This window comes from Flavobacterium ginsenosidimutans, from assembly GCF_037478105.1.
Taxonomy (GTDB): Bacteria; Bacteroidota; Bacteroidia; order Flavobacteriales; family Flavobacteriaceae; genus Flavobacterium; species Flavobacterium ginsenosidimutans.
In genome coordinates this window covers 2652886-2768228 of record NZ_CP147988.1, presented here as the reverse complement: position 1 = coordinate 2768228, position 115343 = coordinate 2652886, and the positions used below count along the sequence as shown (strand labels likewise).

General features: G+C 33.0%; 107 protein-coding genes and 1 tRNA gene (1 of these 108 running past the window's edge). 48 read left to right on the top strand and 60 right to left on the bottom strand.

Annotated elements, in window-relative coordinates; genetic code table 11:
* From V6624_RS12220 to V6624_RS12195, 6 genes are all read right to left on the bottom strand, one after another.
* Positions 1 to 599, bottom strand: the 5' portion of a protein-coding gene (locus tag V6624_RS12220; protein WP_338838653.1) for a pyridoxal phosphate-dependent aminotransferase. Its footprint begins 547 nt before the window's first position; the window shows 599 of its 1146 coding nt (coding positions 1–599); its start codon is at positions 597 to 599; its stop codon lies off the left edge, out of view.
* An 82-nt stretch (positions 600 to 681) separates the two neighbouring features.
* Positions 682 to 1509, bottom strand: a complete 828-nt coding sequence (locus V6624_RS12215; protein ID WP_338838652.1) for a prephenate dehydratase — start codon at positions 1507 to 1509, stop codon at positions 682 to 684.
* A gap of 490 nt (positions 1510 to 1999) precedes the next feature.
* The gene (locus tag V6624_RS12210; protein WP_338841898.1) at positions 2000 to 3286 is read right to left on the bottom strand and encodes a reverse transcriptase domain-containing protein; all 1287 of its coding nucleotides are present in this window, start codon (positions 3284 to 3286) and stop codon (positions 2000 to 2002) included.
* Between the two features lie 667 nt (positions 3287 to 3953).
* Entirely contained in the window at positions 3954 to 6347 is a 2394-nt protein-coding gene (locus V6624_RS12205) for a ribonucleoside-diphosphate reductase subunit alpha (protein ID WP_111286970.1), read from the bottom strand.
* A gap of 265 nt (positions 6348 to 6612) precedes the next feature.
* Positions 6613 to 7590 (bottom strand): ribonucleotide-diphosphate reductase subunit beta, encoded by a 978-nt coding sequence (locus V6624_RS12200; RefSeq protein ID WP_111287426.1) that lies wholly within the window; start codon positions 7588 to 7590, stop codon positions 6613 to 6615.
* 334 nt (positions 7591 to 7924) lie between these two features.
* Positions 7925 to 8494: a DUF3109 family protein gene (locus tag V6624_RS12195; RefSeq protein WP_338841897.1), complete on the bottom strand. Its 570-nt coding sequence runs from the start codon at positions 8492 to 8494 to the stop codon at positions 7925 to 7927.
* A 385-nt stretch (positions 8495 to 8879) separates the two neighbouring features.
* On the opposite strand from V6624_RS12195, the gene V6624_RS12190 reads away from it, so the two are divergent.
* From V6624_RS12190 to V6624_RS12180, 3 genes are all read left to right on the top strand, one after another.
* Positions 8880 to 9458, top strand: coding sequence for a MarC family protein (locus V6624_RS12190; protein ID WP_056208369.1), 579 nt, complete (start codon positions 8880 to 8882; stop codon positions 9456 to 9458).
* A gap of 104 nt (positions 9459 to 9562) precedes the next feature.
* Complete coding sequence (locus V6624_RS12185; protein ID WP_008465053.1) at positions 9563 to 9766, top strand: hypothetical protein; 204 nt, start codon at positions 9563 to 9565, stop codon at positions 9764 to 9766.
* A gap of 1 nt (position 9767) precedes the next feature.
* Positions 9768 to 10373, top strand: a complete 606-nt coding sequence (locus V6624_RS12180; RefSeq protein ID WP_338841913.1) for an FAD-dependent oxidoreductase — start codon at positions 9768 to 9770, stop codon at positions 10371 to 10373.
* Positions 10374 to 10552: 179 nt separating this feature from the next.
* Here V6624_RS12180 and V6624_RS12175 read toward each other — a convergent pair whose 3' ends face one another.
* The 5 genes from V6624_RS12175 to V6624_RS12155 all read right to left on the bottom strand — a co-directional run bounded on the left by V6624_RS12175 (position 10553) and on the right by V6624_RS12155 (position 13950).
* The gene (locus tag V6624_RS12175; RefSeq protein ID WP_111286974.1) at positions 10553 to 10870 is read right to left on the bottom strand and encodes a hypothetical protein; all 318 of its coding nucleotides are present in this window, start codon (positions 10868 to 10870) and stop codon (positions 10553 to 10555) included.
* Between the two features lie 90 nt (positions 10871 to 10960).
* Entirely contained in the window at positions 10961 to 11326 is a 366-nt protein-coding gene (locus V6624_RS12170) for a nuclear transport factor 2 family protein (protein WP_338841896.1), read from the bottom strand.
* 16 nt (positions 11327 to 11342) lie between these two features.
* Positions 11343 to 12920: a S41 family peptidase gene (locus tag V6624_RS12165; protein ID WP_338841895.1), complete on the bottom strand. Its 1578-nt coding sequence runs from the start codon at positions 12918 to 12920 to the stop codon at positions 11343 to 11345.
* Positions 12920 to 13351 carry a dCMP deaminase family protein gene (locus V6624_RS12160; RefSeq protein ID WP_338841894.1) on the bottom strand — a complete coding sequence of 144 codons (432 nt, stop codon included), beginning with the start codon at positions 13349 to 13351 and terminating at the stop codon, positions 12920 to 12922. The genes V6624_RS12165 and V6624_RS12160 overlap by 1 nt, the downstream gene beginning before the upstream one ends.
* A gap of 5 nt (positions 13352 to 13356) precedes the next feature.
* On the bottom strand, positions 13357 to 13950 hold the full coding sequence (locus tag V6624_RS12155) for a HupE/UreJ family protein (RefSeq protein WP_111286982.1): 594 nt from the start codon (positions 13948 to 13950) through the stop codon (positions 13357 to 13359).
* A gap of 169 nt (positions 13951 to 14119) precedes the next feature.
* Between V6624_RS12155 and V6624_RS12150 the strand changes: the two genes are divergently transcribed.
* Positions 14120 to 14551: a TerB family tellurite resistance protein gene (locus V6624_RS12150; RefSeq protein WP_111286984.1), complete on the top strand. Its 432-nt coding sequence runs from the start codon at positions 14120 to 14122 to the stop codon at positions 14549 to 14551.
* 137 nt (positions 14552 to 14688) lie between these two features.
* Here the strand turns inward: V6624_RS12150 and V6624_RS12145 are convergent, their stop codons facing one another.
* Both V6624_RS12145 and fbp read right to left on the bottom strand, forming a co-directional pair.
* Positions 14689 to 15171, bottom strand: a complete 483-nt coding sequence (locus V6624_RS12145) for a hypothetical protein (protein ID WP_338841892.1) — start codon at positions 15169 to 15171, stop codon at positions 14689 to 14691.
* A 157-nt stretch (positions 15172 to 15328) separates the two neighbouring features.
* Positions 15329 to 16333, bottom strand: coding sequence for a class 1 fructose-bisphosphatase (gene fbp, locus V6624_RS12140; protein WP_338841891.1), 1005 nt, complete (start codon positions 16331 to 16333; stop codon positions 15329 to 15331).
* 171 nt (positions 16334 to 16504) lie between these two features.
* Here fbp and V6624_RS12135 point away from each other — a divergent pair, with 171 nt between their 5' ends.
* Both V6624_RS12135 and V6624_RS12130 read left to right on the top strand, forming a co-directional pair.
* Positions 16505 to 16993, top strand: coding sequence for a GNAT family N-acetyltransferase (locus tag V6624_RS12135; protein ID WP_111286990.1), 489 nt, complete (start codon positions 16505 to 16507; stop codon positions 16991 to 16993).
* Between the two features lie 107 nt (positions 16994 to 17100).
* Complete coding sequence (locus tag V6624_RS12130) at positions 17101 to 18360, top strand: aspartate kinase (RefSeq protein WP_111286992.1); 1260 nt, start codon at positions 17101 to 17103, stop codon at positions 18358 to 18360.
* Between the two features lie 77 nt (positions 18361 to 18437).
* Here V6624_RS12130 and V6624_RS12125 read toward each other — a convergent pair whose 3' ends face one another.
* The 3 genes from V6624_RS12125 to V6624_RS12115 form a co-directional block, all read right to left on the bottom strand.
* Entirely contained in the window at positions 18438 to 20837 is a 2400-nt protein-coding gene (locus V6624_RS12125) for a TonB-dependent receptor domain-containing protein (RefSeq protein WP_338841890.1), read from the bottom strand.
* A gap of 112 nt (positions 20838 to 20949) precedes the next feature.
* Positions 20950 to 22005 (bottom strand): helix-turn-helix domain-containing protein, encoded by a 1056-nt coding sequence (locus V6624_RS12120; protein ID WP_338841889.1) that lies wholly within the window; start codon positions 22003 to 22005, stop codon positions 20950 to 20952.
* Between the two features lies 1 nt (position 22006).
* Positions 22007 to 23065: a helix-turn-helix domain-containing protein gene (locus tag V6624_RS12115; RefSeq protein ID WP_111287011.1), complete on the bottom strand. Its 1059-nt coding sequence runs from the start codon at positions 23063 to 23065 to the stop codon at positions 22007 to 22009.
* 196 nt (positions 23066 to 23261) lie between these two features.
* Here V6624_RS12115 and V6624_RS12110 point away from each other — a divergent pair, with 196 nt between their 5' ends.
* The 3 genes from V6624_RS12110 to V6624_RS12100 all read left to right on the top strand — a co-directional run bounded on the left by V6624_RS12110 (position 23262) and on the right by V6624_RS12100 (position 28978).
* Complete coding sequence (locus V6624_RS12110) at positions 23262 to 26696, top strand: hypothetical protein (protein WP_111287013.1); 3435 nt, start codon at positions 23262 to 23264, stop codon at positions 26694 to 26696.
* Positions 26697 to 26759: 63 nt separating this feature from the next.
* Entirely contained in the window at positions 26760 to 27356 is a 597-nt protein-coding gene (locus tag V6624_RS12105) for a hypothetical protein (RefSeq protein WP_338841888.1), read from the top strand.
* A gap of 542 nt (positions 27357 to 27898) precedes the next feature.
* Positions 27899 to 28978 carry a glycosyltransferase gene (locus V6624_RS12100; protein WP_111287015.1) on the top strand — a complete coding sequence of 360 codons (1080 nt, stop codon included), beginning with the start codon at positions 27899 to 27901 and terminating at the stop codon, positions 28976 to 28978.
* 157 nt (positions 28979 to 29135) lie between these two features.
* On the opposite strand, the gene V6624_RS12095 is transcribed toward V6624_RS12100, so the two are convergent.
* From V6624_RS12095 to V6624_RS12085, 3 genes are all read right to left on the bottom strand, one after another.
* Positions 29136 to 30446 (bottom strand): porin, encoded by a 1311-nt coding sequence (locus tag V6624_RS12095; protein WP_338841887.1) that lies wholly within the window; start codon positions 30444 to 30446, stop codon positions 29136 to 29138.
* Between the two features lie 163 nt (positions 30447 to 30609).
* On the bottom strand, positions 30610 to 31695 hold the full coding sequence (locus V6624_RS12090) for a sensor histidine kinase (RefSeq protein ID WP_111287019.1): 1086 nt from the start codon (positions 31693 to 31695) through the stop codon (positions 30610 to 30612).
* A 236-nt stretch (positions 31696 to 31931) separates the two neighbouring features.
* Positions 31932 to 32615, bottom strand: a complete 684-nt coding sequence (locus V6624_RS12085) for a response regulator transcription factor (protein ID WP_008465097.1) — start codon at positions 32613 to 32615, stop codon at positions 31932 to 31934.
* 243 nt (positions 32616 to 32858) lie between these two features.
* On the opposite strand from V6624_RS12085, the gene V6624_RS12080 reads away from it, so the two are divergent.
* From V6624_RS12080 to V6624_RS12065, 4 genes are all read left to right on the top strand, one after another.
* Entirely contained in the window at positions 32859 to 35633 is a 2775-nt protein-coding gene (locus V6624_RS12080) for a TonB-dependent receptor (protein ID WP_338841886.1), read from the top strand.
* Between the two features lie 207 nt (positions 35634 to 35840).
* Entirely contained in the window at positions 35841 to 36968 is a 1128-nt protein-coding gene (locus V6624_RS12075) for a hypothetical protein (RefSeq protein ID WP_338841885.1), read from the top strand.
* Between the two features lie 230 nt (positions 36969 to 37198).
* A complete protein-coding gene (locus V6624_RS12070) occupies positions 37199 to 37537 on the top strand; it encodes a T9SS type A sorting domain-containing protein (protein ID WP_111287025.1) in 339 nt (112 codons plus the stop codon).
* 207 nt (positions 37538 to 37744) lie between these two features.
* Positions 37745 to 38725 (top strand): acyl transferase, encoded by a 981-nt coding sequence (locus tag V6624_RS12065; protein ID WP_338841912.1) that lies wholly within the window; start codon positions 37745 to 37747, stop codon positions 38723 to 38725.
* A gap of 88 nt (positions 38726 to 38813) precedes the next feature.
* Here the strand turns inward: V6624_RS12065 and V6624_RS12060 are convergent, their stop codons facing one another.
* The 3 genes from V6624_RS12060 to V6624_RS12050 form a co-directional block, all read right to left on the bottom strand.
* Positions 38814 to 39158: a hypothetical protein gene (locus tag V6624_RS12060; RefSeq protein ID WP_338841884.1), complete on the bottom strand. Its 345-nt coding sequence runs from the start codon at positions 39156 to 39158 to the stop codon at positions 38814 to 38816.
* A gap of 313 nt (positions 39159 to 39471) precedes the next feature.
* The gene (gene tyrS / locus V6624_RS12055) at positions 39472 to 40767 is read right to left on the bottom strand and encodes a tyrosine--tRNA ligase (protein ID WP_338841883.1); all 1296 of its coding nucleotides are present in this window, start codon (positions 40765 to 40767) and stop codon (positions 39472 to 39474) included.
* A 163-nt stretch (positions 40768 to 40930) separates the two neighbouring features.
* Entirely contained in the window at positions 40931 to 41425 is a 495-nt protein-coding gene (locus V6624_RS12050) for a hypothetical protein (RefSeq protein ID WP_338841882.1), read from the bottom strand.
* 208 nt (positions 41426 to 41633) lie between these two features.
* Between V6624_RS12050 and V6624_RS12045 the strand changes: the two genes are divergently transcribed.
* The gene (locus V6624_RS12045) at positions 41634 to 42635 is read left to right on the top strand and encodes an NAD-dependent epimerase/dehydratase family protein (RefSeq protein ID WP_338841881.1); all 1002 of its coding nucleotides are present in this window, start codon (positions 41634 to 41636) and stop codon (positions 42633 to 42635) included.
* Here the strand turns inward: V6624_RS12045 and V6624_RS12040 are convergent.
* From V6624_RS12040 to V6624_RS12030, 3 genes are read right to left on the bottom strand one after another with little or no spacing between them, the layout of a single operon-like run.
* Positions 42630 to 43118 carry a DUF4296 domain-containing protein gene (locus tag V6624_RS12040; protein WP_204251682.1) on the bottom strand — a complete coding sequence of 163 codons (489 nt, stop codon included), beginning with the start codon at positions 43116 to 43118 and terminating at the stop codon, positions 42630 to 42632. The two genes, V6624_RS12045 and V6624_RS12040, sit on opposite strands and share 6 nt — an antisense overlap.
* Before the next feature lie 9 nt (positions 43119 to 43127).
* Positions 43128 to 44468 carry a dihydroorotase gene (locus tag V6624_RS12035; protein WP_111287037.1) on the bottom strand — a complete coding sequence of 447 codons (1341 nt, stop codon included), beginning with the start codon at positions 44466 to 44468 and terminating at the stop codon, positions 43128 to 43130.
* 10 nt (positions 44469 to 44478) lie between these two features.
* Positions 44479 to 45204, bottom strand: coding sequence for a polyprenol monophosphomannose synthase (locus V6624_RS12030; RefSeq protein WP_111287039.1), 726 nt, complete (start codon positions 45202 to 45204; stop codon positions 44479 to 44481).
* Positions 45205 to 45310: 106 nt separating this feature from the next.
* On the opposite strand from V6624_RS12030, the gene V6624_RS12025 reads away from it, so the two are divergent.
* The 3 genes from V6624_RS12025 to V6624_RS12015 all read left to right on the top strand — a co-directional run bounded on the left by V6624_RS12025 (position 45311) and on the right by V6624_RS12015 (position 47449).
* On the top strand, positions 45311 to 45979 hold the full coding sequence (locus V6624_RS12025; RefSeq protein ID WP_111287041.1) for a DUF4271 domain-containing protein: 669 nt from the start codon (positions 45311 to 45313) through the stop codon (positions 45977 to 45979).
* Positions 45980 to 45993: 14 nt separating this feature from the next.
* Entirely contained in the window at positions 45994 to 46743 is a 750-nt protein-coding gene (locus tag V6624_RS12020; protein WP_109190797.1) for a uroporphyrinogen-III synthase, read from the top strand.
* Positions 46744 to 46978: 235 nt separating this feature from the next.
* Positions 46979 to 47449, top strand: coding sequence for an Lrp/AsnC family transcriptional regulator (locus V6624_RS12015; protein ID WP_035681816.1), 471 nt, complete (start codon positions 46979 to 46981; stop codon positions 47447 to 47449).
* Between the two features lie 200 nt (positions 47450 to 47649).
* On the opposite strand, the gene V6624_RS12010 is transcribed toward V6624_RS12015, so the two are convergent.
* The 3 genes from V6624_RS12010 to V6624_RS12000 all read right to left on the bottom strand — a co-directional run bounded on the left by V6624_RS12010 (position 47650) and on the right by V6624_RS12000 (position 51070).
* The gene (locus V6624_RS12010) at positions 47650 to 48336 is read right to left on the bottom strand and encodes a zinc metallopeptidase (protein WP_111287043.1); all 687 of its coding nucleotides are present in this window, start codon (positions 48334 to 48336) and stop codon (positions 47650 to 47652) included.
* A 102-nt stretch (positions 48337 to 48438) separates the two neighbouring features.
* The gene (locus V6624_RS12005; protein ID WP_239455672.1) at positions 48439 to 49068 is read right to left on the bottom strand and encodes a response regulator; all 630 of its coding nucleotides are present in this window, start codon (positions 49066 to 49068) and stop codon (positions 48439 to 48441) included.
* Positions 49058 to 51070 carry a tetratricopeptide repeat-containing sensor histidine kinase gene (locus tag V6624_RS12000; protein ID WP_111287047.1) on the bottom strand — a complete coding sequence of 671 codons (2013 nt, stop codon included), beginning with the start codon at positions 51068 to 51070 and terminating at the stop codon, positions 49058 to 49060. The genes V6624_RS12005 and V6624_RS12000 overlap by 11 nt, the downstream gene beginning before the upstream one ends.
* A gap of 167 nt (positions 51071 to 51237) precedes the next feature.
* On the opposite strand from V6624_RS12000, the gene V6624_RS11995 reads away from it, so the two are divergent.
* On the top strand, positions 51238 to 51636 hold the full coding sequence (locus V6624_RS11995) for an MmpS family transport accessory protein (protein ID WP_111287049.1): 399 nt from the start codon (positions 51238 to 51240) through the stop codon (positions 51634 to 51636).
* Between the two features lie 78 nt (positions 51637 to 51714).
* On the opposite strand, the gene V6624_RS11990 is transcribed toward V6624_RS11995, so the two are convergent.
* The 4 genes from V6624_RS11990 to V6624_RS11975 all read right to left on the bottom strand — a co-directional run bounded on the left by V6624_RS11990 (position 51715) and on the right by V6624_RS11975 (position 57246).
* Positions 51715 to 52311 carry a hypothetical protein gene (locus tag V6624_RS11990; protein WP_111287051.1) on the bottom strand — a complete coding sequence of 199 codons (597 nt, stop codon included), beginning with the start codon at positions 52309 to 52311 and terminating at the stop codon, positions 51715 to 51717.
* Positions 52298 to 52771 (bottom strand): RNA polymerase sigma factor, encoded by a 474-nt coding sequence (locus V6624_RS11985; protein WP_111287437.1) that lies wholly within the window; start codon positions 52769 to 52771, stop codon positions 52298 to 52300. Before V6624_RS11985 ends, V6624_RS11990 begins: the two co-directional genes overlap by 14 nt.
* Positions 52772 to 52776: 5 nt before the next feature.
* On the bottom strand, positions 52777 to 53622 hold the full coding sequence (locus tag V6624_RS11980; protein ID WP_111287053.1) for an alpha/beta fold hydrolase: 846 nt from the start codon (positions 53620 to 53622) through the stop codon (positions 52777 to 52779).
* A 531-nt stretch (positions 53623 to 54153) separates the two neighbouring features.
* Complete coding sequence (locus V6624_RS11975; RefSeq protein ID WP_111287055.1) at positions 54154 to 57246, bottom strand: leucine--tRNA ligase; 3093 nt, start codon at positions 57244 to 57246, stop codon at positions 54154 to 54156.
* A gap of 195 nt (positions 57247 to 57441) precedes the next feature.
* On the opposite strand from V6624_RS11975, the gene V6624_RS11970 reads away from it, so the two are divergent.
* From V6624_RS11970 to V6624_RS11935, 8 genes are all read left to right on the top strand, one after another.
* Positions 57442 to 57789 carry a winged helix-turn-helix domain-containing protein gene (locus V6624_RS11970; RefSeq protein WP_111287057.1) on the top strand — a complete coding sequence of 116 codons (348 nt, stop codon included), beginning with the start codon at positions 57442 to 57444 and terminating at the stop codon, positions 57787 to 57789.
* Between the two features lie 179 nt (positions 57790 to 57968).
* Positions 57969 to 60518 carry a TonB-dependent receptor gene (locus V6624_RS11965; protein ID WP_111287059.1) on the top strand — a complete coding sequence of 850 codons (2550 nt, stop codon included), beginning with the start codon at positions 57969 to 57971 and terminating at the stop codon, positions 60516 to 60518.
* 12 nt (positions 60519 to 60530) lie between these two features.
* Positions 60531 to 61121 carry a molybdopterin-dependent oxidoreductase gene (locus V6624_RS11960; protein WP_111287061.1) on the top strand — a complete coding sequence of 197 codons (591 nt, stop codon included), beginning with the start codon at positions 60531 to 60533 and terminating at the stop codon, positions 61119 to 61121.
* Between the two features lie 483 nt (positions 61122 to 61604).
* Positions 61605 to 62480, top strand: coding sequence for a cell division protein FtsX (locus V6624_RS11955; RefSeq protein ID WP_111287063.1), 876 nt, complete (start codon positions 61605 to 61607; stop codon positions 62478 to 62480).
* 97 nt (positions 62481 to 62577) lie between these two features.
* Complete coding sequence (locus tag V6624_RS11950) at positions 62578 to 62835, top strand: DUF3098 domain-containing protein (RefSeq protein ID WP_111287065.1); 258 nt, start codon at positions 62578 to 62580, stop codon at positions 62833 to 62835.
* A 103-nt stretch (positions 62836 to 62938) separates the two neighbouring features.
* Positions 62939 to 63736, top strand: coding sequence for an undecaprenyl-diphosphate phosphatase (locus V6624_RS11945; protein WP_338841877.1), 798 nt, complete (start codon positions 62939 to 62941; stop codon positions 63734 to 63736).
* A complete protein-coding gene (gene truB / locus V6624_RS11940) occupies positions 63736 to 64422 on the top strand; it encodes a tRNA pseudouridine(55) synthase TruB (RefSeq protein WP_111287069.1) in 687 nt (228 codons plus the stop codon). The genes V6624_RS11945 and truB overlap by 1 nt, the downstream gene beginning before the upstream one ends.
* A gap of 56 nt (positions 64423 to 64478) precedes the next feature.
* Positions 64479 to 65777: a DUF2268 domain-containing putative Zn-dependent protease gene (locus V6624_RS11935; RefSeq protein ID WP_111287071.1), complete on the top strand. Its 1299-nt coding sequence runs from the start codon at positions 64479 to 64481 to the stop codon at positions 65775 to 65777.
* Between the two features lie 347 nt (positions 65778 to 66124).
* On the opposite strand, the gene V6624_RS11930 is transcribed toward V6624_RS11935, so the two are convergent.
* Together V6624_RS11930 and V6624_RS11925 are read right to left on the bottom strand one after the other, a co-directional pair.
* Positions 66125 to 66742 carry a thioredoxin family protein gene (locus tag V6624_RS11930; protein ID WP_111287072.1) on the bottom strand — a complete coding sequence of 206 codons (618 nt, stop codon included), beginning with the start codon at positions 66740 to 66742 and terminating at the stop codon, positions 66125 to 66127.
* A 65-nt stretch (positions 66743 to 66807) separates the two neighbouring features.
* Positions 66808 to 67068, bottom strand: coding sequence for a hypothetical protein (locus tag V6624_RS11925; RefSeq protein ID WP_111287074.1), 261 nt, complete (start codon positions 67066 to 67068; stop codon positions 66808 to 66810).
* Positions 67069 to 67264: 196 nt separating this feature from the next.
* On the opposite strand from V6624_RS11925, the gene pyrH reads away from it, so the two are divergent.
* From pyrH to V6624_RS11910, 3 genes are all read left to right on the top strand, one after another.
* Positions 67265 to 67972, top strand: coding sequence for a UMP kinase (gene pyrH, locus V6624_RS11920; RefSeq protein ID WP_111287076.1), 708 nt, complete (start codon positions 67265 to 67267; stop codon positions 67970 to 67972).
* 163 nt (positions 67973 to 68135) lie between these two features.
* On the top strand, positions 68136 to 68699 hold the full coding sequence (gene frr / locus V6624_RS11915; RefSeq protein WP_111287078.1) for a ribosome recycling factor: 564 nt from the start codon (positions 68136 to 68138) through the stop codon (positions 68697 to 68699).
* Between the two features lie 118 nt (positions 68700 to 68817).
* Positions 68818 to 71310 (top strand): DUF5686 family protein, encoded by a 2493-nt coding sequence (locus V6624_RS11910; protein WP_111287080.1) that lies wholly within the window; start codon positions 68818 to 68820, stop codon positions 71308 to 71310.
* Positions 71311 to 71560: 250 nt separating this feature from the next.
* Here the strand turns inward: V6624_RS11910 and V6624_RS11905 are convergent, their stop codons facing one another.
* The 3 genes from V6624_RS11905 to V6624_RS11895 all read right to left on the bottom strand — a co-directional run bounded on the left by V6624_RS11905 (position 71561) and on the right by V6624_RS11895 (position 75389).
* Positions 71561 to 73831 carry a cation:proton antiporter gene (locus tag V6624_RS11905; protein WP_111287084.1) on the bottom strand — a complete coding sequence of 757 codons (2271 nt, stop codon included), beginning with the start codon at positions 73829 to 73831 and terminating at the stop codon, positions 71561 to 71563.
* A gap of 114 nt (positions 73832 to 73945) precedes the next feature.
* A complete protein-coding gene (locus tag V6624_RS11900) occupies positions 73946 to 74665 on the bottom strand; it encodes a response regulator transcription factor (RefSeq protein WP_338841871.1) in 720 nt (239 codons plus the stop codon).
* The gene (locus V6624_RS11895) at positions 74628 to 75389 is read right to left on the bottom strand and encodes a sensor histidine kinase (RefSeq protein WP_111287086.1); all 762 of its coding nucleotides are present in this window, start codon (positions 75387 to 75389) and stop codon (positions 74628 to 74630) included. The genes V6624_RS11900 and V6624_RS11895 overlap by 38 nt, the downstream gene beginning before the upstream one ends.
* A gap of 198 nt (positions 75390 to 75587) precedes the next feature.
* On the opposite strand from V6624_RS11895, the gene V6624_RS11890 reads away from it, so the two are divergent.
* The 4 genes from V6624_RS11890 to rpoN all read left to right on the top strand — a co-directional run bounded on the left by V6624_RS11890 (position 75588) and on the right by rpoN (position 82039).
* Entirely contained in the window at positions 75588 to 77954 is a 2367-nt protein-coding gene (locus tag V6624_RS11890; RefSeq protein ID WP_338841869.1) for an efflux RND transporter permease subunit, read from the top strand.
* A gap of 496 nt (positions 77955 to 78450) precedes the next feature.
* Positions 78451 to 79896: an asparagine--tRNA ligase gene (asnS, locus tag V6624_RS11885; RefSeq protein WP_111287090.1), complete on the top strand. Its 1446-nt coding sequence runs from the start codon at positions 78451 to 78453 to the stop codon at positions 79894 to 79896.
* Positions 79897 to 80093: 197 nt separating this feature from the next.
* Positions 80094 to 80489: a GxxExxY protein gene (locus tag V6624_RS11880; RefSeq protein WP_338841867.1), complete on the top strand. Its 396-nt coding sequence runs from the start codon at positions 80094 to 80096 to the stop codon at positions 80487 to 80489.
* Between the two features lie 89 nt (positions 80490 to 80578).
* The gene (gene rpoN, locus V6624_RS11875; RefSeq protein WP_111287094.1) at positions 80579 to 82039 is read left to right on the top strand and encodes an RNA polymerase factor sigma-54; all 1461 of its coding nucleotides are present in this window, start codon (positions 80579 to 80581) and stop codon (positions 82037 to 82039) included.
* Positions 82040 to 82407: 368 nt separating this feature from the next.
* Here rpoN and V6624_RS11870 read toward each other — a convergent pair whose 3' ends face one another.
* Entirely contained in the window at positions 82408 to 82827 is a 420-nt protein-coding gene (locus V6624_RS11870; RefSeq protein ID WP_111287096.1) for a hypothetical protein, read from the bottom strand.
* Between the two features lie 43 nt (positions 82828 to 82870).
* Positions 82871 to 83461, bottom strand: a complete 591-nt coding sequence (locus V6624_RS11865; protein WP_111287442.1) for a thymidine kinase — start codon at positions 83459 to 83461, stop codon at positions 82871 to 82873.
* Between the two features lie 236 nt (positions 83462 to 83697).
* On the opposite strand from V6624_RS11865, the gene V6624_RS11860 reads away from it, so the two are divergent.
* The 10 genes from V6624_RS11860 to V6624_RS11815 all read left to right on the top strand — a co-directional run bounded on the left by V6624_RS11860 (position 83698) and on the right by V6624_RS11815 (position 93377).
* Positions 83698 to 84747 carry a hypothetical protein gene (locus tag V6624_RS11860; RefSeq protein ID WP_338841864.1) on the top strand — a complete coding sequence of 350 codons (1050 nt, stop codon included), beginning with the start codon at positions 83698 to 83700 and terminating at the stop codon, positions 84745 to 84747.
* 111 nt (positions 84748 to 84858) lie between these two features.
* Positions 84859 to 85578 (top strand): 16S rRNA (cytidine(1402)-2'-O)-methyltransferase, encoded by a 720-nt coding sequence (gene rsmI / locus V6624_RS11855; RefSeq protein ID WP_338841862.1) that lies wholly within the window; start codon positions 84859 to 84861, stop codon positions 85576 to 85578.
* Between the two features lie 117 nt (positions 85579 to 85695).
* Entirely contained in the window at positions 85696 to 86040 is a 345-nt protein-coding gene (locus tag V6624_RS11850; protein ID WP_035681760.1) for a HopJ type III effector protein, read from the top strand.
* Between the two features lie 230 nt (positions 86041 to 86270).
* A complete protein-coding gene (gene recJ / locus V6624_RS11845; protein ID WP_338841857.1) occupies positions 86271 to 87983 on the top strand; it encodes a single-stranded-DNA-specific exonuclease RecJ in 1713 nt (570 codons plus the stop codon).
* The gene (locus V6624_RS11840; RefSeq protein WP_111287103.1) at positions 87970 to 89253 is read left to right on the top strand and encodes an MFS transporter; all 1284 of its coding nucleotides are present in this window, start codon (positions 87970 to 87972) and stop codon (positions 89251 to 89253) included. Before recJ ends, V6624_RS11840 begins: the two co-directional genes overlap by 14 nt.
* Positions 89254 to 90168, top strand: coding sequence for an alpha/beta fold hydrolase (locus V6624_RS11835; RefSeq protein ID WP_111287105.1), 915 nt, complete (start codon positions 89254 to 89256; stop codon positions 90166 to 90168).
* A gap of 130 nt (positions 90169 to 90298) precedes the next feature.
* Positions 90299 to 90655, top strand: coding sequence for a hypothetical protein (locus tag V6624_RS11830; RefSeq protein ID WP_111287107.1), 357 nt, complete (start codon positions 90299 to 90301; stop codon positions 90653 to 90655).
* 125 nt (positions 90656 to 90780) lie between these two features.
* Entirely contained in the window at positions 90781 to 91644 is an 864-nt protein-coding gene (locus V6624_RS11825; RefSeq protein ID WP_111287109.1) for a carboxypeptidase-like regulatory domain-containing protein, read from the top strand.
* Positions 91645 to 91725: 81 nt separating this feature from the next.
* Positions 91726 to 92082 carry a hypothetical protein gene (locus V6624_RS11820; protein ID WP_111287111.1) on the top strand — a complete coding sequence of 119 codons (357 nt, stop codon included), beginning with the start codon at positions 91726 to 91728 and terminating at the stop codon, positions 92080 to 92082.
* A gap of 83 nt (positions 92083 to 92165) precedes the next feature.
* The gene (locus tag V6624_RS11815; RefSeq protein ID WP_338841852.1) at positions 92166 to 93377 is read left to right on the top strand and encodes a cytochrome c3 family protein; all 1212 of its coding nucleotides are present in this window, start codon (positions 92166 to 92168) and stop codon (positions 93375 to 93377) included.
* A 60-nt stretch (positions 93378 to 93437) separates the two neighbouring features.
* On the opposite strand, the gene V6624_RS11810 is transcribed toward V6624_RS11815, so the two are convergent.
* From V6624_RS11810 to V6624_RS11795, 4 genes are all read right to left on the bottom strand, one after another.
* Positions 93438 to 94181, bottom strand: a complete 744-nt coding sequence (locus V6624_RS11810; RefSeq protein WP_111287115.1) for a UDP-2,3-diacylglucosamine diphosphatase — start codon at positions 94179 to 94181, stop codon at positions 93438 to 93440.
* A gap of 87 nt (positions 94182 to 94268) precedes the next feature.
* Positions 94269 to 94721 (bottom strand): 6-pyruvoyl trahydropterin synthase family protein, encoded by a 453-nt coding sequence (locus tag V6624_RS11805; protein WP_111287117.1) that lies wholly within the window; start codon positions 94719 to 94721, stop codon positions 94269 to 94271.
* Between the two features lie 33 nt (positions 94722 to 94754).
* Positions 94755 to 94931: a hypothetical protein gene (locus V6624_RS11800; protein ID WP_204251683.1), complete on the bottom strand. Its 177-nt coding sequence runs from the start codon at positions 94929 to 94931 to the stop codon at positions 94755 to 94757.
* Between the two features lie 90 nt (positions 94932 to 95021).
* The gene (locus V6624_RS11795) at positions 95022 to 95786 is read right to left on the bottom strand and encodes an enoyl-CoA hydratase/isomerase family protein (RefSeq protein ID WP_338841849.1); all 765 of its coding nucleotides are present in this window, start codon (positions 95784 to 95786) and stop codon (positions 95022 to 95024) included.
* A 347-nt stretch (positions 95787 to 96133) separates the two neighbouring features.
* Between V6624_RS11795 and V6624_RS11790 the strand changes: the two genes are divergently transcribed.
* Positions 96134 to 96207, top strand: a tRNA-Ala gene (locus V6624_RS11790).
* 127 nt (positions 96208 to 96334) lie between these two features.
* Positions 96335 to 96736 carry a hypothetical protein gene (locus tag V6624_RS11785; RefSeq protein ID WP_338841847.1) on the top strand — a complete coding sequence of 134 codons (402 nt, stop codon included), beginning with the start codon at positions 96335 to 96337 and terminating at the stop codon, positions 96734 to 96736.
* 75 nt (positions 96737 to 96811) lie between these two features.
* Here V6624_RS11785 and V6624_RS11780 read toward each other — a convergent pair whose 3' ends face one another.
* Positions 96812 to 97033, bottom strand: coding sequence for a hypothetical protein (locus tag V6624_RS11780; protein ID WP_338841845.1), 222 nt, complete (start codon positions 97031 to 97033; stop codon positions 96812 to 96814).
* Positions 97034 to 97275: 242 nt separating this feature from the next.
* Here V6624_RS11780 and V6624_RS11775 point away from each other — a divergent pair, with 242 nt between their 5' ends.
* Positions 97276 to 97860, top strand: coding sequence for an SMI1/KNR4 family protein (locus tag V6624_RS11775; RefSeq protein ID WP_338841843.1), 585 nt, complete (start codon positions 97276 to 97278; stop codon positions 97858 to 97860).
* 291 nt (positions 97861 to 98151) lie between these two features.
* Here V6624_RS11775 and V6624_RS11770 read toward each other — a convergent pair whose 3' ends face one another.
* The 5 genes from V6624_RS11770 to V6624_RS11750 all read right to left on the bottom strand — a co-directional run bounded on the left by V6624_RS11770 (position 98152) and on the right by V6624_RS11750 (position 103034).
* Positions 98152 to 99168 carry a type I restriction enzyme HsdR N-terminal domain-containing protein gene (locus tag V6624_RS11770; protein ID WP_338841841.1) on the bottom strand — a complete coding sequence of 339 codons (1017 nt, stop codon included), beginning with the start codon at positions 99166 to 99168 and terminating at the stop codon, positions 98152 to 98154.
* A 689-nt stretch (positions 99169 to 99857) separates the two neighbouring features.
* Entirely contained in the window at positions 99858 to 100124 is a 267-nt protein-coding gene (locus V6624_RS11765; RefSeq protein ID WP_111287133.1) for a hypothetical protein, read from the bottom strand.
* A gap of 63 nt (positions 100125 to 100187) precedes the next feature.
* Positions 100188 to 101156, bottom strand: a complete 969-nt coding sequence (locus tag V6624_RS11760) for a lipid A deacylase LpxR family protein (RefSeq protein WP_338841838.1) — start codon at positions 101154 to 101156, stop codon at positions 100188 to 100190.
* The gene (mtgA, locus tag V6624_RS11755) at positions 101134 to 101922 is read right to left on the bottom strand and encodes a monofunctional biosynthetic peptidoglycan transglycosylase (RefSeq protein WP_111287137.1); all 789 of its coding nucleotides are present in this window, start codon (positions 101920 to 101922) and stop codon (positions 101134 to 101136) included. The genes V6624_RS11760 and mtgA overlap by 23 nt, the downstream gene beginning before the upstream one ends.
* Positions 101922 to 103034: an FAD-dependent oxidoreductase gene (locus V6624_RS11750; protein WP_338841837.1), complete on the bottom strand. Its 1113-nt coding sequence runs from the start codon at positions 103032 to 103034 to the stop codon at positions 101922 to 101924. Before V6624_RS11750 ends, mtgA begins: the two co-directional genes overlap by 1 nt.
* A 338-nt stretch (positions 103035 to 103372) precedes the next feature.
* Between V6624_RS11750 and V6624_RS11745 the strand changes: the two genes are divergently transcribed.
* A complete protein-coding gene (locus V6624_RS11745) occupies positions 103373 to 105274 on the top strand; it encodes a S9 family peptidase (RefSeq protein WP_338841836.1) in 1902 nt (633 codons plus the stop codon).
* Between the two features lie 176 nt (positions 105275 to 105450).
* Entirely contained in the window at positions 105451 to 107895 is a 2445-nt protein-coding gene (locus V6624_RS11740; RefSeq protein WP_111287143.1) for a hybrid sensor histidine kinase/response regulator, read from the top strand.
* A 28-nt stretch (positions 107896 to 107923) separates the two neighbouring features.
* On the opposite strand, the gene V6624_RS11735 is transcribed toward V6624_RS11740, so the two are convergent.
* The 11 genes from V6624_RS11735 to V6624_RS11685 all read right to left on the bottom strand — a co-directional run bounded on the left by V6624_RS11735 (position 107924) and on the right by V6624_RS11685 (position 115255).
* Positions 107924 to 109270: a sigma-54-dependent transcriptional regulator gene (locus tag V6624_RS11735; protein ID WP_111287145.1), complete on the bottom strand. Its 1347-nt coding sequence runs from the start codon at positions 109268 to 109270 to the stop codon at positions 107924 to 107926.
* A 137-nt stretch (positions 109271 to 109407) separates the two neighbouring features.
* Positions 109408 to 109704 carry a hypothetical protein gene (locus V6624_RS11730; protein WP_111287147.1) on the bottom strand — a complete coding sequence of 99 codons (297 nt, stop codon included), beginning with the start codon at positions 109702 to 109704 and terminating at the stop codon, positions 109408 to 109410.
* 16 nt (positions 109705 to 109720) lie between these two features.
* Positions 109721 to 110014 (bottom strand): PepSY-like domain-containing protein, encoded by a 294-nt coding sequence (locus V6624_RS11725; RefSeq protein WP_111287149.1) that lies wholly within the window; start codon positions 110012 to 110014, stop codon positions 109721 to 109723.
* Positions 110015 to 110032: 18 nt separating this feature from the next.
* Entirely contained in the window at positions 110033 to 110323 is a 291-nt protein-coding gene (locus V6624_RS11720; RefSeq protein ID WP_111287151.1) for a hypothetical protein, read from the bottom strand.
* Positions 110324 to 110352: 29 nt separating this feature from the next.
* Complete coding sequence (locus tag V6624_RS11715) at positions 110353 to 110649, bottom strand: hypothetical protein (protein ID WP_111287153.1); 297 nt, start codon at positions 110647 to 110649, stop codon at positions 110353 to 110355.
* Between the two features lie 74 nt (positions 110650 to 110723).
* The gene (locus V6624_RS11710; protein WP_111287155.1) at positions 110724 to 111020 is read right to left on the bottom strand and encodes a hypothetical protein; all 297 of its coding nucleotides are present in this window, start codon (positions 111018 to 111020) and stop codon (positions 110724 to 110726) included.
* Between the two features lie 350 nt (positions 111021 to 111370).
* A complete protein-coding gene (gene accC / locus V6624_RS11705) occupies positions 111371 to 112717 on the bottom strand; it encodes an acetyl-CoA carboxylase biotin carboxylase subunit (RefSeq protein ID WP_111287157.1) in 1347 nt (448 codons plus the stop codon).
* 108 nt (positions 112718 to 112825) lie between these two features.
* The gene (gene accB, locus V6624_RS11700; protein WP_095928350.1) at positions 112826 to 113311 is read right to left on the bottom strand and encodes an acetyl-CoA carboxylase biotin carboxyl carrier protein; all 486 of its coding nucleotides are present in this window, start codon (positions 113309 to 113311) and stop codon (positions 112826 to 112828) included.
* A 23-nt stretch (positions 113312 to 113334) separates the two neighbouring features.
* Positions 113335 to 114333 (bottom strand): beta-ketoacyl-ACP synthase III, encoded by a 999-nt coding sequence (locus V6624_RS11695; protein WP_111287159.1) that lies wholly within the window; start codon positions 114331 to 114333, stop codon positions 113335 to 113337.
* Between the two features lie 175 nt (positions 114334 to 114508).
* Positions 114509 to 114703 carry a 50S ribosomal protein L32 gene (rpmF, locus tag V6624_RS11690; protein ID WP_008465217.1) on the bottom strand — a complete coding sequence of 65 codons (195 nt, stop codon included), beginning with the start codon at positions 114701 to 114703 and terminating at the stop codon, positions 114509 to 114511.
* Between the two features lie 9 nt (positions 114704 to 114712).
* On the bottom strand, positions 114713 to 115255 hold the full coding sequence (locus V6624_RS11685) for a YceD family protein (RefSeq protein WP_111287160.1): 543 nt from the start codon (positions 115253 to 115255) through the stop codon (positions 114713 to 114715).
* Positions 115256 to 115343 lie beyond the last annotated feature (88 nt).

The window sequence follows — 115343 nt, the reverse complement described above, 5'->3', positions numbered from 1 at the left end:
ATATTGTGTTTTTTTGCAAAAGCAACCAATTTTTCAAATAACGCTAAACTTCCTCTAGCTCCTGTTGGCATGTGCGGATATCCCAGCCACATTATTTTTACTTTCTCCAGCTCTAATTTTTCTAAAGCTTCGAAGTCTGGTTCCCATGCATTTTCTTCTTTCAAATCATAATAAACTGGAACTGCTTCAACCAAATTGGTTACCGAAGTATAAGTTGGATAACCTGGATTCGGAATTAAAACGTGATCGCCTGGATTTAAAAATGCAAGCGAAATATGCATTATTCCTTCTTTTGAACCCATAAGAGGTAAAATCTCATTATTCGGATTCACTTCAACACCAAACTGATCACGATAAAAATCTGCCATCGCCTGCCTCATTTCTGGTAATCCCTGATAGCTTTGATAGCCATGTCCGTTTTCGTCTTGAATTGCCGCAGCGACTGCTTCAATTACTGCTTTTGACGGACTCAAATCAGGGCTTCCAATTCCCATGTTGATGATCGATTTTCCTTCAGACATCAACTGACGAACTTCTCTTAGTTTTGATGAGAAGTAGTATTCTTCAACTGTGTCTAATCGTTTTGCTGTTGTAATCATTGTTTTTAATTTTTGCTATATGCTTTAAGCTTTACGCTGTATGCTTTTCTCTTCTTTACTTTAAGACTTTCAACTTTAATACTTAAGGTCTGGTATTTTTATATTCTCCCAACACTTTAAAATATTCTGCCATAATATTTAATAATGCTTTGGCTTTTGCAAAATCTTCGTATTTCTCGAATGTCACGTCTACGAAGAATGAATATTTCCAAGGTGTTTCGATTTTTGGAAGCGACTGGATTTTTGTCAAATTCAGTTTGCAGTCACTCATTACATTCAAAACCGCAGCTAAACTTCCTCTTTTATGATCTAATTCAAATTTTACAGATGCTCTATTAATTTCGCTTTCTGGCAAAAATGAATTTTGCTTTTTGATGATTACGAAACGCGTCATATTGTTTTTAATCGTTTGAATCGATGGTGCAATAATATCTAGATCGTACATTTCAGCAGCCGTAACACTTGCAATTGCTGCAATTCCAGTCAATTGTTTTTCCTGAATTCTTCTTGCCGTTTCTGCTGTATCTTTATCCTCAACCAATTTGATATTTGGATATTGTTTCAAGAAATCCATACACTGCAAAAGTGCCATTGGGTGCGAATGAACTTCTCTAATATCTTCAATTTTCTGACCTTTTAAAGCCATTAAATTTTGCTGAATATTTAAATAATGCTCTCCAATAATGTGCAAATTATTCTTGTCGATCAATGCATAATTTGGAATAATTGGCCCCGCAATCGAGTTTTCGATCGCCATTACGGCCTGATTTGATTTTCCGGCAATAAGGCTGTCGATCAATTCTTCAAAAGACAAACATTCATCAATATCCACACTTTCAGAGAAATACTCTTTCACAACCTGATGATGAAATGATCCTTTAATACCTTGTATTGCAATTTTCGTTGTCATATAGTCAAAAAAAAATCCTGATTTGCATCAGGATTGTATATTAGTTTTATTTGTCTTAAAATTTTATCTCAAATAACCATAGCACAATCCTGACTTCTACTAAAGAAGAAATAAAAGTTGTTGCTAAAATAAAAACGGTTACTTGCCATTTTGTTTGTGTTATTTTGTAAATTCTCTGCGAATGTATAAATTATTTTTAGTGCACCAAAAAAAAGATTGCATTTTATGAAACAAAAAGGGATTTCTTAACAAATTTAGCAGGTTTTGTATGATAATATAAAAATATGGGCTTAAAATGAGAATATTAAAATGAGTTTCTGAGGTTCAAAGTTGCTGAGAGTCTAAGATTTTTTTGCCACGAATTCACGAATTAGCGCAAATCTTTGTGTTTATTTAATTCAATTTCTCGAATAAAATATGTGATTGTGATTCCGGCAAAAAATGAATCTTTATAAGTTTTCAATATTACCAAGAATAGATTGCATTATTTTTATTTTTTATTCTCTAAGTTTTCATTATAACTTTTCCATTTATCCCTTATTAATTTAGAAGAAAAAGGAATTCCTGAATTTAATCTTTGTTCTTTCGACAAACAATCTTTGCTCTTGTTTTTATGTTTATATTTTTTTGGTAATTCTCCCAAACTTGCCTTAGTTAATTTCCAATCAAATTTACTAAGAGCCAAAAACAATTGTCGATCAATATAAAAATCAAGTTCTTCAGAATATTTATATAAGTTAGTATAGATAAATGATGATATCCAACCATCATGAATATTAATTAGTTTTTTCAAAAGTGAAAAAACAGTATAATCCACTTTACCATTACAAACATCTCTAATTTTCGATTTTAATCTATCAAAATTTGCTATAGATGGATAAATTTGCTTGCCATCAAAAGTTACTGAAAGGAAAGTCAAAAAATCAACATCAATCTTTAGGATTTTAGTTTTTTCTCCTTCCTCTAAACTATGAATATCTAATTTTAACTCTTTTAAAATTTTGCAACAATCCTCATAAGCTTTCTCACATTCTTCTTTAGTTTTACAAAGAATTACAAAATCATCCGCATAACGAACTAATTTATAATCTCTTTCAATAAGAAATTGATCAAAAGGCGAAAGAAATATATTAGAAAACAAAGGCGACAAAGGACTACCTTGTGGAATACCTTTATCTACATCTTTAAAATTAGATCTTTTTTCAACATCAAAATCATCTAATCCTCCTAATTCCTGATTAAGTGCTTTATCCAATAACTTATTAATAGAATCATCTTGAAGCTTTGGATAAATATAATTATTCAATAAATCCTCCTTATTAACCTTTCCAAAAAAATTTATTAAATCTGCTTCTAAAGAATATATGTAACCATTTTTATAATGCTCGATGATTTTGAAAATGGCATCTTTCGTTCCAAGACCTTTTTGATAGGCAAAACTAAAACCGTTGCTTTTTTCTAGCAATTCTTTAAATACTTCTTCAAGTTCTATAGCAATAGATTTTAATACAACCCTATCTGAGATCTCAGGAATTTGTAATGGTCTAAATTTTCCATTATTTTTCGGAATTAATACAGCTCTGTTGGGTGAGAAAAAGTATTTTCCTTTTAATAAGAGAGATGATATTGAAGTAATTTTATCATCTTTGTTTTTTTCAAAATCTTCTATTGTTTCTTTAGAAATACCATGAGAAGATTTATTAGTTTTATCTAAATTATCCCAAGCTTTTTTTAAAGATTCGACTGAAGATATTTTTTCTAATAATGTTTTTGACATGTAGTAATATGATTGTAAAGACCCTTAGAATAACAATTTGTTAGTATGACAGACTCCACAAAATGAGCGCAGAACCCTTTAATGAAATGAATAGCCAAACAACTAATGAAGTTCGAACTAACACTTTGGAAAGGTGTTCTTGGGCAATCCTGACGAAAGATTGAAGAGCCAATCTTAAGTCAAACGCTAACTTAAATCGAAATCTTAGTTGAAACTCTTGGGCGTTATAGACCGCGTTTTTTTGGTGTGCTGGGTTTTCTCCAGTTTCGAGCTTGATAGTTTAGTCATAGCATTCAAAATTAAGGTTTTTTCTGACATACGAAAGTTTTTCCAAAATTTCGCATGTTTTTTTTAAATCCGCAGCTTTCTGCCTGTCCGCCTCACTAAATAAATAGCTTGGTGCCAATGTTTCTATAGGTTTCTGTCTGTCATACACAGTGGCATCAAACGAGATAGACACAGAACCCTTTAATGAAATGAATAGCCAAACAACTAATGAAGTTCGAACTAACACTTTGGAAAGGTGTTCTTGGGCAATCCTGACGAAAGATTGAAGAGCCAATCTTAAGTCAACCAAATTAATTCAAAGAACTAAATTTTAAATTAGTTAAGTTTTTCTCACTTAATATTGAAAAGAAAAACTTAACTATATACTTATAAGAAATAATTAACTTCCACACATTTCACAATCCTCAGGATCTGCAGCTTGTGCTTTTAAAAGCATTGCTTTGTAATCCTCAACGCTAATAGATTCTGTTTCTGCAACTAATGTTGGAGCGGTTTCCTCTTTTTTATCGTTGTTTAATGTGAATTTAATCGCATCTACAGCCGCTTTTGTTCTTAGGTAATACATTCCTGTTTTTAAACCAGACTGCCAAGCGTAGAAGTGCATTGAAGTTAGTTTAGAATAGTTGGCATCCTGCATGAACAAGTTCAACGATTGAGACTGGTCAATAAAATAACCTCTTTGACGAGACATATCGATAATATCTTTCATCGACATTTCCCAAACTGTTTTATAAAGATCTTTTAAGTCTTGCGGAATCTTATCGATATTTTGAACAGATCCGTTATGACGCATAATTTCTTGCTTCAAATCTTCGTTCCATAAACCTAATTTTACTAAGTCTTCTAGTAAATGTTTGTTTACTACGATGAACTCTCCAGACAATACACGACGCGTGTAAATGTTAGATGTATATGGTTCGAAAGCTTCGTTGTTTCCAAGAATTTGTGAAGTCGATGCGGTTGGCATTGGCGCTACTAACAATGAGTTACGAACTCCGTGCTCTACAACTTCTTTTCTTAATGAAGCCCAGTCCCAACGACCTGATAATTCTTCATCTTTCATTCCCCACATATTGTGTTGGAATTCTCCTTGTGACATTGGCGAACCTTCAAAAGTTGAATATGGCCCTTCTTCTTTTGCCATTTCCATAGAAGCGGTTACAGCAGCGAAATATAATGTCTCGAAAATTTCTTGGTTTAATTTTTTAGCTTCATCGCTTGTAAACGGCATACGCAACATGATGAAAGCATCTGCTAAACCTTGCACACCTAAACCAACTGGACGGTGACGCATGTTAGAGTTTTCCGCTTCTTTTACTGGATAATAGTTTCTATCGATTACTTTGTTCAAATTACGAGTTACACGTTTTGTAACATTGTAAAGCGCTTGGTGATCAAATTGTCCATTATCAATAAACATTGGTAAAGAGATTGAAGCCAAGTTACAAACTGCAATTTCATCTTTAGAAGTAAACTCCATAATCTCTGTACACAAGTTAGAAGAACGAATAGTTCCTAAATTCTTGTGGTTCGATTTACGGTTTGCCGCATCTTTATACAACATATATGGTGTTCCAGTCTCGATTTGAGATTCTAGGATTTTTTCCCATAACTCACGAGCGCGGATTGTTTTTCTTCCTTTTCCTCTAAATTCATAATCTGTATATAATGCTTCGAATTCATCTCCGTAAACATCATATAATCCTGGACATTCGTTCGGGCACATTAAAGTCCACGTTGAATCTTCCTGAACACGTTTCATGAATAAATCTGAAGTCCACATTGCGAAAAATAAATCTCTCGCACGCATTTCTTCTTTTCCTGTGTTTTTCTTTAAATCTAAGAAATCAAAGATATCAGCATGCCAAGTTTCGATGTAAATCGCAAAACTTCCTTTACGTTTTCCTCCACCTTGATCTACATAACGCGCTGTATCGTTGAAAACTCTCAACATCGGAACAATTCCGTTTGAAGTTCCATTTGTACCACGAATATAAGATCCTGTTGCACGAACGTTATGAATAGAAAGTCCAATTCCTCCCGCTGATTGCGAGATTTTTGCTGTTTGTTTTAATGTATCGTAAATTCCGTCAATACTATCGTCTTGCATTGCCAAAAGGAAACAAGAAGACATTTGTGGTTTTGGAGTTCCAGCATTGAACAACGTTGGCGTTGCATGCGTAAAGAACTTTTTAGACATTAAATCGTAAGTTTCAATTACTGATTTTAAATCATCTAAGTGAATACCAACAGAAACACGCATTAACATGTGCTGCGGACGCTCAACGATTTTTCCGTTTATTTTAAGAAGATAAGAACGTTCTAAGGTTTTGAAACCAAAGTAATCGTAATTAAAATCTCTTGTATAAATAATATGAGAATCTAAAAAAGCAGCATTTTCCTGAATCACTTTAAATACGTCATCAGCAATTAACGGTGCATCTTGACCATTTCTTGGATTAACGTAGTGATACATATCTTTCATCGTCTCTGAGAAAGATTTTTTAGTATTTGAATGCAGGTTAGAAATTGCTACACGAGCTGCCAATTGAGCATAATCTGGATGCGCAATTGTCATAGAAGCCGCTGTTTCTGCTGCAAGATTATCAAGTTCAGAAGTCGAAACCCCATCATACAATCCTTCGATAACTCTCATCGCTACCTTTACTGGATCTACGAGCTCATTCAAGCCGTAACACAATTTTTTGATTCTTTCTGTAATCTTATCAAACATTACGGGCTCTCTGTGGCCATCTCTTTTTACTACATACATAAGCTTACCTTTTATAGTTATTGAAAAAATGAAAGTACCTAGAGAACGAACTCCAGCACTTAAACATTGCGTGTTTTTAAATTATTTTTTGAGAATTACCGAATTCTCAATAGCTACTTGTTTCAAATTCGAATTTCGAATTTAAATGCGTCAAAAATTGCTATTGAATCTGCGACTTGGGGAAAGAGATTCAACCTTAAAATATTTTTTTGTAATCTTTTTTTTAGTATCTCTAGAAGATAGACACTAAAAGTATTTTTGTTGTCTAAAAATCTGCATCAAATGAAATTTTTTGAGCGTCACTATCTGTGTTCATCACACCTGACTTTTGATACTCTGCAACACGTTTTTCAAAGAAATTAGTTTTTCCTTGAAGAGAAATCATGTCCATGAAATCGAACGGATTCGCTGATCCATATACGCGCTCGCAACCTAATTCTACTAATAATCTATCGGCTACGAACTCTAAATATTGTGTCATTAAAGTAGCGTTCATACCAATCAAACTTACCGGAAGAGATTCAGTTACAAACTGTCTTTCGATATCTAAGGCATCGACAATAATTTCTTTAATTCTTTCTTTTGGAACTTTGTTTACCAAATGGTGATTATGCAAGTGAACCGCAAAATCACAATGTACGCCTTCGTCGCGAGAAATCAACTCGTTTGAAAATGTTAAACCTGGCATTAAACCACGTTTTTTCAACCAATAAATTGAACAGAAAGCTCCTGAGAAAAAGATTCCTTCAACAGCAGCAAAAGCAATTAGTCTTTCAGCAAATGAATCAGACTCGATCCATTTTAAAGCCCATTCTCCTTTTTTGGCAATTGCAGGGAATACTTCTAAAGCGTTAAACAATTCTGTTTTTTCTGCTTCGTCTTTAACGTAAGTGTCAATCAATAATGAATAAGTTTCACTATGGATATTCTCCATCATGATTTGAAATCCGTAGAAAAATTTCGCTTCAGCATATTGTACTTCATTTACAAAATTTTCAGCAAGGTTTTCGTTTACGATTCCATCAGAAGCCGCAAAGAATGCTAAAATATGTTTAATGAAATATCTTTCGTCGTCATTCAACTTATTATTCCAGTCTGTCAAATCTTGGTGCAAGTCGATTTCTTCTGCAGTCCAAAAACTTGCTTCCATCTTCTTATACCATTCCCAAATATCATGATGTTTAATCGGAAAAATAACGAAGCGGTTTTTATTTTCTTGTAATATTGGTTCGATTTGTGACATGACAGATTCTGTTAATTTTTTTATTGAATTTTTACTCATTCAGTAGACTACAAAGATTGTCAATTAACGTCAAAAATAAAAGCCAAACTTATTCACAATCGGACGTAGTTTTTAACAAAGGCCTAAATTTGAAAAATTTTTCAGACAATAATTAATTTACTGCTAATGAGTCGGTTAAAAATGTTTTCTATTCGTTAAAGCCCGTAAAATATAGACTTTTTCGAATAAAAAGCAAGAAATTTTAAATAGTTTTAAAAAGTTTTTTTTGAGTCAAAACTTTATTTTTTCGAGTCAAAAGATGTAGTCAAAAAGACTATATTTTTCAGTGTGGATTTTATGAATTTTTATGCTCTTCAGCAACCTTTTCAAGTTCCAAATACCAGTCTTCGCCAAAACGTCTAATTAACGCTTCTTTTACAAATTTGTAAACTGGAACTTCTAATGCTGCACCCAATGAGCAAGCATCATCGCAAATATCCCATTTGTCATAATTGACTGCCGCAAATTCCGTGAAGTCTTTCACACGAATTGGATATAAATGACAAGAAACTGGTTTTTTCCAATCAACGATTCCTTGATTATAAGCTTGCTCGATTCCGCAAAGAGCCGTTTTTCCGTCAAAAATTACGTAAGCACAATCTTTATTATCGATAAGCGGAGTTTCGAGATCTCCATCGGTTCCTTTTACCCAGGTACCCTGAGCTTCGATTGCTTCGATTCCTTCTTTTCTTAAAAAAGGTTTTACTTTAGGATAGATTTCTTCTAAGATTTTAGTTTCAGCCTCAATTAAAGGCGCGCCCGCATCTCCATCAACACAACAAGCTCCTTTACAAGCAGACAAGTTGCACACAAATTCTTTTTCCAGAATGTCTTCTGAAATAATAGTTTTACCTAACTGAAACATGATATTTAATACTGTAATTTATAAAGTGCAAAGATAGTCAAAGAAAGCAGATAATTTTTTATTCTTTTTTCACGCAGATTTGGCAGATATAAGCAGATAAAGAGATTGATTTTATTTGGTAAATCTTAAAAACGATGAAAATGATTTAAGAAAATTGAAAATCTGCTCATATCTGCTAAATCTGCGTGAAATTTTTTTATACTATCCAAAAAAAATCTTCAGAGTTGTCTTTGATTTAGCAATCTAAACCACACAATTGTTACAAATATCACTTTTTTAGCTAATAAAACATGTTTTTATAACAAAAATACATTGTAACGAAAAATCACCTAACTTTATTAACTACTTTTGCAGCAGTTTTTTAAACCCTAAAAATCAAAGCGATATGTTAGAAATCGATTTTAAAGAAATCATTACCGTTAGTATGGTACTTTTTGCCGTAATTGATATTGTTGGATCAATTCCGATTATTGTGAATTTAAGAGCTAAGGTCGGACACATCGAATCTGAGAAAGCTTCTATTGTTGCCGGAGCCATTATGATTGTTTTTCTTTTTGTTGGAGAAGGTTTACTAAACTTAATTGGTATTGATGTTCATTCATTTGCCGTTGCGGGATCTTTTGTATTATTTTTTCTTGCTTTGGAAATGATTTTAGGAATCAGAATTTATCGTGACGAAGAACCTGGATCTGCATCCATTGTACCTTTGGCTTTTCCTTTAATTGCTGGAGCAGGAACAATGACCACTTTATTATCACTTCGATCGCAATTTCACACCATTAATATTATCATCGCAATTTTGCTAAATATTATCTTGGTTTACGTCGTTTTAAAGTCCTCGAAAAAAATCGAAAATTTGTTAGGAGAAAACGGACTTGGAGTGGTTCGCAAGACATTTGGAGTAATACTTTTAGCGATTGCTGTTAAATTATTCGCTGCTAATGTTAAAGGTTTGTTCGTCTAAAATTAATTTTTATACATTTACCCCGTAAATTATTCTAAAAATAAAACTCTTAATCATTTTTCTAGAGTTCTACTTTATTATTTTAGACAAACAAAAACAATCTTATGAAAATTTTCACTTCAATCTTAGTGCTTTTGGCATTAGCTTTAATTGTTTTTAATATTACGCTATTAGACTTTAAAAACCCTTTTCAAGGAGATAGTATGGTAGCTTTTATTGGAATCGCCGCTTCATTTTGCGCTGTTTTGATTCTTTTGATTTTTAGAATTTCGAAAAGAATTGAAGAAAAAATGAATGACAACAGATAATATGTTTGATGTTTTAATTATTGGCGGAGGAGTATCTGGAATGTCTTGTGCTCTTGTCTTAGGATCCGCAAAAAACAAAACTTTTGTTACTGACAAAAAAATCGGAATTTTTACTCATCAGAAAAATTCTTCTTTACAAGAGGCAATATTCTATAACGCTTACGGAATTACTCCAGGAAAATTAGGTTCTGAGCTTTTAACTGAAAGCACACAGGATTTAGCAAGCACTTACCCGCATATTACTCAGATTCCAAATGAAAAGGTAATGAAAATTGAGGGCAGTTATCCTGAATTTACCGTAGTAACCAACAAGAATTCATACAAAACAAAAAATATCGTGGTCGGAATTGGTTCTGCTAATACTTTCGACATTGAAGGTTTAATGCAATTTGTTGAGCCTCATAAAAAAGCACTTCCTGAAAAACAACGTATTCAGCTTAAAAACGAAGATCATAAAGTTGCTGACGGAATCTATGCAATTGGGACTTTAGCAGGTTGGAGAAGTCAATTGGCAATTGCTGCGGGGAGCGGCGCTGCTGTAGCAACAGATATTCTTACTTTATGGAATAACGGCGTACAGACTCACGCACACGATAGCATTCGGTAATTTTTTTTTACCATTAAGAGATTAAGAAAAATTAAGTTTTATTCTTACGCAAACTTAATTATCAAGTTACATTAAGAAAAAAACTCAAAACATAAAACCATTAAGAGATTAAGAAAATAAGCCATACAGCTTAATAAACTTAATCTCTTAATGGGTTTTAAAGTAATTTTATGTTTCTGTTATTTCACCGAAACGATCTCTGTTACTTTAATATGGTTTTCATCATCGGTTTTCCATTTTTCTCCTTTTACAGAAACTACATCTCCAATTTTTAATTGTTTATAGTTTTGAGGCCCGCCAACGTTTACGATACTAATTGTTGCAAAATATACTTCTTTAGCATCTGTAGTAATTTTTGCTGTGTAACCATCTTTTCCAGCTTCAATAGAATCTACTTTTCCTGAAACTGCTGCATTAGCATCGTTTTTCATAGTGGTGCATGAGATTACAAAAGTCATTAGAAGCACTAAGAAACTTATTCTTTTTAGATTTTTCATATAATTTAATTTAACCGCGAAGTTCGCCAATGTTTATGCTAATTTCAGCGGATTTATTTTAAGTTAATATTATTTTTCCAGCTTCAAACTTTATGCCAGCTGAACGCAGCTTCCTGCGATAACTTTTAAATTTTTACCCGATTTTTTCCAAACTCTAATATATTTGAAAACCCCATTTATTGGATTATTATCATAAGCTCCTTTTAATGAAACTGTAACAGCAACCACAGCCGAATCATCAATTATATTGACAATTTGATCTGAAGCTTCTAAAAAATCTATTTTCATTTTTCCCGAACGATACGATTGCAGATCAAAATCTTTAGTTATCGTTTGTCCGTCTGGCATATTGAATAATAAATCGTCATGAAGAATTGTTTCTAAAGCCAAAATATCCGATTTCTTAATAGCAGTTAAAAGTTCGATTTCTGCATTAATAACGGTTTCTACTTTCATGATATAAAGATTGAAGTTATTTCTTCGGATTCAGAATTGTTTTTATCATCGCATCTTCTTTCAAGATCACATCATAATAATACAATTCTCCATAAAGCTGGCGTGCAAATTCTGCCGTAATATATCTATTTACAAGCGCTTTGGTTTTGTCAAGTTTTAGATCTAAACCTGTCATCAGAATATAATTCTTGAATTTCTTGAAATAAACATCTGAGCTTTTCATTTTAGCTAAAAAATCAGCAAAGCTATCGCCTGCAAAAGCATTTCTGTTTTTATCCAATTCTTCAAAAACAAAATGACCAACAATTCCGGTTTGCAGTAAATAAGCAACGTTTTCATTTCCATGCTCAGCTTCCATCGGAACAAAAACATCTGGAACAATTCCGCCGCCACCATAAACTATTTTCCCTTTTGGCGTTTTGAATTTTAAAGAATCGGCCACTTTTATACTATCTTTTGCATAAAGTTCACCAGTAGCAATTCTTGATTCAGATTCTTTAAAATATTCTTCGTTTCCTTTCTTATAAGGTTTCTGAATCGATCTTCCTGTCGGAGTATAATAGCGCGCTACAGTTAATCTTACTGCAGATCCGTCGTTAAAATCCATTTCTCTTTGAACCAGACCTTTTCCGAAAGAACGTCTTCCAACAATAGTTCCGCGGTCATTATCTTGTATTGCTCCTGCTAAAATTTCGCTCGCAGAAGCGCTATTTTCATTAATTAAAACATACACCTTTCCCGTTTCAAAACTTCCTGCTTTTGTCGCGTATGTTTTTTCGGTTGAGCCGTTTTTACTTTTCGTGAAAACGATTAATTGTTTGTCTTTTAAAAACTCATCGGCAATGGCGATCGCCTCTTCCATATAACCGCCTCCATTATCACGAAGGTCAATTACAAGCGACTGAATTCCTTTTTGTTTTAATCTCGCTAAGCCAGTCTTAAATTCATTGAAAGTGGTTTCTGCAAAACGATTTATTTTAATGTAACCAATATTATTTCCAATCATTAAAGAAGCATCAACGCTCTTAATTGGAATAATATCTCTTTTTACTTTAAACTTCAGCTTCTTTTGTTCTGATTTTCTAAAAACAGTCAGTTCGATTTCAGAACCTTGCAATCCTTTTAATTTCGAAAACAAACTATCAGAAGGCAGTCTTCTACCGTATAATTTGGTTTTTCCTGCAAATAAAATTCGGTCTCCAGATTTTAATCCCGCTTTCGCTGAAGGGCCATTTTCTACTGGTTTTATAATTGCAACTGAATCTTTATACATATAAAAATTGATTCCGATTCCAACGAAATCACCTTTCATGCTTTCGGCAACTTCTGCTTGTTCGCTTGGCGGAATATAAACAGAATGCGGATCTAATTTGGAAAGGATATTATCGACTGTTAGATTTACAATCGAATCGGTATTGACGCTATCAACATATTCTGTATTGATAAAATCAATTAGTTTATTCAATTTGGTTTTAGAGTAATTTTTAGCCAAAAGCTGATCGCTTGCGGGAGCATTCATAAGGCTTCCGACAATTGTTCCAAGAGCAAAAGTTGCTCCTATTACTATTGGTAAATATTTCGAATTAAATTTCATTACTCTTCTAAAACAGGAATATGTTCTACTTCGACACCCGCTTTTATTAAAAATTGAATTCCGGAATCATCGCGATATCCATCTTTATACACCACTCTTTTTATTCCCGACTGATGAATTAATTTACTGCATTCTTTACAAGGCGAAAGTGTAATGTATAATGTGGCACCTTCGCAAGACTGCGTTGATCTTGCTACTTTTAGGATTGCATTTGCTTCGGCATGTAAAACATCCCAGCGCGTTAATCCTTCTTCATCTTCGCAGCAATTTTCAAATCCAGATGGTGTCCCGTTGTAACCGTCTGAAATGATCATTCTGTCTTTTACGATAATTGCCCCGACTTGTTTACGTTTACAGTAAGAAAGCTGGCTCCACTCTTTTGCAATTCGCAGATATGCTTTATCGTATTTATTCAGTTTTTTTATTTCCATTTAATTTATCTGTTCCAAATTGGGCTTTCAATAATCATCGGAATTACAACTCCAATAACGAAAGCCGACATTACAAGTGCCCAGTCACGTTTTGAAAAACGAAAAACAGTCTGCACTATATATGAAATTACCAGAACAACAAAGACTACTATTAACTGAGCAGCTTCTATTCCTAAGGCAAACTCTCCCAAAGGTAACAATTTTGAGGTTGCTGAACCTCCTAAAATTGTTTTGAAATAATTAGAAAAACCTAAACCATGAATAATTCCAAAGAATAAAGTTATGAAAAATACCAGATTTATACTATCATTTTTAGAAGTCTTACCTGCCGTAAACAAATGATAAAGAGCGGTTATCAGAATTGTAATCGGAATCAGGAATTCTACAGTATTCACTTTTATTGCAATAATTCCATAAACCGAAAGAATTAAAGCCAAAGTGTGACCAACTGTAAAAATAGAAACCAAAAGAAAAATTCTTTTCCAGTCTTTAAACAAATACGGAACCGTTAAGGCGATTAAAAAAAGAACGTGATCGTAAGCATTGATATCTAAAACGTGTTTTAATCCTATTTGAAAATAAATCCAAAATTGTGACATAGGTATAATGTAATTAAATAATTAGGGGTTGTAAACTTACGATTAATTTTCAGAATTAAAGATTCATGTTTCCAATTCCTTCAATAAAAATAAGTTAAATTTTATGAGAAATTTAAAATTGTTAATGTAAAATAAAAATTATATTTGTGTTTTAAAAATTTAAATAATTATGTCATTTTCAGAATTATTCGATAGCGAATTTAAACAAAGAAACAAAGGACACTTTTCTGCTATTGTTCGTGTAGCATTGGCTGACGGTGTTGTATACCCAGAAGAAAAAGAGTTCTTAGACAAATTGGCTTCTCGTTTAGAAATAACAGAGTCAGAATACGAAGAAATTCTTAGTGATCCTTTAAAATATCCTATTAATCCGCCATACTCTTATGTACAGCGTTTGGAGCGTTTGTATGATTTAACAAGAATGGTACATGTTGATCATCATCTTGAAGACAAACAAGAAGTATTATTGAAAAAAATAAGTGTTGCGCTAGGATTCACACCAAGCAACGTAGATTATATCATTGCAAAAGCATTGTCATTAGTTGACAATAAAGTTGACGCAGATACTTTTATCTACGAAATGCAGCACATGCATAAATAATAGTTTTCAGTTTTCGGTCACAGTTTACAGCTTATAGTGATATTGGAAATTTGAAACTTCTAAAAGATAAAAACCCGACAGATTTTTGATAATCTGTCGGTTTTTTTATTTTCAATTGATTCTGAATTTTATTGAGGTTATTCCATTACGATTTTACCGTTTAATGCACCTTTAAAATTTACTTTTTTATTGTTTATTCCATCGTAAACTTCTGGAGAAACAAATTCAAAATTAAAATTAGAATCACCATTATCCGTTATTTTGAGAGAATATCCACTAATATAATATCTTTTATCTGGAGCATAAAACTCAACCATTGCCAATAATTCATCAGCCGTTCCAATTCCAAATGAATATTCGCCAGTCAAACTTTTCTGAGTTGCAGGAAACGAAATATCAATATATAAGAATTCTTGCATTCCTTCATTGCTAATTACAAACCGAACTCTTTTCTGAGATTCAAAACTTGCCGGCTGATAAGAGTAAACTGCTTTATTGGGTTTAAAGGTTATTCCATCAATAACAATTGATGAATTCACTCCCGATTTACCGTCTTCATCAGATGAACACCCAACTGCAAAACCTAGCACTAGAAAAAGAATTAAAGTAATATTTTTCATATAATAATTTTAATCAAATATATGTAAAAGACTGAAATACGAGTAGTTTTTATTTTGTTTTTTAATTGATTAAAAAACAAAACCCGACAAGTTTTAAAAACCTGTCGGGTTTGCTATTTTATAGTCCAGACTGAAAACTGCGACTGAGACTGAAAACTTATTCAGCCGCCATAAATTCCTCTGCTTTTTCTACCATATCAAGGCTTCCGCAGAAAAAAGGAACTCTTTGATGCAGTTCGGTTGGCTGAATTTCCAAGATTCTATTGAACCCGTCTGTAGCTTTTCCTCCCGCCTGTTCTGCAATAAAGGCCATCGGATTACATTCGTACAACAAACGTAATTTCCCTTTTGGCGCTTTTGAACTTGTTGGATAAATATAAATTCCGCCTTTAATCATATTTCGATGAAAATCGGCTACTAAACTTCCGATATATCGAGAAGTATAAGGTCTGTCTTCTTCTTCCTTCTGGCAATATTTAATGTAATTTTTTACGCCCTGCGGAAAATGAACATAATTCCCTTCGTTTACCGAATAGATATTTCCGATTTTTGGAAATTTCATATTCGGGTGTGAAAGGTAAAATGTACCAATCGCCGGATTTAACGTAAAACCATTTACACCATATCCAGTGGTATAAACAAGCATTGTCGAAGTTCCATAAATTACATAGCCTGCTGCAACTTGATTGATTCCCGGTTGTAAAAAATCCTCGCTAGTTACCGGAGTTCCAATTGGTGTAATTCTTCTGAAAACAGAAAAAATAGTTCCAACAGAAACATTAACATCAATGTTTGAAGATCCGTCAAGCGGATCCATTAAGATCACGTACTTATTATTATGACAGTTGTCGCTCCCCTGAACTGTAATAAAATCGTCGTTTTCTTCAGAAGCAATACCACAGACAATCTCACGGTTTATTAACGTCTGGATAAATACTTCGTTTGCATAGACATCTAATTTTTGCTGATCTTCTCCTTGAATATTCTGTTCGCCCGCGGCGCCAATAATATCCACTAAACCTGCTTGATTAACTTTATGATTGACAACCTTGGCTGCCAAACGAATAGAGTTGATAATTCGCGAGAGTTCTCCCGACGAATACTGAAATGCTTTTTGGTTCTCAATAATAAACTCTCCCAGTGTTTTATTGCGTTCTTCCATTGCTAAATCGTTATAGTTTTATTTTTAAGTCACAAATATCGTCTATTTTGTGAGAATGATTTAAAAATTATTTTGTTAGTTTGTTACTATTGTATATTTGCTAATAATCTTCAAAAAGCAACCTTTAAAACGCTGCTTTTTTAGATAATAAATACTTAAAAATACGAATACATGAATATTAGAAAAGGAAATCCTGAAGACATGAAATCGGTGCTGGGGCTTATTCAGGAGCTGGCTATATTCGAAAAAGAACCTGAAGCAGTCGTTATTACGGAGGAAGATTTAGTGCGTGACGGTTTTGGCGAAAAACCATTATTTCACGTTTTTGTGGCAGAGATTGAAAACGAAGAAAAACAAAAAGAAATTGTTGGAATTGCTTTGTACTATTACCGCTATTCTACTTGGAAAGGAAAGACAATTCATCTTGAAGATTTAATTGTAAAAGAAAAGATGCGTGGGACAGGTTTGGGCTCTGCACTTTATGCTGAAATCATGAAACAAGGTAAAAAAGACAATGTTAGAAGAGTGGAATGGAATGTTTTGGCATGGAATACTCCAGCAGTAAATTTCTACAAGAATTCTGGCGCAAGAATTCTGGAAGACTGGCAAGTTGTTCAAATGGATGAAACGGGACTTAATTCGTTCTTAGAAAAATTATAAAAAAATAGTTTTGCTACTCCCGATAGTTATTGAGAGTGGCAAAAAATCAAAAAATACTAGATTTCCTCAAATCTAAAATCTAAAATCTAAAAAATCTAAAATTAAAAATGAGAGTATTTAAATTTGGTGGTGCGTCGGTGAAAGATGCAGATGGAATTAAAAACGTATACGACGTTTTACAAAAAGTAGGTTACGAAGACGTAATTCTTGTAGTTTCGGCTATGGGAAAAACAACAAATGCTCTTGAAGTTGTAATCAAGAATTACTTTGAAAAATCGACAGAATTAAATTCTTCTGTTCAGGAAATTAAAAAATATCACAATCAAATCTTATTGGATTTGTTTGAAGACGAAAATCATGAAGTTTTTGCAGCTGTAAATGCACAGTTTACTGAATTGGAATACTTTTTAGCTCATAATAAATCTCCAAATTACAATTTCGTTTACGATCAAGTTGTAAGTTTTGGAGAGTTGATTTCGACTAATATTTTAAGTCATTTTATGAATTTCATGGGAATTCAAACACAATGGCTTGACGTTCGTAATTTCATTAAAACGAATGCAAACTATAGAGATGCAGAAGTTGATTGGGAAACAACTCAACAAAACATCAGTAAAAATGTTCCAAGAAAACAATTAAATATCACACAAGGATTTTTAGGTGCTGATGAAAATAACTTTACAACAACACTAGGCCGTGAAGGTTCTGATTATACTGCGGGAATTTTTGCTTATTGCTTAAATGCTGAAAGTGTAACGATCTGGAAAGACGTTCCTGGAGTTATGAATGCCGATCCGCGTTATTTTGAAAATGCAAGTTTGTTAAACCAAATTTCATATCGTGAGGCGATCGAATTAGCATTTTACGGTGCAACGGTTATTCACCCAAAAACATTACAGCCTTTACAGAAAAAAGAAATTCCTTTATATGTAAAATCATTCGTGAATCCTTTGTTGAAAGGAACTTGTGTTTCTAAAGGTGTTGATTTAGAACCACAATATCCATGTTTTATCGTAAAAAGAGAACAGCTTTTAATTTCGCTTTCTTCAATTGATTTCTCTTTCATTATGGAAGAAAACATCAGTGAGATTTTCGGATTATTCCACGAATTTAAAATCAAAGTAAACTTGATTCAGAACTCTGCAATTAGTTTTTCTGTTTGCGTGGAAGATAAATTTGGAAATTTCTCAGAATTGAATGCGATTCTTTCTAAAAAATTCAAAGTAGAATACAGCGAAAATGTAACTTTATATACAATCCGTCACTTTACAGAAGAAGCTGCTCAGACAGTTGAAGCTAATAAAGAAGTTTTATTGAAACAAGTTAGCCGTGAAACCATGCAGATTGTAACTAAAGAATTAAATTAATATCATTTAAAAAAAAGGTAATTATTCAATTCAAATTATAGAAAAAGGGCTTCATTTAATTATGGAGCCCTTTTTAATTACCTCGCCCTATTATTTTCCGACTGTTCAATTTCTGCTTTTTTATAAGTGGTCTTTTTCGAATTTCCAAAATTGTAGGTTGCGATCAATTTAAAATAATTACTCGTATAAGTTCGGTGATAATAAATTTGGGTTTGTCCAACATTGTAATCTCCCGAAACCATAAACTTGTGAAAAATATCATTAGCTGAAAAATTGAGTTTTAAAGCATCTCTGAAAAAGTTTCTTTCAATTCCTAAAGTTACTGTCGAACGGCTGTTATCGCTTCCTAAACCATAACTTCTATCACTTAAATACCAAGCCAAAAGCTGCAATTTAAAAAGCTTTGGAATCGTAAATGTATTATTCGAATACAAATAAAATTGTGGTTTTACTGGACTAAACTCAAATGCATAAAAATTGTCGACAGATTTCTGCCAAGTCACACTCATTGAATTCGTAGAATTCCACCATTTGAGGTTGAAAGATCTTGAAATCGAAGTAAAAAATGTATGCCCTTTTTCGAGATTTAAAGCTCTTAAAATATAACTGTTTGGCGTATCTCCACGCAAAGCTGCCGCAGAAATTGGATCAATCTTATAAGTATATCCAATTTTAAAATCAACCTTTTTATACATCGTGCCAATTTCAAAAGCGTGTGTTTTTTCTGGAAGCAAGTTCGGATTTCCTTCTATTGTAGTAAATGGATCTTGATAAATCACATAAGGATTTAAAGCCTGATACCTTGGTCTTGATATTCTCGAAACATACGAAAAATGACCTTTCCAATCTTCTGAAAGATTAAAATTTAAAAGTACGTTTGGGAAAAAATTGCCGTATGATTTTTCAAATTTCTGAGTTCCATTGGCATTTGTAAATAAATTATAACTTGTTTTTTCTGCTCTTGCGCCAAGCGAAAAATTGACTTTTTCACTCAATTCTCCGATATAATTAAAATAGGCAGCAACAATTTTTTCATTGTATTCAAAATCACTCGAAAGCTCATCGTCCAATTCAAAATCCATATCTTCGGGATCGGCAATCAGGAAATCAGTTCCTGATTTTATGGTGGCGTGACTGAACTTCGCTCCTATTTCCAGTTTTGTCGTTTCATTTATTTTCTTCGAATAATCGGCTTGAATTGCAATAATATTAATTCGGCTTCCGACATTATTTTTTAAATATCTTTTATCATCGGTTTCGTCGACAAAACTATTTTCTTCAATAAAATCTCCAATTGTCTGATTGTAATTGGAATATTGCGACCCAATAAATAGTGCTGAACCTTTTTCATCGGTTTTCATATTATAATTTAAATTCACAAACTGATTCAGCAAAACATCATTTCGATCAACATCTGTGGCATAAAAACTACTTCCAGAATTATTAGTTATAGTATTTCTGCTTTCTGTAATTCCTCCTAAATCATTAACATTTCCGCTGTAAGCAAGGGAAATATAATTATCAGGAGAAAAACTATATTGAAGTCCAATTCCGAAATTAGAATAATTATTAAATCTTCTTTTCCAGTCGGTTGTCAATTCAGATTTCATGTATTCCTCAGGATTCGGACGCGTTCTTGTGGTGTACAATAATTCTCGGTTTCTGCCCAATTGCAAACCATAATTGGTGATAAAAGAGAATTTTCCTTTAGAATAACTAAAATCAAGAAGCGTATAATAACTCGTTCCGCCAAATTTAGAAACCGATACATGCTGATTGGCAGTTCCCATAATACCGCTTTCGATATTTTTTTTGGTAATAATATTGATTACTGCTTTTCCTTCAGCATCATATTTGGAAGATGGATTAGAAATGACTTCGATTTTCTGAATCTGCGAAACTGGAATTGCCGCAAATCGTTCGTAATTGATTAAAATCCCGTTGAGATAAATAATTGCTTCGCCTTTTCCGAGAACGCTGATTTCTCCATCAGTAACCACAACATTTGGAACTCTTGACAATAATTCGTTTACCGAACTGCTTGTAGCCAAAACGGTTCCGTTAACATTCACATCTATATTTCCGTTTGCACCGTATTTTAATAATGAAGCTTGGCTTTTTACCACGACTTCATTCAATTGATTTTGATTTTCTGCTACGATAATTGCTCCTAAATCTACATTTTCTTTTCCGTCAAAACTGATACGCAAATAACGATCAGCAAATTCAGTTGAAGTTAATTTTACCAAAACTTCTTTCTGATTAATATCTGAAATCTGAAAAGCGCCATCTAAAAAATCCTGATATTTTATTATCGTTGAATCTTTAATAGATAATGTAGAAGCTGTCCCCATCATCAATTCGTTATTTGAATTGATGACTTTTCCAGAAATTTTCTGAATTGATTGTGCTTTAGATTGTGTTACATTTAGAAGAAAACAATAAACGTAAAGGAAAATTAGAATTAAAAACCTCATAAAATTTAGCGATTAAGTTTGACTTTGATGAAACAAAAGTCAGTTCTTAATTGCGTTACAAGGTCGTCGAAAGCGAAATCAGGAGTACGGATTTATAAATTCACACTAAGTTTTAAGATTGTAAAGCCTGAATTTGGTAATTAAGAGGCGTTGTTCCTGTATGTTTTTTGAATGCCGCAAAGAATGTTGATTTGGAATTAAAACCAACATCGTAACCAACAGATTCTAAAGTCAGTTTATCGTTTGAAGTAATTATTTCGCAGGCTTCATCAATTCGAAATTCATTTACAAAGCTGGTAAAATTCTTTCCTAGATTATTATTTAAAAACTGTGATAATTTATGGCTTGAGATATTAATTTCCTGAGACAAATCACTTAAACTTAAATTCGGATTTTTATATAATGCTTTTTCAAACATTATCTTTTTCAGTTTTTGAGATAAAATTTCGACTTCTTTTTTGTTTAATTTTTTCTCTTTTTGAATATTAATCACAAATAAATCATTCGTTTGTTTTCTGTGCAGAAGAACCAGAATAATCAGGTATAAAATAAAAGTAAAAGCAATTGCTCCAATTATGCAAGAAACAAAAGGCACTCGAGAAAACCCAAGAAAATAAGACAGAAAAACCAAAGTATTTCCTAGGAAAATTGCGCCAAACCATTTTTCTGACGGACTTGAATTTTGATAATCCTTAGTTATTTTTTGAAGCACAAATCTGCTTTCAAAACCAGAAAGAAAACTATATGTAAACCATTGAAAGAAAACGGCAGCTACAAAATAATCGTTCCATAAAATAAGATATTTTTCATAAGGAAATAACAGTCCGATTAATACAATTGCGATAAACCAACTTATTAGATGCAATTTCCACTTTACCGCACTAACATTAAACTTCTCCATTCCTGATTTTAAAGTATAATATAGAAATGGCCCAATTAACAAACAAGCTGAAAGGCCAATTTGAAGATAAATTTTAGGCAAATCTAGATTAAAATACACAAAAACAGTTACCACAATTCTTATGCTTAATGCGAACAGCATTGCACCCAAAAAATAATTGGTCAAATATTTTTTCTTTGTGAAGAAGAAAAAATAGAGACTTAAAACAAATCCGTTGAAAGCGCCTAAAGCACCGAAAAAGAACAATATTTCTTTTCCAATATTCATATTATGATTGTAAAGCCTGAATTTGGTAATTGAGAGGCGTTGTTCCTGTATGTTTTTTGAATGCCGCGAAAAAAGTTGATTTGGAATTAAAACCAACATCGTAGCCAACAGATTCTAGAGTCAATTTATCATTTGAAGTGATAATTTTACAAGCTTCATTAATTCTAAATTCATTTACAAAACTGGTAAAATTCTTTCCTAAATTATTATTTAAAAGTTGCGACAATTGATGGCTCGAAATATTGATTTCCTGCGATAAATCTTGAAGTGTCAAATTTGGATTTTTGTATAATCCTTTATCATACATCGCATTTTCTAACTTTTCAGACCATATTTTTGCTTCTGCCGAATCTATTTTTTTATTAGAAATCTTCCCGTTCAATAAAAATAAATCGTCTGTCTTTTTTCGGTACAAAAGAATTGAAATTCCTAAATATAAAATGAACGAAAAAACAACCGCGCCACTTATATAAGTTGCACCGGACGCTCCCATAATCGCTAAAAAATAAAATAGAAATAAGAGAAAAGTTCCAAAATAGAGCATCGAGAACCACATTTCGGCTGGAGTAGCTTTTTCTTTTCTGCTCAGGATTTTTTTCAAAACATTGCGAAGTTCAAAACCAGCAAATACAATATAAATAAACCATTGAAAATAAATGATTCTTATAAAATAACCTCCCCAAAGTTCTGGATATACTTCGTACGGATATAAAACGCCGACTGCTACAATTAAAGTTCCCCAAAATGCCAATATAAACTTCCAAGATTTAGGCATTATCTGAACTTCATCGACTGCAGATTTTACGAAATAATATAAACAAGGTCCAATGAAAAAACAAGCTGTAAGCCCAAACTGGAGATACATTTTTGGCAATTCGGGATGAAAATAAACAAATACAGATTTCCCAATTCGGATACTTAGTGCAAACAAAAGCGCACCCAGAAAATAATTCGTCAGATGCCTTTTCTTGGTAAAAAAGAAGAAATAAACTCCGAGAATAATTCCGTTGAAAGCTCCTAAAGCACTAAAAAAGAATAAAAGTTCTTTGCTAGTATCCATAATGTAAGTTCGTTATATCCAAAACAAAGCTAAAAAAAAGATTTACTAATTATGAGAATTCTACTTCAATTATTTTTTATTCTAAAATTTAAAAAGCAGACAATCAGCACCAAAGCATTTCATTTTTCAATAAATAAAAGCGTCGTAATTTCTTGATTATAAATACTACTTTTGACATTTTAGAGTTAAAGTATTTATGTTGAAAAAATTACTGTTTTTGACTGTTTTCTTTTGTTTTTCTGTGCTTCAGGCTCAGGACACTGAAACGCTGTATAAAACCAAAAAAGTAATCGCTTCAAAAGATACCATCCGATTAGAAAAAGTCGCTATTAACTCTGGATTTTTTCAGATTCTAAATACCAAAAATGAACCTATCGATTCGACTTTTTACAAAGTTGATTTTCAAAAAGGCTTTTTACTTTTTAATGAAAAATTCCAATCGGTTTCTGATACTTTAATTGTCAATTATCTTCAATATCCCGATTTCTTAACCAAAGAATACAGCCTTTACAAAGCAGATCAGATGGTCAGCAGCGATGTGGGAACCGAAAAACTCTATCGAATAGATAATAATGCCAACGCTAAAAAAGCAGCTCCTTTTGATGGTTTAAATACTTCTGGAAGCATTACTCGCGGAATTACTGTCGGGAATAATCAAAGTACAGTTTTAAACTCCAATTTAGATCTTCAAATTACGGGAAAAATTTCAGACAAAGTTAGTTTGAGAGCCTCACTTCAGGATAGCAATATTCCGCTTCAGGATGGGGGTTATTCCCAAAAATTGGATCAGTTTGATAATATTTTCATGGAACTTTTCAGCGATGATTGGAACATTCGCGCCGGCGATGTCTTTTTAGAAAATAGAAAAACGCAATTTTTAAGTTTCAATAAAAAGGTTCAGGGGCTTTCTGCAAGTTTTGATTTTGACAATGAAAAAAGTAAAACCAATGTTTTTGCTTCGGTGGCTTTTGTAAAAGGCCAATATGCCAAAAGTACTTTTACTGGACAAGAAGGAAATCAAGGTCCGTATAAATTAAAAGGTCAAAACGGCGAATTGTATGTGCTTGTTATTTCGGGTTCTGAACGTGTTTATGTAAATGGAGTTTTGCTGAAACGCGGTGAAAACAACGATTATGTTATTGATTATAATGCGGGAGAAATTGTTTTTACTTCGCTTTTTACAATTACTTCCGAAATGCGTATTAATGTTGAATATCAATATTCTGAACGAAATTATAACCGACTGGTTACCTACGCGGGCGCAACGCACGAGAGTAAAAAATGGAGTTTTGGCAGCTATATTTATTCTGAAAACGACATGAAAAACCAGCCTTTACAGCAAAATCTTTCTACAGAACAAGTTGAGATTTTAAGTCAGGCGGGTGATGATACAAATTTAATGAAAGCGCCTTCTGCTTACGAAGATACTTATGCCGACAATAAAATTTTGTACAAGAAAACAATTATCAATTCAGTTGAAATTTATGAATATTCAAATAATTCGGCTGATGTTTTATATAATGTAAAATTTAGTCTGGTTGGTGCAAATGCTGGAAATTATATCATTCAAAATAATAATTCTGTTGAACGTATTTATCAATATGTTGAACCTATAAATGGCGTTTTACAAGGAAATTACGAACCAATTGTACAGCTTGTTCCGCCGATTAAACTTCAGGTCGCGACATTTTTAGGAAAATATAATCCAGACGAAAAAACTTTAGCAGATTTTGAATTGGCTGTAAGCAATAATGATCAAAACTTATTTTCTGGAATCGATGATGCAAATAATACAGGAATTGCTTTTAAAACCAATCTTAAAAAAAGGCTCTTTTCCAGAAGTTGGAATTTGGACGCTTTCGCGAATTACCAATTTGTACAAGAGAATTTTCAATCGGTTGAACGTTTGTATAATATCGAATTTAACCGCGATTGGAATTTAACCGGTACACTTTTAGGAAATCAAAGTCTTTTGGTAACGGGTTTAAATTTTGATTTATTCGCTCAGAAAAAAAACGCTAATATTGGTTTATTGACCTATCAATTCGAGAAATTAGATTATAGCGAAAGTTATTCTGGTTCAAGACATACCACAAATGCTTTGTTTAAAATTAAAAATTGGACAATAGAAAACAACGGAAGTTTCTTGAATTCTGATGCCACAGCTTCGACTTCAAAATTCATTAGGAATCAAACCAGAACAAAATATCATTTTGGCAAAAATTGGGTTGGTGGGACTTTTCAATTGGAAGACAATCAGGAAAAAGATAAAGTTACCAATGAGTTTTCGGCTTTAAGCCAAAGATTCTCAGAATATGGTGTATTTACTGGACGAGGCGATAGTACGAAAGTTTTTGTTGAAGTTGGTTTTCTGCAAAGACGAAATGATAGTTTACAAAACGGATTATTGCAACACGTTAATAATTCTCAGACGTATTATTTAAAGTCGAAATTAATTCAAACCAAAAAGACCGATTTAGCTGTTTACGCGAGCTATCGGAATCTTGATTTTACGGACACTTCCAGACAAAATGAACCTTCGTTAAACTCCAGGGTTTTATACAACGATCGCTTTTTTAATCAGTTCATGCAGATTGGAACAACTTACGAAACCAGTTCAGGAACTATTGCGCAACAAGAATTTACATACGTTGAAGTGCCAACTGGACAAGGAGTTTACACTTGGAACGATTATAATGGAAACGGCATTCAGGAATTGGAAGAATTTGAAGTTGCTGTTTATCAAGATCAAGCAAGATATGTAAGGGTCTTTTTGCCGAATCAGGTTTACATTAAAACGAACCAAAATAAGTTTTCGCAATCTTTAACTTTGAATCCATTGCAATGGCAAAATGAAAAAGGTTTCAAAAAACTGTTGTCTTATTTTTATAATCAGACTTCTTTTATAATGGATCGAAAGGTAAAAAGTGAAGGCGAAAAACTAGAACTGAATCCGTTTGATTCATCCGAAGAGAATATTTTAGGATTAAATTCGAGTTTCAGAAACAGCTTATTTTTCAATCGAGGCAAACAAATACATTCTGTTACTTATTCTTATTTGGTAAATAAAGGAAAAAGTCTGCTTTCTGTTGGTTCACAACATGTACAGAATTATTCGCATCAAATTCAATATACCCATTTATATCAAAAAAGCTGGCTGTTTAATTTCTTTACCAAAACCATAAAAACGGATTTGGTTTCAGAAGATTTTGTGGAGAAAAATTATGATATAAAAGGATGGCAAATTGCACCGAAAGTCAGTTATTTATTTTCAAAAAACACTAAATTGGATTTCTTTTACGAGCTTCAAAATAAGAAAAACAAAATAGGGAATCTTGAAACTTTAGATCAGAACAGAATCGGGGTTTCTTTTTCTTATGCGGGAGAAAAGAAAGTAACGATAAATGGAGAATTTTCTTTTTATGAAAATAAATTTAGCGGAAACGAATTTTCTTCAGTAGGTTTTCAAATGTTAGAAGGACTTCAGGCTGGATCAAATTTGGTTTGGAAACTGCTTCTGCAAAAGAACATTACGTCTTTTTTGGATGTTAATTTAAATTACCAAGGCCGTAAAAGCGAAACAGGATCAACCATTCATACAGGAAATGTTCAACTTCGTGCATATTTTTAATGCGCTCCGAAAAAGATGACAATAAATTGTTTAATTTTAATTGAAATTTAAACATATGACCCTATGAAAAAATTAGTATTGTTCTGTTTAATGGTTGCTTTCTCTTCTAATTTTTACGCTCAGGAAACAACTGCAAAAACTGCGAAAAGCAAAACAGAAACTTCGGCAAAAAAAGCTAAAGCAAGCGCAGACAAAGCTTCGGCAGATGCTAAAAAAGAAGCAACGAAATCTAAAAAAGCAGCAGATGACGCAAAAACAGCTTCGTCTAAAGCAAAAAAAGAATCTGCAGACGCAGCAAAAAAAACTGCTGACAAAGAAGCTGCAAAAGCAAAAAGCGAAGCAAAAAAAGCAACAGCAGAATCTGACAAAGCTAAAAAAACAGCAGACAAAGCAAAAGCTGATGCAAAGAAAACTACCGCAAAAGCTGATGACGTAAAAGCTGACGCTACTAAAACGAAAGCAAAAGCTGATGCTACCAAGAAAGATGCAACTGCTGCTAAAAAATCGGCTACAAAGACTTTAAAAGAAACTAACGAAAAAGCGCCAGCTGTACCAGATAAAGTTACTGGAGAATACAATGGTAAAAAAGTGTATACTGGACCAAGAGGCGGTAAATACTACATTAATAAAAATGGTAATAAAACGTATATTCAGGATTAAGACTCTGAGATGCTAAGTTTCTGAGAGACTAAGGTTTTGAGCTTTATCACACCAATTTAAAAAGGGGCTGTTTTTAAAAACAGCTCCTTTTTTGCTTCAGAGAAGCGAAGTATTTATAGAAAATAATCGCCATCAAGAATGTAAAGCTCCAGAGGAGCGACATAAAATTGTGAAAAAATATGTCGCTCCTCTGGAGCTTTTTCATTTGTATTATTAAAATCCTATAAATATTTTACCCCGCTGGGGTTTTAGCAGAATATCTTTTTATAAATATTCGCATTCAGTCAAATGAATTATTCTTTTCAGACAAATCTTACTTGATATATTGTAGCTAAACTTATAAATTTCCTTATTAAGGTCATTTCGAAAACTCAAAATCACTTAACATAGAGATAATCTTATTAGAAAAAACTTATTCCTTTTTAATATACCCCCTGAAATTCCAAGAGTTTTTTAAAATATAGAGTTAATAATTTAGTAATGCCCTCGAAATAACATAGAAAACATATTTCTTTATCTTCGTTTTTAAAACGTGTTAAAAAATGAGCATAGATTATTCTGCGAATAAAACTATTTTAGTAGCTCCATTAAATTGGGGACTTGGACATGCTACTCGATGTATTCCTATTATCAAAGCGCTTCAGGAGAATAATTACATTCCCATTATTGCTTCTGATGGAGTTGCATTAGCTTTATTGCGAAAAGAATTTCCTTATATACAAACTTTAGAATTGCCTTCTTATCATATTGAATATGCAAAGAATGGTAAAAATTTTAAATGGAAACTGATTAAAAATCTTCCTAAAATGATTACGGCCATTTTGGATGAGAAAAAAATGATCAATAATTGGATCAAAAAACATGGAATTGATGGTATCATTTCAGATAACAGATTGGGGGTTTTTAGCAAAAAAGTGCCTTCTGTTTTCATGACGCATCAATTGAATGTTATGACAGGAAATACTACTTGGTTTACAAGTAAATGTCATCAGTATTTCATTAAAAAATACAATGAATGCTGGGTTCCTGATACTGCCGAAACAGTAAATCTTACAGGAGATTTAGGTCATTTAAAATCCAACGAACTAAATTTGAAATACATTGGTCCGTTGAGTCGTATGAAGAAAAAGGATACTCCAAAAATATATGATCTGATGATTATATTGTCTGGACCTGAACCTCAGCGTACTTTTTTAGATGAAAAATTACAAAAAGAAACAGCAAATTATCATGGAAAAGTTGTTTTTGTTCAAGGTGTTGTAGAAAAAACACAAACCAAAAAAGAGGTTGGAAATGTAACCTATTATAATTTCATGAACTCCAAACAGCTGGAACAGACTTTTAACGAAAGTGAATTTGTTCTTTGCCGTTCAGGTTATACTACTGTAATGGATTTGGCAAAATTGGGAAAGAAAGCTTTTTTTATTCCGACACCGGGTCAATACGAACAAGAATATTTAGCGATAAAACTTCAGGAAGAAAATCTTGTGCCTTATGCAATGCAAGACGACTTTACTATTGAAGATTTATCAAAAGTAAAATCGTTTAAAGGATTATCCCAATTTGAAAATAACATTGACTGGGATTCGTTATTTAAGGTTTTTGAAGACAAAATAGCATAATTTCACGCTGATAAAGCGGATCAAACAATACATTTCAAAATGATAAGGCTTTAACTAAACTAGTTTGGCTAAAGCCTTATTTATACAATAAAAAACCTCCAACTAAAGCTGGAGGCAATTCAAATTTTATATAAAAATCAGTTTAATCTGTGTCTTTTTAGAAGTTAAACTGTGCTTGCAATCTTAGTACATTTCCTTGTTGTCTGTTAATTGGAAGCGCACTATCTTCAAAAGTTCTGTCTGCTACTACGTATTCTGCTGTAAGTTCGAATGCTTTAATTGGCTGCCATTCGATACCAAATTCGTAATCTCTAACAACGTAACTTCTTGCATCTTTTTCGTATTTTTTACCTCCGTCATAATATTGAAATTTGGCGAAAGGATAAATACGTTGTTTTTTAATATCCCATTTATAATTTAATAAAACATAACCTCCGTTCAAATCAGTTTGGTCAATTGTATTCGTTAGCGTATTGTATCGAGGCCCAGTTCCGATGTTGTATTCCGTTTGGATTCCGAATGGTCTTGGGTATAATACAAAAGTTGCTCCAACTCTCTGATCTTTTACATATTGAGGATCATTAACAATTACTCCTGAAGAAACTTCTCCAGTAAAAGCCCATTTTCCTGTATAAGCCTGAATTCCTGGTTCGATGATTTGGCTTCCAATAACAAATGGATAAGTAACTCTCGCCACAACATTTAAATCTCTATTTCCGTCTAACTTATTTGCAATCTGACCGTTGTAAACCCCTAAAGCGAAAACTCCAAAATCGCCAGAACCTTTGTAACCGTCTTTAACTAACATTTCAAAACGCTGTCTAATTTCGGCTGGAGCCCAGTAAAAGAATATTCCTAAATCACGTTCATTTAAGATTGAAGAGTTGATTGCATCGGCGCGGTCTAAAGTTAAACGCTGTGAACTTGATTGCATATTTTCAAATCCGTACGGAATTTTACTTTGTCCAATACGAACGCGGTATTCTTTTTTCTTATCAAAAGAAAGATCAAAATACAAGTCACGTATCTGCACAAAATTATTAATTCCACTTGCTGGTGAGCTCGCAAAATCGGGTTGAAAATAGAAGAATACATTTGGATGCACTTGTCCAGAAAACACTAAACGTGCACGGCGAATAAAAAGTCCGTTGTTTGCTTGTGCATCTGGAGCTGTAGAAGTTGTTCCCCAAGATCTATCACATTGTTCACAAGAAACTTTATCATTTGTAGAAAACAAACCATTATATCTGATTTGGGCATAACCTCTAAGAGAGATTCTATCGTACCAATGTTCTTCAACTCCTCCTCCAGATTTTGTCTCTGGAAGTTTAGCTTTGTTTATAGAATCTAAAATACGCATTACTTCGTTTTTCACATCCTGTTTATTCAGTTCTTGCTTATTTGTTTCCTGTGCATTGGCAGCACAAGCTAGCAGTAATAAAACGGCTAAAAGTTTTCTTTTTATCATTAGTTCTGTAATTCCCTTAATTTCAGGATGCAAAGATGGAGCACCTATGTTAAGAAATCATTAACCAGATGTTACTATAATAAAAATTTAATGTTATGACCTAAATCGAAATGTTTATTTATCGTTAAACACCTTTGTTTTAGGGCTTTCAGCAAAACTGGCGTTACAATTTTTTAACGTCGATTTTTGTTGCTTTATTTGCTTTTTCGAGTGTAAAAGAGAATTCAGAGCCAATTCCGAACTCACTTTCTACATAAACTTTCTCTTTATGTGCTTCAATAATATGCTTTACAATCGCTAATCCTAAACCAGAACCTCCTTCAGAACGAGTTCCGCTTTTATCCACTCGGTAAAAACGTTCAAAAAGTCTTGGAATGTTTTGTTTTTCAACACCTTCTCCGTTATCACTAATACGTATTAAGACTTTTTTCTTGGTTAAGTTTACTACGCCAACTTCAGTCAGACCGCCTTCTTTTCCGTACTTAATAGAGTTTACAATCAGGTTTTCTAAAACTTGCTGAATTCTGTCCTGATCTCCTCTAATTATTACAGATTGAACATTTTTACTTTCAAAAGCTAGTTTAATTTTCTTTTTATCGGCCTTCATTTCAAGCAGTTCGAATACATTCTGAATTAATTCGACAATATCAAAATCAGTCATATTTAAATCTAAATCGCCTGATTCTAATTTGGTAATCATATCCAAATCTTCTACTATATAAATAAGGCGCTCTACTCCTTTTTCGGCACGTTTTAAATATTTTTTTCTGATATTTTTATCATCCATTGCCCCGTCAAGCAAAGTTGAGACATAGCCTTGAACAGTAAATAAAGGTGTTTTTAGTTCGTGTGAAACGTTTCCTAAAAATTCTCTTCTATATTGTTCGCGAATTTCGAGCATTTCGATTTCGAGCTTTTTATCTGTCGCAAACTTTTTCACTTCACGCGAAAGCGTTTCCATGTCTGTATTAATCGGTTGATTGATTAATGTTGTTGATTCTAACAACGAAACCTCATCGTAAATTTTCTTCACTCTTCGGTAAATAAAACGTTCTACACGATATTGCAAAACCAGAAAAGAGAAAATATAGATTGCGATAATGAAAATTATTCCAAACGCAACTTGGTGTTTTAATTGATTTTTATAAAATAATGACATTAACATCAGTACAAATCCTGTTGTAAAGAGACTGATATACAATGCCGATTTTATAGCAAATTTGTATGTTTTTTTAAAATTAATCTTCATTGAAAAATTGAACCATTAAGAAATTAAGAAAATTAAATTTTGTTTTTAAGCTGTCTTCTTCTGAGTAAATCAAAAAACAAAAAAGGAATAACTCAAAAACCATATAAGAAAATGAAGATTATACAGCTTCAATTCTTATATGGTTTAAATGTATTGAATATTTTTAAAAGAATTTGAAAGGGTTTAAATCTTTACCAAAATTCTAAAATCACTTAGAACCTTAGCATCTTAAAAATCTAAACTTCAAATTTATAGCCTACTCCTTTTATGGTTTTAAAAAGATCTTCGCCTATTTTTTCGCGCAGTTTTCTAATGTGAACATCAATTGTTCTTCCTCCAACCACAACTTCGTTACCCCAAACTTTATCCAGGATTTCGTCTCTTTTAAAAACTTTTCCTGGTTTTGAAGCCAACAGATAAAATAATTCGAATTCTTTTCTTGGCAAAGCAATTTCTACATTGCCTTTTATGATTTTGTATTCCTCACGGTTAATCTCGATTCCGCCTACATTTAGAGTATCTGTAACAACTTCTTGTTCTTTTAACCTTCTTAACAACGCCTTTACTTTAGAGACCAATAATTTTGGTTTAATTGGCTTCGTAATATAATCATCAGCACCGGCATCAAAACCAGCTACTTGAGAATAATCTTCACTTCTTGCTGTAAGGAATGTTATGATAACATTATTTAATTCTGGAATTTTTCTAATATGCTCGCAAGCCTCCATTCCGTCCATTTCTGCCATCATCACGTCCATAATGATTAGTTCTGGCAGCTCTTTCTGTGCTTTTGCTATAGCATCTTTTCCGTTAGAAGCTGTAACAATCTGATAGCCTTCCTGAGCGAGGTTATAGCCAACGATTTCTAAGATATCTGGTTCGTCGTCAACTAATAAAATCTTAGTTTGAGTTTTTTTCATAAATAGCAAAAATTGAGATTTTTATATCGAAACTTTTTCATTAGATATTCGATATTTCTTATTTCACAGGGTAAATATACTAACAAAAGAACCTTTAAAAAATGGTGTTAACCGTAATTTAATCTCGTAACAATTTGATAATCTTAACAACACAAAAACATAACAAGTCGGTAACATGGACTTCACAGAGCGGTTCTTTCTTTGCACCAAAATATTAAGACACAAACACAACACTGAAAAAAAATGAAATTTAATTTAAGATTTCTCTTTATTGCATTATTTATCTGTACGATTTCGATCGCGCAAAACAAAGGTACGATTTCTGGAGTTCTGACTGATAAGGAAATGAACAACGACGCTCTGCCATTTGCTAATGTATTAGTTAAAGGTACAAATATTAGCGTAAATACCGACGTTGACGGAAAATATTCGTTAAGCGTAAATCCTGGAAATTATACTTTGATCTTTAGTTTCCTAGGATATGAATCTGTAGAAGCTCCAGTTGTCGTAAAAGCAAACGAAACTGTAGTGGTTAATCAAGCTCTTTCTTCTGGAAGTTATACACTGAAAGATGTCGTTGTAAAATCGGCGGCAGTAAACAAACAAAAAGAATCAGCATTATTATTGGATCAAAAAAATGCAGTTCAATTTAAAGCTGCTATTGGTGCTGAAGAAATTGCAAGAAAAGGAGTTAACGACGCTGCAAACGCTGTTGCTAAAGTAAGCGGTGTTTCTAAGCAAGATGATTCTGGAAATGTCTTCGTAAGAGGATTAGGCGACCGCTACAATGTAACTACTTTAAATGGTCTTCCGTTACCATCAAACAATCCAGCAAACAAAAATATTCTTTTAGAAATTTTCTCTACAAACATTGTAGACAACATCGGAATTAGCAAAACTTTTGAATCTCAAAACTATGCAGATTTTGGAGGAGCTAATATCGATATTAGTGCAAAAAAATTCAGCGGAAAACCTTTTGTTACTTTTTCAATTGGTACTGGTGCAAATACAAATGTTTTAGGACAAGATCATTTCTATCTTCAAGACGGACCAAGTTATACAGGATTTAAAAAAGTTGGAGTTCCTGATTCTCCATTGTTGCCATATAGCTATGCAACAAGCTGGGATAGACAAGATAATAAGAATGTATTAAATGCTTTCTACACATTATCTGGAGGAAAGAGATTTACTATAAACGACGAAAGTTCGATTGGTACTTTTGTTACAGGTTCGTTTAGCGCAAAAAACAAATATACTCAAGGTTACAGCAGAGGAGGAATTACTTCTGATGGAGATATTTTTTCTGACTTTATCAGAACGGCTTACAAACATAGCACTACTACAACTGTTATGGGTACAGCTGATTATAAAATCAATAACAAAAACTCGATCTTCTTTACTTCTTTATTCTTAAATTCAAGTGATCAAGATTATAGCGAGTACGAAGGAACAAATCAGAATTTTGACGGTGGTGGAGACGCTCAACAACAAATTAGCGGTTTTATCAAACGTGGAACTTTCGAAAGAACTCAATTAATTGTAAACCAATTAACAGGAAAAAACAAATTCAACGATCAGTGGAATTTGAATTGGGGAGTAGGATACAGTATGTCTAATAGTGCTGTTCCAGATCGTATGCAAAACTCTTTTGTATACGCTCCAAATGCTATTGACTATACATTTTTCACTAATTCAAACATCAATAATCACAGATTTTTTCAAGACTTAAAAGAAAATGAAATTGCAGCAAATGTTGCTCTTTCTTATAACTTCAAAAAAGGCAGTGATGACACTTATAGAGGAAAATTAACTGTTGGTTATTCAGGAAAATTCAAAGATGTGGATTATGATATGCAACAATATTCATTCTTCCCAGACAGAACTACAATTTCTTTCCCTAAAGAAGACATACACAATGTAGACAATTACTTAGATCCTGCACATTGGGGTTCATCTTACTCAAATAGAATTCACCAAATGTATACTGGAAATTTAGATATTAATGCTGGATTCCTTAATGTACAATATTCTTTAACTGAAAGATTGAGTGTAATATTAGGTGCTAGACTAGAACAGTTGACTCAGAATGTTTTCTTTGTAACAACAACAGTTCCAGGTGGAGGAAATTCTAATGATTCGAAGTTTAACATTTTACCAAGTTTAATTTCAAAGTATACGTTGAATGACAAACAGAATTTAAAATTCTCTGCAAGTAAAACTTACACACTTCCTCAGTTTAAAGAAAAAGTGCCAATTATTTACGAAGATGTTGCACAAGCATACGAAGGAAACCCGAACTTATATGCATCAACAAATTACAACTTTGATTTAGGATGGGAATTTTTCCCGAAAGCGAGTGAATTAATTTCTGTAACTGCGTTTGGAAAAATTATTCAAAACCCAATCAACGAAATGTTCTTGAACTCTTCATCAAATGATATTTCTTATGCAAATACAGGAGACAAAGGAACAGTAGCAGGAGTTGAAGTAGAATATAGAAAAGATCTTTTTGAAATTGAAAAAAGTGACAATCTAAAAACAAAACTTTCTTTTGACGCAAACGGATCATATTTATATACAAAACAAGATTTAAGCAACGAAAAAGTAAACAATGAAAATGATTTTGGAGCTAACTTTACTTTTACATCAAGTAAATTAACTGGAGCTTCTAATTTCCTTGCCAATGCGAACTTATCATTCTTAAACGAGTTTTCAGAAAACAAAGATATTTCAGCAACAGTATCTTATTCTTATTTCTCAGATAAATTAGCTGTTATTGGAACTTCAAGAGTTGGAAACATGGTAGATAAAGCAGTAAACAAACTAGACTTTATTGTAAACTCTAGCTTGACTAAAAACTTAAAAATTGGTCTTATTTACAACAACATTTTAAATCCAACTTTTAAACGTGTTCAAGAACAAGGAGAAGTACCAGGAAAAGAGTCTGTAGGTGATATTACTGTAACTTCATATAAAGCAGGTTCAGATCTTAGACTTACATTAAACTATACATTCTAAAAAAGATTTTTCTACAAGCATAAAAAGGTGATTAGCAGCTTGCTAATCACCTTTTTTATTTGACGCAAGTCTAATGTAAATTTTATATTAAGACAAGGCGTTTTCATCACTATATACTTAATGCATTGTTAATATCGTCTTAACTCAGCAAAAACATATGTTCGTTTACTTTGCCTTGAATAAATAAAACAATAAAACACAACAAAAATGAAAAAAAGTTTATTTGCAATGGCTGCAATATTAGGACTTGCTTTAACAAGCTGTAGTTCTGATGATAATAACAACACGAACAATAGTTCTTTTGTTTTAAAAGTTGACGATTTAAAAGGAGAAATTAAAGACGGTACAGTAACTTTAGATCCTACTCAAACTTATACTCTAACAGGAGGTCTTATTGTTAAAGGTGGAGCTACTTTAGTTATTCCTGCTGGAACTGTAATCAAAAGTTCTGCTACTGCAGAATCAACTTCTTTATATATCGCTGTAGAGAGAAATGCTAAAATCAATATCAATGGTACTGCTGCTAAACCAGTTGTTATGACATCTGGAAAAGCAAGTCCAGCTCAAAGTGACTGGGGTGGATTAATCATCGCTGGTAACGCTAAAGTTAACACTGGAGACAATGGTACTTCTGAAGTAGGTTCATTAAGCTATGGAGGTAATGATAATGCAGATTCTTCTGGAAACATCAACTTCTTGAAAATTTCTTACACAGGTTCTAAATATACTTCTGAAAAAGAATACAATGGAGTTTCTTTCTTCGGAGTAGGTTCTGGAACAATCGTATCTGATATCTACACTTTCGAAAGTGGTGATGACGGAATTGAGTTCTTCGGAGGAGCAGTAAACGCTACTAACTTAGTAATCGTAAACTCTTATGATGATTCTCTAGATTTCGCTGACGGATGGCAAGGTACTGCTACAAACGTTTACATTAAAGGTGTTACTAAAGCAGGTGTTGAAGGATCTACTAACGCAAAAGATCCAAGTGGAGCTACTCCAATGACAAATGCTAAAATCAACAACATCTCTATCATTAAAGGTGATGCTGCTTTCTTAGCTGACGAAAAAGCAATCAACTACAAAGAAGGTGGTGGAAAACAAGCTTACACAAACTTATATGTTGCTGACGGAATGCCTGCTGCTTTAGCTAAATTATCTACAGATGCTGGTGCAACTGCAAATATCGCTGCTGGTAACTTTACTATCACAAACTATACTTTCGGAGCTTCTATAACTGATTTTACAGGTCCTAAATTATCAGGAACAACTACTGGTGCAACTGGTGCTGGTGCTGGTGCTGATTTACCAACTTGGGCTAACTGGACTAAATAATTAAAGTTCTAATACCAAATAGAAAAGCTGTCTGAAATATTTCAGACAGCTTTTTCATTTTAATCTATTTTAGGAAAGAAATAATATACTCTGATTATAGATGTTTAAAGAACAACTATCTAATAACTTCGAACACATAATGTTAAAAACATCCTAAATATTTAGGATGTTTTTTTTTGGCGTGCTTTTTGTAATTTTTTTTGTATATTTACAATAATCAAATACACGCGATGGCAAAAAACTACTTTTATATTACTTTCTTATTGGCATTTTTCTTCACTGTAAGCGTATCAGCGCAAGACAGCAAGCAATTACCAAAAACTCAAGAATCTACTTCTATAGAGGGACTTAGCTTGTATCCTAACCCAGTGACTAATGGAAAAGTCTATATATCATCTAAAAACGATTTAGAGAAGGAAATTATTGTGTTTGATATTTTAGGTAAAAAAGTATTGCAGGCACATTTAGCCTCAAGAGAATTAAGTGTCTCAGAATTACCTCCAGGTGTTTACATCATCAAAATAAGCGAACTAAATGCATCGGCAACCCGAAAACTCATTATAAGATAAAAGCTCCTTTGGAGCTTTTTTTAGTTTTCAGTCGCAGTCGCAGTTTTCAGTTTATATACTTTGTCAAACACTGAGACGGAAAACTTTGACTGAACACTTTTTTAGTTTACAGTCACAGCCTGAGTTTTCAGTTTATAAACTTATCGAATACTGTGACTGAAAACTGAGACTGAAAACTAAAAAAAAGTATCTTTGCAAAAAAAAGTTTTGATCACAGCCCAAGATATATTTACCATTTCGAGTCAGAAACAATTTGAAAAAATAGCACTAAAAGTGTTTCGTTTTCAGCACGAGAACAACAAGGTTTATCGCGATTTCTGTGATTTTTTAAACGTTAATCCGCAACAAGTAAAATCGCTACAGCAAATTCCTTTTTTACCCATTCAGTTTTTCAAAAGTCACGAAGTAGTTTCTAATACAGAACCTGCTCAAGTAACTTTTACGAGCAGCGGTACAACTGGAATGATTACCAGCCGACATTTAGTGACCGATGTTTCCCTATATGAGGAAAGTTACCGCAAAGGTTTTTCTCAGTTTTATGGCAATATTGAAGATTATGTTGTTTTAGCCCTTTTACCCTCCTATTTAGAACGCGAAGGCTCTTCGTTAATTTATATGGTAGAAGATTTAATAAAACTCTCTAATCAGCCTGAAAGTGGGTTTTATTTGCATAATCACGACGACCTAATCAAAAAACTCCTTGAATTAGATGAAGCAGGTCAAAATGTAATCTTAATTGGCGTTACTTATGCTTTATTAGATTTAATCGAGAAACATCAATTCAACCTTCAAAACACCATTATTATGGAAACTGGAGGAATGAAAGGAAAACGCAAAGAAATGATTCGAGAAGAATTGCATGAAATTTTATGCAAAGGTTTTGGCGTTTCATCCATTCATTCAGAATACGGAATGACAGAGCTTTTAGCGCAAGCTTATTCTTTAGGCGAAGGTATTTTCGAATGTCCTTCTTGGATGCATATCTTAGTTCGCGACCCAGAAGATGCTTTAACTTACGTTAAAGATGGAAAAACGGGCGGAATTAATGTGATCGATTTAGCAAATATCAATTCGTGTTCTTTTATCGCTACGCAGGATTTAGGCAAAAAATATCCCAACAACTCTTTCGAGGTATTGGGACGTTTTGATAATTCTGATATTCGTGGCTGTAACTTGATGGTTCTTTAAATTGGTTAATCGTTGATTTGTGTAATCGTTTAATCGCAAAAAATCGATTAAACAGCTAAACAATTAACCGATTAAACAAAAAGAAAAATCAATTTTCCTCTGTTACACCTATACTTTCAATTCCTTCTATTTTTTGAAGCGCTTTTTCTTTTTCTCCTTTACTTTCTAGTAGTTTATAAACTCCATAACAAGCTAAAGCACCGCAAAGCACAAAAAGTATATTCCAACCTGGATTAGTAAAGCTGTTGTCATCTACACTATCGACACCGCCAATCAAAACAGCCAAAAGTCCGGTGGCAAAACCTGCAACAAGAGTACCTCCATAATAAGCTATTATTCCGATAGCGAAATAACCCCATTTGTTCTTGTCATATTCAAGAGCCAAATTGGTATATCCTTTCCAAATCCAGTAAATAAGTAAAATTCCAATCATATTAGTTTTGTTAGTTTTTAGGGAATAAACTTAATAAAAAAAGGATTACATTTTCAAAAAGAAATCAAATAGATTCAATATTCCGTAGGGATACCTTTTTTATGGAAAAAAATTACATCTGCCGAATTAATCAAACGTTCCTACGGAACGTATAACCGCAAACCAAATTTTAGTTCTACCGATGAGACATTCCTACGGAATGATTTTTTTTAAATAAAAAATCCCAGCTTTCTTAGAAAGCTGGGATTTATATATTCAATTTAAAAGATCCTGATTCGATTAAACAATTAACCGATTAAACAGTTAAACCCTTTTAAACCACTCTAATCACAAAATAATTTTTCTTTCCGCTTTGTAATAAAACGAATTGATTATTAATTAAATCATTTGCAGTTAAAACGAAATCTTCTTTTATTTTTTCTCTGTTTACAGAAATTGAATTTGCTGTTAAAGCTCTTCTCGCCTCTCCGTTTGATTTAAAGAAACCCGTTTTCTCGTTTAAAACAGTGATAATATCCAAACCGTTTTCTAAATCAGCTTTTGCGATTTCGGCTTGTGGAACACCGTCAAAAACTTCTAAGAAAGTCGCTTCATCCAATTTTTTCAAATCTTCTGCAGTTGAATTTCCAAACAAAATATTTGAAGCCTGAATTGCTTTCTCTAATTCTTCACGATTGTGAACAAAAACAGTAATTTCTTCTGCCAATTTCTTTTGTAAAACTCTTAAATGCGGAGCTGTTTTATGCTCTTCGATTAATGCATCGATTGTTTCTTTATCTAAGAAAGTAAAGATTTTAATGTATTTTTCAGCATCTACATCTGTTGTGTTTACCCAAAATTGGTAGAATTTGTACACAGAAGTTTTATCTGCATCCAACCAAACATTTCCTCCCTCAGATTTTCCAAATTTAGATCCGTCTGCTTTTGTAATCAAAGGAGTTGTTAAAGCATACGCTTTGGCATTCTCGCCTCCCATTCTGCGCACTAATTCTGTACCTGTGGTAATATTACCCCATTGGTCAGAACCTCCCATTTGCAGAATACAGTTGTTGTTTTTATATAAATGATAGAAATCGTAACCTTGAATTAATTGATATGTAAACTCTGTAAAAGACATTCCCTCACCTTCTCCACTAAATCTCTTTTTTACAGAATCTTTAGCCATCATATAGTTTACGGTAATTCTTTTTCCAACTTCACGTGCAAAATCGATAAAAGAGAATTCTTTCATCCAATCGTAGTTATTCACCATTACAGGTGCATTTGCTTCGGTTGAATTAAAATCTAAGAAACGAGACAAGACACTTTTGATTCCAGCTACGTTTTTAGCCAAAGCTTCTTCGTCAAGCAAGTTTCTTTCATCAGATTTACCAGAAGGATCTCCAATCATTCCCGTTGCTCCACCAACTAAAGCGATCGGTCTGTGACCAAAATTCTTTAGGTGAACCAATAAAATAATCTGAACCATACTTCCGATGTGCAGTGAATCTGCTGTTGGATCAAAACCGATATAGGCAGTGGTAGCTTCTTTTAGCAATTGTTCTTCCGTTCCAGGCATACTATCATGGTATAACCCGCGCCATTTTAATTCTTCAACTAGATTCTTCATTTTTTTAAATAATTTGCGCAAATGTAATCAATGTCAATGGTAATGACAAAAAAGTATGCCACGAAGACACTAAGACACAAAGCTTTTTATTTATATAACATTTACGCCTTAACTCTTTGTGGCAAAATTCAAAAAAACTATTTGATTAATTTTACAACCTAATTTACACTTTTAAATTCCCAATATTCCATGTCTTATCATACCAATCTTTATTGCTATTAATTCCCAATTCAAAATTATCTTGATCGACATTCAATTCCGAAACAATCTTTTCAAAAGCCAAATTTCCAAATTTGACAAGAGTTGGATACCATCGAGAAGGTACAGAATCATGATTAAATTCCTCAAAAGATTCTAACTCAAAATCTGCTGGATTACAAAATCTATCGCTTTCGTTTGGTTTAAACATTTCTGCCATCTTAAAATCGCCTTCAGATGTATATTTTTCGTAATACCTTTCGTTATATATATTTGACTTATCTATATTTTGCAACGAATTACTTTTACTATCAAAACTTATAGCACTAACTTTAGCCAAACGGTCTGTCCAAATACTTGCAGTATAGATTACAAAATTTGGGTTTTCAATCTTCATTCGCTTTATAGCATTTTCGAGCATTTTATCTAATTCACGTATATAAGTATTTTGCTTTTCCATAATTTACAATTCCGCAACTTAATAATTGCAAAGATATTGATAGAGGTCTTTGTTTTATAAAAAATAATAATATTCTTACTTTTTAGAATCGTTAAAAACTATACTTTCTAAATCTATAAAATGAACTTGTGTATCTGAATTCAAAATCCTCCACAACTTTGTCCCTCTGCAACTTTGCACCTTTACAACAAAAACTTATCTTTACAACATGATATTAGTAACTGGAGGAACTGGTTTAGTCGGCGCACATTTATTGCTTCATTTAATTGAAAATGGAGAAAATGTTCGGGCAATTTACAGAAGCAAAAATAAGATTGAGAAAACAAAGGCGGTTTTTGATTTTTATAAAAAACCCAATTTGTTTGAAAAAATCAATTGGCTTGAAGCCGATATTCTCGACGTACCTTCACTCGAAACTGCCTTTATTGATATCAAACAAGTTTATCACTGCGCTGCTTTTATATCATTTGAACCAAGAGACGAAGAAATCCTTAGAAAAACCAATATCGAAGGAACTGCCAATATGGTCAATTTTGCAATTGCCAAAGAGGTAGAAAAATTCTGCTATATCAGTTCGATTGCCGCTTTAGGAGATATCGCTCCGCACGAAACCCATATTACAGAAGAAACAGACTGGAATCCAGAAAAGCCACACAGTGATTATGCTATTTCTAAATATGGAGCCGAAATGGAAGTGTGGCGCGGACAACAAGAAGGCTTAAATGTTATTGTTGTAAATCCTGGAGTCATTTTAGGTCCTCCACAAATGATGCATATTTTTGACGAAGGCAGTAGCGAAATCTACAGAAAAGTTTCTAACGGATTACCATTTTACACATTAGGAAGTACAGGATTTATTACCGTTGACAATGTCGTAAAAACTAGTTTTGAATTGATGAAAAGCGAAGTTAAAAACGAACGCTTTACGCTTATCTCAGATAATATCGTTTTTAAGGATCTTTTGAATACAGTTGCCGACACTTTAAAAGTAAAAAGACCTCGTTTTCATGCCAAGCCTTTTTTAATGAATGCGTTGTGGATTACAGATGGAATATTTTCGACTTTATTTTTCAGAAAAAGAAGCATTACCAAAGCAACGGCAAAAGCTTCTTATTCGAAGAATTTATATAGTAATGAAAAAATAAAAACCGCTCTAGGAACGGTTTTTACTGATATTCATAAATATATTTTAGAAAGCTCTAAACTATAAGTTTCTTCTGTGCTTTCTTTGTGCCATTTTTATAGAATCGATATTAATCTTCGGAATTGTTTTTTTAACTGAATCTTTTGAAGCTTCTTTTGATTCTTTTGGCTTATTTTTATTCTTCTTAGCTGCTTTTTTCTCGTCAATTTTAGCCAGAGAATCAGCCGCTCTTTGATTTACGGCTATTCTTTTGTTCACTTGAGCAAACATAGCTGCATAGTTTTCATAATCTGAAGCATAATACATATTGTTCTGCGCAAACTGAAGACTATCCACTTTATATTTCTTTAAAATAAACTTAGTTGCATCACTGTCTATAGAATCTAAAGACAATGGTTTTTGATATCTCATTGCTTCTAGAATAGACAAATCGTACATAATATCAACCATTTTTTCTTTCTCAATAAGCTTTGCAGGCTGTTTTACCAGCTCTTTTTTACAGCTTATAGAAAGAAACAAAACCAATATTATTACTATAAAATTCTTCATAGCTGTTTTTTATCTGTCAAACAATAATCTTTTTCCTGCTCTGGTATCTTTTACTTTAAAGTTATTGTATACCAATTCTCCGTTTACAAAAGTATGCGTAATTCTAGATTTAAAAGTAAATCCTTCAAAAGGAGACCATCCGCATTTGTATAAAATATTTTCTGGTTTCACGCTCCAAGGCAAACTTGGATTTACGATTACTAAATCGGCGTGATAGCCTTCTCTAATAAAACCTCTTTTTTCGATTTTGAAAATCTTAGCTGGATTGTGGCACATTTTCTCCACGATTTTTTCCACACTAATTTTCCCTTGATGATGTGCTTCGAACATTGCTACAACTGCATGCTGTACCAACGGACCTCCAGAAGGCGCATTCAAATAAGATTGCTGTTTTTCTTCTTTTGTATGAGGAGCGTGATCTGTTGCAATTACATCAATTCTTCCGTCATTTAATGCTTTCCAAAGTTCTGCACGATCTTCAGCAGTTTTAACAGCCGGATTCCATTTTATGAAATTTCCTTTTGTTTTATAATCTTCATCTGTAAACCAAAGATGATGTACACAAACCTCAGCAGTGATTTTTTTATCTTCTAAAGGAATTTTGTTCGTGAACAATTCCATTTCTTTCGCAGTTGAAAGATGGAAGATATGCAATCTCGCTCCAGTACGTTTTGCTAAAGCCACTGCTTTTGAAGAAGAAATATAACAAGCCTCAGCACTTCTAATTAAATTGTGAGCTGTTACAGGAACATCGTCTCCGTATTGCTCTTTAAAAGCGGCAAGATTATTTTTAATCGTAGTTTCATCTTCGCAGTGAACCGCAATTAACATTGGCGTGCTTGAGAATATTTTTTCTAAAACCGCTTCATTATCAACCAGCATATTTCCAGTTGATGAACCTAAGAAAATTTTAATTCCCGCAACATTTTTTGGATTTGTTTTTAAAACTTCTTCCAAATTATCGTTTGTTGCTCCCATCATAAACGAATAATTCGCAAATGATTTTTGAGATGCAATTTGATATTTATCTTCTAAGATTTCCTGAGTAACCGCATTTGGAACTGTATTAGGCTGTTCGATAAAAGAAGTAATCCCTCCTGCAACAGCTGCACGAGATTCCGATTCGATATCTCCTTTATGCGTTAATCCAGGTTCTCTAAAATGCACTTGATCGTCTATCGCGCCAGGCATTAAATAATTTCCTTCAGCATCGATTACGATACAATCTGAAGTTTTTAATGAAATGCTGTCTGCAATTTCAACAATCAAATCGTTTTCAATTAAAACATCACCTTCAAAAATTGTCCCTTCGTTTACAATTTTGGCATTTTTTATTAAAATCCTGTTCATTTCGGTTGGTTTATAATGAATTGACTAGTTTTCTTAATTTAAGGGAAATCACTCCAAGTATAGCTTCTTTAATAATAGCATTGCTCATTTTAGAAACTCCTTTTGTTCTATCTGTAAAAATAATTGGGACTTCGGTAATTTGAAATTTAGCACAGTAAGTTCTGTACTTCATCTCGATTTGAAACGCATACCCAACAAATTTTATTTTATTCAAATTGATTTTTTCTAAAACTTCTCGTTTATAGCAAACAAAACCGGCAGTTGCGTCGTGAATTTTCATTCCGGTGATAAATTTCACATAAACAGATGCAAAATAAGACATCAAAACTCGGCTTAAAGGCCAGTTTACTACATTTACCCCAGTTACATAACGAGATCCAATTGCAAGATCTGCTCCGCCAAAATGACAAGCATCATACAATTTTTCTAAATCATTTGGATTATGTGAAAAGTCGGCATCCATCTCAAAAATAAATTGATAGTCACGCTCCAAAGCCCATTTGAAGCCATGAACATACGCCGTTCCCAAGCCAGATTTTTTTGCTCTTTGTTCTAAAAAAAGTTTCCCTAGAAATTCTTCCTGCAATGCAATTACTTTTTTAGCAGTGTGATCGGGAGAATTATCATCAATAATCAGCAGATGAAAAGGTTTGTGCTGCGAAAGTACAGCCCTTACTATACTTTCTACGTTTTCAATTTCGTTATATGTGGGAATTATGACAATACTATCATTCATTTTTTTACGGTAATTTCACCGCAAAAGTAAACTTTTTATAGCATTTGATTCATAATAAATATATAATAAAAGTATTGCATCAAAAAATTACTAATTTTGTAACGCTATGATTGAACAATTACATCCTCGAATTCTTGAAAACAAAGACTGGGCAACACTTTTATTTGTGCTCACCTTTGCTGTTGTTGCGATGACAAAATCGGCTTACGAAACACGATTCAGTGAATTTAGTAAACTTATTTTTTCTGACAAATACGCCAAAATTTATCGCGATAACAACCACATGAAAAGCAGCTTTACGGTTGGTTTATTTTTTGTACAAGTTGTATCGTTTGCATTTTTCATTTTGCTTACGATGAATATTTTTGGTTACGCCTCAAAAACCGACTGGATTTTGTTTATTCAAATCGCCACTTTTCTTCTTTATTTTATTTTAGGAAAGTATTTAATCGAAAAAATTGTAGCAACTTCTTTCAACATCGACGAATTTGTAGAGCTTTTTAACTTGCAAAAAGTTACTTACAGAACATATATTGGCGTTTTGATCCTTCCAATCAACGCAGTTCTGTTTTATTACAACAATATTCCGCAAATCGTACCCCTTGTAATCATAGGTATTTCGCTGTGTATTAGTGTATACTCCTACTTTATTTCAATTAAAACGTATCAAAACGCAATAATCGGCAAGTTATTTTATTTTATTTTATATCTTTGCGCTCTTGAAATAGCCCCTTATTATTTTCTTTATTATTGGATAACAAAAGGGAGTGCTTAGAAAATGTTTATAATATGAAAGTGAAAACAATTTTGGTGTCACAGCCTGAACCTAAAGTGGAGAATTCTCCTTACTTTGAGCTCCAACAAAAACACAAAATAAAAATTGATTTCAGACCATTTATTCATGTGGAAGGGGTTAGCGCAAAAGAGATTCGATTACAAAAAATCGATCTTAATCATTACACTGCGATCATTTTAACAAGTAGAAATGCTGTAGATCATTTTTTTAGAGTTGCTGATGAAATGCGTTACAAAGTTCCAGAAGGATTGAAGTATTTCTGTCAATCTGAGGCTGTTGCGTTTTACCTTCAAAAGTATGTTGTGTACAGAAAACGTAAAATTTACGTTGGAGCAAAAGATTTTGCAGATTTATCTCCGCTAATTAAGAAGTACAAAGACGAAAAGTTCTTACTTCCAGCATCTGACCAATTAAATGCAGATGCTCCTGTAACATTAAACAGTCTAAAAGTAGATTGGGCACAAGCTATTTTCTACAGAACTGTAATGAGTGATTTATCTGATTTAGCAGACGTTTATTACGACGTTCTTGCATTTTTCAGTCCAACTGGAATCAAATCTTTGTTTAAGAATTTCCCAGATTTTAAACAAAATGACACCAGAATTGCCGTATTCGGAAGCACAACTCAAAAAGAAGCTTTAGATCATGGTTTAAGAATTGACATTCTTGCTCCAACTCCTGAAACTCCTTCTATGACAATGGCTCTAGAAAAATACGTTGCCGAGGCAAACAAAGGAAAATAAACCTGACCAAGAAAAAATATTTAGAATCCAAATTCCAACTTAACCACTGGAATTTGGATTTTTTGTTTTTATTAATCTTCATCATCGTTGGCTTCCAGTGTTGAAACCACGGGCTATATTCAAAATACTCAAATTTGGAATTTAATTTTTGGGATTTTCTTTTGTACAGCATTTTAACTACATTTGGTTTCTATTCTAAACCCAAATCACTAAAAAAAGTTTCAAATTGTAAGTTATGAAAATCAACTCCCTTTTAATTGAAATTGACGGAATCGACAAGGAAATCCTTCGTTACTTAATGGATGATGCCCGAAAACCGATTTTGCAAATCGCTAATAAAATTGGCATTTCTGGAGCCGCAATTCACCAGAGATTAAAAAAACTCGAACAATCGGGAGTTATTTCCGGGTCTAAATTTACTGTTAATCCAAAAGTTTTAGGTTATAATACAATGGCTTTTGTTGGAGTTTATTTAGACAAAGCTTCAAGAAATTCAGAAGCTGTAAAAGATTTGAAGAAAATCCCAGAAGTTTTAGAATGTCATTATACTACGGGAAACTGGTCGGTTTTAATTAAAATTATCTGTCGTGACAACGAACATTTGATGCAGCTTCTTAACACAAAAATCCAAGCTATTGAAGGAGTTTCAAGAACCGAAACTTTTATTTCTCTTGATCAGCAGATTGATAGGCAGATTCAACTTTAATTAGAAAATGTGTCAATTTTACAATTAGATAATTCTACTCTAGCTGTCACCTTGAGCGAAGTCGAAGGGCTTAATTACCTATTAGGGCTTCGACTTCGCTCAGCCAGACAAACTTGATAAAACACAAAACCCGACAGGTTTTAAAAACCTGTCGGGTTTGCTATAAATTATCTAATTGACTAATTATCTCAATTCACGAATTAATTCCTTCTGCTTCCAGAATATATCGAGATATAGTATAACAACGTTGCAATCGAACCAATAGCAGCTACTACATAAGTTCTTGCTGCCCATTTTAGAGCATCTTTTGCTCCTGCTTGTTCTTCTTGCGTTAGCATATGTTTGTTTTCTAACCAAGCCAAAGCACGGTTACTTGCATCATATTCGACTGGAAGTGTAATAATCGAGAACAAAGTTGTTGCCGCAAAAATGATGATTCCTACTAACAACAATCCAGGAAAAACTTTAATCATAAGAATTCCTGCAATCAAAATCCATTGTACAAAATTTGAAGCTACACTTACAATCGGGACTAATTTAGAACGCATCGTAAGCCATTCATAACCAATTGCATGCTGAACTGCGTGACCGCATTCGTGCGCTGCAACTGCCGCCGCTGCCGCATTGCGATGGTTATAAACTGCCTCACTTAAATTTACTGTTTTATCTGAAGGATTATAATGATCTGTTAACTGACCTGGCACTGAAATAACACGAACATCTGTAATTCCGTTATCAGAAAGCATTTTTTCAGCTATTTCACGACCGCTCATTCCGTTTCTCAATTGTAATTTCGAATATAACTCAAACTTACTCTTCAGCTGAGAGCTTACCAGCCAGCTGAACAACATTATAGCTCCAGCAATAATTAAATATCCTGATCCCATTTTTTTCTGTTTTTAGATTGATTTTTAAATTTACAAAACAAACATCAAATTATGAACCATTTTAACAAAATGCCATTTTGACATTTTTAAACCATTTTTGACTTAATTCAACATATTATTCTTCAATAAAAAAGCAATCAATTCTGCTACATTCTTCATCTTATATTTTTGAAGAATATTTCGTCGGTGTGTTTGAACGGTTAAAAAACTCAGAAACAAATCATCGGCAATTTCTTGAGTTGATTTTCCTTGCGAAAGCAATAATGCAATATCGCGTTCTCTTCGGCTCAATCCTGGAATTTTTTCTAAATCTTCAGACAATGGCTGACTAATTATTGTTTTTACTTCTTCGCTAAAAACAATTTCGCCATCAATAGCTTTATAAATACATTCTTTAAATTCATCAAAAGAGGCATTTTTAAGAATATAGCCGTTTCCGCCGTTCTGAATAAACTGCATTACCAAACTTCTTTCAGATTGGCTGCTCATACCGATAATTACAATTTTAGGATACTTTTGCTTAATTGTTTTACACAAATCAACTCCATTTATTACGGGCAGAAAAATATCCATTAAAATCAGATCTACTTTATTGTCTTCGATATAATCTAAAAGTGCAATTCCTGATTCGAATTTTTCTACAATTTCTATATTATCTAACTCTGATAACAAACCTGCAATTCCCGAAATCACAATCGGATGATCGTCTACTATTACTGTTTTATATTTCATAATCATGATTTGGATTGTATTTTAATTCAATATAAGTCGAAGTTCCTTTACCCGAAATAGAATCGATTTCTAATTTTCCATTTAAAAAAGCAACACGGTTTTTAATATTTCGAAGTCCCATTCCATCTCTTTTTTCCGCATATTCAACATTAAAACCAATTCCATTATCTTCAACCGTAATAAAAAATACATCTTTATTTTGCGAACAAGAAACTAGAATTTGAGAGGCTTTGGCATATTTTAATGCATTATTCAAAAGCTCCTGAATGATTCTGAAAATCATAATTTTAAAATGCTGTGGCAAAGTTGTTTTTTTAATCAAATACTGAAATTCGATTGTGGTTTCGACAGTTGAATGTGAAGCGCATAAATCTCGAAGAGCATGTTCGAGTCCTAATTTCATCAAACTTTCAGGCATTAAATTCTGAGAAATATTGCGAAGCTCTTTTATCGAATCATTGAGCATTCCGTTTATATTTGGAGCGTTTTCATTGTTTTCTCGATCCGCAAGATTCAAATGAATTTTTAGCCCAGAAAGCATACTTCCCAGTCCGTCATGCAAATCTCTTGCTATTCTTTTTCTCTCGATTTCTTCACCTTCAATCAAAGCGTTGGAAACAGATAATTTCTGCTGATTTTCTAATGCTTCAAGTTCTTGTTTATGATTGACTTCTTTTTGAAAACTTATTTTTTTCTGATAATTATTCCAGCTCCACAAAAACAATACAATCAGAAACAATACAAATGAAAGCACCGCAAAAAGCATCATATTCAAGCGATTATTATTGACCTGCAAAACTGCTTTTTCATTCTCAGATTGCAGCAGGCCAATTTTCTTTTCACTTTCTGCTTTCTTATATTTTGCTTCAAGTTCAATAATTTCACTTTTCAGTTTCGCATCGTTAAGACTGTCGTTTATTACATTGTATTTGTTCGAATAATAATAAGCCTTCGGATATTCTTTTGTCGCATTATAAACTTTAGATAACTCTTTGTAATAATTCTTTTTATCTACTATAAAAGGCGTTTTTTCGATTAGGTATTCTAAATTGCTTTTCGCTTTATCGTAATTTTTCAGTTTAAAAAGCACGACATATTCGGCAAACTTCAATCTGTTTACTGCCACAGCATTCTGATGGCTTTCTGCCGATTTAATCCCTTTTTCAAAACTTACTAACGCTTCGTCGTGTTTATTCTGTTTAGAATAGTAAAGCCCTTCCGAATAAAAATAAGAATCATTTAGATTTGATTCTGGATACTTTTCTAAAATTGCATAAGCTTTGTCTAGAATTTCTTTGGCGTCATAAAAATGTTTTAACTCAACTAAATTCTCTGCGTTTATAATATAAGTCTCCATCTTAGATTCTGCTAAGGTTGGAGATTTTTTAGTGGTGTTTTCAATGTATTTTTGTGCTTGATCCAGATATTCTGCCGCTTTTTCGCGTTCATCATTATTCATAAAAATAATGGCAACAGCTTTGTTTAATGCACTAATTAATTCATAATCGCCACTTTTTTTAGCAATAGGAATAGCTTCATTTACCAGCAATTTCATATAAGCGTTTTCGTTATTCTTACGCTGTTGCATTATACCGTAATTCTGAAGTATCACGGCACGAAGTTTATAAGCTTCTTTATTTCGATATTTTTTAAGTTTAGTATTTGCTTCGAGCAAAGCTTTTTCAAAACCTTCCAAATCTCCTTTTTCTATAAAACTGTACGAATTATAAAAAACAGAAGCATCTCTTAAAAAAGGAAATTTAGTTTTTAGCCGATTTGCTTGTTCCAAATATTCTTTAGACTTTTTTGCATCCTGAACCATTAAAAACAATTTGGATAATCTAAAACTGTTCAAACTTTTAATACTGTCCGATTTTTCAGTTTTTGTGACTTTTACAATACTGTCAATATAAACCGTATCGTCATCTAATGAAAGGATTACTTGTGAATGGGAAATTGCAGAAAAAAATAAAAAAATAAAAAAGGCGTAGAGTTTCTTCATAAATGTGGCATTTACTCAAAGTTATTAAAGCTTAATGACTTTCAAAAAGAAATATGGCGCTTTTACCTGATATCAGGTAATAAAAAATACATTTTATCAGGTATTGCCGTCCCGTAAGTAAGGGTCTAATTTTGTTGTAAATCTTACTATTAATTAAATAATATACTATGAAATCAATTTTGAAAACTTTAGCAATTGTTTTGACTCTTGCTTTTACTGCAGTTTCTTGCAGCAGCGACAATGATGATAATGGAGGAGCGTCTTCAAGAGATATAAAGTATGAAGTTTCTGGAAATTACGCTGGTACTCTTAGCGCTACTTATATTGAATCTGGTAATGGAGGACAAAACGTAGATATTACTTCATTGCCTTGGAGCAAAGAATTTACTGCTTCTGCAGATACTTATGGAGCTGGAATAACAGTAAGTGGATATGGCGGAACTCAAGGCCAAACTTTAACTGTCAAAATTATTGTTGGCGGAAAAGTAGAAAAAGAAACTACTGCAACAGCAACTAATGATGGAATTATCGTAGCCGCTCCAGGCTCTTTTGTCTTCGGACAATAATTTATAAAAATTTAGAATTTAAATTTTTTTGTTTTTGGTAAAAGAAAAAGCTTCGTGTTTACGAAGCTTTTCTTTAATTTATGACTCTAATTGATGATTGACTTCTTCAAACTTTTCAATAAGACCATTTATTTTATCCTGCTGTTTTTTAATTTGTTTTGGACGAATGTAAAACCAATTGAACATCATCCAAAGTAAAGTTATTCCATAAGTTAAACTTGCTCCTAAAACGCTCATTCTGCTTGCGTATTCATACATGTATAAACAAATTCCAATTGTTAAAAATACAAAGTAAAAACTCATCATTTTGGTTTGCATAAATTGCTGTTTCTTTTTTATAAAAATCAACTTTTGAAGATATTCTTGATTCGTTGCTGTTGCATCGATATTTTTATAACTGCGTAATAGTTTATTGTACACAAATAAATAAATCACCATAGCAAGAATCGTTAAAACAATTCCGATTTTTGTCGAAATAAATTGCGGCTGATAGTAAATCCAAATAAAAACTATAAACGCACTAGTTAAACAAAGCAGAATATTACTAATCCATAAACTGCGTAAAGCTGCTTTTTTAAATTTCCCAACTCTCGCCAGTAAATCCTGAATATCGGGCTGACTTACGGATTGTTTTTTCCATAAATCTTTAAAATCTATATTATTATCGTTGTTCATTTTCTTTAAATTTTTGAGTCAGTTTTTCTTTTATTCTGTGAATTTTCACTCTAACATTGGCTTCAGAAAGTCCGACGATCTTAGCAATTTCATTTTGTTTGATGTCTTCCAATTCTAATGAAATAATGATACGATCTGTTTCTGGAAGCTCTGCAATACATTTGTATAAAAACTGAATTTGAGGTTCTAATGATGTTTGTTTTTCTTCTGAAAGATGTACCGGAAGTTCTGATTTAGGGAAACGTTTTTGTTTTTCAATTTGTCTCAAACAATTATTAGAAGCAATTCTAAAAATCCAAGTCCCAATTGCAGACTCGTTTCTAAAAGTTTCCAACTTCTGCCAGACAATTATAAAAGTTTCCTGAGCCAAATCCTGAGCGGCGTCGTAATCGTTTACGAAACCCATGCAAAGCCTGAAAATTCGATCCCAATACGTCTTGTAAATTTGTTCAAATTCCATTTTTACTATTTTAAAAAAATACTTAATTGTTCTAAATACCAAGCTGTATCATCATACATAATAAAATGCAAACCATTTGTAGCATATTGAAAATTAGCAGTTTTTAAATTTTTATACTGATCTTCGATAGTCGGTTTTAAATTTATAAAATAAGATTCTAATAAAATTAAAGCTGGACATTTTATCTGTGCGATTCTGTTTCTTAAATCGACATTATAGAAATCGCAAAACATCTGTCCAAAAGTTGCTCTGTCTGATTTCACACTCCAATCTACAACCATTTCCAATTTTGATTTATCTTCTAAAAGTCTTGGCATCGTTTGTTTTTGCATTTCGTAAAACTGAGTTTCATTCATTGCGGTCATTTGAGCAACCATTGGCGAACAATCATTATTTTCTTTTGATTTAAAAGCAGGATCAGTCATCGCCGCCAGACAAGGAAGCGCATCCACAATTACAATTTTCCCAATCAAATCTGGGTAATCTGCAGCGATGGCAAGTGCTAGTCCGCCGCCCATACTGTGACCTATTATGATTGGTTTTTCAATTTTATTTTCTTTGATATAATTGGCAATTCCTGTTTTCCAATTTTCAAATGAAGCATTCGGTTGTGGTTTGCTTCCCGCAAAACCTGCCATTGTAAGTGTATAACAGGTAAATTTATTTTCGAATGTAGCTCTGGTTTCATTCCAAACATCTCCAGAAGATGCAAAACCCGGAATAAATATAATAGATTGATCTCCATTTCCAGTTTTTAAAACTTCAAACGGAAATTGTTTTGTTTGTCCGAAAACATTTAAACATAATGCTGAGAATAAGAATGCGATAATTAAGATGATATACTTTTTCATTTTTAATAGTTTTAAGTTGTTAAAATTCTAATAGCAATAAATTGTTAATTAAATCGGATCCATGCTTTTGATACGGCAACTATTAAAATGTTACAAAAGTTTTTAAAATTTTAATTATTAAATTTCAAATTCCAATATTGGTGCGGGTTTTTAACCGCAAAGGACGCAAAGGTTTACGCAAAGAACGCGAGTTTTTTTGCTCGCAAAGACGCGAAGTCGCGAAGTTTTTTTCCCAATCTTGTCATCCTGAGGAACGAAGGATCACACAAGATACTCCGTAAACTGAATCGCCAATCTTTGTCGAGTTTCGCGTGCGATCCTTCGTTCCTCAGGATGACAAACTCTACGCATTGTCAGTCTGAGCGAAGTCGAAGACCACGCAAGAAGCTCCGCAATCAAAATCGCCAATCTTTGGAGAGTTACTTACGTGGTCTTCGACTTCGCTCAGACTGACAAAACAAGACGAAAAAAAAATCCCAAACCCCAATCGTAAAATTGGAATTTGGAATTTTTATATTGGAATTTATTTGGCTATCCTACCAAATTGATAATTTTCCCAGGAACAATAATCACTTTATTTGGCGTTTTTCCGTCTAAGTGTTTTTGTGTTCTTTCGTCTTTCATAACGATTTCTTCGATTTGTTCTTTGGTTAAATCCAAAGGCAATTCGATTGTGAAACGCATTTTTCCATTGAAAGAAACTGGATATTCTTTATTTGTTTCAATTAAATGTTTTTCATCAAAAATTGGGAATGCCACTTCAGAAATTGAAGTTGTATGTCCTAATTGTGACCATAATTCTTCTGCGATATGCGGTGCGTAAGGCGAAACTAAAATTGCTAATGGCTCTAAAATTGCTCTTGAATGACAGTTTTGAGAAGACAATTCATTTACACAAATCATAAATTGAGAAACCGAAGTATTGAAAGAGAAATTCTCGATATCTTCTGCTACTTTTTTGATTGTTTTATGTAACGATTTTAAGTTGTCTTTTGTTGGTTCGTCGTTGTTTACGATTAAACCATTATCATCAAAATACAATCTCCATAATTTTTTCAAGAAACCAAAAACTCCCGAAATTCCAGCACTATTCCATGGCTTTGCCTGCTCTAATGGCCCTAAGAACATTTCGTATAAACGTAAGGTATCGGCACCGTATTCTGCGCAGATATCATCTGGAGTTACAACATTGTATTTCGATTTTGACATTTTTTCGACTTCACGACCTACAACATATTTATTATTCTCATAAATAACATCTGCATCTATAAAATGAGAATACCTATAATCTGAAAAAAATCTGGAAAAATCTAAAACATCGTTTTTCGCATCAACTAAATCTATATCAACATTAATTTTATTATAAGGCAAGTATTCAGAAATTTTGATCGAATTTCTATCTATTGAATCAAGCTTGAAAAGTTCTTTATATCTTTCTAAATCTGATTCAGTTAAATTATTTTTAACAAATTCTTCAATGATTTTATGTAATTTCTCATTTCTAACACTTGGAACAAGTCCCTCATCACTAACTTCAAAAGTTTTGAAGATATCATAACTAATCAAATATGTTTTTTTCCTAATGTGCTCTGGTAATGATGTAAAATGTCCCAAATAATCTAGTGAACTTGGAACAACTCTATAAACAAAAGCACTTGTACCCAAAATCATTCCCTGATTGATCAGTTTTTTGAATGGTTCTTCCGTTGGCGCGAAACCTTTGTCTTTTAAGAATTTGTTCCAGAAACGAGAATACAATAAGTGACCTGTTGCGTGTTCGCTTCCACCAATGTATAAATCTACATTTTCCCAGTAAGCTAAAGCTTCTTTGCTTGCAAATTCATTTTCGTTGTGCGCATCCATATAACGCATCCAATACCATGAACTTCCCGCCCATCCTGGCATTGTATTCAATTCTAAAGGAAAAATCGAAACATTGTCAACTAAATCTGTATTAACAACTTTATTTTGCTTTGTATCCCAAGCCCAAACTGCTGCATTTCCTAATGGAGGCAAACCGTCTTCTGTTGGTAAATATTTCTCAACTTCTGGCAAAATAATTGGCAAATGCTGCGCATCAATCATTTTTGGAAGTCCATTCACGTAATAAACTGGGAATGGTTCTCCCCAATAACGCTGACGAGAGAAAACAGCATCACGCAAACGGTAATTTGTTTTACCTTTTCCTTGTCCGATTTCTTCTAACTTATAAATCGCTTTTGCTGTCGCGTCTTTGTAATTTAATCCGTTTAAGAAATCAGAAGCTGCGATTTCAACATTGTCTTTTGATCCATAAGCAGCTTCAGAAATATCAATATTAGCGAAGATATTTTTGATTTCCTGCATTCCGTTCTGACCTTTAAAGAAATTAGCGAAAGCATAATCTCTTTCGTCTCCGCAAGGAACCGCCATTACAGCACCAGTTCCGTAACCAGCCAAAACATAATCACCAATCCAAACTGGAATAGCTTCTTTGGTAAAAGGATGTTCAGCATAAGCTCCTGTAAATACTCCAGAAATGGTTTTTACATCGGCCATACGCTCACGCTCCGAACGTTTTGCTGTTTTTTCGATATACGCTTCAACAGCTTCTTTTTGTTCTGGAGTCGTAATTTTAGCTACCAAATCATGTTCTGGTGCCAAAGTCATAAAAGTAACTCCAAAAATAGTATCAGGACGTGTGGTGAAAACCTCGATTACTTCATCATAATTTTTCACATTAAAAGTTACCAAAGCACCAACCGATTTCCCGATCCAGTTTCTTTGAGATTCTTTAATTGATTCACTCCAATCGATATCATTTAAACCTTGAAGCAAGCGTTCGGCATAAGCAGAAATTCGCATACTCCATTGTGTCATTTTTTTTCTTATAACAGGAAAGCCTCCACGTTCCGAAACTCCGTTTACAATTTCGTCATTTGCCAAAACAGTTCCTAAGCCTGGACACCAGTTTACTTCTGTTTCTGCCAAATACGTCATTCTGTATTGCAACAAGATTTTTTCTTTTTGATCTTCAGAATATGAATTCCATTCATCAGCAGTAAAAATCGCAACGTTGTCGTCGCAAACTGCTTCAACCAATGCATTTCCGCTTTCTTCAAAAACAGTTACAAGCTCTGAAATATCAAAAGCCTGACCTTGTTTTCTGCAATACCAAGAGTTGAACAATTGGATAAAAATCCATTGTGTATGTTTGTAATAATCAGGATTTGATGTACGCACTTCACGCGCCCAGTCAAATGAGAATCCGATTTTATCTAATTGTTTTCTGTAACCAGCAATTTGTTTTCCCTCTTTGTCTACTCCACCGTCAATATTTACACGCGTTGTATCTTCAGGACGTTGTCCTGTCTGAATCGCGTATTGTTCTGCCGGCAATCCGAAACTGTCGTAACCCATTGGGTGCAAAACATTGAAACCTTGATGTCTTTTGAAACGAGAATACACATCTGAAGCTATATAACCTAGCGGGTGTCCAACGTGCAGTCCTGCTCCAGATGGATAAGGAAACATATCGAGAACATAATGTTTCGGTTTTTCAGAGTTATTTTTTGCTGCAAAAGTTTGATTTTCTGCCCAATATTTTTGCCATTTGGCTTCAATTTCGTTTGGATTGTACTTCATTTCTAAGTGACTAAGATTCTAAGTTACTAAGGTTCTAAGCTTTTCACTAAATTAATTTAGCCGCAAATTTACATTTATTGCGCATTGTACCAAAGCTATTTCATTGACAAACATATAAAATAACAAATTACTTATTTTTAATTAAGTAAAAATACGTATTATTGCAATTGTAAATACGTATTTAAATCTTCTGATATGCCTGAAAACAAGAAATACAATATCGAAGTCCGAGTTTGGATTGAAGAAACTGAAGGCGCTTTCTTGGGAATTGGAAAAATCTGGCTTCTTGAAAATATCAGGAAAACGGGATCGATTACCAATGCTGCGAAAGAAATGAAAATGGCGTATCGTCAGGCTTGGCAATTGGTTGAAGAAATGAATCAGCGCGCAGAAAAACCATTAGTAGAAAAATTGCTTGGCGGAAAAGGCGGTGGCGGCGCTAAATTGACCGAAGCTGGAGAAAAAGCTATTGCTGTTTTTTATGAAATCGAAAAACGTATCAAAGAGTTTGCTCAGAAAGAAACTCAGAATTTGAAGTTTTAAAAATATATTTAAACACATAGCAAATCTATGTTTTAGAAACTGGTTTCTTTTTCATCATCTTTTTTAGAGTGAAAATCTATGTTTCTATGTGTTTAAAAAAATAAACATTTAAACCAAAACCATTTTTTTTAATCATCAGTATTCATTTCAAAACATACTGAATTTAACAGCCAAAAACCATGAACCAAAAACTGTATTTATTATTTGTTTTTATAAGCCTCAAAAGTTTTTCTCAAATCCAAAATTCGAAAACCCGAGATAGCATTAAAAAAGAAGAATTGAACGAAATTGTCATTACAGCATCACGTCGTTCTGAAAAATTAATGCATTCTCCCATAAGCATTGAGCAATTAAAATCGGCGGAAGCCAAAGCAATGGGATCGCCAAGTATTTACGAAGCGCTCGAAAATGTGAAAGGTGTACAGATCATTACACCGAGTTTAGGTTTTAAAGTAATAAATACGAGAGGTTTTGCTAATTCTACCAACGTCAGATTTGCACAATTGGTAGATGGAATCGACAATCAGGCTCCGCATTTGGGCGCGCCAATTGCAAACGCTTTAGGCGCAAATGATTTGGATATTGATAAAATCGAAATTATTCCAGGAACGGCAGCTGCTTTGTACGGAATGAACGCTATTAATGGTTTGGCAAATATTCAGACCAAAAATCCTTTTGAATATCAGGGAATTGCGATTCAGCAATTAACTGGAGTGAATCATGTCGGGAATATTGATCGGTTTTCACCATATTCTCAGTTTAATTTAAGAATCGCAAAAGCTTTCAATGAAAAATTGGCTTTCAAAATAAATGCTTCAACAACGGGCGGAACAGATTGGGTTGCCGATGATAGAACTGATCTTGCTCCAAACGCAAATGCTTCAACTGGTTTGCTTGGCGCAGATAATCCAGCTTATGACGAAGTAAACGGTTACGGAAATGAATCGGCTAACAGAAAAACTTTAAACTTAAATGGCAAAAATTATGTGGTTGCCAGAACGGGTTATCGAGAAACAGATATTTCTGATTATAACATTAAAAACTACAAAGCTGATTTCGGATTGTATTTTCGACCAAAGAAAGATCACGAATTGGCAGTAACTTATAAAACTGCTCTTATCAATACAATTTACCAGCGTTCCAACCGATTTAGATTAGACAATTATACTTTAAATCAATTTGCGGCAGATTATCACACACCCATTTTTCAGGTAAAAGCTTATGCAACAACCGAAAATACTGGCGATTCATACAACATGCGTTCGTTGGCAGAAAATATGGATCGTGCCTATAAATCGGATGATAAATGGTTTGCCGATTATAGTACGGCTTATAAAAATGCTGTTGCAGGCGGAGCAAGCGTTGCCGACGCACACAGAATTGCCAGAACACAATCTGATGCAGGAAGATTTTTGCCGGGAACCGAAGCTTACGAACAAAAGAAAAACGAATTGATCGATATTAATAATTGGGATATTGGCGCAGCTCTGAGAGTAAAATCAACTTTGGTTCATGGTGAAGGGTTGATAAATTGGGACAAAGCTTTTGCTTCTTTTTTCGAAAAAATTGATGCGAAACTTTTGAGCGGTGTCGATTATAGAAATTACATTATTGTTCCCGACGGAAATTATTTTATCAATCCAGTTCATGCTGACGAAAATCTGACGTATCAAAAAACTGGTGCTTTTACACAAGTCACAAAAGATTTTTTCTCTGATAAATTAAGATTGGGCGCAACTGTCAGAATGGACAAGGCTGATTATTTTGACGCGAAATTTACGCCTCAGTTTACAGCCGTCTATTCGCCAAAAGAAAGCCTAAATTTTAGAGCTTCTTACCAAAACGGCTATCGTTTCCCGAGTATTTTTGAAGGATTTTCGAATGTAAACTCAGGCGGTGTAAAACGTGTTGGCGGATTGCGAATTATGTCTGATGGGATTTTCGAAAATTCATATACAAAAGCTTCGATTGATAAATTTCAAGCGCAGGTAAATACCGATGTGAATACAAATGGTCTCACTCAAGCGCAGGCGATCGAAAAAAACAAAAATACGATTCAGAAAAATCCTTATACGTATTTAGAACCCGAATTTGTAAAATCATTTGAAGTTGGTTTTAGAGGAATTGCTTTAAATAGAAATCTTTTTATTGATGCCGATTTTTATTACAACTCATATAAAAATTTCATTGCGCAAGTCGAAGCCAGCATTCCAAATACGACAGATCCAAATTTGATTCCGACTGCTTTATATTCCAAAAACACTCAAAATCGTTACAGACTTTGGACCAATTCTAAAAGTAAAATTTACAATTATGGAGGAAGTTTAGGTTTGAAATACCGTTTTGATAATACTTTCAGCGCTCTTACCAATTTAACTTATACCAAATTGGATAGGACAGATGATAAAGATGGTTTGGAAGACGGTTTCAACACGCCAGAATTTAATGTAAACGGAACTTTGATTGCTCAAAATATTTGGAAAAATCTTGGCGCAAGCGTAACGGCGCGTTATCAAAACAACTTTGATTATGTTTCTTTCTTAGTCAGCGGAACTGTTCCTGCTTATTGGACAATGGATGCGCAGGTAAATTATGCTTTCAAAAAAGGCATTTCGGCTAAACTAGGCGGAACCAATATTTTGAATAAACCTTACACTTCTATTCTCGGCGGACCATCAATTGGCGGATTATATTATTTGTCGCTTGTTTGGGAAACCAGTAAAATTTAAAACACAACTTTTATGAAAACTCAAAATTACATTCTCATTTTGCTGATTGCATTTTCGTGCTCAATGTGCAATTCTTCCAAAAAAGAAGAAAAAAAATCAACTGAAAAAACTTCTGAAACTAAAAATCATAAACATGATGCTCTTTCGGCAAAAGACAGCTTAAAATTAGTAAATCATCAAATCCAAGTAAAAGGCGAGGTTGAATTTCCATTGCAATTGACTGTTGATTCATTAAAAAAAATGAAAGTTGTTACAATTGATAATCTAAAAATAACTGGCAAAAACGGAGAAGTCAAAAGAGAAGTTAAAGTTTGCAAAGGTGTTCTTTTGAAAGATATTTTAGAAAAAGCCAAAATCAAACAGGAAGATCATAAAGACCGAAACTTCTATATTGTTGCAAGAGCTTCGGACAATTATAAAGCGACTTTTTCATGGGCAGAACTTTTCAATAATCCAACGGGAGAAAATACTTTTATTCTTTTTGAAGAAAATGGAAAACCAGTTAAAAATGGCGAAATGATTGCAATCTGCAAAAATGATATTAAAACTGGACCGCGTCATGTTTATTGGCTAAAAAGCATCGAAGTTTATAAGGTTAAGTAAAAGTTCTGAGATGTTAAGATTCTAAGTTACTAAGTTTTTTTTGCTCCCAAAGTCGCGGAGTCGCAAAGTTTTTGTTCAATTAATTTTAAATATCTGCTTGTCAAATATAGCCCGTGGTTTCAACCACGGGAACCGTATTTGCATATTCTGCGTGCCATGATTGTGTACCCGTGGTTGAAACCACGGGCTATATTTAAATACCATACGTACAAAACTCAAAGCTTTAATTTTTTTGCCACAGATTACAAGGATTTACGGAGATTTAAAAAATCATTTTAATCTTTTTAATCTGTGGCTATATTTTTTATTTTGCGAACCTTGTGAAAGGCTTTGCGTTCTTTGCGGTTAATTTTTCACACGAAGCTTTACGGTTAAATAAAAACTTTATTCAAGATTTAAATCGTACTTTTAAGTATAAAAGTTTGTTATTAACTTTAAATAAAGAAATTCTTTATTATTTTTACCACATAATTTAAGCAGACTATGAGTTCTAACTTTGATAAATTTCAAAAGCGCAGGTTAATTTCCTCTTATTTTTCGGTAGTATTAAGTGTATTCTTGGTTTTATTCCTTTTGGGAGTACTAGGATTATTCATTATTAATTCAAAACAATTGGCAGACGATTTTAAAGAAAAAATCGCAATGACGGTTTTCTTTAAAAATGAAGCAAACGATAGTATTATTAAAGCATTTAATACTGAACTTAAAAGAGCGCCTTTTGCTAAATCTTTTGTTTATGTATCCAAAGAAAAAGCAGCAAAAGAGCATACTGATATTATCGGAGAAGATTTCTTAACGTTTTTAGGAGAAAATCCTTTATTGAATTCATACGACATTCACTTAAAAGCAGATTATGTTGAAAGAGACAGTATCGTGAAAATCGAAAACCGTTTCCGCAAAAATGCTATGATTTCTGATATTGTTTACGACAAACAATTGGTAAATCTGGTAAATGACAACATCAGAAAAGTAAGTATGTGGATTTTGATTATCAGCGGTTTCTTGACTGTAATTGCTGTTTTATTAATCAACAGTTCACTGCGTTTATCGATACATTCAAATCGTTTTATTATCAAAACCATGCAAATGGTTGGCGCAACAAAAGCGTTTATCCGTAAACCATTTGTAATGCGAAGCGTAAAACTTGGAATGCTTGGCGCAGGTTTGGCTATTATTGCTTTAATCGCACTTTTACTATATGTAGATACTAATTTCCCAGGTTTAGGAATTCTAGAAGACAAAGTTTTAACTGGTTTAGTTTTGGTTGCCGTTTTCGGATTAGGAGTTCTAATTACTTGGGTAAGTACGCATTTTGCAACACAACGTTTCTTGAATTTAAGAACTGACGATCTTTATTAATTTTTGATTGCAGATTTTAGATTGCAGATTTTAGATTGCAGATTTTAGATTTAAAAAAAATGCCTTCGACTTCGCTCAGGCTGACAAACACATAAAAATGAAAAACAACAATAATAAAGAAGAACAACAAGTTCAAAAACAGGAATTCCTTTTTGACAGCATCAATTATAAAATCCTATTAATCGGAATTGCGGTTATAGCACTTGGATTTGTCTTAATGTCTGGCGGAGGAAGCACAGATCCTAATGTATTCAACGAAGACATTTTCAGTTTTAGACGTATTCGTTTAGCACCAACAACTGTTTTAATCGGTTTTGGAATCACGATTTATTCTATTTTCAAAAAATCTAAATAGACTTTCTTAGACAGCTTAGACTTCTTAGATCTTTAGATTATTAAATTAATCTTTTTAAATCTAAAAAGTCTAAGAAGTCTAAAAATCTAATAATCTAAATTAAATGAACACATTACAAGCTATTGTTCTTGCCATTATTGAAGGAATTACAGAGTTTTTACCTGTTTCTTCAACTGGACACATGATTATTGCTTCTTCTTTTTTTGGAATAGCAAAAGATGATTTTACTAAACTTTTTACCATTGTAATTCAGCTTGGCGCGATACTTTCGGTTGTAATTTTATACTTCAAACGTTTCTTTCAAACTTTTGATTTTTACTTTAAACTTCTTGTTGCTTTTATTCCTGCGGTTGTTTTAGGATTATTATTAAGTGATATTATCGACGGTTTATTAGAAAATCCAGTAACTGTTGCTGTTTCTCTTTTAATTGGTGGAATTATTTTATTGAAAGTTGATGAATGGTTCAACAAACCAAATGATCCAGAAGTTTCAACTGAAATCACTTATGCCAAAGCTTTAAAAATTGGATTATTCCAATGTCTTGCTATGATTCCTGGAGTTTCTCGAAGCGGCGCAAGTATTGTTGGAGGTATGGCTCAAAAACTGACTAGAACTTCTGCTGCAGAATTTTCATTTTTCTTAGCCGTTCCAACTATGTTGGGCGCAACTGCAAAAAAATGCTACGATTATTACAAAGCTGGTTTTGAATTATCTCACGATCAAGTAAACATGCTGGTTATTGGGAACATTGTTGCTTTTGCTGTAGCACTTTTAGCAATTAAAACTTTCATCGGATTTTTGACTAAAAACGGTTTTAAAGTTTTTGGTTATTACCGAATCATTGCTGGAATCATTTTATTATTGATTCACTTTTTCATTCATCCGCTTACGATTATATAATGACACCTGAAGAATATTTAGAAGGACAAGTTTTATTGATTGACAAACCATTAAAATGGAGTTCATTTCAAGCTGTCAATAAATTAAAATACCTTTTAATTAATAAAGTTGGACTTCCGAAAAAGTTCAAAATTGGTCATGCAGGAACTTTAGATCCTTTAGCGACTGGACTTTTATTAATCTGCACAGGAAAATTCACTAAAAGAATCTCCGAACTTCAAGGTCAGGCAAAAGAATATACAGGAACATTTTATATTGGAGCCACTACTCCATCATACGATTTAGAAACTGAAATCGATCAGACTTTTCCAACTGAACATATTGATGAAGCTTTGATTCATGAAACGGTAAAACAATTTTTAGGCGAAATCGATCAAAAACCGCCTATTTTTTCTGCAATTAAAAAAGACGGAGTTCGTTTGTACGAACATGCACGTGCAGGAGAATCTATTGAAATTGAAAGCAGAAAAACTACGATTCACGAATTTGAAATCACTAGAATCGAATTACCTGAAATAGATTTTAGAGTCGTTTGCTCTAAAGGAACTTACATTCGTTCCCTAGCTTATGATTTTGGAAAAGCAATGAATTCAGGTTCGCATTTAACTGTTTTACGCCGAACTAAAATTGGCGATTACGACGTGAAAAATGCGATTGATATTACCTTATTCGAAGAAAATCTATAACATTAGTTATATTTCCTTTTTTGTATTTTAGAGGCGTGCTTTTAAAATTCGAAAAAATGAGAAATTTCTTTTTAGCATTATTTTTGATTTTCATCAAATCATCTTATTGTCAGACAGCAAACCAGAAATTTGTCTCTACAGATATTGAAAATTTTTGGAATGCATACGACAAAATCATTTCTACAAATGACAGTATTTCGCAACTGCGATTTTTAAATGAATTTTATTTAGAAAAAGCTTCTCCAGGTTTGAAAAGCTTGATTGAAGTCCGTCATTATACACCTAAAGAATTTCTTGGCGCTATTACTAAATATCCTAAATTTTGGAATTCCTTAAAGCCGAACACTACAAATCTCAATTCGATTTATTCAGAAATCGAAACAGATATTAGCAAATTAAAAGAAGCTTATCCTGAATTGAAACCTTCTACGATTTACTTTTCTATTGGCGCTTTTAGAACAAACGGCACAATTCAAAACGATCGAATTTTAATTGGTTCTGAATTGTCTTTAGCAGACGAAAATACTTTTATTGACGAACTTCCAGAATGGAGAAAAGCATTTTATAAAGAATACAATCCGAGAAAAAATATTGCTTTGCTGTGTACGCACGAATATATTCATACGCAGCAGAAAGAATTTTCAGAAAACCTGCTTTTAATGTGTCTTTACGAAGGAGTTGCAGAATTTGTATCTTGTAAAGTAACGGGCAAAAAATCGAGCAGTCCAGCAATTGAATTCGGAAAAAACAATGAGAAAAAAGTAATCGATCAATTTGTTTCAGACTTGTATATTATGAGCAATAATTACAATTGGCTTTGGGGCGAAAATAGAAATGATTTAAAAGTTCGAGATTTAGGATATTATATTGGTTATGAAATCTGCGAACGTTATTACAATGCTTCTAAAAACAAATCGGAAGCCATAAAAAAATTAATTCAGCTAGATTTTGCTAATGACAAAGAAGTTGAAAAAATTGTAGATGCTTCAAAATTACTTCCCAAAAGTTTAAACCAGCTTGAAAGTGATTACGAAAAACAACGTCCAAAAGTTACTGCAATAGCTCCTTTTAAAAATGGAGATCAAAAAGTAAAATCTGGCGTAACAGAATTTACCATTACTTTTTCTGAACCTTTAAACGGATATAATACCGGATTAGATTTTGGACCATTAGGCGAAGAATCTTGTCCTAAAATAAAACCAGAAAGAAATTGGTCATCTGATAAAAAATCGTGGACTTTTAAAGCCGATTTAGAACCTAACAAAAAGTATCAGATCTTAATCACAAATAATTTTAGGAAACAAAATGGTGTTAGATTAAAACCTTATCTAATAGAATTTCAAACCGAAAAATAAAATTGAAGCATAATAAAAAAGCACATTACTTTTTTTATTCAGTAATGTGCCAGGCTCTTTCTTAAATAAGTAATCCTATTTCATACTTACTTAAATTCAATAGTGAGGCACATTTTTTCCTCCGAATAAAAATTGAGAGAAGAAATCATAAAACCTTTCGAATAACTTTTTCATAATAGTGCACTTTTAATTGTTAAACATTTAAATAAACACCAATAAAAAGAGTAAATCAGAAAGTTATAATAGACGTGGGTTAGCATCACTAAGATACAAAATTCTATTGAAGTCAAAAAGACTTTAAGATAATTTTATCAACAAATCATCTGTTTATCAACACATTAATCCGATTAAAGACGATTATATTTGATGTTTTCCATAATTTCGACCAATTCTTCCTGAACCGAAATTCCTTTATCTGCCAAATACCACAACTGAAGATCAGTTTTTATTTTTTCGTCAATAGCACCAACTTCTCTTTTATGTTTTGCCATTAATTCGGTAGCACCTTTTGGTCTTGGTCCCCAATCGGCACGAACAATTCCAGCTTCTTTACAAATTACAATTACTTTCGGAATTCCTCTTCCGCCGTTAGTTAGATAGTGGCTCATTAAATCATCATTTTCATCGCGAAATGCAATTTTTAGTTCGATTTTCTTGTTTGAAGCCAAAGCCATTTTATTTAAAATTGGAAGAATCTGCGCCGCATCTCCGCACCATCCTTCTGAAAGAACCAGCCAAATATAATGATTGTCTAAGTTTTGAAGTTTAGCCACAATGTTATCAGAAATGGTAATCGTTTTCTCCAAACGGTTCATTCTTGCTTCATTCAATTTTGAATAATTGGTCAAACTTTCTGATTGTTCGTTTCCTGTTGATTTTCCTTCAGACAATAAATCGGTTACTATTTTTCTATATTCAACATAAGGATGACTATTGAATAATGATTTGGCTACGATGCTTTTCATATTTATTTCATTTTTAGGATACAATAAAAATACGAAATTTAGGAAGACGAGGGAAATGACATTTATCACATCTCCGAATTGAAAATTTCATCATATATATTTCCTGTTTCAAGAGAATTCCAATTCTCGCCATACTTCTCAGCAATCTGAACTAAACCTAGAAGAGATAAGGGATTAAAAGCAGAAACTGATATGTCATTATTTTTTGCTATCCAAAAAAGTATTTCGTCTTTTGAATGATTCATTTCCAACGATACTTCAAATCCTTTATATTTAATTGCAAATAATGCAATATCATAAGTGTTCATGGCCTCTGTTATCTTCATTACTGATTAAATTAAAATTAGACAATTATAAATATTCTTTTGATTCCTCTATACTTTTAAAGAAATAATTATTCAAAATAAAAATCCTACAAATTTAAACATTCTAATTAATGCAACGATTCTAAAATAATTTTGCAAACATTATTTTTAAAAATCAGAATATGTCTATATTTGCACAAATTAACGCGACACACACATGAAATATAAAAGAATTCTTCTAAAACTTAGCGGCGAAGCGCTGATGGGTGATTTACAATACGGTATTGACCCAAAAAGATTAGCCGAGTATGCAGATGAAATTAAGCAAATTCACAACAAAGGAGTAGAAATTGCAATTGTTATTGGAGGAGGAAATATATTTAGAGGCGTTGCAGGAGCAAGCTCAGGAATGGACAGAGTTCAAGGCGATTACATGGGAATGCTTGCAACTGTAATTAACGGAATGGCATTACAAGGCGCTCTTGAAGATAAAGGAATGAAAACTCGTCTTCAAACTGCTCTAAAAATGGAATCTATTGCAGAACCTTATATCAAGAGAAGAGCTGACCGCCACCTTGAAAAAGGAAGAATCGTAATTTTTGGTGCTGGAACCGGAAATCCATATTTCACAACTGATACTGCTGCCGTTTTAAGAGGTATCGAAATCAATGCTGATGTTATTCTTAAAGGTACTCGCGTTGATGGTGTTTACGATTCTGACCCAGAAAAAAATGCTTCTGCAGTAAAATTTGATTTTATTTCGTTTGACGATGTAATCAAAAAAGGATTAAATGTAATGGATACTACTGCATTTACCTTAAGCCAAGAAAACAAATTGCCTATCGTAGTTTTTGATATGAACAAAATTGGAAACTTATTGAAAATCTGCGACGGAGAAAATATAGGAACTGTAGTAAACATATAGACTGCTTAGATTATTAGAATTTTAGATTTTCTAAATTCTTCGCAACCTTAAGGCAATCAAAAAAAACAAAATAACATTAGTTCGTAAATTAGAAGAAATTATTTTTATAGTCTAAAAATGAAATCTTCTATCCCGAAGCTTCGGGACTAAAAATCTAAACAAAATGACTGAAGAAATAGATTTTATTTTAGAAAGTACTGAGGAATCAATGAATGGTACTATTGCACACTTAGAGAAAGAATTTCTTAATATTCGTGCAGGAAAAGCTTCTCCAGCTATGCTTGGAGGTGTGTTTGTAGATTATTACGGATCTGCAACTCCTCTTTCTCAAGTATCTAAAATCAGTGTTCCAGATGCTAGAACAATTACATTACAGCCATTTGAAAAAAATATGCTGCAAGCAATTGAAAAAGCAATCTTAATTGCAAACATTGGTTTCAACCCAATGAACAATGGAGATATGATTATCATTAGTGTTCCGCCATTAACAGAAGAGCGTCGTCGCGATTTAGCAAAACAAGCAAAATCTGAAGCTGAAGATGCTAAAATTGGTATTCGTAACTCTCGTAAAGATGCTAATACTGATATCAAAAAATTAGAAAAAGAAGGAACTTCTGAAGACATCTGTAAATCAGCTGAAGAAGAAGTTCAAAACTTAACAAACTCTTTTATCAAAAAAATCGATGAATTATTGGCAGCGAAAGAAGCTGAAATCATGAAAGTATAAGGTTGATATTTGATATAAAATAAAAATCCGTCTGGTTTAGCGCCAGACGGATTTTTTTATTACTATTTTTGCATACGAAAATTAAATTCTTTTCGTTTTTGAAACTATATCATTCTGTATGAAGCTATTTTGTTTTTTGACTTTGTTTTTTACGCTTACACTTCAAGCGCAAATTCAAATAAACGGAATCGTAACCGATTCAAACAACAAACCTCTTCCGTTTGCTACAATTACGACTTCAGAAAACAATAACACAATTACAGATGTTGATGGTAAATTTATTTTCAAAATTAGCTCATCTGCAACTTCACTTACCGTTTCTTATATCGGTTTTCAAACCAAAACAGTAGCTTTAATAAGTAACAAAACTTTTTATGCGGTTTCGCTTTCGCAGAAGACAGACGACTTGCAAGAAGTTGTAGTTTCTAATGAAAATCCAGCTTTAACAATCATTAAAAAAGTTATTGCCAATAAATCGCTGAATGATCCGCAGAAAAAACTCAGCAGTTTTGAGTACAAAACCTATAATAAACTTATTGTAACTGCAAATCCTGACTCGATTGACGGACGTATTGATACTTCGGCAACGTATAAAGATTTAAACAAAAAAATCATCATTGATTCTTCCGATTACAAGTTTAAAGAAATTGTAAGCAAACAGCATTTGTTTCAAACCGAGAAAGTATCGCAATATCAATTTGCAAACAGTAAATTAAAAGAAACAGTTTTAGGAACTAAAATAGCAGGTTTCAAACAGCCTATTTATGAAGTTCTAGCTTTCAACCTTCAGTCGATTTCTATTTATGATTCGAATTACGAATTATTTGAAACCAGATATGAAAATCCTATTTCGAAAAACGCTCCTTCGACCTATAATTATAAATTGCTGGATACCGTAAGCATTCGAGGTCGTGACACGTATATGATTTATTTTAAAAATAAGTCAAACCATAAAACATCTGGATTAGAAGGCGTTTTATATATCGACAGGGAGAATTTTGCTGTCGCGAAAGCAGTAATGCGAATTAAAGGTGTTTTGGACATTAGCGGTATTCACGAATTTGAATATATTCCGAAAGAAAAAATATGGTTTCAAAGCAATACGACTTTTAAAATTGTAAAAGGAAAAAACGACGACGATATTAGAATTTTAGGCGGAACTATTCAATTTGACGGAGACGTTGAAGATAATTTCGAACCTAGAAAAAAAGTGGCTTCAGATTTTACTTATCTCCTTTCTGAGAGTAATAGCTTTGACATTCGCGTTAATACTAACAATCCCATTAAAAACCCTTCGCTTTACATCGAAATTAAAGACGATGCGGCCAAAAAACCTGAAAGTTTCTGGGAAGCTTACCGAAAGGAAAATCTTGACTTAAAAAGCCAAAAAACCTATTTATTACTTGATAGCCTTTCTGTTCGCAACAGAATTGAAAAACGTCTTGGAATTGGCCGAAAAATAATCAATGGATTTTATCCAATTGGCCCAATCGATTTGGACTTGAAAAAAATCATAAGTTATAATAATTACGAAGGTTTCCGTCTTGGTGTGGGCGGAATTACAAACGATCGTTTGTCAAAAAACTTTCGTCTTGAAGGTTATACCGCTTACGGAACAAAAGATGGTGTTTTTAAATACAGCGTTGGAGCTGGAGTTTTATTAGACAAACATACCAATACTTGGTTTAATGGATATTATGCTGATGATGTTCGAGAAATTGCAAGTACTGTCTTTTCGGTTGATAAACGTGTTTTCAAAATTTACGACCCACGTCCAATCAACATTAGTACTTTCTATGAATACACGGGATGGCGAGGGAATATTCAAACCAAATTTATTCCGAAAACTGAAGCTGTTTTAGAACTTTCAAGAAATTATATCGAGCCAAAATTTGATTATCTTTTTAATCTAAATGGAAAATTGTATTCGAGTTATATTATGACTACGGCAATGCTTTCTATTGTTTGGGCACCTTTTAGCGATTTTATGCAAACTCCAACCGGAAGAAATGAAAGCGATAAAAGATTTCCGAGATTTACTCTTCAATACACGCAGTCTTTACCAAATGTATTTGATAATGATTTTACTTTTAGCAAAATAGATTTTAAAGCCGAATACGAAAAGCAATATTTAAATCGTCAGAAAACGAGTTTGCTTTTGCAAGCAGGTTATGCAATGGGAGATGTTCCAATTACGCATTTATACAATACTTCTCCGAATAATTTAACTAAAGAAACCGTTATTCAGCGTATCACTTTTTCAGGAAGAAATGCTTTTGAAACCATGTTTTTCAATGAGTTTTTCTCAAGTCAATATTTAATGTTCCAAATAAAACATGGTTTTGACCGAATTACACTTTTCAAAAAAGTTAGACCTTCTTTGGTTTTAGTAACGAGAATGGCTTGGGGAAATATGGAAAAACCCGAACAGCATGTTGGTCCAGATTACAAAACACTTGACAAAGGTTACTTTGAATCGGGAATTGAATTAAACAGAATCTTTAAAGGTTTTGGTTTGGGAGGATTCTATCGTTATGGTCCAAATCAGCTAATGAAATTTGAAGATAACGTTGCTGTTAAGATTTCTTATGTTCTTGATCTTGGACTTTAAAAGTTAAATTCCAATCTTGAAAACTGGAAAATTCTAAATTTCAGAGCTCGTTTGTCATCCTGAGGAACGAAGGATCACACTCGCAACTAAACAAAGACTGGTGATTTTCTTTGTAGAATAACCTTAAGGAATTTCTAATGCGATTCTTCGTTCCTCAGAATGACAAACTAGATGAATAGTAAAAAGTAAAAATCCCAAACTCCAACAAGAATTGGAATTTGGGATTTTAAAATTTTGAAATTTCTAACCCTTATGGTTTAAGAATCAAAACAGAAGGTGAATTATTCAGCCAGATACTTTGTGATTCTATTAATTTTTTCCAGCTATCAAGACTAATAATCATTAAATCCTGACTTTCTAAAAACTCTTTTTTCAATGTTCTGTCATTCATAATCATGATATGATTTGGCGCAATCTGTTCGATAGAACGAATTGTTTCCTGAATTTCACGTGTACTTCTAACTTCGCCACTCGCATCTAAAACCGTAATTTGTGAACCATTATTATTGATTAATTTCTTAGCATAATCAATCAAGAAAGCATCTTCTTTACTAAATACGGGCATAAAAATCTGGTTTACTTCTTCTAGATCTTTATCAATAAAAATTCCAACTGGCATTTTTGTTTTAGTAATAATGTGACGCGTTCTTTCATCAAACGGATTATTTTCAAACAAACCTTCTTTTCCCGTAAACTTATCAATCAAACGATCTGGATTTACAATTCGAGTTGTGAAACCAAGTATTTTACCTAATAAAGTTCCATCAAAAATAGATTGTCCTAAACCAACCAAAAGCAAATCGTATTCTCCGTGATTTGCCGTATCAATAATATCCGAATCAATATCATTAGAAACTTTAAATAAACTAACCATGTTTTGATTCAGCAACTGTGATTCTTCAACCACTGGGCCAATCATTTTACGTTCATGCTCTTTCACATCAAACGAATGTATTTCTGTACTTAAAGAAATATGCATCGCCGTTACAACCGAATTATCTGCTTGTTTTTTGACAAGGCTGTTAGCAATTTTAAGCAACTTTTTTCCTTTTTCTGGAGTTGCAAACGAAAGCAGAATCTTGAATTTGATTTTACTTCCAATCTCTTGCTGAACGGCAGTAATATTATCTTTAAAAATAAATCCGATAAAGTCTAATGCTGGACCCGTCATAAAAGTAGTCAGTAACGCCATAATTACCATCATGGTAAAAATTTCAGTTGATAAAACTCCCAGATCATAACCAATATTTAGTACTACCAGTTCCATTAAACCGCGTGTATTCATTAAGGCGCCAATAGACAAACTGTCTTTCCAGTTTTGACCCATAAATTTGGCTGCCAAAGCACTTCCGAAGAATTTACCAACTACCGCAACCAAAATAATCAAACCTGTAATTTTCCATAATTCAGGATCGTTTAACAATCCTATTTGTGTGCGCAAACCTGTAAACACAAAGAATAATGGCAATAAAACGATTATCGAAACGTCTTCAACTTTTTCGATAAATATATTTCTGAATTTATTGTTTTCAGGCATAATAGCTCCAGCTAAAAAAGCCCCGAACAAAGCATGAATTCCAATTAATTCTGATGCATAAGAAGAGATTAAAAGTGTAATAAAGAAAATGGCAACAACTGGTTTATTTAAACTCTCGCGCGTTGCATTCAAATCTCCTACTCTTTTTAAGAACGGACGAACGATTTTCAACATGATAATCACGTACAAAATCGCCATTCCGATTACATAAAGCGAACTAGAAAGCGAACCTGCTTTAACAATCGCAATTACAACTGCCAAAATACACCAAGCCGTAATATCATCTGCCGCAGCGCAAGTAATCGCAATAGTTCCTAGTTTTGTTTTTTGCATGCCGCGTTCCTGAACAATTCTAGCCAAAACTGGGAAAGCTGTAATACTCATCGCAATACCCATAAACAAACCGAATGAAGAAAATTCAACTCCCAGCGGAGCATACGTTTCATAAATAAAATAAGCCAATGATAAACCTAAAGCAAACGGAATTACAATACTAGCATGACTAATTACGACTGCATCATGAGCTTTGTTTTTTAGCACTTTCAAATCCAATTCCATCCCAATTACAAACATGAAAAGGATTAAACCAATCTGGCTTAAAAATTGTAAGTTCCCTAAAGATTCTTTTGGAAATAAAGCTGCAGAAAATTCCGGAAAATACATTCCGACTAAAGAGGGTCCAAGTACGATTCCGGCGATCATTTCGCCAATTACCGAAGGCTGCCCAATTTTTCTAAAAAACCATCCAAACAAACGAGCAACTAAAATGATGGTAACTATTTGTGCCAGTAAAATTGCCAATGGATGCTGTAAATTGTCTACCATCGAGTGCAAAAAATCTTTCCAATGATTACTTTCAACACTTTTCTTTACAATATTACGCCCTACTTCTAACGAGGCACCTTTTGAAATTACCCAGTATATCAGTGCTGTAAAACCACCAATGATTGTAACATAGAATAAGGAATTCCTAATGTTATTCATAAACTCGTTCTTTAGATTATTGCGCAAATATCCGCACTGTGAATTTAGTGAAAAAGAAATTCAGTTGTTAATTTTTATTGCATGTAACAAGTCGGGAAAAAATTGTAATAAGTTTTAGATCTTAACTTTCTTTAAGAAATCAGCGCGGTAAGTTTCGCTTAAAATTAGCGTTACGTTTTTATTGTTTTCTTCTACGTGATGCAGAACAATTTCGTTATGATTAAAGAATTTTATTGCTTTTACGGCTACTATTTCTTTTTTATTTATTCGGCAAAAATCAGCATCTGGCAATTCGTTTAAAAGAGTATCAAATTTTACATTTTTCAAATTCAGATAACTTCCATCAGTAAGTAAAACAGCTTTATCACGACTGTCACTCAGAGCCGTTTTTATATATTGGATTTTATTAAAATACAAAAGCGTTTTTCCTTTGTCTGTATTCAGCTGAATAAATTTTTTAGCTGAATTTGATTTTTCAAAACGTTCAGATGCTTTCGTAATTGCTTTTTGCAAACGTTCCAACTTCACAGGTTTTGTGATATAATCAACCGCATCAATATTAAAAGCCTCGGCAGCATATTCTTTATACGCCGTGCAAAAAATCACCAATTTGTCCTGCAGTTTTTCGGCAAGATGAAGACCATCGATTCCAGGCATTTCTATATCCGAAATCAACAAATCAAAATCAAGGTTCGAAAAATCAGACAGCAATTTCTCAGGATCGTTGCACGTTTTTACAATTTCCAATTCAGGAATTTGTTCGCAAAGCATTTTTAGGTACGTTAATCCTGGAAGTTCATCGTCCAGAAGCAAGCATTTCAGTTTTGTATTCAAGTAAATCAATTTTTAGATGAGCAATATAAACATCGTTTTCTACAAACTTATCGAGTTTGAAATTATTCTTATAAATAATGCGAAGACGATGTTCGAGTGTGGCGTGGCCAAAACCACTTCTTTCTTTTTTCAAAACCTTTTTGTCTGAGATTTTATTCGAAACCGTCATAAAAAAAGCATTGTCTTTAAATTCAAAAACAACCGAAATAAAAGCATCAGCACTTTGAAGATCAGCGTGTTTAAAGGCATTTTCAATTAAATCAATAGAAATTAAAGGCGCCAGCAAAGGCTGATCGTACAATTTATCTTCTTTGTTAATGTTCGTTTTGATCTTTAACTCAAACAGCGGACTAATCTTGATTTTATTGATTTCGATTAAATTCAAAGCAAAATCAATTTCTTCTTTAGCAGTTACAAATTTCTTTTTGCTTTCGTATAAAATATAATCGAGAACATTCGCCAGTTTATCCAAAGCAAAATAAGTTTGGTAAGCGTGCGACTGAATCGAGTTTAAAATATTCTTAAACAAATGCGGATTCAGTTTTGATTCCAGATTTTCCAGCTGTAAGTCATTTACTTTTGATTCTAAAGCATAAAAGCTTTTCTCTGCATCATCTTTCGCTTTTTTGGTTTGCATTAATTGGTAAACCATAAAACAAATGATGACGATTAACAGCAACAGAATTGCCAGAAAAATAAAAGTTGTTGTATTGTTTTGTTGCATTTAGCTTGTTTTGAATTGTATTAATCAATTGTAAATTCACTACAAATATGGGAAAAGCTACTGGTTCTATAACAAAAAACAAGAAAATTATCACAAACCTAAAGCTGGCAAATTTGTGTTAACATTAAGTAAAATACAAACGATTGTTTATGATTTCGAGCACTTTTCACTACATTTGCAACCATTTTTAAAGAATTTATGAAAAACACTATTCAAGTTGGATTTTGGGAGAAGTTGGCCCGAATTATACTTAAAAACAGAATAACAATTCTGGTTATCCTATCTGCCTTAACTATTTTCCTTGGTTACCAATGGAAGAATCTTTCTATGACGTATACCGAAGCAAACCTGCTTCCTAAAGATCATATTGCGAATAAAGAATACCAAAAATTCTTAGATAAATTTGGTGAAGAAGGAAACCTTGTGGTTATTGGTTTTCAGGATAAAAACTTTTTTACGCCTAAGAATTATGCCGCTTGGAATGAGTTGATGACAGGTTTAAAAAAGTCTAAAGAAGTTGATTTAGTAGTTTCTTTAAATGATTTAAAAAAACTGGAAAAAGATACGATTAACGAAAAATTCGTTTTAACTCCATTTATCGATCAAAGCAAAGTTTTAGATCCAGCATATTTAAAAAGCGTTCAGCACGAATTATTCAACAACCTGCCATTTTACGAAGGATTATTGTTTAACAAAGAAAGCGGAAGTGTCCGTTCTGCGATTTATATCAATAAAGCTTTAGTAAATACGCCACAAAGAAAGGCTTTCATACTTGAAAATTTAGTTCCGAAAATCGATAAATTCGAAAAAACAACAGGAATCGATCTTAAAGTTTCTGGAATGCCATACATTAGAACGATTAATGCTGCCGATATGAAAGGCGAAATCGGACTTTTCATTGGCGCGGCTTTATTGACCGTTTCTCTGATTTTCTTTTTTTTTTTCCGTTCGTTTAGAGCGACATTTATTTCAATTTGTATTTTAATAGTCGGCGTAATCTGGTCATTTGGAACGTTGGGATTATTTGGTTATAAAATCACGATTTTAACAGCTATTATTCCACCGCTGATTATTGTAATCGGAATTACAAACTGTATTTTCTTAATCAATAAATACCAGCAGGAAATCAAATTGCATAATAATCAGGCAAAAGCTTTACAGCGTGTTATTTCTAAAATTGGAGTTTCGACTTTAATGACAAATTTAACTACCGCGATTGGTTTTGCAACATTCATGATTACAGGAAACGATCTTCTTTTCGAATTCGGAATGGTAACTTCAATCAACGTGATTTCTGTTTACTTATTGACGCTTTTCATCGTGCCAATTATTTACAGTTTCATGCCTTTGCCAAAAGAAAAACACTTATACCATTTAACAAAAACATACATTTCGACTTTATTGAATGTTGTAGAAGACTTGGTAAAATCAAAACGTAAAGTTGTTTATATTGTTTATGGTTTGCTTTTGGTTTTCAGCGTAATTGGAGTTTCACAAATGAAAGTTTCAGGAAGTTTGATTGGCGAAATGCCGAAAAGTGCTTCTTTCTTTAAAGATATTTTATTTTACGAAAAAGAATTTAACGGAGTTATGCCGTTGGAAATTATGATTGACACCAAAAAGAAAAAAGGTGTTATGAAGGCTTCTACAATTCGTAAAATGGATGAATTGCAAAATACTATTGCTGAAATTCCAGAATTGGCAAAACCAGTTTCGGTTGTGAATTTGGTTAAATATTCGAAACAAGCTTTCTACAACGGAAATCCAGAATATTATCAATTGCCAACTTCACAAGAGCAGACTTTTATTTTAAGTTATGCCAAAAATGCTACGAAAAACAGCAAAGAAAATCTAATGAAAGCTTATGTTGATTCAACTGGACAATATGCCAGAATCACGACTTTCATGAAAGATATTGGAACAGATGAAATGGCAAAAGTGGAGAAAAAATTACATTCAAAAATTGATGAAATTTTCCCAAAAGACCGTTTTGAAGTTACCGTTACCGGAAAAGCATTGGTTTTTCAGAAAGGAACATCATACTTAGTTGACAACTTAATCGAATCTTTGATTTTCGCAATTTTGACAATTGCAGTTTTAATTTTGTACTTATTCCGTTCTTTCAAAATGGTAATGGCATCAGTAATTACAAATATTTTACCGCTTTGTATTACGTCTGGATTAATGGGTTATTTCGGAATTCCGTTGAAACCTTCTACGATTTTGGTATTCAGTATCGCCTTCGGAATTTCGGTTGACAATGCGATTCAGTTTATGGCAAAATACAGACACGATTTGCTTCAAAGTGGCGGAAAAGTGAAAAAATCGGTTTTCAGTGCATTAAGAGAAACTGGAATTAGTACTTTCTATACTTCTGTAGTTTTGATTTTAGGTTTTGCGACTTTTACTTTATCAAGCTTCAGCGGAACCATTGCGCTTGGTGGATTAATTTCTTGTACTTTGGCTTTTGCGATGTTTGCGAATTTGGTTGTATTACCTTCGTTGGTTTTGACTTTTGAAAAGAAGAAAACTAAGAAAGAGGAATTGGAGAATTTGGAAAAATAAAACATTAAATATGCTAGGTTTATTTACAGCAGTAATACCAATTGTCTTTGGAATAATTTTAAAATCCTCAAACAGAGAAGATTTAAAATCTCTAAAAAAATATTGGCTATTTTTAATTATTGCGGGAAGCATATTATTTATTTTAAGATTATATGATTTCTTAAAATAACTATTTCACAATATTGTCATTTCGACGAAGGAGAAATCACACTCGAAGCTCGACAACTTTGTAGACTTTCTTTGCGGAATTACTAGTGTGATTCCTCGTTCCTCGGAATGACAAAAAAGAAAAACAATTTGGTTATCTTGAAAACGAATGCCCTAGCCCTGATCGAAGCGGCATCCTTTCTATTTTTTCTTTAAAAATAGAAAGATACAGCGGAGAGCAGGAAACAGCTTCAAAAATTAATTATTATCGTTTATATTTGCAATTCGATATAAAAAACACTGGTTTTATTTTGATATAAAATCAGCAATCTATAAATCTAAAATTAAAATGAGACACACAAAGGTTAAAGACTTATTAAACAGTACGACGACGCTACAGGAAGTGAATGCAAAAGGATGGGTGAGAACTTTTAGAAATAATCAGTTCATCGCGCTTAATGACGGTTCTACAATTAATAATATTCAATGTGTTGTTGATTTTGAAAATACACCAGAAGAGACTTTAAAAAGAATCACGACTGGAGCTGCGGTTTCTGTAATTGGAACTTTGGTTGAAAGTAAAGGTGCGGGTCAGAAATATGAAATTCAGGTTACAAAACTTGAAATTCTTGGAGATTCAGACGCGGAGAAATTCCCAATGCAGCCTAAAAAACACTCTTTAGAATTTTTACGTGAAAACGCTCACTTGCGTGTACGTACAAATGCTTTTGGTGCAATTATGCGTGTGCGTTCGGTATTGTCTTATGCGGTTCACAGCTATTTCCAGCAAAAAGGTTTCGTGTATGTAAACACGCCAATTATCACTGGAGCTGATGCTGAAGGTGCTGGAGAAATGTTCCAAGTTACTTCTTTACCATTGGATAATCTTCCAAAAAATGAAGAAGGAAACATTGATTTCAAAAAAGATTTCTTCGGAAAACATACGAACTTGACCGTTTCTGGACAATTAGAAGGGGAAACTTTCGCAATGGCTTTGGGTCAGATTTATACTTTTGGACCAACGTTTAGAGCAGAGAATTCAAACACTTCTCGTCACTTAGCAGAATTCTGGATGATCGAGCCGGAAGTTGCTTTCAACGACTTGGATGACAACATGGATTTGGCTGAAGATTTTATTCAGTATGTAATTAAATATGCTTTAGACAACTGTCAGGATGATTTGAAGTTCTTGGAAGGAAGACTTTTAGAAGAAGAAAAATCAAAACCACAAGCTGAAAGAAGCGAAATGGCTTTGTTAGAGAAATTGAACTTCGTGTTAGAAAACAACTTCAAACGTGTTTCTTATACAGAAGCAATTGACATTTTAAGAGATTCAACTCCAAATAAAAAGAAGAAATTCCAATACTTAATCAACGAATGGGGAGCTGATTTACAATCAGAACACGAGCGTTTCTTGGTTGAAAAACACTTTAAATGTCCGGTAATTTTATACGATTACCCAGCAAACATCAAAGCATTTTACATGCGTTTGAATGACAACACAGAACCTGGAAGAGAAACTGTTCGCGCTATGGACATCCTTTTCCCTGGAATTGGAGAAATCGTTGGTGGTTCTGAAAGAGAAGAGCGTTACGATGTTTTGGTTGAGAAAATGGAAAAACTTGGAATTGACAAAGAAGAATTATACTGGTACTTAGACACCAGAAGATTTGGATCGGCAACTCACGCAGGTTTCGGTTTAGGATTTGAGCGTTTAGTATTGTTTGTAACTGGAATGACAAACATTAGAGACGTAATTCCTTTCCCAAGAACTCCTGGAAGTGCAGAGTTCTAAGAAATAAAGTTTTTGCCACAAAGGCACAAAGACGCTAAGTTTATTTTTAAATTAACTGAATTAAAGACTCGAAAAAAATTAAAATAATACCACGAAGACACAAATTCACAAGTATTATTTTAATTTTTTAGTGAAGATTTAAAAACTTAAAAAAACTTTGTGCCTTCGCGCCTTCGTGGCAAAACCCTTAAAAAAATATGCTCTCTGAAAGAACGGAAGAAATTGGAAAAATAATTGTAAACTCAGCATTTAAGGTTCATAAACAACTTGGACCTGGATTATTAGAAAGAGTTTATGAAGTTTGTTTAGCTCACGAAATTGCTAAAACTGGTCTTGATGTAAGACGCCAAGTTGATATTCCCATCTTTTATGACGGAATTGAATTTAGCGAAGGATTAAGATTAGATTTACTAATTGAAGATTCTATAATAGTAGAAATAAAAGCAGTTGAACAAATAAATCCAGTTTGGGAAGCACAAATCATAAGTCAATTAAAACTATTGAATAAAGATTTAGGCTTTTTAATTAATTTCAACGTACCACTAATCAAAAGTGGTATTAGACGATTTATAAATACAAAAAGAGCATTTTAAAAAAAATCAAATAAAAGCCTTATAGGCAAATAAAAATAAAAACTTTGCGCCTTCGCGTCTTAGTGGCTAAAAAAAAGTAGTGCCTTATCATGCTAAAGCAATTTTTAAATTTAAAATTATCCCAAAAATTATCTCCACAGCAAATTCAGCTGATGAAGTTAATTCAATTGCCTACGCAAGCTTTTGAACAACGTTTATTGGAAGAAATGAACGAAAATCCAGCACTTGAAGCTGGAAAAGAAGACGATTACGAAGCTGATGAATACGCTAATGAAGACTACGACGATTATGATGATGCAGAATCAGACAGAATCGAAGCAGACGACATTAATATTGACGAATACTTAAGCGACGACGATACGCCTGATTACAAAACTCAGGTAAACAATTATAGTGACGACGAAGAACGTGAAACGCCTTTTGCGGCTCCGATAAGTTTTCATCAGGATTTAATCAATCAGCTGAATACTTTTATTTTGAATGATGAAGAGCGCGAAATCGCTGAGTTCTTAGTAGGAAGTATTGATGATATGGGTTACATCCGCAGAAGCATTCCTGATATTGTTGACGACATGGCTTTTACTCAGGGAATTTATACTGATGAAGCAATGGTCGAAAAAATGATGACCGTGATTCACGAATTGGAACCTTCGGGAGTTGGAGCGCGTGATTTGCAGGAATGTTTGTTGCTTCAATTAAAACACAAAACACCAACTGAATATGTTGATTTAGCGATTGACATTATCGAAAATCAGTTTGATGCTTTTACGAAGAAACATTACGATAAATTATTACAGAAATACAGCATTTCAAACGAACAGCTTAAAAAAGCGATTCACGAAATTGAAAGACTGAACCCAAAACCAGGCGGTTCTTTTACTGGAAATAATAAAGTTACAGAAAATGTGGTTCCAGACTTTGCGATCAGAATTGTTGACGGCGAATTGGAATTGACTTTAAACGGACGTAATGCTCCTTCTCTGCACGTTTCTAAAGATTATCAAGAAATGATGCAAACGTATAAAGAATCTCGTGATAAATCAACTGCTCAGAAAGATGCGGTTCAGTTTATCAAACAAAAACTGGATTCTGCAAAATGGTTTATCGATGCGATTAGACAGCGTCAGGAAACACTTTTTGTAACGATGAATGCAATTATGCATTATCAAGAAGAATATTTCTTAGACGGTGACGAAACCAAACTAAAACCAATGATCTTAAAAGACATTGCCGATATGGTTGGTTTGGATATTTCGACGATTTCACGTGTTGCCAACAGCAAATATGTTGAAACGCCATACGGAACGAAACTGATTAAAGAATTCTTCTCTGAAGCAATGAAAAATGATCAGGGAGAAGATGTTTCTACTCTTGAAATCAAAAAAATTCTTCAAAACACAATTGAGGAAGAAGATAAAAGAAAACCGCTTCCAGACGATCAATTGGCTGAAATCTTAAAAGAAAAAGGCTATCCAATTGCTAGAAGAACAATTGCTAAATACCGCGAACAACTTGATATTCCGGTGGCGAGAATGAGAAAGAAGATTTAAACTTTCTCTAACCATATCAGAAATATAAGTTCATTTAAATAGCAAACCCGACAGATTTTAAAAACTTGTCGGGTTTTGTTTTTATCAATTAGCTCATCTCAAATATTAGAATTTGTTATTCCGTAGGAATATCTCGTTGGTAGAAAAAAATAGTAACGGCATTTCGGTTGGGTCCTGTAAGGACACTTGTTTTAACCAATGAATATTTTTGAAACGCAATCAAACGTTCCTACGGAACGTATATCTGGTGAACCAAATTAAAAAATTCTACCGACCAAACATTCCTACGGAATGTATAATATCAATAAACAACAAACCCGACAGGTTTTAAAAAACTATCGGGTTTAATTCTAATATCAATAGAGTCTTTATTTATACTGATCTGGCAAAATCTTTACATCAAATAAAAACACTTTCTTTTTATCGCTGTAATGATAAATCAACGTATAATCATTATCTCTAAAAACCTGAAGTCCAGGATTTGCTTTTGCAGTGCTGATAAGACTTTTTTCAATTTCTTCTTGAATTACATTCACTTCTGCAGTTTCTTTTGCAACATTCAACAATGTCAAATTATATTGAACTTCTCTTTCTTCACCCAAAGTCACACTATCCAATCGGATGCCTTCCTGAATATTTAACGGACAGTTTTTATTATATTTTTCAACTAATTCTGTGATTTCTGTTTTTACTTCGGTAGCATTTTCAGAAAGATAAAACTGAAAAAAAACAGCCAAAGCCACTGCGATTCCAATTATAACTAATAATAAAATATTTTGTTTTCTCATACTTTGTATTGTTTATTAAGGCCTATAAATGGAATATAAAAATCTATTTTTCCTGATTCTTTTTCATTGCATTAAAATACGCTGCACGACTAAGTGGCTCGTATTCTTCGGTTTCGCCAAGCATTACTAATTTATCATTAGCGGTTTTTCTAAAACTATAATTGGCTAAATTTCCAGTTCGTGTACAAACAGCATGAACTTTTGTTACATATTCAGCAGTTGCCATAAGTCCAGGCATTGGTCCAAACGGATTTCCTTTAAAATCCATATCCAATCCAGCCACAATTACACGAATTCCTTGATTTGCTAAATCATTGCAAACGGTAATAATTTCATCATCAAAAAACTGCGCTTCGTCAATACCAATCACATCACAGCCTTGTGCCAAAATCAAGATATTAGCCGCTGCAGGAACTGGTGTAGAACGAATTTCGTTGGCATCGTGAGACACTACCATTTCGTCATGATAACGGGTATCAATAGCGGGTTTAAAAATTTCGACTTTTTGTTTGGCAAATTGAGCACGCTTTAATCTTCGGATCAGCTCTTCGGTTTTACCCGAAAACATTGATCCACAAATAACTTCAATCCAACCAAATTGTTCTTTGTGATTTACTGTATTTTCGAGAAACATTTTGTATTTTTCTACCTTTAAAAATGAATAGTTTTTATTACTTTGTACTGGCAATAAATTAATGTAAAAATGTACTGTTTTACATTTTTTCAAAAGTAGAAAATTTTTACCAAACCTTAGATTCGCGAAAGCGTATTAACAGAAATAAAAAATTATCTTTTGAATTTCCTTGAGAATAGAGACATTCAGACATCAAATACACTAAAATACCTTATTCACTATAATTTTCAACAGTTATGAAAAAAAAATTGGAAGCTGATTTAATCAGCATTGCACATCGAATTTTGAAACTTAAAAACAAATCCGATATCAATCAATTGTACCTTGAAACTCAGAAATTATATGAGAAATTAGCCGTATTAAAATTTGTTGACGAAAATTTCGACACCTTAAAACCAACAATCGGACAGACAGAAATCAATGCTGAATTGGAAATTATTTTCGACAAAGAAGAAAGTGCAATTCCAGCTTTAATCGAAAATGAAGCTCCAACTGCAGAAAAAGTAATCGCACTTGAAGAATCTTACGAACCTGAAATTTCAGAAGAACAACCAGTAGAAATTATTGAAACTGCTGAACCAATTGCTGAAGAAGTTAAAGAAACTGTTCAACCTGTTGCAGAAATTGAAGAACCAGTTATTGAAGAAACAATTGAACCAATTGTTGCTGAAATTATAGAACCTGAAGCTGAAAAAGAAATTGAAAAGGTAGAAGAATCTAAAAATGATGAACTTTCATTTACAACTGTAAACGATTTAAAACCAATTTCTGATTTCAAACCTGCTTTCGAATTAGAAGTAGAAGAAATCAAAGATGAAGTTAAAGAAGAACCAAAAGCTCCAACTTCTTCAATTCCGACAATACAGTTTGAAGATTTTGGCGTGAATTATGCCGATGCGCAATTTGTAAAAGTAGATAGTTTTGAAGCTGTTCCGCCTGTAAAAACTCCTTCGATTAATGATTTTAAAGAAGAAAAAAAGGAAGAGAAAAAAATCGAAACAGCAATTCTTGAAACTCCTGCACAACCAAAAGCAGTAAGTTTAAATGAAAAACTGTCTAGAGGATTTCATATTGATTTGAATGATCGAATCGCTTTTACTAAAAATCTTTTTGGAAACAGCACCGAAGATTACAGCCGTGTTTTAAACCAATTAATGACTTTTGATTCTTATAGCGAAGCTAAAGATTTTATCGAAAACATGGTCAAACCAGATTATAATAACTGGGATGGAAAAGAAGATTATACCGAGCGTTTTATGGGAATTATCGAGAAAAAATTCGCTTAAAAACAAAACACAAATTTCACAGATTAACACGAATTTATAGTTAGTGCAATTTTTCGAAAGATTAGAATCTGTGACAATTTGTACAATCCGTGTTAAATATTAAAATAGAATATGTCAAAATTATATATCGTTCCAACGCCAATTGGCAATCTTGAAGACATGACTTTTAGAGCCATTAGGGTTTTAAAAGAAGTCGATTTGATTTTGGCGGAAGACACCCGAACAAGCGGAAAACTCCTAAAGCATTTTGAAATTGGCACGCACATGCATAGCCATCACATGCACAACGAGCATAAAACTACTGAAAACTTAATTGCACGTTTGAAAGCGGGCGAAACCATCGCTTTGATTTCAGATGCTGGAACTCCAGCCATTTCAGATCCTGGTTTTTTATTGACTCGTGCTTGTGTCGAAAATAAAATTGAAGTTGAATGTCTTCCTGGCGCAACTGCTTTTGTTCCCGCTTTAGTAAACAGCGGATTACCAAATGACAAATTTATTTTTGAAGGTTTTCTGCCTGATAAAAAAGGACGTCAAACTCGCTTTTTGGCTTTAGCAGAAGAAACTCGAACGATGATTTTATACGTTTCTCCGCATAAACTCGTTAAAACTTTAGCTGAATTTGTACAATATTTTGGAGAAGAACGACAAGTTTGCGTTTCGAGAGAATTATCAAAATTACACGAAGAAAATGTACGCGGAACTGCAAAAGAAGTTTTAGCGCATTTTGAAAAAACAGCACCACGCGGCGAAATTGTCGTTGTCGTTGCTGGAAAAACAATAACAAAAGAACCTAAGAAAAGTAAATTTTCTAAGGATGACGAAGAATAAAAAATAATGTTAGTTCAATTCCATTTGTCACATCGAGCGGAGTCGAGATGCAGATTTAGTTCTCGACTCCGCTCGAACTGACAATATGAACCAAAAAATATAAATAAAGAATAAATCATGAGCATACAAGCCTTTTTAGAAAAAGTAAAACAAACTCCGACACAAATCACATTTCCAGAAACTATTGCAGTAATTGAAGAAAACTACAACTTTACTCCAACAGCTTTTCAAAACGGAACACAACATAATGCAGCTGGTGAAAATTCTGGTTCTTGCAAATTATTTTCTTTCGCGAAATTGCAGAATTTAAGCAAAGAAGAAACATTAGCTTGTTTTGGAGCATTTTATTTTGAAGAAGTTTTAGGCGATCCAAACGGAACAAATCACCAAAATATTAGAAATTTCATCAACTTAGGCTGGGATGGAATTAAGTTCGAAGGAAATGCTTTAGAAGCGAAATAATATTTTAGATTTTAGAGTGTAGATTTTAGATTTCTGAAATCTATACTCTAAAAAACTTTGTCAAAGTTTGAAACTTTGACAAAGTTAAAAAGTGAATATGTCCTACTACAGATTAAAAATCCTTTTAATCTTTTATCTCGATAGCTATCGGGAATGGCAAAAAAAATTACCAATCAGATTAAACGATTTCAAAAATCTGAAGTCTAAAATCTAAAATTTAAAATCAACCCATGCGTTGGACCTTAAAACCAAAACCTTCTGAAGAAAAAGTCAAACTTTTGGCACAAGCTCTAAATGTAGAAGATTTTGTAGCAACACTTTTGATTCAGCGAGGAATTGAAACTTTTGATGAAGCGAAGAATTTCTTTCGTCCGTCATTAGAACATCTTCATGATCCGTATTTGATGAAAGATATGGATAAAGCCGTTGCGAGAATCGAACAAGCCATCGAAAATGGAGAAAACATCTTAGTTTTTGGCGATTACGATGTCGACGGAACAACAGCAGTTTCTTTGGTTTCTTCGTATTTAAAATCGCATTATCCAAATATTGCAACTTACATTCCAGATCGTTATGACGAAGGTTATGGAGTTTCCTATAAAGGAATTGATTATGCCGACGACAACGGAATTTCTTTAATTATAGCTCTCGACTGCGGAATCAAATCGATTGATCATATCGCTTACGCGAAAGCAAAAAACATTGACTTTATTGTTTGTGATCACCACCGTCCTGGAGAAATTCTTCCAGATGCCATTGCCGTTTTAGATCCAAAAAGAGAAGACTGCTCCTACCCTTACGATGAATTGTGCGGTTGCGGAGTTGGTTTTAAATTGATTCAGGCTTTGGGCCAAAATCGAAATGAAACTATTGAAGATTTAGTTCCATACCTTGATTTGGTTGCTACTGCAATTGCTGCCGATATTGTTCCGATTACAGGAGAAAATCGTGTTTTAGCTCATTTCGGGTTGAAAGTCATTAACAGCGAACCAAGACCAGGAATTAAAGCTTTAACGCATCAAGTAAAAAAGAAAGTTCTTGATATTACCGATGTTGTTTTTATAATTTCACCAAGAATTAATGCGGCGGGAAGAATCAAACATGGAAATCATGCAGTTGAATTATTAACGGAATTCAACTTTGAACAAGCACAGCAATTTGCTTCAGAAATTGAACAATACAACGCCGACCGAAAAGATTTAGATAAAAAAATTACGAAAGAAGCGTTTAAGCAGATTATCGAAAATAATGAAGAAGAACGTTTTTCGACTGTAGTTTTTCAGGAAGATTGGCACAAAGGCGTAATCGGAATTGTAGCTTCAAGATTAATTGAAACCTATTATCGTCCAACTTTGGTTTTTACTAAAAGTGGTGACAAATATGCTGCTTCTGCCCGATCTGTAAAAGGTTTTGATGTTTATAATGCATTAGACGCCTGCGCTGAACATTTGGAACAATTTGGAGGCCACATGTACGCTGCTGGAATGACTTTAAAAGCAGAAAACTATCAAAACTTTAAAGAGGCTTTTGAAAAACAAGTTGCGGAAACCATTTTACCTGAAATGCGAACTCCAGAAATCGAAATCGATGCTGAAATCAATTTCTCTGATATAACGCCAAAACTCATTCGGATTTTAAAACAATTTGAACCTTTTGGTCCGCAAAATATGACACCCGTTTTTATGACTTCTGATGCAATAGACACCGGTTATGCCAAAACTTTAGGCGCAGAAGAAGAGCATTTAAGGCTTTTTGCCAAACAATCCCGAAGCCTCGGGACTGACGGAATCGCCGCAATTGGCTTTGGACTCGGAAAAAAATTAAACATTGTACAAAATCAAAATCCGTTTCAATTGGCGTACTGCATTGCAGAAAACGAATGGAACGGAACTATTTCAACACAGCTTATGCTGAAAGACATTAGAACAAATGGAAGAAATTAAATCAAATAAGCCAGATCCTTATCAGGCACTTCGATATAGAGAATTCAACGTATTTTTATTATTGCGTTTTGCAATGGTTTTTGCCTGGTCAATGCAATTTATTGTAATTGAATGGGAAGTTTACAGTTTAACCAAAAACCCGCTTTCTTTAGGAATTATTGGTTTAATGGAAATTATTCCTGCTGTTTCAATGTCTTTGTTTGCAGGACATATTGTAGATCAAAGAGAAAAGAAAAGCTTATTGGTAAAATGTATTTTAGGATTTTCTGTAATTAGTTTTGGGCTTTTCTTGTTGACTTGGCCAAAAGTAATTGGAGGCTGGTCTACGTATCTTATTTTGTATTCCATTTACGCTTTAGTATTTTTTGGAGGAATCGTTCGTTCTTTTATGGGACCAACTATCTTCTCGCTTTTATCATTGATTATTCCTAAAAAAGTATATCCAAATGCTGCAACTTGGAGCAGTTCGGTTTGGCAAATTGGAGCCGTTATGGGCCCAGCATTGGCAGGTTTCTCAATTAACTGGATTGGGGTTCACTGGTCAATGTGTTTGGTTTTTGGATTTTCAATTCTTTCGTTAGTTGCCCTATCACAAATCAGCCAAAAACCGATCGTAAATCCAAAAATGGGAGAATCTATAAAAGACAGTCTTATGGAAGGCTTGACATTTGTTTTTAAAAACAAAATTGTTCTTGGCGCATTATCACTCGATATGATTGCAGTACTTTTTGGAGGTGCCGTAGCATTATTGCCCGTTTTTGCCCAAGACATCTTGAAAGTTGGTTCTGAAGGTTTCGGAATTTTAAGAGCCGCACCTGCTGTTGGTGCTTTTATCACAATGCTAGTTTCGGCTTATGTTCCTTTGTATGAAAATGCAGGAAAGAAACTTTTAATTGCCATTTTTGTTTTTGGTTTATCCATCATTCTCTTCGGATTATCGACTTATTTCTGGCTTTCTGTTTTTGCCTTATTTTTAAGCGGATTAGCTGATGGAATTTCAGTAGTGATACGTCAGACTATTTTACAGCTAAAAACTCCAGATCATATGCGCGGACGCGTTGGTGCCGTAAACTCGATTTTTGTTGGATCTTCAAATGAATTAGGCGCTTTTGAAAGTGGTGCAACTGCCAAATTGATGGGAGCAGTTACTTCTGTAGTTTTTGGAGGAAGTATTACGCTTTTAACTGTAGTTTTCACTGCATTGAAATCTCCAACTTTTAGAAATTTAGATTTGAAAAAAGATATGGATGATCATCATAAATTAGAATAGATGAAATCCTTTTTTCTTTCTTTGTTTTTTATATTTTCCTTTTTTGCAAATGGACAAAATCTTTATATCAAAACCTACGGAAACGAAAAGAATAAAACCATAATTTTCATTCACGGCGGGCCAAGCGGCAATGCAACTTTGTTTGAAGGAACAACAGCTCAAAAACTGGCTGATTTAGGTTTTTATGTTATTGCTTATGACCGAAGAGGCGAAGGAAGATCTTCAGATCCAAATGCAAAATTTACTTACGAAGAAGCTTTTCAGGATTTAAATTCGATTTATGCAACATACCATTTAAAAAAAGCTATTTTGCTTGGCCATAGTTTTGGCGGTTTAGTCGCAACACTTTATACCGATAAATATCCACAAAATGTGAGCGCTTTGGTTTTGGCTGGCGCTTTATTTTCACAGCAAGAAACTTATGATCACATTTTAAATGCGCTGAAGAAAAAATACAATAGCAATTCTGAACAATTGAAAAAAATCAGCATTGTAGAAAATTTAGATAAAAACTCTGCCGAATATAGAAAAGGCTGTTACGAACTTGCAGGAGAAAATGGCTTTTTTAAAATGCCAAATCCGACCCCAGAATCTAAAAAACTTTACGCCGATTACGAAGCTGGAGATTTTTATAAAACTAATATTCGAAATAAAAATGCGCCGTTAGTTTTTTATCAAAACGAAAAACAAAACAACATCGACAGCAGGCCTTATTTAAAGAAAATCAAATCTGCTGGAGTTCCTATTTATGGAATTTACGGAAAAGATGACGGCATTTTTTCATCTGCTCAAATTAATTCTATGAAAGCTATAACTGGAGAAAAACACTTCGCTTTTCTGGACAATTGCTCACATTATTTATTTGTTGACCAACAGGCAGCATTTCTTTCCAAACTAAAATATTGGCTGAAATAATCCATCTAAAAACCGAATTATAAACAACTCAAAATCAAATACTAATAAGATTTTTTAGCTTTTTTTTATGCTTTTATTAATCAAGTATTAATACAAACAGAGTGTATCTTTGTGGCCTAAAAAATTTGTCATGAAAGACATCGAGCAGATATACCGAAACGATTTTGGAATTTCATTTTATTGGAAAGAAGGCAACGAAGTTATATCAGATAAAATTCAGCTGCTTTTTAAACAAATGGGATTTTATTTTTCAGTTCAAGAATTAAATGAATTTCACGATTTAATTGAAGACTGCGTAACAGACCATAACGATTATGATACACGTGGTGTAAAACGTGCCTTCGATAATTTTTTATTGAAAACACCCTATGTTGCGATAGATTTAGAAATATCACCAATTGAATTAACTTCCATAAAAGACTTGGTTGAAGGTTCTTTATTTCGACTTAATCTCAATGAATATATTCATGGCGCGGGCATGAATTAAAACTTTCTTCGATTGTAACTCTTTATAAATAGCTGTAAAAGAGTTTATTTTCAAATGTTAAAAATTGAATAAAAGAGTATTCAATTTTAATCTTATTTCATTTCTTTATTCTAAAAATCAAGCAAATGAAATATACCGCATTTTTATTTTCTGTTATTTTTACATCTACTATTTTCGCTCAAGAATCTGCTATTTCAGGTAAACTGAAAAATACGCAAAACAACGAAGATCTCGATTATGTAAATATCGGAATCGCTAATAAAAATGTCGGAACTGTTTCAAATTCTAAAGGGATTTTCAAATTAAAATTAAATGAAAAAGTAAATCCTAACGATACAATTGTCTTTTCTCATATTGGTTTTGAAACCAAAAAATTACTGGTCAATCAACTGAAATCTGACCATAATGTTATTGAAATGATTCCTTCTGAAAATTCTTTGAAGGAAGTTGTGGTCTCTTTCAAAAAACCTAAACCAAAACAATTTGGCAGAAGCTCAAAAGGACTTGGTCTTATGCATTTCAATTTTTTTACTGCTTTAGACAAAACCGTTGATGATTATTTAAGCCGTGAAAGAGGAATGGAATTTCAAATCAAAAAAGACTGCAAAGCAGAAAATTTTAATTTCAACATTACTTCAAACGAATTTAAATCGGTTAAATTTAGATTGAACTTTTATAAAGTTGAAAACGGTCTTCCTTCCAAAATCTTAATTGAAAAAGACATAATTTTTGAAGTAAAAGACAACAAACTTGGATTGTTTACGGTCGATTTAAAACCTTACGACATTTATCTGGATAAAGAAATGGGAGATATTGCTGTGACAATTCAATGGATTGAAAGCATAAAAACCAATGAAAAAAGCAAATTCTTCTCTATTTCTACAGCCGCATCCGTAACCGAAAATAGTTTTTACAGAGAAAAAAATATGGCCAATTGGTTTAAAAGCGGACAAAGCTTGACTTTTTACCTCAACATGATGTGTCAGTAAAAGTTTTACTCTTTTTTATGATTCTTTTATTTAGAATTAATATAAATAATATTTATATTTGTTGAAATTAAAGGATTTACGATGAGAGAAATTGAACAAATATATCATAATAACTTTGGCATAGCTTTTTACTGGAAAGATCATAACACTACAATTTCAGACAAAGTGCAATTAGTTTTTAAAGAAACTGGCTTTTATTTTACAGTTCAGGAATTGAATCAATTTTGCGATTTGATTGAAGATAGTATGATTGAAAACTCTTGTTGTGAAGCTTGTGAAATGAAATATTCTTGCCATAAGTTTTTATTGAAAACACCATGCAATTCGATAGATTTGGCTGTAAATATGACTGAATTAAAATCGATTAAAGATTTGGTCGAAGGCTCTTTATTCAAAATTGAACTGGATGAATATGTTTACGGAGTTGGCATGAATTAAGAAGCATTCTAAATATTTTAACAACATTTTTTCATTATTGAAATATATTTTGATTCAATTCAAAAAAAAGTATATTTACAGCAATGAAAAAAGCTGTATTTCTACTTACTACTATTCTTGCGACAATTTTCATTGTCAGCTGCAACAATAAATCTGAAGAATATATCGATCCGCGTGGAACTGATTATGCAGGTTCTGAAAGCTGTGTGCAATGCCATAAAGTGCAATCAGAAATGGTTTTTAACAGTTCACATTTTAAAGCGACAGCTCCAGCTATTTTAGGAAATGTTTCTGGAGATTTTGATTCTAAAAACCATACTTTCATTTATGATAAAGATACCAAACTGGTGATGGAAAAACAGGGAGACAGTTTGTATCAGGTTTTGTATAAAAATGGAAAAGAAACTGATAGATATAAATTCGAAATTGTATTTGGAACAAAACACGCACAGACATCTGTCTATTGGAAAAATAATAATACTTACGAATTACCGCTTTCTTTTTATCACTCAATAAACAATTGGGCAACAAGTCCAGGATTTCCAGCTGATAAACCATATTTTGACCGTATGGTCGTTAAAGATTGCTACGCTTGTCACAGTTCAAATATCAGTTCTCGAACTGTTGATCAGAGTTCTGCAGAAAAAAACTTCATGTCGATGGATATCGAAGATGTAATCAATAAAAAAACTATTGTTTACGGAATTGATTGCGAACGCTGTCACGGACCCGCAAAAAAACATGCCGAATTTCATTTGAAAAACCCAAATGTAAAAGTTGCCAATAGCATTACAAGTTTCAAAACTCTTACCAGACAGCAAAAATTAGATGCTTGTGCATTGTGTCATGCAGGAAATGACGGAATGAAATTAAAATCTCGTTTTGAGTTTAAACCTGGAGATAATTTATCGGAATTCTTTCGTGAAACGAGAAGCATTACAGATACCGCAAAATTTGATGTTCACGGAAATCAATTTCGTTTAATGGCGCAAAGCAAATGTTTTGTGAACAGCGAAAAAATGGATTGTATTACTTGTCATAATCCGCATGAAAATGCTTCTAAGAATATGGCTTCTTATTCTAAAATCTGCATGAGCTGTCATCAAGGTTTAAAACACAATCAAACGACGCTTAAAACAATGCCTGAAAAATTATTAGCCGATAATTGTGTAGAATGCCACATGCCTAAAAAAGCTTCAAACGCCATTAGTTTTCAGCTTTCAAACAGCAAACAATTATCAAATTATATTTTAAGAACCCACAAAATTGGAATTTATCCAGCGAGTGCTAAATAAAAATTTTGTTTTAAAATTTCGGTTGCGACTTTGGACTTTCGACTTTGGACTAACTTTAAACTATTTTTCGAATTTTTTAAGTTCAAAATTTTCTCCATCAAAAACTCCATACGTAAAGTAGCCAATCCAGTCGCCTAGATTAACATATTTAGAATCTTCGCCAATAGGAATTATCATTGGTAAATGACGGTGTCCGAAAATGAAATAATTATAATGTTTCGTTTCTAGTTTTCGTTTCGCATATAAAACTAGCCACTCATTTTCTTCGCCTAAAAACTTTACATCATCAGCGCCAGAAATCAATTTGTTTTTGACTGATAAATATTGGGCTAAACTAACGCCAACATCAGGATGCAACCAACGGAAAAGCCATTTTGAAAACGGATTTGTAAATACCTTTTTCATTCTTTTATAACCTTTATCACCAGGACCTTTTCCGTCGCCGTGACCAATTAAAAAAGTCTTTCCGTTAAACGTAAATTCTTTATTATCGTGATAAACCGGAATGTTCAATTCAGTTTCAAAATAATCATCCATCCAAAGATCATGATTTCCAACGAAAAAATAAATAGGAATTCCGCTGTCGCGAATTTCGGCCATTTTTCCTAAAATTCGAACAAAACCTTTTGGAACAACTGTTTTGTATTCAAACCAAAAATCAAATAAATCTCCAAGTAAAAAAATCGCTTCTGCATCTTCTTTTACCTCATCTAACCAAGCCACAAATTTTTTCTCACGCGGAAGACTCAATCCTGGAGTTGGCGCACCAAAATGCTGATCTGAAGCAAAATATATTTTTTTCATTTAATATGAGATGTGAATTGTGAGATGTAAGATGTGAAATGAAAAAGCATTTTTCAATTTACTTTTCACATTTCACTTTTAACTATTTTACAGATTATCTGAAGCGTACCATTCTGCAAAAGAAGATTCAGTTTCCTGAAGTTTTAATGAGAAAAGAGAAATTCCAGCAGGCAGACGGTTTTTAATTCTTTCTGCAAAATCAACCACCATATTTTCACTAGTTGGCTGATAATCTACTAAAATAACGTGATGTCCGCGATTTTTTAATTCAGCAGCTAATTCAACATGCGGAGTTGTCTGATTAAAAACAGTTGCATGATCAAATTGATCGACGATTTCTTCTTTTACAATTTTCTTTAGGTCAGAAAAGTCAATAACCATTCCGAACTTCACATTCGATCGGTCTGTAATTGGCGAGCCAATAACCGTTACCGATAATTTATAACTGTGTCCGTGAACGTTCTTGCATTTTCCGTCGTAACCGTACAAAGCGTGACCGGTTTCGAAACTAAATTGTTTTGTAATTCTGATATTACTCATCGAAGTTTAATTTTAAGCTTGCAAATTTACAAATTAATAACCGTTTTTGTCTCTTTTTTTAGCACGGTTATACATCCACAAAGCAATTCCGCCCAAAATCAGAAACGGAATAAACGATCCAATTACAACACCAATTTGATAACCACTGTCTGGAGCATCTTTTATTTTCTCTGCAATGTCAACTTTTTGTAGCAACGAAATGATAGTCATGTTCAATAATTTATATAGTGAAAATTTGATTTTAAAACATTTTCCAAAACTATGTTTCTGTTTATTTAAAATTAATGACTTATATCATATCTATTTTTTAAACTGAAGCAATGCATTTCTTGTAAAATCGGATAATACCAATCTTCCTGTAATCGCTGCACGTTCAAAAAGAAGTGATTCCCAGGTTTCTGTTCCTTCCCAGATAATCTTTTTCATTTCGTATAAAGCTTCAGGATTGTACGAACTTAACTTTTTAGCAAAATCATCTACTTTTTCATCTAGATTTTCAGCATCGCATAAAACGGAAAAAAGTCCTTTTTGAAGCGCCCATTCTGCCGATTTCCATTCATGTCCGGTCAAAGTCATTTCAGTCATTGCTGTTTTACCAATTTTACGAGAAACCGCCGGTTCTATAACAAATGGCCCAATTCCGATTGCTAATTCAGATAATTTAATTTCGCTTTGTGGAGTTCCAAAAACATAATCGCAAGCCGAAATAATTCCAACTCCGCCGCCAACCGCTTTTCCCTGAACACGGCCAATAATTAGTTTATTGCAATTTCGCATTGCATTTAGCAAATGTGCAAAACCAGAAAAGAATTCTAAACCTTGTTCTTCATTTTCTACTTTTAAAAGTTCATCAAAAGAAGCTCCAGAACAAAAGGTTTTAGTCCCTTCACTTTTCAAGATAATAACTGAAACTTTTTCATTTCTGCTTAAAGAATTAATTTCAGAAGTCAGGCGATCTAACAATTGACGCGGAAAAGAATTACTTGCTGGATGACCAAATTGTAGTGTCGCAATTGTATTTTGAAAGGCAGTTTCTAAACTTCCGTTAGCATTTTCTAGACTCATAAAATTAGATTTAAAGGTAAAGTTACGCTTTTGAAAAATAATTCACTCGGACTTCTTGAAATTTGTTTTTTGAGAATTAATTGACTTTATTTGTTTAACACATTGGGGGATTAGCTCATTTGGCTAGAGTGTCCCGATGAAAAATCGGGAAGGCGACGGTTCGAATGCAAAACCCAAAACAACTAGGGGGATTAGCTCATTTGGCTAGAGTGTCCCGATGAAAAATCGGGAAGGCGACGGTTCGAATGCAAAACCCAAAATAACTAGGGGGATTAGCTCATTTGGCTAGAGTGTCCCGATGAAAAATCGGGAAGGCGACGGTTCGAATGCAAAACCCAAAACAACTAGGGGGATTAGCTCATTTGGCTAGAGCGCTACGCTGGCAGCGTAGAGGCGACCGGTTCGAATCCGGTATTCTCCACTATAAACCGTATTGCTTTTGTGATACGGTTTTTTTATTTCAAAAATACCCTAAACTATTACAATTAAACCTTATTGAGGCAAAGCAACAAAACTTTCAATCCCATCTTTGCAAAAAAATAAAGATGATGAAAAAGTTATTAGCATTATTATGTGTAGTTTTTATGTATGCGTGCACATCTGAAGATCAAGATATTGTTGACAGCAACGGAAAGAAAGCCCAAACAAGCATTAACCCACCAGCATGGATTCGTGGATCTTGGAGCGATAGTAAAGGAAAAATAATTGAATTCACAAAAAATGATATTATTATTGATCCAAATGGAAATTCTTATTCAGCAAAAGGTGAAATTACCTATTTTATAATAAAAGGTGAAGATCCAGAAATTGTTGAGACAGCAACAGATAGTACTTATAACCTGCAATTTAACGAAATTGGTTCTGCTAAAAGAAATCTTAAGTTTGTTAAAATTTCTGATAGTCAAATAGAATCAAAAGGCAGTTATAAAGGAATTTACACTAAAAAATAAGTCTTAGTTTTTTTAGTGCAATACAATATAAAACCGTTTTTAGGATAACTAAAAACGGTTTTATATTATTATTCTTTATTTCTCATTAGCAGAATCATCTGCATCAACTCTATCTTTCTCAGCTTTTTTAAAATCGTTGTTCAGCAAATTTTCAAGTTTCTTTTTTTCACGCTGATTTTTTCTGATTGTTAGCACAACAAGGATAATTACCAATATTGCTACAATCGCTATTATACTCCAATTAATATCCATGATTAAATTTTTAATTAAAAATAAATAATTAAAACCATCTTTCATGTTATCAAAGAGTTAAGTGTTTTACTTCTGAATCAAAACTTACTCTGACACAACTAAATCTTTTGAAAGATATTTCTTTAATAAACGTTTTATATTTTTGTATGAAATGCCAATAATCCTTAACCAAATGGAACAAACTTATCCAAACAAAACATTTCAATTACTCAAAAAATATACTTTAATCGGATTTGTTCTTTTCATTTTTACATTCTTACATTCACTAAAAAATTATACCACACGATATGGAACAAATAAAAACACGCCTTTCTGTTTGTGAACTTGAATATGATGAAATAAAAGAAGCAACTCCAGCAACAGAGGAAGAAATAGATAGATTAGCTTCTCATTTTTCGCAACCCATTCCAGAACAATTAAAAGCATTTTACAAAACGATTGGCGGCATCGAATCCGAAGAAATTTTCAGTATTTTTTCTCCTCAAAGCCTTCTCTCTAATATTGAAAGACGATCTGGATTTGTACATAAATCTACTGGAATTATCGATATGATTGTGGCTTTTTGGGGAAATGACAGACCCGAATTTCAGGAATTTGAACTGCTTACAAAAGAACAAACTGCAAAAATCAATGAAGCTTTTCCTTGTATCGGCTGGATCATGGCTGAAGAAGACGGATGCGAGAGCGGCGAATACATAATTTTCGACCAAAATGGAAATTTCATGAATTTATATTCTCATCAAGATGATCTTGGAAAAACTGCAAATCAATTACTTAAGATGTTAGAAACGGGAATTCCTGAAAGAACACTAAAAAGTGTATTGCAAGAACTTTTTGAAAGAGCTGAAGGAAATTTAAGTCGATGGGATTAAACTGTTATAAAAAAAATAATAGCCAATATTTCGTTGTAATCAAAACAACAAATAACAAACGTTAAAAATCATGTGCGAATTAAGCTCATTATAATGAGAGAAACATAACAATAACTATATCGAATTATTAAAGAAATAAATTGCCTCCAGCTTTAGCTGGAGGTCAAAAAATATTGCCTTCAAATAGGCTTTAGCCAAAATATTCTATTAATTTGGCTAAAGCCCATTTGCTTAAATTAAAAACCTCCAGCTAAAGCTGGAGGCAATTGAAAAAATATCTTACTAGACTTATTATTCAAGCAAAAGTAGCGTCCTATTTATTAATTCATTTTTATACTTCAAAACATCATCTACATTACTTAATAAATACTCATTATTTTCAATAGCGATTTTCAATTTTGCATCAGTAAAAACCAATTTGCAAATAACTTTTTTAGGATGATCATCAATACTAATGTTAAAAAAGCTCTTAAAATCTTTAAAGAAAATTCTCTGACTTGGAATTTTCTTATTTTGTATTAACAAAGTTCTTATCGTATGATAAGCCTGAATTTCTGTTTCAGTTGTAATAATTCCACCAGTATTTGAATTTGATTCTGCAAGAACTTTTTTATCATATAAAGATTTCAACAAAGCAGAATTAATCATTGTAATCATTTTACCTTGCGTTTCATCATTGAATTTGGTCTTAAAGTTCATATTCCTGTGAATAATTTTCAACAAATCTTTTGAAGGCACTATAAACTCCTTTAACAAACCTGCTTCAAAATCTTCCGCAAAAACACAATCTTGCGCAGTTTTAATTATCTCACTAATTACCACATATCTTTTATCAAACTTAATAAGAGTTTCTAGATCTTTATCAGAATAATTAGACAAATTGAATATAAAAAAAGGTTTAGTGTCAATTACATTTGGTAATAAAATATCTGAATAGAATCTATATTCAATTCCATTAGTTAAAATTGCAATTCTTGAACTTTTTGTATTACTAAAATACCCGTTAAGCTGACCCGCTTCTTTATCACTTAGTTTACTATTATATTTTTTTGCCTCTATAAGAATGGTTTCCTTCTTATTAAGAAATATAGCGTAATCAATTTTCTGACTTACACGTTCTCCAAAATCCGCATTGAATTCTGGAATCAAATCATTAGAAATATAGTTTAAAAGTTGAAAAAATGGTTCAATCAAAAATTTACGAGTTTGGGCTTCATTGGTGCAAAGCTCTATTGCCTCGTTAATTTTAAAATTTTCAAGAGTTTTTCTTAGCTGATTAATGGATTGCTTAGGTATGTTTGTGGTCATTTTCTGGTTGATGGTTAGTTAGACAAACTGTAAAATCAGAACTAAACTAATAAAAATAAATCAATTACTAAGATTTTAAAAATCATTAGCTTACACAAACAAATATCAAATTTTATTTACAATAAATTTTACGGAAAACCATATTCGTTTTATTGTGTTGTAAAACATCAAACTTCCTCTTTGATATATTTAAAATAGTACTTTAAAAAATATATAGGAAAAAAAGCTAATGCAATAGGAAGATACATTCCCAAAAAAGCATCATTAAAATTTAATATCATCTTTTCTATCACCATTAAAAAAACAAATCCAAGGACGGTAAATATCCAGTAACTTCTTTTTTCGTTTCCTTTATCAAAATAAATGAATACAGACGAAATAAATTGAAAGAGATAGAAAATCAAATTCATCAAAAAGATCAGAATTGTACCTTTATTAAAATCTTCAAAATGACAATAAGTAAAGAAAACGGACAAAATAAGTCCCGCTATTAAATCTGAAATCAAAAATGTTCCCCATCTAATACAAGCAAAAGTAAAAATGGCTAAGAAAACGAAGAAGACAATATATCCAATCATATTGATTTAAATTTTACTCAAAAAATTACCTAATTAAAAACCCCGTCCTTATTACCTCAAAAACAACCTCAAGCTAAAACAGTTTAATTTGAAAATGACTTTTAATCCAATTCAGCCCATTGATAAAATCCACTTTCTCAAACAAACCATTATTCTTTCAACTTCATCCAAATCATATTCTTTATTTGCAATGACATGATATATTTCGTTAAGTAATATAGTTTCATCTAGATCATACAAACAAGAAATAAACTTGGCTAGATTTCTGTCTGAGAAATATTCGTAAAATAAATAGATCATATTTTTATAATCTATATCATCTAAATTGATTGAACTATTTTTTACTAACGCTAAAGATTTTTCTAACCAGATTTCCATAACTTTTTTTAAATTTTATTCCGAAAAAATCTTAGTGTCTTTGTGCCTTTGTGGCAAGAATACTTAACGCAACAAAAACCCCATCCTTATAGACCCATAAAAATATCCAGAATTAGTATCAATTCCTGGATCATTCAATTCTCTTCCGCGGTATAGGAAAGAATACGAGATATTGAAATTATTGTGACGATATTTTAAACCAGCTTCGGCATTGAAACGAAGTGGCTCCAATTCAAAAGTAATTGGACTTGTGTCGTTAAACATGCTTCCCTCAATTGTAGCATCATAAAACTGATAATTGACACTTGGCGCTGCGTAGAAATAAAATTCTCTAATATTTGGCTGATCATGCGCACTTACCGAAGCATCATACATATTAGAATCGTAAATTGGAAGCAGTTTTTTAAACCCAAATCGAGCCATAAATCCTGTTGAAACACCTGAAAAAATGGTTCCCAAATTACCTTCTGACTGCCAATGAAGATCTACAAAATCATTATGTTTTGAAGGAAACATTTTTTTAGAATAAATAGCATGGGCCTGAACGCCGAAAGCATTATGCAACTGGTTTTCCCAACCGTAAACTTTTTTGTAACCTATAATATTATGAAAACCAACCTGAGTTTCTTCTCCCAAAGCATTTGGCCCCATAAAACCCAATTGAAAATCGGTTTTTAATACCGATTCGCTTTCATAAAAAAAACTTCTACCAGCTTCTGCAAAAAGATAAGCTGTAAACGGTCGGTCGTTTACTGTAACTGCTTCTTTGTTTAAAAATCGCGGATTGTAAATATATTGCCCTATTCTAAATTCGGTAATTTTTTTATTGATTTTTGGATTATCGTTTTTTGATAAAAACCTATAAAAAAGCTCTAGACCATTAGTATAATACATATCATATTTAGACGATGTGTATAAATCGTTATCAGATATAAAACCTATTTCTGCAGTTTTTCCTTGTCCAAAAGTGAGCGTTACGGTCAATATCAGAAAAGCAAAAAGTGTTTTTTTACTTCTTCTCTTCTTTACCATTATAATATATTTTTCCAACGTAACGCATCTCACGAACAATTCGTTCTTTTCTTCTACTGATATAACTTGAAGAACCTGTAGCTTTAAATTTTCTTGGATTTGGAAGAATTGCCGCAATTCCCGCTGCCTGCATTGGCGTTAAACTAGAAGCATCACGTCTGTACCAATGTTCAGTTGCTGCATAAGCTCCGTAAACTCCGTCTCCCATTTCGATACTGTTCAGATAAACTTCCATGATACGTTCTTTCCCCCAAATCAATTCAATTAGAACTGTAAAATAAGCTTCTAGACCTTTACGGAAATAGCTTTTTCCTTGCCATAAAAAGACGTTTTTAGCGGTTTGCTGCGAAATGGTGCTTCCGCCACGAATTCTACGTCCGCGTTCGTTGCTTTTATATGCTTTTTGAAGTGCTTTAAAATCGAAACCGTTATGCGTTAAAAATGTTGCATCTTCGCTCGCGATAACTGCTTTTTGAAGATTCATTGATATTTTTTCGATCGGTTCCCAATCGTGGTCAAAATATACTTCTTTTCCTGCCATTTTATTTTCGATAGCACGAATAATCATTAAAGGAGTAAATGGCACTGGAACGTATTTAAAAAATATAACCGATCCAATTGATATTCCAAAAAACCATAAAGCAGCTTTGATAAAAAACCATTTTATTTTTTCACCCAAAGAACGATTTCCTTTTTTTGAAGACGTTTTTGGTTTAGGTTTAGTTGCTGTTGTTTTTTTTGGTGCTGGTTTTTTGGTTGCTGCCATTATATTAAATCTGCTAAATCTGTTCCTATTAAACTTCCTATTGCCACTCCCATTCCGCCTAAACGCACTCCGCAGAACACATTTTCAGAAAGTTGAGTAACGACAGGATTCTTACTATTTCCGATTCCCATAATGCCGCTCCATCGGTGCGCAATCTGAAAATCCTGATTTGGTAAAATTACATTTTTCAGTAAATCTTCCAATTTATTTTGAATAATTTTCGTCTGTCCAAATTCGATTGTAGTTTCACCTTCAAAATCAAGATTTCGTCCTCCGCCTAATAAAATTCGGTCTCCAATATTTCTGAAATAATAATACCCGCGATCTAAATGAAACGTTCCTTTGACATCTAAATTGTGAATAGGCTCTGTAATAAGCACTTGCGCTCTTGCTGGCTTTACCGCTCCATTGGTTAAAGATCCTGCAAAACCATTGGTTGCAAAAAACAATTTTTGAGTTTTAAAACTAAAATCATTTAAAACTACTTCGACATGATTTCCTGCATCAACATAAGAAGTCACCGTCTGCTGATTTAAAATTAAAATATCTGCCGAAACTGCTTGTTTCAATAATTCCTGCATCATATTTCCAGTATCAATTTGTGCTTCAAACGGATTAAAAATCAAATAATCTTGAATATTCTGAAATCCAAAACGGTCTACTTCTTTCGAAAAAACATCGGCTTTAAAAAGTGATTTCAGAATTTCATTGATAAACGGAATTTTAGCAACACATTCATTAAATCCAAAATCATCTTCTTTCAAAAATAATTCATATCCGCCGTGAGGCTTAAAATCAATTGCCGAATCTCCTAATCTTTTTCGAAGTAATTGAAGCCCTTTCCAACGTTTCTCAATCAAATGCACTACGTCCTCTTCTGAATGCGTTTTCAAATCTTCTAGAATTTCAGAAATACTTCCGAAACAAGCAAAACCGGCATTTTTGGTACTTGCGCCTTGTGGCAGCATTCCACGTTCTAAAACCAGAATTTTAGCAGCAGGAAATCTTTCGCGCAAGCGTAATGCTGTATGCAAGCCAACGATTCCACTGCCAACAATTGTGTAATCGACATTCGTAAACCAATTTTTAAGTTCCCAATAGCTTAGTTCCATCTTTGTGTTGAATTAAATTCCAAATTCCAATCTTGGGTTAAATTACAATTTTTTAAATTTCGAAACCCTCAACGATTTCATTTTTTTGTATGATGAACGTCCCGAGACTTTTGGAGAAGCCTCTCAACTATGCGCCCTTCGACTTCGCTTAGGGTGACAAGACGAAAACTTGAAATTGCTTTTTTGATAATGTTTAAGAATAAAAATTCGTGAATTAGTGGCGAATAAAAATTTAAAGACAGCGTTTTTGAAATTTTAACAATAATTGGGATTTGGAATTTTAAAGTTTGGGATTTTAAATTCGTATTTTTAGCGCCACAAAAAATAGAATTTTTATTATGAAAAAAGTAGTATTAACAACCTTAATAATGATGAGTTTAAACGCTATCGGACAAAATGTAATGTCTCCAGAATTGTTATGGAAATTAGGAAGAGTAACGCCTCTTGGCATTTCTAAAGATGCTAAAAATGTTGTTTTTAAAGTTTCTACGCCTTCTGTAGAAGAAAATAAATCGGCTTCTAAAATTTATACAATTCCCGTAAATGGCGGAAATGCAACTGAAATTAAAGACACCAAAGATATTTTGGCAGACAAAAACATTTCGCCTGACGGAAAATTTTTGGTTTACAATGAAGAAGTAAAAATTGACAAAGTTTTAGGAAAAGATTTTTATCCAAGTCTAACAAAATCGGATGCTCAAATTTATGACGGATTAGATTATCGCCATTGGGACACTTGGAACGAAGGAAAATTTAATCACGTTTTTTATAAAGAAAACAAAGACGGTGCAAAAGGAATTGACATCTTGAAAGGTGAAACTTTCGATTCTCCGCAAAAACCTTTTGGTGGTGACGAAGATTATATCTGGTCGCCAGACAGCAAAAGCATTTTTTACGTTTGCAAGAAAAAAGCAGGAACGGCTTATGCTATTTCTACAAACACAGATATTTATGAGTACAATCTAGAAACTCAAAAAACAACTAATAAAACCGAAGGTAATTTAGGTTACGATACCGCTCCACAATTTTCTCCAACAGGAAATTTATCTTGGTTGCAAATGAAACGTGACGGTTACGAGTCTGATAAAAATGACATTATTGTTGAGTTTAAAGGAATCAAAACCAACTTAACAGCAAATTGGGATGGAACTGTCGATAATTTCATCTGGAGCAAAGATGGAAAAACGGTATTTTTTGTTGCGCCAATTGATGGAACAAAACAACTTTTCTCGGTTAATTTTCCTGGTTTAACTAAAATCGCGATCAACGTTCGTCAATTGACAAATGGAGATTTTGATGTAAATGATTTAGTTGGTTTTTCTGGAGACGATATCATCGTAACAAGAACTGATATGAATCATGCAGGAGAAATTTATTCTTTCAACTTGAAGAAAAATACTTGGAAACAGCTTTCAAATGTCAACACAGAAACGTACAAAACTTTGGCGTTAAGCAAAACAGAAAAACGTTACGTTACAACAACTGACGGTAAAAAAATGCTAGTTTGGGTAATTCTTCCTCCAAATTTTGATGCTTCTAAAAAATATCCAACTTTGTTATTCTGCCAAGGCGGACCTCAAAGTGCGCTAACACAATCGTATTCTTTCCGTTGGAACTTCTCTTTAATGGCTGCTAAAGGTTATGTAGTTGTGGCTCCAAACCGTCGTGGAATGCCAGGACATGGAGTTGAATGGAACGAACAAATCAGTAAAGATTGGGGCGGACAAGTTATGGACGATTACCTTTCTGCAATTGATGATGTGGCAAAAGAAAGTTATGTTGACAAAAGCCGTTTAGGTTGCGTTGGAGCTAGTTATGGAGGATATTCTGTATTTTATTTAGCTGGAATTCATAAAAATCGTTTCAAAACTTTTATCGCTCATGATGGTGTTTTCAATACCGTTTCAATGTTAGGAACAACTGAAGAAGTTTTCTTTAACAACTGGGATTTCGGCGGACCATATTGGGAAAAAGATAATGTTGTAGCACAAAAAGCTTATACCACATTTAATCCTGCAACTTTGGTTCAAAACTGGAACAAGCCAATTTTGATTTTCCAAGGAGGTAAAGATTTCCGTGTGCCAATTGGACAGGGACAAGAAGCTTTTCAGGCGGCTCAGTTAAGAGGACTTAAGAGTAGATTTGTTTATTTCCCAGACGAAAATCACTGGGTTTTAAAACCACAGAACGCTCAAGTTTGGCAAGGTGAATTCTTCAAATGGTTAGATGAGACTTTGTAATTCATAAAACAACATTTTTTGACAGCCGTAGATTTACATAATCTACGGCTGTTTTTGTTTGTTCACCTTACAATTATATAACATATTGGGTACATTTACTATTCCGAAAACAGATTTTTTTAGATAAATTGCAAAGGTTTATAATATCCCAAATTCCCAATACCTTTCAGCAAAATATGGAGAGCAAAAAAAGTTACACCGCAATCAAAGTTTTATTCAGCTATGTTGCATTATTGGCTTTGGTTGTAACCGTTGGATGGTTTCTATATTCTGAAAATGTCGTTTACAACAAACTGGAAGATAAAATTGCTTTAGAAAAAACCAAAATTCTTAGAGTCAGCAGATTGTATTCTAATGTTTATAAAACCGAAAGTTTAGCAAGGCAAACCATTCAAAATAACTCCGAAAAAGATTTTAAAAATTATCTGATCGAAACCGATTCTCTTCGTAAACGTATCGATACTTTAAAACAAATTGTTACTACTGAATATCAGAAAACGCTTTTAGATAGTGTGAATTATTTTTTGGCTGAAAAGACAGAAAACATCAAACAATTAAGAGAAATCAAGAATAAAGCAGACGACGAAACTTCGGTAAATACAGCGATTGATGAAATCACGAAAATGGAGTTTAATCTTAGAAAACTCGAACTTCAGGATTTCACCAAAAACCCAAATCAGTTGGGAAGTTACCAGCGAAGTGTTTTACAGCAATATGTCGATTATTTAAACTCGAATATTCCTGACGACAGCACCAACACATTAAGCAAAAAAGCCTCTGATTCGATTTTGGCCAATTCTAAAAAGCTTTTGAGTTCTGTAAAATTAAAAGCCGAAAAAAAGAAAGAATCTCTGAATTTTGAAGAAAACAAACTGCTTCAAAATGAAATTGCAATTTCGGATCAGCTTCGAAAAATACTTCGAATTATCGAGCGAGAAATCATCATCAATTCGATAAAAAACAATTCATTAAAAGAAAAATCATTAAAAAGAGTCAACGAAATTGTCACAGCATCTGCCGTAATTGGTTTATTGCTGACGATCTTTTTCTCGATTCTAATAGTAAGCGATTATTCGAAATCTCAATTGTATAAAAAACAGTTGGAAATCGCCAATTTCAAAACAAAGAATCTGCTAAAAAGCCGTGAACAATTAATTTCGACCGTAAGTCACGATTTGAAAACGCCTTTGAGTACGATTGTCGGATATTCTGAACTTTTAGGAAATTCAGATATTAATACCAAGCAATCGTATTTCATTAAAAACATAAAAAATTCGTCTGAATATATTACGCAACTAGTTCAAGATTTATTGGATTTTTCACAAATCGAAGCAGGGAAAATTTCGATCGAAAAAGTTCCGTTTTCATTGCCAGAAATCATTGAAGATGTTGCGAGAAATATCCAAACCGTTTACAAACAAAAAGATATTGCTCTTATAATTAATGTTGATGAAAAATTTCAGAAACGTATTGTTGGAGATCCATTTCGTTTAAAACAAATATTGACAAATATTGTTGGTAACGCATATAAATTCACTGAAGAAGGTCATATTCGAATTGCCGCTTACGCGAATGAAGACCAGTTCTTTACAATTTCGATTCAAGACACTGGAATTGGAATTGAAAAAGGGAATCAGAAATTGGTTTTCGAAGAATTTGCACAAGCGAATGAAAACATTGAAAAGAAATATGGCGGTACTGGTTTAGGATTATCAATCTGCCAAAAGATTATTTCTATTTTGGGCGGAAGCTTAAGTTTGGACAGTATTTTTGGAAAAGGAAGTACATTCACCATTCAATTACCGTTATTGTTTGATAACAGTCAGACTGCACCAATTGTTTCAAATAAGGTTAAAAACAAACTTTCAAAAAACACTAAGAAACAAACTTTCATTGTAGTTGATGACGATATTAACCTTCTGAATCTGACCACTGGAGTTTTAAAACAAGAACAACATCAAGTATTTTCGTTTACGAATCCTGCAAAGGCTTTAGAAACGATTAAAAACACGCGTTTTGATTTCGTTATTACTGATATTCAAATGCCGGAAATTGATGGTTTCTTGTTTTTAGAAAAACTTCGCGAACTTCCAGAAACTATCTTTAAAAATCAGCCTGTAATTGCACTTACTGGCCGCACAGATCTGGATCTTTCGGTTTATAAAAATGCTGGTTTTACAACAGTTGTAAAGAAACCATATTCTCCAAAAATTTTATTGGAAACGATTCAGCATATTTTGGATCACGAAGAAGTTCCCGCAACCGAATTTAAAGAAACTGAAAACAATCATTCTTCTCAAATGTATTCTTTAGATACTTTGAAAGATTTTCTTGGACAAGACGAATTGGCTTTAAAAGAAGTTTTAAACTCTTTCATAGATACATCTATAGAAAATTTAGGCTTTTTAAAAACAGCTGTTCAAGAGAAAAATCATGAAGAAATAAAATCAATCGCGCATCGCATTGCGCCAATGTTTAAGCAAATTCAGGCAAATGAAATTGGTGAGCTTCTTAAAAACTTAGAGAAAGAAGATCTAAATACGATTGACGTAGAAAGTACGTTCTCAGATTTAAAAGAAAAAGTAGACGTTCTTTTTGAAGGACTAAAACAAGAGATTTAAAAAAAAGCAGTCTAAAATGACTGCTTTTTTATTGAATATTATATTGCTTCAACTTATTATAAAGTGTTTTTCTGGTAATTTTCAGAAGTTTTGCCGCTTCCGATTTATTGTTCTGTGCTTTTGACAAAGCATGAATAATAGCTTCTTTTTCATTTTCAGATAAAGAGAAACTGCCGTTTCCTCCTGATTGTTTTTGGATTTGGAAAAATTCCGCAGGAAGTACGTCTGCTTCAATAAAATCTCCACGTGTTAAAAGCGTTGCTCGTTTTACGCAATTTTGCAATTCACGTAAATTTCCTGGCCAGTTATAATTCTGAAAAATAGAAACTACTTCTGGAGAAAATCCAATAATTTCTTTATTTAACTGTTGATTGGCTTTTTCAAGGAAATAATCAGCAAAAACCATTAAATCTTCTCCACGATCTTTTAAAGATGGTGACTGAATCGAAAATTCATTGATTCTATGGTATAAATCTTCTCTAAAATCGCCGTTTTTTACTGCCTCGCGCAAATCTTCGTTTGTAGCTGTAATGATGCGTATATCGACGTTTATTTCTTTATTGCTTCCAACAGGTTTAATTTTTCTTTCCTGAAGCGCTCTCAATAACTGAATTTGATTTTCGTATGAAAGATTTCCGATTTCATCCAAAAATAAAGTTCCACCGTTTGCTGCTTCAAAATAACCTTTTTTATCGCTAATTGCTCCTGTGAAGGATCCTTTTAAATGACCAAAAAATTCGCTTGCTGCCAATTCTTTTGGTATGGCTCCGCAGTCAACAGCAATAAAATTGTTGTCTTTTCTTTGACTTTGCTGATGAATGCTTTTAGCTATGATTTCTTTTCCTGTTCCGCTTTCGCCAATAATCAAAACCGACATATCTGTTGGACTTACCAATTGAATATGATCCAGTAGTTTTTTTGATGCAACTGAAATTCCTTTTACAAATTCATTTTCGCCCGAAGTTTGTTTTTTAGGCGCTTTTTTTTCTTTTACGGGAGCTTCTTCCTTTACCTGTGGAGTTTGCAATGCATTTGTAATAACAATCAAAACCTCATCAGGATTGAAAGGTTTTGAAATATAATCTGATGCACCGTTCTTGATTGCCTTTACAGCAGTATTTACATCAGAGTAACCCGTCATTAAAATAATTGGAATATGCGGGTGCGAATTTTTAAATTCAGACATAAGTCCAATACCGTCAGAATCAGGCAAACGAAGGTCTGTCAAAATCAAATCAAACGATTCGTTTTTAACCGCTTCTCGTGCTTCTGCTGCAGAGAAAGCTATCGCTACATCATACGCTTTTTTGATTAGAAATTTTTCTAATAATTTACAAAACGCGATGTCATCTTCTATCAGTAATATCTTTGACATTTGTTTTTAGTGACTTTTTTGCTAAAATAATATTATTAAACTTGTTATTTCATAAAATTATGTAAAATATGTAAAAAAAAAGAGATTGCATGACGCAATCTCTTTTTCACCAAAAACATAAATCTAAATTCACCTAATTATATCTTCAACCAGTTACCATTGACATCTGAGTAAACAGTAGCCTTCTGGTCTCCAACTGATATTTCTAGTTTGTATTCTTTTTTTTCGTTTACAAATGCTTTTTCCAGTTTTGCTCCTGGATAAGCTGTCTGCAAGGCTGTTTTTACAGCTGCAGGCACAGCATCTGCAGTAACTTCTGTATATTCTGATTGAATAATTACAGTTGTTTTAGTTTCTTGTGGAACTGGCAATACATTTGCTTGAATTGACATTGTTCCAAAAAGAACTACTGCTGATAAGATTAGTTTTTTCATGATGCTGATTTTTTAATTATTTCTTGATGATATTACCAGAAGCATCTGTAAAAATAGTATACTTCTTTTCTCCACTTGAAATTTCAAGTTTGTACTCGTTTTTCTCGTTTTTATAAGCCTTTTCAAGCTTAGTATTTGGGAAAGATTTTTCAACTGTAGATTTCACAGCTGCTGGAACAGCGTCTGCTGTTATTTCAGTAAATTCATCTTGAATAAGTACTGATTGAGTAATCGAAATTGCTGGAAGGACTGCAGCACTTACTGACAGACTTCCTAAAACAATCGCTGCTGATAAGATTAACTTTTTCATAATATTTAGTGGTTTAAATTATTTTTTAAGAATGTTACCAGAAGCATCTGTATAAACGATCGATTTTTCTCCTCGAACGGTTATCTCAATTTTGTACTCCTTTTTATCATTTACCCATGCTTTTTCAAGCACTACACCAGGATAAGCTTCGTCTAAAGACTTTTTAATAGCTGCTGGAACTCCATCTACTTCTTTATATCCATCCTGATCATTAACTGTTTGTACCAATGGGCTTGCTACAACAGCGGTTTCTGCATGCATCGACAAACTGCCTAAGACAATTGCTGCCGATAGAATCAACTTTTTCATAGTAATAGCTTTTTAGGGTTAGATTTAAATTATTTTTTAATCCAGGTTCCGTCTGCGTTTGCAAAAAGATTTCCTGTTTTATCTCCAACAGTTACTTCTAACTTATATTCAGATTTAGTGTTTTTAAATGCTTTAGAAAGCACTGCATCTGGATATGCTTTTTTAAGTGCGTCTGTTATAGCTGATGGAACTTCTTCCAATTTAATTTCTGTATAATCATCTTGGATAGAGATTGTTTTTACGATTGTATTTGAAATTGGCGAAGTTGAAGCAAATGATGTTAAACCTCCCAAAACGATTGCGGCTGATAAAAATAAATTTTTCATGATAGTTGTTTTTTAATATAGTTAATTTGATCTTAGTATTCTTGATCTGGATTTTCACAATACCTTAGATTAGATTATTGTTTGATCCAAGTTCCATCTGCATTAGCAAATAGGTTACCTACTTTGTCACCAACAGTAACATCAAGTTTATACTGTGCTTTTTCGTTTTTATATGCTTTTGTAATTACCGCTTCTGGGTAAGCTTTTTTAAGAGCTTCTGTAATTGCAGAAGGTAATTCTTCTAATTTGATCTCAGTATATTCGTCTGCAATAGAAATCACCTTTGCGTTTATGTTTACTACTGGTGAAGTTGAAGCGAATGAAGTTAAACTTCCTAAAACAATTGCGGCTGATAAAAATAATCTTTTCATAACGTATATATTTAAATTAATAGTTGTTTACGCTTTAGATAATGAAATTATTATGCCGTAAAAGAAAAGAACTATGCTAAATAGCCTAAAAGCCTATTTTTAAAGGTTTTAAATCAATATGCCAATAAAAGACAAATTTCAAAAAGTGTGTAAAAGATAAAAAAAGTGTGTAATAAGTAAACACTTAAAGTGTAACCTTTGAAGGAAATTTCAAATTCCAAAATCTAGATTAAAGTTTCAAGTTCCAAGTTTAAGGTTTCAATATTGGAATTTGGAATTTTCTTTTTTTTGGAATTTTAATAAAGGCTTATAAAGAAAAAAGGCTGTCAATAAATTGACAGCCTTTATAATTATTCTGGATTATTCATTTTAAATGTATCCATAAATGCAGTTGTATAATCTCCTGCAATATATTTTGGATCATCCATTAATTGTCTGTGGAAAGGTATTGTAGTTTTCACACCTTCAATTACGAACTCATCTAAAGCTCTACGCATTTTGCTGATAGCTTCTTCACGAGATTGCGCTGTTGTAATTAACTTGGCAATCATAGAATCGTAGTTTGGCGGAATGCTGTAACCTGAATATACGTGAGTATCTAAACGTACTCCGTGTCCTCCTGGCATATGAAGCGTAGTAATTTTTCCTGGTGAAGGGCGAAAATCGTTATAAGGATCTTCAGCATTAATACGACATTCGATAGCATGTAATTCTGGAAGGTAGTTTTTTCCAGAAATCGGAATTCCAGCAGCCACCATAATCTGCTCACGGATCAAATCATAATCAATAACTTGTTCTGTAATTGGGTGCTCTACTTGGATACGAGTATTCATTTCCATGAAATAGAAGTTTCTGTGTTTGTCCACTAAAAACTCTACAGTTCCAGCTCCTTCATATTTAATGAATTCAGCAGCTTTTACAGCAGCCTCTCCCATTCTTGTACGAAGTTCGTCTGTCATGAAAGGTGAAGGTGTTTCTTCAGTTAATTTTTGGTGACGACGTTGTACTGAACAATCTCTTTCAGAAAGGTGACATGCTTTTCCGTAAGCATCTCCAACAACCTGAATTTCGATATGACGTGGTTCTTCAATAAGTTTCTCCATGTACATTCCGTCATTTCCAAACGCTGCAGCAGCTTCTTGACGCGCACTTTCCCAAGCTTTTAAAAGCTCTTCTTCTTTCCAGATTGCACGCATTCCTTTTCCACCACCACCAGCAGTAGCTTTCATCATAACTGGATAACCAATTTCTTTAGCTGTTTTTTGTGCATGTTCGTAAGATTCTAATAATCCGTCTGAACCTGGTACACAAGGAACTCCTGCCGCTTTCATTGTAGCTTTTGCAGAAGCTTTATCTCCCATACGGTCGATCATTTCTGGAGCAGCACCGATAAATTTAATTCCGTGCTCTTGACAGATTTTTGAGAATTTAGCATTCTCAGAAAGAAATCCATAACCTGGATGTATTGCGTCTGCATTTGTAATTTCTGCAGCTGCAATGATATTTGACATTTTCAAATACGATAAGTTACTCGGAGGAGGGCCAATACAAACCGCTTCGTCAGCAAATTTAACGTGTAAACTTTCTGCGTCGGCTGTAGAGTAAACTGCAACAGTTTTGATTCCCATTTCCTTACATGTACGAATTACACGTAGTGCAATTTCTCCTCTATTCGCAATTAATATTTTTTTAAACATCTTACTTTAATTAGATAATTAGACAATTTGATAATTAGATAATTTTAGATGATTAACAAAACTTTTTTCGAATCCTTCTAAAATCTAAAATCTAAAATCTAAATTTATTTATGATGGATCTACTAAGAATAAAGGTTGGTCAAATTCTACTGGAGACATATCGTCAACTAGAATTTTCACAATTTTACCAGAAACTTCAGATTCGATTTCGTTGAATAATTTCATTGCTTCAATTACACAAAGAACATCTCCTTTAGATACAGTGCTTCCAACTTCTGTAAAAACTGGTTTGTCTGGAGATGGTTTTCTATAGAATGTTCCAATGATTGGAGATTTTATAGTAATATATTTAGAATCGTTAGCAGCTGGTGCTTCTGGAGTTACACTTACAACTGTTGGAGCTGTAACTTGTGGAACTGCCGCTTGAGGTAAAGCTGCCTGAGCTGGCAATTGTTGTACATAAGTTGCCTCAGTTACATTTGTTTCTAAAGTTGTTCTGATCGTGATTTTTACATCATCCATTTCTAACTTAACTTCTGCAACGCCCGAATTTGCAACAAATTTGATTAGGTTTTGAATTTCTTTTAAATCCATAATGATTCGTTTTTAGTTTTAATTTATTTCTTATCGTAAGCCCATTTTAAATAGATAGATCCCCAAGTGAATCCTCCACCAAAAGCGGCAAAGATAATATTATCTCCTTTTTTAAGCTTATCTTCAAAATCAGCTAATACTAATGGTAAAGTTCCAGAAGTAGTATTACCGTATCTTTCGATGTTTACCAGAACTTTAGATTCGTCTAATTCTAATCTTCCAGCCGTAGCATCAATAATACGTTTATTAGCTTGGTGTGGCACTAACCAGTCAACATCTTGATTTGTCAAATTATTTCTTTGCAAAATCAATTCGCTGGCATCTGCCATATTTGTAACAGCATATTTGAAAACAGTTTTCCCGTCTTGCATAATATTGTGCTGTCTGTTTTTTACAGTGTCTTCTGAAGGTGGAATCAAAGAACCTCCAGCAGGAATTTTAAGGAAATCACGACCAACACCGTCACTTCTTAAATATTCATCCTGCAAACCTAAGCCTTCATAATTTGGTTCGAAAAGAACTGCACCAGCTCCATCACCAAAAATAATACAAGTTGCTCTATCTGTATAATCTACAATTGATGACATTTTATCTGCACCAATTAAAAGTACTTTTTTGTAACGTCCAGACTGTACATAAGCCGCAGCAGTTGACATTCCGTATAAGAAACTTGAACATGCAGCTTGCAAATCGTATGCAAATGCATTTGTTGCTCCAATTTCTGTTGCAACAAAAACTCCTGTAGAAGCCACCATCATATCTGGTGTTGCAGTTGCCATTATAATCATATCAATCTCAAGCGGATCAATATTTGCTTTTGCAATCAAATCCTTTGCTGCTTGTATAGCAAGGTAAGATGTACCTTTATCAGCATCTTTCAGGATTCTTCTTTCTTTAATTCCTGTTCGAGCGGTAATCCACTCATCATTGGTATCAACCATTGTTTCTAGTACTTGGTTCGAAAGAACGAAGTCAGGAACATAAGCTCCAACAGCGGTAATTGCGGCTGTGATTGTATTCATTATATTCTATTATTTTCTTTTCAAATTATGATTAATTTGAAAAATTTTTAAAAGACTTGAAAATTACAAAAAAAAACGTAACGAATTTGTCTATATTTTCCTAAAAAACGAAAATTATAACCAACAAAAAAAACTCTCACTATGTGAGAGTTCTAGTATAATTTACAAAAACGTATTAAGCAACCGCTTCAGATTTATCGATAACAACTTGCCCTCTGTAGTACATTTTACCTTCATGCCAGTAAGCTCTGTGGTATAAATGCGCCTCACCTGTAATAGGACATGTAGCGATTTGAGCTACAGTAGCTTTGTAATGTGTTCTTCTCTTATCTCTTCTTGTTTTCGAGGTTTTTCTCTTAGGATGTGCCATTTTACTATATTATTTATCCGTTAATAGTTTCTTTAATTTTTCCCAACGCGGGTCAATATCTTCTTCTTGTTTACTCTCTTCCTTTTGTTCTTTTACACTCAGCTCATTCAGTTTTGTTAAAGCTTCTGTTTGCAAACTTCCATCTTTAACTCCTGGATGAATTCTCTTTTGAGGTACAGAAAGCGCGATCATTTCATAAATATACTGCGCAACATCTATCTCAAATTCACCATGCGGCAAAATCAACAGCTCTTCATTATCATTGTTAAATTCATCTCCAAAGCGAACAATCAACTTCATTTTCCCTTTTATAGGTAAATCAAAATCTTCGCCTGTTAGATCACAAGGCACATTTACTGTTCCTTTGTGTTTGAATTCTAACTCTAACATAGTACTTTTCTTTTCGAAAAGTAAATTGACTTTAATATCCGAACTTTGAAACTCATCGTATTCAAAATTCTTAAAGAACTCGTTATTTATTTGATACTCAAAATGGTGTTTTCCTAGTTTTAATCCTACGAAAGGAATTAAAAATTCTTTTGTTTTGCTCATTTCAACATCAATTTGATCAATTCGATTCTAAAACTAGATATCTGAATTGGGGTGCAAAGATATAAAATTATTACAAATCTAATAATCT

Excerpts from the sequence above, each read along its gene's own strand:
- V6624_RS11715 (WP_111287153.1), bottom strand. The coding sequence starts at position 110,649 with ATGAAAAATTTATTTTTATCAGCCGCAATCGTTTTGGGAGGTTTAACA.
- frr (WP_111287078.1), top strand. The coding sequence starts at position 68,136 with ATGACTGAAGAAATAGATTTTATTTTAGAAAGTACTGAGGAATCAATG.
- V6624_RS12210 (WP_338841898.1), bottom strand. The coding sequence starts at position 3,286 with ATGTCAAAAACATTATTAGAAAAAATATCTTCAGTCGAATCTTTAAAA.
- V6624_RS11970 (WP_111287057.1), top strand. The coding sequence starts at position 57,442 with ATGCCTGAAAACAAGAAATACAATATCGAAGTCCGAGTTTGGATTGAA.
- V6624_RS11820 (WP_111287111.1), top strand. The coding sequence starts at position 91,726 with ATGAGAGAAATTGAACAAATATATCATAATAACTTTGGCATAGCTTTT.
- V6624_RS11980 (WP_111287053.1), bottom strand. The coding sequence starts at position 53,622 with ATGAAAAAGTATATCATCTTAATTATCGCATTCTTATTCTCAGCATTA.
- V6624_RS12040 (WP_204251682.1), bottom strand. The coding sequence starts at position 43,118 with ATGAAGAATTTTATAGTAATAATATTGGTTTTGTTTCTTTCTATAAGC.
- V6624_RS11860 (WP_338841864.1), top strand. The coding sequence starts at position 83,698 with ATGAAAAAAAAATTGGAAGCTGATTTAATCAGCATTGCACATCGAATT.
- accB (WP_095928350.1), bottom strand. The coding sequence starts at position 113,311 with ATGGATTTAAAAGAAATTCAAAACCTAATCAAATTTGTTGCAAATTCG.
- V6624_RS12185 (WP_008465053.1), top strand. The coding sequence starts at position 9,563 with ATGAAAATTTTCACTTCAATCTTAGTGCTTTTGGCATTAGCTTTAATT.
- V6624_RS11805 (WP_111287117.1), bottom strand. The coding sequence starts at position 94,721 with ATGAGTAATATCAGAATTACAAAACAATTTAGTTTCGAAACCGGTCAC.
- V6624_RS11810 (WP_111287115.1), bottom strand. The coding sequence starts at position 94,181 with ATGAAAAAAATATATTTTGCTTCAGATCAGCATTTTGGTGCGCCAACT.
- V6624_RS12135 (WP_111286990.1), top strand. The coding sequence starts at position 16,505 with ATGAATATTAGAAAAGGAAATCCTGAAGACATGAAATCGGTGCTGGGG.
- V6624_RS11950 (WP_111287065.1), top strand. The coding sequence starts at position 62,578 with ATGAAAAACAACAATAATAAAGAAGAACAACAAGTTCAAAAACAGGAA.
- V6624_RS12030 (WP_111287039.1), bottom strand. The coding sequence starts at position 45,204 with ATGAATGATAGTATTGTCATAATTCCCACATATAACGAAATTGAAAAC.
- V6624_RS12020 (WP_109190797.1), top strand. The coding sequence starts at position 45,994 with ATGAAAGTGAAAACAATTTTGGTGTCACAGCCTGAACCTAAAGTGGAG.
- V6624_RS11935 (WP_111287071.1), top strand. The coding sequence starts at position 64,479 with ATGAGAAATTTCTTTTTAGCATTATTTTTGATTTTCATCAAATCATCT.
- V6624_RS12160 (WP_338841894.1), bottom strand. The coding sequence starts at position 13,351 with ATGGAAATAAAAAAACTGAATAAATACGATAAAGCATATCTGCGAATT.
- V6624_RS11865 (WP_111287442.1), bottom strand. The coding sequence starts at position 83,461 with ATGTTTCTCGAAAATACAGTAAATCACAAAGAACAATTTGGTTGGATT.
- V6624_RS11760 (WP_338841838.1), bottom strand. The coding sequence starts at position 101,156 with ATGGTAAAGAAGAGAAGAAGTAAAAAAACACTTTTTGCTTTTCTGATA.
- V6624_RS12105 (WP_338841888.1), top strand. The coding sequence starts at position 26,760 with ATGAAAAAATTAGTATTGTTCTGTTTAATGGTTGCTTTCTCTTCTAAT.
- V6624_RS12080 (WP_338841886.1), top strand. The coding sequence starts at position 32,859 with ATGAAATTTAATTTAAGATTTCTCTTTATTGCATTATTTATCTGTACG.
- V6624_RS11905 (WP_111287084.1), bottom strand. The coding sequence starts at position 73,831 with ATGAATAACATTAGGAATTCCTTATTCTATGTTACAATCATTGGTGGT.
- V6624_RS12075 (WP_338841885.1), top strand. The coding sequence starts at position 35,841 with ATGAAAAAAAGTTTATTTGCAATGGCTGCAATATTAGGACTTGCTTTA.
- V6624_RS12175 (WP_111286974.1), bottom strand. The coding sequence starts at position 10,870 with ATGAAAAATCTAAAAAGAATAAGTTTCTTAGTGCTTCTAATGACTTTT.
- V6624_RS11835 (WP_111287105.1), top strand. The coding sequence starts at position 89,254 with ATGAAATCCTTTTTTCTTTCTTTGTTTTTTATATTTTCCTTTTTTGCA.
- V6624_RS12115 (WP_111287011.1), bottom strand. The coding sequence starts at position 23,065 with ATGGATACTAGCAAAGAACTTTTATTCTTTTTTAGTGCTTTAGGAGCT.
- V6624_RS12035 (WP_111287037.1), bottom strand. The coding sequence starts at position 44,468 with ATGAACAGGATTTTAATAAAAAATGCCAAAATTGTAAACGAAGGGACA.
- V6624_RS12165 (WP_338841895.1), bottom strand. The coding sequence starts at position 12,920 with ATGAAATTTAATTCGAAATATTTACCAATAGTAATAGGAGCAACTTTT.
- V6624_RS12205 (WP_111286970.1), bottom strand. The coding sequence starts at position 6,347 with ATGTATGTAGTAAAAAGAGATGGCCACAGAGAGCCCGTAATGTTTGAT.
- V6624_RS11840 (WP_111287103.1), top strand. The coding sequence starts at position 87,970 with ATGGAAGAAATTAAATCAAATAAGCCAGATCCTTATCAGGCACTTCGA.
- V6624_RS11735 (WP_111287145.1), bottom strand. The coding sequence starts at position 109,270 with ATGTCAAAGATATTACTGATAGAAGATGACATCGCGTTTTGTAAATTA.
- V6624_RS11685 (WP_111287160.1), bottom strand. The coding sequence starts at position 115,255 with ATGAGCAAAACAAAAGAATTTTTAATTCCTTTCGTAGGATTAAAACTA.
- V6624_RS11720 (WP_111287151.1), bottom strand. The coding sequence starts at position 110,323 with ATGAAAAAGTTGATTCTATCGGCAGCAATTGTCTTAGGCAGTTTGTCG.
- V6624_RS11830 (WP_111287107.1), top strand. The coding sequence starts at position 90,299 with ATGAAAGACATCGAGCAGATATACCGAAACGATTTTGGAATTTCATTT.
- V6624_RS11825 (WP_111287109.1), top strand. The coding sequence starts at position 90,781 with ATGAAATATACCGCATTTTTATTTTCTGTTATTTTTACATCTACTATT.
- V6624_RS11880 (WP_338841867.1), top strand. The coding sequence starts at position 80,094 with ATGCTCTCTGAAAGAACGGAAGAAATTGGAAAAATAATTGTAAACTCA.
- V6624_RS11930 (WP_111287072.1), bottom strand. The coding sequence starts at position 66,742 with ATGAAAAGCATCGTAGCCAAATCATTATTCAATAGTCATCCTTATGTT.
- V6624_RS11800 (WP_204251683.1), bottom strand. The coding sequence starts at position 94,931 with ATGACTATCATTTCGTTGCTACAAAAAGTTGACATTGCAGAGAAAATA.
- V6624_RS11695 (WP_111287159.1), bottom strand. The coding sequence starts at position 114,333 with ATGAATACAATCACAGCCGCAATTACCGCTGTTGGAGCTTATGTTCCT.
- V6624_RS11990 (WP_111287051.1), bottom strand. The coding sequence starts at position 52,311 with ATGAACAACGATAATAATATAGATTTTAAAGATTTATGGAAAAAACAA.
- rsmI (WP_338841862.1), top strand. The coding sequence starts at position 84,859 with ATGTCAAAATTATATATCGTTCCAACGCCAATTGGCAATCTTGAAGAC.
- mtgA (WP_111287137.1), bottom strand. The coding sequence starts at position 101,922 with ATGGCAGCAACCAAAAAACCAGCACCAAAAAAAACAACAGCAACTAAA.
- V6624_RS11925 (WP_111287074.1), bottom strand. The coding sequence starts at position 67,068 with ATGAAGATAACAGAGGCCATGAACACTTATGATATTGCATTATTTGCA.
- V6624_RS11740 (WP_111287143.1), top strand. The coding sequence starts at position 105,451 with ATGGAGAGCAAAAAAAGTTACACCGCAATCAAAGTTTTATTCAGCTAT.
- V6624_RS11960 (WP_111287061.1), top strand. The coding sequence starts at position 60,531 with ATGAAAACTCAAAATTACATTCTCATTTTGCTGATTGCATTTTCGTGC.
- V6624_RS12050 (WP_338841882.1), bottom strand. The coding sequence starts at position 41,425 with ATGGAAAAGCAAAATACTTATATACGTGAATTAGATAAAATGCTCGAA.
- V6624_RS11815 (WP_338841852.1), top strand. The coding sequence starts at position 92,166 with ATGAAAAAAGCTGTATTTCTACTTACTACTATTCTTGCGACAATTTTC.
- V6624_RS11710 (WP_111287155.1), bottom strand. The coding sequence starts at position 111,020 with ATGAAAAGATTATTTTTATCAGCCGCAATTGTTTTAGGAAGTTTAACT.
- V6624_RS12100 (WP_111287015.1), top strand. The coding sequence starts at position 27,899 with ATGAGCATAGATTATTCTGCGAATAAAACTATTTTAGTAGCTCCATTA.
- rpoN (WP_111287094.1), top strand. The coding sequence starts at position 80,579 with ATGCTAAAGCAATTTTTAAATTTAAAATTATCCCAAAAATTATCTCCA.
- accC (WP_111287157.1), bottom strand. The coding sequence starts at position 112,717 with ATGTTTAAAAAAATATTAATTGCGAATAGAGGAGAAATTGCACTACGT.
- V6624_RS12000 (WP_111287047.1), bottom strand. The coding sequence starts at position 51,070 with ATGAAGAAACTCTACGCCTTTTTTATTTTTTTATTTTTTTCTGCAATT.
- V6624_RS11870 (WP_111287096.1), bottom strand. The coding sequence starts at position 82,827 with ATGAGAAAACAAAATATTTTATTATTAGTTATAATTGGAATCGCAGTG.
- V6624_RS12200 (WP_111287426.1), bottom strand. The coding sequence starts at position 7,590 with ATGTCACAAATCGAACCAATATTACAAGAAAATAAAAACCGCTTCGTT.
- V6624_RS12180 (WP_338841913.1), top strand. The coding sequence starts at position 9,768 with ATGTTTGATGTTTTAATTATTGGCGGAGGAGTATCTGGAATGTCTTGT.
- V6624_RS12155 (WP_111286982.1), bottom strand. The coding sequence starts at position 13,950 with ATGTCACAATTTTGGATTTATTTTCAAATAGGATTAAAACACGTTTTA.
- V6624_RS12010 (WP_111287043.1), bottom strand. The coding sequence starts at position 48,336 with ATGGGATCAGGATATTTAATTATTGCTGGAGCTATAATGTTGTTCAGC.
- V6624_RS11890 (WP_338841869.1), top strand. The coding sequence starts at position 75,588 with ATGAAAAACACTATTCAAGTTGGATTTTGGGAGAAGTTGGCCCGAATT.
- V6624_RS11975 (WP_111287055.1), bottom strand. The coding sequence starts at position 57,246 with ATGAAGTACAATCCAAACGAAATTGAAGCCAAATGGCAAAAATATTGG.
- recJ (WP_338841857.1), top strand. The coding sequence starts at position 86,271 with ATGCGTTGGACCTTAAAACCAAAACCTTCTGAAGAAAAAGTCAAACTT.
- tyrS (WP_338841883.1), bottom strand. The coding sequence starts at position 40,767 with ATGAAGAATCTAGTTGAAGAATTAAAATGGCGCGGGTTATACCATGAT.
- V6624_RS12060 (WP_338841884.1), bottom strand. The coding sequence starts at position 39,158 with ATGATTGGAATTTTACTTATTTACTGGATTTGGAAAGGATATACCAAT.
- V6624_RS12150 (WP_111286984.1), top strand. The coding sequence starts at position 14,120 with ATGTCATTTTCAGAATTATTCGATAGCGAATTTAAACAAAGAAACAAA.
- V6624_RS11730 (WP_111287147.1), bottom strand. The coding sequence starts at position 109,704 with ATGAAAAAACTAATCTTATCAGCAGTAGTTCTTTTTGGAACAATGTCA.
- V6624_RS12095 (WP_338841887.1), bottom strand. The coding sequence starts at position 30,446 with ATGATAAAAAGAAAACTTTTAGCCGTTTTATTACTGCTAGCTTGTGCT.
- V6624_RS12015 (WP_035681816.1), top strand. The coding sequence starts at position 46,979 with ATGAAAATCAACTCCCTTTTAATTGAAATTGACGGAATCGACAAGGAA.
- V6624_RS11745 (WP_338841836.1), top strand. The coding sequence starts at position 103,373 with ATGAAAAAAGTAGTATTAACAACCTTAATAATGATGAGTTTAAACGCT.
- V6624_RS11910 (WP_111287080.1), top strand. The coding sequence starts at position 68,818 with ATGAAGCTATTTTGTTTTTTGACTTTGTTTTTTACGCTTACACTTCAA.
- V6624_RS11895 (WP_111287086.1), bottom strand. The coding sequence starts at position 75,389 with ATGCAACAAAACAATACAACAACTTTTATTTTTCTGGCAATTCTGTTG.
- V6624_RS12130 (WP_111286992.1), top strand. The coding sequence starts at position 17,101 with ATGAGAGTATTTAAATTTGGTGGTGCGTCGGTGAAAGATGCAGATGGA.
- rpmF (WP_008465217.1), bottom strand. The coding sequence starts at position 114,703 with ATGGCACATCCTAAGAGAAAAACCTCGAAAACAAGAAGAGATAAGAGA.
- V6624_RS11965 (WP_111287059.1), top strand. The coding sequence starts at position 57,969 with ATGAACCAAAAACTGTATTTATTATTTGTTTTTATAAGCCTCAAAAGT.
- V6624_RS11850 (WP_035681760.1), top strand. The coding sequence starts at position 85,696 with ATGAGCATACAAGCCTTTTTAGAAAAAGTAAAACAAACTCCGACACAA.
- V6624_RS12120 (WP_338841889.1), bottom strand. The coding sequence starts at position 22,005 with ATGAATATTGGAAAAGAAATATTGTTCTTTTTCGGTGCTTTAGGCGCT.
- V6624_RS11725 (WP_111287149.1), bottom strand. The coding sequence starts at position 110,014 with ATGAAAAAGTTAATCTTATCAGCAGCGATTGTTTTAGGAAGTCTGTCA.
- V6624_RS11765 (WP_111287133.1), bottom strand. The coding sequence starts at position 100,124 with ATGGAAATCTGGTTAGAAAAATCTTTAGCGTTAGTAAAAAATAGTTCA.
- V6624_RS12125 (WP_338841890.1), bottom strand. The coding sequence starts at position 20,837 with ATGAGGTTTTTAATTCTAATTTTCCTTTACGTTTATTGTTTTCTTCTA.
- V6624_RS12090 (WP_111287019.1), bottom strand. The coding sequence starts at position 31,695 with ATGAAGATTAATTTTAAAAAAACATACAAATTTGCTATAAAATCGGCA.
- V6624_RS12215 (WP_338838652.1), bottom strand. The coding sequence starts at position 1,509 with ATGACAACGAAAATTGCAATACAAGGTATTAAAGGATCATTTCATCAT.
- V6624_RS11995 (WP_111287049.1), top strand. The coding sequence starts at position 51,238 with ATGAAATCAATTTTGAAAACTTTAGCAATTGTTTTGACTCTTGCTTTT.
- V6624_RS12170 (WP_338841896.1), bottom strand. The coding sequence starts at position 11,326 with ATGAAAGTAGAAACCGTTATTAATGCAGAAATCGAACTTTTAACTGCT.
- V6624_RS11750 (WP_338841837.1), bottom strand. The coding sequence starts at position 103,034 with ATGGAACTAAGCTATTGGGAACTTAAAAATTGGTTTACGAATGTCGAT.
- V6624_RS12195 (WP_338841897.1), bottom strand. The coding sequence starts at position 8,494 with ATGTTTCAGTTAGGTAAAACTATTATTTCAGAAGACATTCTGGAAAAA.
- V6624_RS12005 (WP_239455672.1), bottom strand. The coding sequence starts at position 49,068 with ATGAAATATAAAACAGTAATAGTAGACGATCATCCGATTGTGATTTCG.
- V6624_RS12025 (WP_111287041.1), top strand. The coding sequence starts at position 45,311 with ATGATTGAACAATTACATCCTCGAATTCTTGAAAACAAAGACTGGGCA.
- V6624_RS11955 (WP_111287063.1), top strand. The coding sequence starts at position 61,605 with ATGAGTTCTAACTTTGATAAATTTCAAAAGCGCAGGTTAATTTCCTCT.
- V6624_RS11945 (WP_338841877.1), top strand. The coding sequence starts at position 62,939 with ATGAACACATTACAAGCTATTGTTCTTGCCATTATTGAAGGAATTACA.
- V6624_RS12045 (WP_338841881.1), top strand. The coding sequence starts at position 41,634 with ATGATATTAGTAACTGGAGGAACTGGTTTAGTCGGCGCACATTTATTG.
- V6624_RS11785 (WP_338841847.1), top strand. The coding sequence starts at position 96,335 with ATGAAAAAGTTATTAGCATTATTATGTGTAGTTTTTATGTATGCGTGC.
- truB (WP_111287069.1), top strand. The coding sequence starts at position 63,736 with ATGACACCTGAAGAATATTTAGAAGGACAAGTTTTATTGATTGACAAA.
- V6624_RS11775 (WP_338841843.1), top strand. The coding sequence starts at position 97,276 with ATGGAACAAATAAAAACACGCCTTTCTGTTTGTGAACTTGAATATGAT.
- V6624_RS12190 (WP_056208369.1), top strand. The coding sequence starts at position 8,880 with ATGTTAGAAATCGATTTTAAAGAAATCATTACCGTTAGTATGGTACTT.
- V6624_RS12145 (WP_338841892.1), bottom strand. The coding sequence starts at position 15,171 with ATGAAAAATATTACTTTAATTCTTTTTCTAGTGCTAGGTTTTGCAGTT.
- V6624_RS12110 (WP_111287013.1), top strand. The coding sequence starts at position 23,262 with ATGTTGAAAAAATTACTGTTTTTGACTGTTTTCTTTTGTTTTTCTGTG.
- V6624_RS11985 (WP_111287437.1), bottom strand. The coding sequence starts at position 52,771 with ATGGAATTTGAACAAATTTACAAGACGTATTGGGATCGAATTTTCAGG.
- V6624_RS12070 (WP_111287025.1), top strand. The coding sequence starts at position 37,199 with ATGGCAAAAAACTACTTTTATATTACTTTCTTATTGGCATTTTTCTTC.
- pyrH (WP_111287076.1), top strand. The coding sequence starts at position 67,265 with ATGAAATATAAAAGAATTCTTCTAAAACTTAGCGGCGAAGCGCTGATG.
- V6624_RS11780 (WP_338841845.1), bottom strand. The coding sequence starts at position 97,033 with ATGAAAGATGGTTTTAATTATTTATTTTTAATTAAAAATTTAATCATG.
- fbp (WP_338841891.1), bottom strand. The coding sequence starts at position 16,333 with ATGGAAGAACGCAATAAAACACTGGGAGAGTTTATTATTGAGAACCAA.
- asnS (WP_111287090.1), top strand. The coding sequence starts at position 78,451 with ATGAGACACACAAAGGTTAAAGACTTATTAAACAGTACGACGACGCTA.
- V6624_RS11795 (WP_338841849.1), bottom strand. The coding sequence starts at position 95,786 with ATGAGTCTAGAAAATGCTAACGGAAGTTTAGAAACTGCCTTTCAAAAT.
- V6624_RS11770 (WP_338841841.1), bottom strand. The coding sequence starts at position 99,168 with ATGACCACAAACATACCTAAGCAATCCATTAATCAGCTAAGAAAAACT.
- V6624_RS12085 (WP_008465097.1), bottom strand. The coding sequence starts at position 32,615 with ATGAAAAAAACTCAAACTAAGATTTTATTAGTTGACGACGAACCAGAT.